Origin of the sequence: Phenylobacterium sp. (assembly GCF_046291545.1) — a bacterium.
In the GTDB taxonomy this organism is placed as follows: domain Bacteria; phylum Pseudomonadota; class Alphaproteobacteria; order Caulobacterales; family Caulobacteraceae; genus Phenylobacterium.
The window spans coordinates 166,832-276,957 of record NZ_JBKBSM010000002.1; the positions used below are offsets into that span (position 1 = coordinate 166,832).

At 71.4% G+C, this 110,126-nt stretch carries 104 protein-coding genes, 1 tRNA gene, 1 other RNA gene and 1 riboswitch (2 of these 107 running past the window's edge); of the genes, 67 read left to right on the plus strand and 39 right to left on the minus strand.

The annotated features are described in order from the left end of the window. From greA to ACK4YQ_RS07330, 9 genes are all read right to left on the minus strand, one after another. A protein-coding gene (gene greA, locus ACK4YQ_RS07290) for a transcription elongation factor GreA (protein ID WP_409609836.1) crosses the window boundary here: on the minus strand, positions 1–133 show its beginning. 341 nt of this gene lie to the left of the window's left edge; the window shows 133 of its 474 coding nt (coding positions 1–133); it begins with the start codon at positions 131–133; its stop codon lies beyond the left edge, outside the window. A gap of 115 nt (positions 134–248) precedes the next feature. Continuing rightward, positions 249–1,598 (minus strand): sensor histidine kinase, encoded by a 1,350-nt coding sequence (locus ACK4YQ_RS07295; protein WP_409609838.1) that lies wholly within the window; start codon positions 1,596–1,598, stop codon positions 249–251. A gap of 13 nt (positions 1,599–1,611) precedes the next feature. Then, positions 1,612–2,295, minus strand: coding sequence for a response regulator transcription factor (locus tag ACK4YQ_RS07300; protein WP_409609840.1), 684 nt, complete (start codon positions 2,293–2,295; stop codon positions 1,612–1,614). A 220-nt stretch (positions 2,296–2,515) separates the two neighbouring features. Then, positions 2,516–2,716: a hypothetical protein gene (locus tag ACK4YQ_RS07305; RefSeq protein ID WP_409609842.1), complete on the minus strand. Its 201-nt coding sequence runs from the start codon at positions 2,714–2,716 to the stop codon at positions 2,516–2,518. A gap of 120 nt (positions 2,717–2,836) precedes the next feature. Beyond that, positions 2,837–3,337: an AAA family ATPase gene (locus ACK4YQ_RS07310; RefSeq protein ID WP_409609844.1), complete on the minus strand. Its 501-nt coding sequence runs from the start codon at positions 3,335–3,337 to the stop codon at positions 2,837–2,839. A 10-nt stretch (positions 3,338–3,347) separates the two neighbouring features. Further along, complete coding sequence (locus tag ACK4YQ_RS07315; protein ID WP_409609846.1) at positions 3,348–4,148, minus strand: SDR family NAD(P)-dependent oxidoreductase; 801 nt, start codon at positions 4,146–4,148, stop codon at positions 3,348–3,350. Positions 4,149–4,306: 158 nt separating this feature from the next. After that, entirely contained in the window at positions 4,307–4,486 is a 180-nt protein-coding gene (locus ACK4YQ_RS07320; protein ID WP_409609848.1) for a hypothetical protein, read from the minus strand. Positions 4,487–4,764: 278 nt separating this feature from the next. Next, the gene (gene carB, locus ACK4YQ_RS07325; protein WP_409609849.1) at positions 4,765–8,055 is read right to left on the minus strand and encodes a carbamoyl-phosphate synthase large subunit; all 3,291 of its coding nucleotides are present in this window, start codon (positions 8,053–8,055) and stop codon (positions 4,765–4,767) included. A gap of 217 nt (positions 8,056–8,272) precedes the next feature. Further along, positions 8,273–8,479, minus strand: a complete 207-nt coding sequence (locus tag ACK4YQ_RS07330; RefSeq protein WP_409609851.1) for a cold-shock protein — start codon at positions 8,477–8,479, stop codon at positions 8,273–8,275. Positions 8,480–8,770: 291 nt separating this feature from the next. Here ACK4YQ_RS07330 and ACK4YQ_RS07335 point away from each other — a divergent pair, with 291 nt between their 5' ends. From ACK4YQ_RS07335 to ACK4YQ_RS07350, 4 genes are all read left to right on the plus strand, one after another. Further along, complete coding sequence (locus ACK4YQ_RS07335) at positions 8,771–8,998, plus strand: hypothetical protein (RefSeq protein ID WP_409609853.1); 228 nt, start codon at positions 8,771–8,773, stop codon at positions 8,996–8,998. Between the two features lie 106 nt (positions 8,999–9,104). Next, positions 9,105–9,515, plus strand: coding sequence for a cupin domain-containing protein (locus ACK4YQ_RS07340; RefSeq protein ID WP_409609855.1), 411 nt, complete (start codon positions 9,105–9,107; stop codon positions 9,513–9,515). 98 nt (positions 9,516–9,613) lie between these two features. After that, positions 9,614–10,165, plus strand: coding sequence for a sigma-70 family RNA polymerase sigma factor (locus ACK4YQ_RS07345; protein WP_409609857.1), 552 nt, complete (start codon positions 9,614–9,616; stop codon positions 10,163–10,165). Further along, positions 10,162–10,890, plus strand: a complete 729-nt coding sequence (locus ACK4YQ_RS07350; protein WP_409609859.1) for an anti-sigma factor domain-containing protein — start codon at positions 10,162–10,164, stop codon at positions 10,888–10,890. Before ACK4YQ_RS07345 ends, ACK4YQ_RS07350 begins: the two co-directional genes overlap by 4 nt. A 42-nt stretch (positions 10,891–10,932) precedes the next feature. On the opposite strand, the gene ACK4YQ_RS07355 is transcribed toward ACK4YQ_RS07350, so the two are convergent. Both ACK4YQ_RS07355 and carA read right to left on the minus strand, forming a co-directional pair. Beyond that, a complete protein-coding gene (locus tag ACK4YQ_RS07355; protein WP_409609861.1) occupies positions 10,933–11,295 on the minus strand; it encodes a hypothetical protein in 363 nt (120 codons plus the stop codon). Positions 11,296–11,391: 96 nt separating this feature from the next. After that, positions 11,392–12,558, minus strand: a complete 1,167-nt coding sequence (gene carA, locus ACK4YQ_RS07360) for a glutamine-hydrolyzing carbamoyl-phosphate synthase small subunit (protein WP_409609863.1) — start codon at positions 12,556–12,558, stop codon at positions 11,392–11,394. A 170-nt stretch (positions 12,559–12,728) separates the two neighbouring features. On the opposite strand from carA, the gene ACK4YQ_RS07365 reads away from it, so the two are divergent. Continuing rightward, entirely contained in the window at positions 12,729–13,169 is a 441-nt protein-coding gene (locus ACK4YQ_RS07365; protein ID WP_409609865.1) for a DUF1330 domain-containing protein, read from the plus strand. 84 nt (positions 13,170–13,253) lie between these two features. Continuing rightward, the gene (locus ACK4YQ_RS07370; RefSeq protein WP_409609867.1) at positions 13,254–13,499 is read left to right on the plus strand and encodes a DUF1272 domain-containing protein; all 246 of its coding nucleotides are present in this window, start codon (positions 13,254–13,256) and stop codon (positions 13,497–13,499) included. A gap of 16 nt (positions 13,500–13,515) precedes the next feature. Here ACK4YQ_RS07370 and ACK4YQ_RS07375 read toward each other — a convergent pair whose 3' ends face one another. Next, positions 13,516–15,132 carry an ATP-binding protein gene (locus ACK4YQ_RS07375; protein WP_409609868.1) on the minus strand — a complete coding sequence of 539 codons (1,617 nt, stop codon included), beginning with the start codon at positions 15,130–15,132 and terminating at the stop codon, positions 13,516–13,518. Between the two features lie 186 nt (positions 15,133–15,318). Between ACK4YQ_RS07375 and ACK4YQ_RS07380 the strand changes: the two genes are divergently transcribed. The 7 genes from ACK4YQ_RS07380 to ACK4YQ_RS07410 all read left to right on the plus strand — a co-directional run bounded on the left by ACK4YQ_RS07380 (position 15,319) and on the right by ACK4YQ_RS07410 (position 22,228). Next, a complete protein-coding gene (locus tag ACK4YQ_RS07380; protein WP_409609870.1) occupies positions 15,319–16,014 on the plus strand; it encodes an HAD family hydrolase in 696 nt (231 codons plus the stop codon). 74 nt (positions 16,015–16,088) lie between these two features. Continuing rightward, on the plus strand, positions 16,089–16,484 hold the full coding sequence (locus ACK4YQ_RS07385; protein WP_409609872.1) for a hypothetical protein: 396 nt from the start codon (positions 16,089–16,091) through the stop codon (positions 16,482–16,484). Continuing rightward, positions 16,477–17,031, plus strand: a complete 555-nt coding sequence (locus tag ACK4YQ_RS07390; protein ID WP_409609874.1) for a hypothetical protein — start codon at positions 16,477–16,479, stop codon at positions 17,029–17,031. The genes ACK4YQ_RS07385 and ACK4YQ_RS07390 overlap by 8 nt, the downstream gene beginning before the upstream one ends. 10 nt (positions 17,032–17,041) lie before the next feature. Then, positions 17,042–17,908 carry an RNA polymerase sigma factor SigJ gene (gene sigJ, locus ACK4YQ_RS07395; RefSeq protein ID WP_409609876.1) on the plus strand — a complete coding sequence of 289 codons (867 nt, stop codon included), beginning with the start codon at positions 17,042–17,044 and terminating at the stop codon, positions 17,906–17,908. 106 nt (positions 17,909–18,014) lie between these two features. Next, positions 18,015–19,916, plus strand: a complete 1,902-nt coding sequence (gene dnaG / locus ACK4YQ_RS07400) for a DNA primase (protein WP_409609878.1) — start codon at positions 18,015–18,017, stop codon at positions 19,914–19,916. 83 nt (positions 19,917–19,999) lie between these two features. Beyond that, the gene (gene rpoD / locus ACK4YQ_RS07405; protein ID WP_409609880.1) at positions 20,000–21,928 is read left to right on the plus strand and encodes an RNA polymerase sigma factor RpoD; all 1,929 of its coding nucleotides are present in this window, start codon (positions 20,000–20,002) and stop codon (positions 21,926–21,928) included. Between the two features lie 93 nt (positions 21,929–22,021). Further along, positions 22,022–22,228, plus strand: a complete 207-nt coding sequence (locus tag ACK4YQ_RS07410) for a DUF2905 family protein (protein ID WP_409609882.1) — start codon at positions 22,022–22,024, stop codon at positions 22,226–22,228. Here ACK4YQ_RS07410 and ACK4YQ_RS07415 read toward each other — a convergent pair. Both ACK4YQ_RS07415 and ACK4YQ_RS07420 read right to left on the minus strand, forming a co-directional pair. Then, the gene (locus ACK4YQ_RS07415; protein WP_409609884.1) at positions 22,225–22,845 is read right to left on the minus strand and encodes a TIGR02466 family protein; all 621 of its coding nucleotides are present in this window, start codon (positions 22,843–22,845) and stop codon (positions 22,225–22,227) included. The genes ACK4YQ_RS07410 and ACK4YQ_RS07415 overlap by 4 nt on opposite strands. 62 nt (positions 22,846–22,907) lie before the next feature. Beyond that, positions 22,908–23,141: a flagellar basal body rod C-terminal domain-containing protein gene (locus tag ACK4YQ_RS07420; protein WP_409609886.1), complete on the minus strand. Its 234-nt coding sequence runs from the start codon at positions 23,139–23,141 to the stop codon at positions 22,908–22,910. Positions 23,142–23,229: 88 nt separating this feature from the next. Between ACK4YQ_RS07420 and ACK4YQ_RS07425 the strand changes: the two genes are divergently transcribed. Further along, positions 23,230–23,601: a hypothetical protein gene (locus ACK4YQ_RS07425; RefSeq protein ID WP_409609888.1), complete on the plus strand. Its 372-nt coding sequence runs from the start codon at positions 23,230–23,232 to the stop codon at positions 23,599–23,601. 1 nt (position 23,602) lies between these two features. On the opposite strand, the gene ACK4YQ_RS07430 is transcribed toward ACK4YQ_RS07425, so the two are convergent. Further along, positions 23,603–24,853 carry a serine hydrolase domain-containing protein gene (locus ACK4YQ_RS07430; protein WP_409609890.1) on the minus strand — a complete coding sequence of 417 codons (1,251 nt, stop codon included), beginning with the start codon at positions 24,851–24,853 and terminating at the stop codon, positions 23,603–23,605. 166 nt (positions 24,854–25,019) lie between these two features. Here ACK4YQ_RS07430 and ACK4YQ_RS07435 point away from each other — a divergent pair, with 166 nt between their 5' ends. After that, positions 25,020–25,511 carry a hypothetical protein gene (locus ACK4YQ_RS07435; RefSeq protein WP_409609892.1) on the plus strand — a complete coding sequence of 164 codons (492 nt, stop codon included), beginning with the start codon at positions 25,020–25,022 and terminating at the stop codon, positions 25,509–25,511. 55 nt (positions 25,512–25,566) lie between these two features. On the opposite strand, the gene ACK4YQ_RS07440 is transcribed toward ACK4YQ_RS07435, so the two are convergent. Continuing rightward, the gene (locus ACK4YQ_RS07440) at positions 25,567–26,301 is read right to left on the minus strand and encodes an SIMPL domain-containing protein (RefSeq protein ID WP_409609894.1); all 735 of its coding nucleotides are present in this window, start codon (positions 26,299–26,301) and stop codon (positions 25,567–25,569) included. Positions 26,302–26,445: 144 nt separating this feature from the next. On the opposite strand from ACK4YQ_RS07440, the gene ACK4YQ_RS07445 reads away from it, so the two are divergent. Together ACK4YQ_RS07445 and ACK4YQ_RS07450 are read left to right on the plus strand one after the other, a co-directional pair. Further along, positions 26,446–26,521: transfer RNA gene (locus ACK4YQ_RS07445), tRNA-Ile, on the plus strand. 103 nt (positions 26,522–26,624) lie between these two features. Continuing rightward, positions 26,625–27,644, plus strand: a complete 1,020-nt coding sequence (locus ACK4YQ_RS07450; RefSeq protein WP_409609896.1) for a DUF2804 domain-containing protein — start codon at positions 26,625–26,627, stop codon at positions 27,642–27,644. A gap of 4 nt (positions 27,645–27,648) precedes the next feature. Here the strand turns inward: ACK4YQ_RS07450 and ACK4YQ_RS07455 are convergent, their stop codons facing one another. The 3 genes from ACK4YQ_RS07455 to ACK4YQ_RS07465 form a co-directional block, all read right to left on the minus strand. Next, positions 27,649–28,806 carry a glutathione S-transferase N-terminal domain-containing protein gene (locus tag ACK4YQ_RS07455; RefSeq protein ID WP_409609898.1) on the minus strand — a complete coding sequence of 386 codons (1,158 nt, stop codon included), beginning with the start codon at positions 28,804–28,806 and terminating at the stop codon, positions 27,649–27,651. A 57-nt stretch (positions 28,807–28,863) separates the two neighbouring features. Next, positions 28,864–29,820 carry a homoserine O-succinyltransferase gene (gene metA, locus ACK4YQ_RS07460; RefSeq protein WP_409609900.1) on the minus strand — a complete coding sequence of 319 codons (957 nt, stop codon included), beginning with the start codon at positions 29,818–29,820 and terminating at the stop codon, positions 28,864–28,866. 41 nt (positions 29,821–29,861) lie between these two features. Further along, positions 29,862–29,966, minus strand: a riboswitch (SAM-I-IV-variant riboswitch). Between the two features lie 109 nt (positions 29,967–30,075). Next, positions 30,076–30,765: a TetR/AcrR family transcriptional regulator gene (locus tag ACK4YQ_RS07465; protein ID WP_409609902.1), complete on the minus strand. Its 690-nt coding sequence runs from the start codon at positions 30,763–30,765 to the stop codon at positions 30,076–30,078. Positions 30,766–31,315: 550 nt separating this feature from the next. Here ACK4YQ_RS07465 and ACK4YQ_RS07470 point away from each other — a divergent pair. Genes ACK4YQ_RS07470 through ACK4YQ_RS07480 form a run of 3 tightly spaced genes read left to right on the plus strand, consistent with a single transcriptional unit; the run spans position 31,316 to position 33,358 of the window. Then, positions 31,316–31,618, plus strand: a complete 303-nt coding sequence (locus tag ACK4YQ_RS07470) for a MoaD/ThiS family protein (RefSeq protein WP_409609904.1) — start codon at positions 31,316–31,318, stop codon at positions 31,616–31,618. A 19-nt stretch (positions 31,619–31,637) separates the two neighbouring features. Beyond that, entirely contained in the window at positions 31,638–32,174 is a 537-nt protein-coding gene (gene moaB, locus ACK4YQ_RS07475; RefSeq protein ID WP_409609906.1) for a molybdenum cofactor biosynthesis protein B, read from the plus strand. Further along, complete coding sequence (locus ACK4YQ_RS07480) at positions 32,171–33,358, plus strand: molybdopterin molybdotransferase MoeA (protein ID WP_409609908.1); 1,188 nt, start codon at positions 32,171–32,173, stop codon at positions 33,356–33,358. Before moaB ends, ACK4YQ_RS07480 begins: the two co-directional genes overlap by 4 nt. Positions 33,359–33,392: 34 nt before the next feature. Here ACK4YQ_RS07480 and ric read toward each other — a convergent pair whose 3' ends face one another. Next, entirely contained in the window at positions 33,393–34,037 is a 645-nt protein-coding gene (gene ric, locus ACK4YQ_RS07485) for an iron-sulfur cluster repair di-iron protein (RefSeq protein ID WP_409609910.1), read from the minus strand. Positions 34,038–34,220: 183 nt separating this feature from the next. Here ric and ACK4YQ_RS07490 point away from each other — a divergent pair, with 183 nt between their 5' ends. The 3 genes from ACK4YQ_RS07490 to moaA all read left to right on the plus strand — a co-directional run bounded on the left by ACK4YQ_RS07490 (position 34,221) and on the right by moaA (position 38,932). After that, positions 34,221–36,455, plus strand: coding sequence for an adenosylcobalamin-dependent ribonucleoside-diphosphate reductase (locus ACK4YQ_RS07490; RefSeq protein WP_409609912.1), 2,235 nt, complete (start codon positions 34,221–34,223; stop codon positions 36,453–36,455). Positions 36,456–36,561: 106 nt separating this feature from the next. Further along, complete coding sequence (locus ACK4YQ_RS07495; RefSeq protein WP_409609914.1) at positions 36,562–37,743, plus strand: NnrS family protein; 1,182 nt, start codon at positions 36,562–36,564, stop codon at positions 37,741–37,743. 211 nt (positions 37,744–37,954) lie between these two features. Further along, the gene (gene moaA, locus ACK4YQ_RS07500; protein WP_409609916.1) at positions 37,955–38,932 is read left to right on the plus strand and encodes a GTP 3',8-cyclase MoaA; all 978 of its coding nucleotides are present in this window, start codon (positions 37,955–37,957) and stop codon (positions 38,930–38,932) included. Here the strand turns inward: moaA and ACK4YQ_RS07505 are convergent, their stop codons facing one another. Then, entirely contained in the window at positions 38,933–39,718 is a 786-nt protein-coding gene (locus ACK4YQ_RS07505; protein ID WP_409609918.1) for a cyclic nucleotide-binding domain-containing protein, read from the minus strand. Positions 39,719–40,085: 367 nt separating this feature from the next. Between ACK4YQ_RS07505 and ACK4YQ_RS07510 the strand changes: the two genes are divergently transcribed. From ACK4YQ_RS07510 to ACK4YQ_RS07560, 11 genes are read left to right on the plus strand one after another with little or no spacing between them, the layout of a single operon-like run. Then, positions 40,086–41,384: an MFS transporter gene (locus ACK4YQ_RS07510; protein WP_409609920.1), complete on the plus strand. Its 1,299-nt coding sequence runs from the start codon at positions 40,086–40,088 to the stop codon at positions 41,382–41,384. Between the two features lie 20 nt (positions 41,385–41,404). Beyond that, positions 41,405–42,829, plus strand: a complete 1,425-nt coding sequence (locus tag ACK4YQ_RS07515; RefSeq protein ID WP_409609922.1) for a NarK family nitrate/nitrite MFS transporter — start codon at positions 41,405–41,407, stop codon at positions 42,827–42,829. Next, positions 42,826–46,557 carry a nitrate reductase subunit alpha gene (locus tag ACK4YQ_RS07520; protein ID WP_409609924.1) on the plus strand — a complete coding sequence of 1,244 codons (3,732 nt, stop codon included), beginning with the start codon at positions 42,826–42,828 and terminating at the stop codon, positions 46,555–46,557. The genes ACK4YQ_RS07515 and ACK4YQ_RS07520 overlap by 4 nt, the downstream gene beginning before the upstream one ends. Beyond that, positions 46,554–48,077, plus strand: a complete 1,524-nt coding sequence (narH, locus tag ACK4YQ_RS07525; protein WP_409609926.1) for a nitrate reductase subunit beta — start codon at positions 46,554–46,556, stop codon at positions 48,075–48,077. The genes ACK4YQ_RS07520 and narH overlap by 4 nt, the downstream gene beginning before the upstream one ends. 2 nt (positions 48,078–48,079) lie before the next feature. Then, entirely contained in the window at positions 48,080–48,778 is a 699-nt protein-coding gene (gene narJ, locus ACK4YQ_RS07530) for a nitrate reductase molybdenum cofactor assembly chaperone (RefSeq protein WP_409609928.1), read from the plus strand. A gap of 9 nt (positions 48,779–48,787) precedes the next feature. Continuing rightward, complete coding sequence (gene narI / locus ACK4YQ_RS07535) at positions 48,788–49,552, plus strand: respiratory nitrate reductase subunit gamma (protein WP_409609930.1); 765 nt, start codon at positions 48,788–48,790, stop codon at positions 49,550–49,552. A 5-nt stretch (positions 49,553–49,557) separates the two neighbouring features. Continuing rightward, positions 49,558–50,667, plus strand: a complete 1,110-nt coding sequence (locus ACK4YQ_RS07540) for a peptidylprolyl isomerase (protein ID WP_409609932.1) — start codon at positions 49,558–49,560, stop codon at positions 50,665–50,667. Further along, positions 50,664–51,854 carry a hypothetical protein gene (locus ACK4YQ_RS07545; protein WP_409609934.1) on the plus strand — a complete coding sequence of 397 codons (1,191 nt, stop codon included), beginning with the start codon at positions 50,664–50,666 and terminating at the stop codon, positions 51,852–51,854. Before ACK4YQ_RS07540 ends, ACK4YQ_RS07545 begins: the two co-directional genes overlap by 4 nt. A gap of 20 nt (positions 51,855–51,874) precedes the next feature. Further along, positions 51,875–52,426, plus strand: a complete 552-nt coding sequence (locus ACK4YQ_RS07550; protein WP_409609936.1) for a hemerythrin domain-containing protein — start codon at positions 51,875–51,877, stop codon at positions 52,424–52,426. Further along, positions 52,423–53,094, plus strand: coding sequence for a carbonic anhydrase (locus ACK4YQ_RS07555; RefSeq protein WP_409609938.1), 672 nt, complete (start codon positions 52,423–52,425; stop codon positions 53,092–53,094). The genes ACK4YQ_RS07550 and ACK4YQ_RS07555 overlap by 4 nt, the downstream gene beginning before the upstream one ends. Beyond that, positions 53,091–53,675 carry a molybdenum cofactor guanylyltransferase gene (locus tag ACK4YQ_RS07560; RefSeq protein WP_409609940.1) on the plus strand — a complete coding sequence of 195 codons (585 nt, stop codon included), beginning with the start codon at positions 53,091–53,093 and terminating at the stop codon, positions 53,673–53,675. Before ACK4YQ_RS07555 ends, ACK4YQ_RS07560 begins: the two co-directional genes overlap by 4 nt. On the opposite strand, the gene ACK4YQ_RS07565 is transcribed toward ACK4YQ_RS07560, so the two are convergent. Genes ACK4YQ_RS07565 through ACK4YQ_RS07575 form a run of 3 tightly spaced genes read right to left on the minus strand, consistent with a single transcriptional unit; the run spans position 53,672 to position 59,402 of the window. Further along, positions 53,672–55,084 (minus strand): efflux transporter outer membrane subunit, encoded by a 1,413-nt coding sequence (locus ACK4YQ_RS07565; RefSeq protein ID WP_409609942.1) that lies wholly within the window; start codon positions 55,082–55,084, stop codon positions 53,672–53,674. The two genes, ACK4YQ_RS07560 and ACK4YQ_RS07565, sit on opposite strands and share 4 nt — an antisense overlap. Before the next feature lies 1 nt (position 55,085). Continuing rightward, on the minus strand, positions 55,086–58,256 hold the full coding sequence (locus ACK4YQ_RS07570) for an efflux RND transporter permease subunit (RefSeq protein WP_409609944.1): 3,171 nt from the start codon (positions 58,254–58,256) through the stop codon (positions 55,086–55,088). Between the two features lie 9 nt (positions 58,257–58,265). Then, complete coding sequence (locus tag ACK4YQ_RS07575) at positions 58,266–59,402, minus strand: efflux RND transporter periplasmic adaptor subunit (RefSeq protein ID WP_409609946.1); 1,137 nt, start codon at positions 59,400–59,402, stop codon at positions 58,266–58,268. 132 nt (positions 59,403–59,534) lie between these two features. Between ACK4YQ_RS07575 and ACK4YQ_RS07580 the strand changes: the two genes are divergently transcribed. After that, complete coding sequence (locus ACK4YQ_RS07580) at positions 59,535–60,164, plus strand: TetR/AcrR family transcriptional regulator (protein ID WP_409609948.1); 630 nt, start codon at positions 59,535–59,537, stop codon at positions 60,162–60,164. Between the two features lie 31 nt (positions 60,165–60,195). Here the strand turns inward: ACK4YQ_RS07580 and ahpF are convergent, their stop codons facing one another. Beyond that, entirely contained in the window at positions 60,196–61,776 is a 1,581-nt protein-coding gene (ahpF, locus tag ACK4YQ_RS07585) for an alkyl hydroperoxide reductase subunit F (RefSeq protein ID WP_409609950.1), read from the minus strand. An 84-nt stretch (positions 61,777–61,860) separates the two neighbouring features. Beyond that, positions 61,861–62,424: an alkyl hydroperoxide reductase subunit C gene (gene ahpC / locus ACK4YQ_RS07590; protein WP_409609952.1), complete on the minus strand. Its 564-nt coding sequence runs from the start codon at positions 62,422–62,424 to the stop codon at positions 61,861–61,863. Positions 62,425–62,861: 437 nt separating this feature from the next. Here ahpC and ACK4YQ_RS07595 point away from each other — a divergent pair, with 437 nt between their 5' ends. From ACK4YQ_RS07595 to ACK4YQ_RS07635, 9 genes are all read left to right on the plus strand, one after another. Next, positions 62,862–64,220: a dicarboxylate/amino acid:cation symporter gene (locus ACK4YQ_RS07595; protein WP_409609954.1), complete on the plus strand. Its 1,359-nt coding sequence runs from the start codon at positions 62,862–62,864 to the stop codon at positions 64,218–64,220. Positions 64,221–64,251: 31 nt separating this feature from the next. Beyond that, complete coding sequence (locus ACK4YQ_RS07600) at positions 64,252–65,361, plus strand: NADH:flavin oxidoreductase (RefSeq protein WP_409609956.1); 1,110 nt, start codon at positions 64,252–64,254, stop codon at positions 65,359–65,361. Between the two features lie 78 nt (positions 65,362–65,439). Next, a complete protein-coding gene (locus ACK4YQ_RS07605; RefSeq protein ID WP_409609958.1) occupies positions 65,440–66,351 on the plus strand; it encodes a response regulator in 912 nt (303 codons plus the stop codon). Positions 66,352–66,390: 39 nt separating this feature from the next. After that, the gene (locus tag ACK4YQ_RS07610) at positions 66,391–66,885 is read left to right on the plus strand and encodes a GAF domain-containing protein (protein WP_409609960.1); all 495 of its coding nucleotides are present in this window, start codon (positions 66,391–66,393) and stop codon (positions 66,883–66,885) included. An 86-nt stretch (positions 66,886–66,971) separates the two neighbouring features. Then, positions 66,972–68,114 carry a GNAT family N-acetyltransferase gene (locus ACK4YQ_RS07615; protein WP_409609962.1) on the plus strand — a complete coding sequence of 381 codons (1,143 nt, stop codon included), beginning with the start codon at positions 66,972–66,974 and terminating at the stop codon, positions 68,112–68,114. Between the two features lies 1 nt (position 68,115). After that, on the plus strand, positions 68,116–69,042 hold the full coding sequence (locus tag ACK4YQ_RS07620; RefSeq protein WP_409609964.1) for a glycosyltransferase family 2 protein: 927 nt from the start codon (positions 68,116–68,118) through the stop codon (positions 69,040–69,042). Between the two features lie 8 nt (positions 69,043–69,050). Then, positions 69,051–69,965 (plus strand): hypothetical protein, encoded by a 915-nt coding sequence (locus tag ACK4YQ_RS07625; protein ID WP_409609966.1) that lies wholly within the window; start codon positions 69,051–69,053, stop codon positions 69,963–69,965. Positions 69,966–70,092: 127 nt separating this feature from the next. After that, positions 70,093–71,265, plus strand: coding sequence for an acetyl-CoA C-acetyltransferase (locus ACK4YQ_RS07630; protein ID WP_409609968.1), 1,173 nt, complete (start codon positions 70,093–70,095; stop codon positions 71,263–71,265). Positions 71,266–71,272: 7 nt separating this feature from the next. Continuing rightward, positions 71,273–71,971, plus strand: coding sequence for an SDR family NAD(P)-dependent oxidoreductase (locus ACK4YQ_RS07635; RefSeq protein ID WP_409609970.1), 699 nt, complete (start codon positions 71,273–71,275; stop codon positions 71,969–71,971). Position 71,972: 1 nt separating this feature from the next. On the opposite strand, the gene ACK4YQ_RS07640 is transcribed toward ACK4YQ_RS07635, so the two are convergent. Continuing rightward, complete coding sequence (locus tag ACK4YQ_RS07640) at positions 71,973–73,538, minus strand: alkaline phosphatase D family protein (protein ID WP_409609972.1); 1,566 nt, start codon at positions 73,536–73,538, stop codon at positions 71,973–71,975. Between the two features lie 164 nt (positions 73,539–73,702). Between ACK4YQ_RS07640 and ACK4YQ_RS07645 the strand changes: the two genes are divergently transcribed. The 3 genes from ACK4YQ_RS07645 (at position 73,703) to ACK4YQ_RS07655 (ending at position 79,016) form a co-directional block, all read left to right on the plus strand. Beyond that, positions 73,703–75,826, plus strand: a complete 2,124-nt coding sequence (locus tag ACK4YQ_RS07645; RefSeq protein ID WP_409609974.1) for a TonB-dependent receptor — start codon at positions 73,703–73,705, stop codon at positions 75,824–75,826. Further along, complete coding sequence (locus tag ACK4YQ_RS07650) at positions 75,826–76,893, plus strand: PepSY-associated TM helix domain-containing protein (protein WP_409609976.1); 1,068 nt, start codon at positions 75,826–75,828, stop codon at positions 76,891–76,893. The genes ACK4YQ_RS07645 and ACK4YQ_RS07650 overlap by 1 nt, the downstream gene beginning before the upstream one ends. An 86-nt stretch (positions 76,894–76,979) precedes the next feature. Continuing rightward, positions 76,980–79,016 carry a TonB-dependent receptor plug domain-containing protein gene (locus ACK4YQ_RS07655; RefSeq protein ID WP_409609978.1) on the plus strand — a complete coding sequence of 679 codons (2,037 nt, stop codon included), beginning with the start codon at positions 76,980–76,982 and terminating at the stop codon, positions 79,014–79,016. A 6-nt stretch (positions 79,017–79,022) separates the two neighbouring features. Here ACK4YQ_RS07655 and ACK4YQ_RS07660 read toward each other — a convergent pair whose 3' ends face one another. After that, positions 79,023–80,330 carry a PQQ-dependent sugar dehydrogenase gene (locus ACK4YQ_RS07660; RefSeq protein ID WP_409609980.1) on the minus strand — a complete coding sequence of 436 codons (1,308 nt, stop codon included), beginning with the start codon at positions 80,328–80,330 and terminating at the stop codon, positions 79,023–79,025. A 149-nt stretch (positions 80,331–80,479) separates the two neighbouring features. On the opposite strand from ACK4YQ_RS07660, the gene ACK4YQ_RS07665 reads away from it, so the two are divergent. Further along, on the plus strand, positions 80,480–81,673 hold the full coding sequence (locus tag ACK4YQ_RS07665; RefSeq protein WP_409609982.1) for an acyl-CoA dehydrogenase family protein: 1,194 nt from the start codon (positions 80,480–80,482) through the stop codon (positions 81,671–81,673). Between the two features lie 10 nt (positions 81,674–81,683). Further along, on the plus strand, positions 81,684–82,769 hold the full coding sequence (locus tag ACK4YQ_RS07670) for an acyl-CoA dehydrogenase family protein (RefSeq protein ID WP_409609984.1): 1,086 nt from the start codon (positions 81,684–81,686) through the stop codon (positions 82,767–82,769). A gap of 58 nt (positions 82,770–82,827) precedes the next feature. On the opposite strand, the gene ACK4YQ_RS07675 is transcribed toward ACK4YQ_RS07670, so the two are convergent. The 5 genes from ACK4YQ_RS07675 to ACK4YQ_RS07695 all read right to left on the minus strand — a co-directional run bounded on the left by ACK4YQ_RS07675 (position 82,828) and on the right by ACK4YQ_RS07695 (position 90,026). Beyond that, on the minus strand, positions 82,828–84,756 hold the full coding sequence (locus tag ACK4YQ_RS07675; RefSeq protein ID WP_409609986.1) for a M61 family metallopeptidase: 1,929 nt from the start codon (positions 84,754–84,756) through the stop codon (positions 82,828–82,830). Positions 84,757–84,847: 91 nt separating this feature from the next. After that, positions 84,848–85,594 carry an SDR family oxidoreductase gene (locus ACK4YQ_RS07680; protein WP_409609988.1) on the minus strand — a complete coding sequence of 249 codons (747 nt, stop codon included), beginning with the start codon at positions 85,592–85,594 and terminating at the stop codon, positions 84,848–84,850. A gap of 6 nt (positions 85,595–85,600) precedes the next feature. Beyond that, entirely contained in the window at positions 85,601–86,092 is a 492-nt protein-coding gene (locus ACK4YQ_RS07685; RefSeq protein WP_409609990.1) for an OsmC family protein, read from the minus strand. An 86-nt stretch (positions 86,093–86,178) separates the two neighbouring features. Continuing rightward, positions 86,179–88,449, minus strand: a complete 2,271-nt coding sequence (locus ACK4YQ_RS07690; RefSeq protein WP_409609992.1) for an NADP-dependent malic enzyme — start codon at positions 88,447–88,449, stop codon at positions 86,179–86,181. Between the two features lie 89 nt (positions 88,450–88,538). Further along, a complete protein-coding gene (locus ACK4YQ_RS07695; protein WP_409609994.1) occupies positions 88,539–90,026 on the minus strand; it encodes an amidohydrolase in 1,488 nt (495 codons plus the stop codon). Positions 90,027–90,328: 302 nt separating this feature from the next. Between ACK4YQ_RS07695 and ACK4YQ_RS07700 the strand changes: the two genes are divergently transcribed. The 3 genes from ACK4YQ_RS07700 (at position 90,329) to ACK4YQ_RS07710 (ending at position 92,313) form a co-directional block, all read left to right on the plus strand. Beyond that, positions 90,329–90,484, plus strand: coding sequence for a hypothetical protein (locus tag ACK4YQ_RS07700; RefSeq protein WP_409609996.1), 156 nt, complete (start codon positions 90,329–90,331; stop codon positions 90,482–90,484). Between the two features lie 240 nt (positions 90,485–90,724). After that, positions 90,725–91,738, plus strand: coding sequence for a tRNA dihydrouridine(20/20a) synthase DusA (gene dusA, locus ACK4YQ_RS07705; protein WP_409609998.1), 1,014 nt, complete (start codon positions 90,725–90,727; stop codon positions 91,736–91,738). 74 nt (positions 91,739–91,812) lie between these two features. Then, positions 91,813–92,313, plus strand: a complete 501-nt coding sequence (locus ACK4YQ_RS07710) for an NUDIX hydrolase (RefSeq protein ID WP_409610000.1) — start codon at positions 91,813–91,815, stop codon at positions 92,311–92,313. Between the two features lie 40 nt (positions 92,314–92,353). Here the strand turns inward: ACK4YQ_RS07710 and ACK4YQ_RS07715 are convergent, their stop codons facing one another. The 3 genes from ACK4YQ_RS07715 to ACK4YQ_RS07725 all read right to left on the minus strand — a co-directional run bounded on the left by ACK4YQ_RS07715 (position 92,354) and on the right by ACK4YQ_RS07725 (position 93,609). Further along, positions 92,354–92,848 (minus strand): TIGR02281 family clan AA aspartic protease, encoded by a 495-nt coding sequence (locus tag ACK4YQ_RS07715; protein WP_409610002.1) that lies wholly within the window; start codon positions 92,846–92,848, stop codon positions 92,354–92,356. A gap of 123 nt (positions 92,849–92,971) precedes the next feature. Further along, entirely contained in the window at positions 92,972–93,181 is a 210-nt protein-coding gene (locus tag ACK4YQ_RS07720) for a DUF1289 domain-containing protein (RefSeq protein ID WP_409610004.1), read from the minus strand. Beyond that, the gene (locus ACK4YQ_RS07725; protein ID WP_409610006.1) at positions 93,178–93,609 is read right to left on the minus strand and encodes a PaaI family thioesterase; all 432 of its coding nucleotides are present in this window, start codon (positions 93,607–93,609) and stop codon (positions 93,178–93,180) included. Before ACK4YQ_RS07725 ends, ACK4YQ_RS07720 begins: the two co-directional genes overlap by 4 nt. 174 nt (positions 93,610–93,783) lie before the next feature. Here ACK4YQ_RS07725 and ACK4YQ_RS07730 point away from each other — a divergent pair, with 174 nt between their 5' ends. Further along, the gene (locus tag ACK4YQ_RS07730) at positions 93,784–94,155 is read left to right on the plus strand and encodes a hypothetical protein (protein WP_409610008.1); all 372 of its coding nucleotides are present in this window, start codon (positions 93,784–93,786) and stop codon (positions 94,153–94,155) included. A gap of 158 nt (positions 94,156–94,313) precedes the next feature. Beyond that, a complete protein-coding gene (locus tag ACK4YQ_RS07735) occupies positions 94,314–95,762 on the plus strand; it encodes a phospholipase D-like domain-containing protein (protein WP_409610010.1) in 1,449 nt (482 codons plus the stop codon). Here the strand turns inward: ACK4YQ_RS07735 and ACK4YQ_RS07740 are convergent. Further along, the gene (locus ACK4YQ_RS07740; protein WP_409610012.1) at positions 95,759–96,499 is read right to left on the minus strand and encodes an endonuclease/exonuclease/phosphatase family protein; all 741 of its coding nucleotides are present in this window, start codon (positions 96,497–96,499) and stop codon (positions 95,759–95,761) included. The two genes, ACK4YQ_RS07735 and ACK4YQ_RS07740, sit on opposite strands and share 4 nt — an antisense overlap. A 174-nt stretch (positions 96,500–96,673) precedes the next feature. On the opposite strand from ACK4YQ_RS07740, the gene ACK4YQ_RS07745 reads away from it, so the two are divergent. Together ACK4YQ_RS07745 and ACK4YQ_RS07750 are read left to right on the plus strand one after the other, a co-directional pair. Next, on the plus strand, positions 96,674–97,876 hold the full coding sequence (locus ACK4YQ_RS07745) for an acyl-CoA dehydrogenase family protein (RefSeq protein WP_409610014.1): 1,203 nt from the start codon (positions 96,674–96,676) through the stop codon (positions 97,874–97,876). Between the two features lie 154 nt (positions 97,877–98,030). After that, positions 98,031–99,176, plus strand: a complete 1,146-nt coding sequence (locus ACK4YQ_RS07750) for an acyl-CoA dehydrogenase family protein (protein ID WP_409610016.1) — start codon at positions 98,031–98,033, stop codon at positions 99,174–99,176. 49 nt (positions 99,177–99,225) lie between these two features. Here the strand turns inward: ACK4YQ_RS07750 and ACK4YQ_RS07755 are convergent, their stop codons facing one another. Both ACK4YQ_RS07755 and ACK4YQ_RS07760 read right to left on the minus strand, forming a co-directional pair. Further along, positions 99,226–100,125 (minus strand): alpha/beta fold hydrolase, encoded by a 900-nt coding sequence (locus ACK4YQ_RS07755; RefSeq protein ID WP_409610018.1) that lies wholly within the window; start codon positions 100,123–100,125, stop codon positions 99,226–99,228. A gap of 85 nt (positions 100,126–100,210) precedes the next feature. Continuing rightward, the gene (locus tag ACK4YQ_RS07760) at positions 100,211–100,807 is read right to left on the minus strand and encodes a gamma carbonic anhydrase family protein (protein WP_409610020.1); all 597 of its coding nucleotides are present in this window, start codon (positions 100,805–100,807) and stop codon (positions 100,211–100,213) included. Between the two features lie 130 nt (positions 100,808–100,937). On the opposite strand from ACK4YQ_RS07760, the gene ACK4YQ_RS07765 reads away from it, so the two are divergent. The 11 genes from ACK4YQ_RS07765 to murF form a co-directional block, all read left to right on the plus strand. Beyond that, a complete protein-coding gene (locus ACK4YQ_RS07765; RefSeq protein ID WP_409610022.1) occupies positions 100,938–101,831 on the plus strand; it encodes a DMT family transporter in 894 nt (297 codons plus the stop codon). 5 nt (positions 101,832–101,836) lie between these two features. Further along, complete coding sequence (locus tag ACK4YQ_RS07770) at positions 101,837–102,556, plus strand: N-acetylmuramoyl-L-alanine amidase (RefSeq protein WP_409610024.1); 720 nt, start codon at positions 101,837–101,839, stop codon at positions 102,554–102,556. Continuing rightward, a complete protein-coding gene (locus ACK4YQ_RS07775) occupies positions 102,556–103,158 on the plus strand; it encodes an FMN-binding negative transcriptional regulator (protein WP_409610026.1) in 603 nt (200 codons plus the stop codon). The genes ACK4YQ_RS07770 and ACK4YQ_RS07775 overlap by 1 nt, the downstream gene beginning before the upstream one ends. Continuing rightward, on the plus strand, positions 103,155–103,736 hold the full coding sequence (locus ACK4YQ_RS07780; RefSeq protein ID WP_409610028.1) for a GNAT family N-acetyltransferase: 582 nt from the start codon (positions 103,155–103,157) through the stop codon (positions 103,734–103,736). Before ACK4YQ_RS07775 ends, ACK4YQ_RS07780 begins: the two co-directional genes overlap by 4 nt. Before the next feature lie 34 nt (positions 103,737–103,770). Then, an RNA gene (gene rnpB, locus ACK4YQ_RS07785) (RNase P RNA component class A) lies at positions 103,771–104,171 on the plus strand. A 275-nt stretch (positions 104,172–104,446) separates the two neighbouring features. Further along, positions 104,447–104,917: a division/cell wall cluster transcriptional repressor MraZ gene (locus ACK4YQ_RS07790; RefSeq protein ID WP_409610676.1), complete on the plus strand. Its 471-nt coding sequence runs from the start codon at positions 104,447–104,449 to the stop codon at positions 104,915–104,917. Further along, a complete protein-coding gene (gene rsmH, locus ACK4YQ_RS07795; RefSeq protein ID WP_409610030.1) occupies positions 104,914–105,846 on the plus strand; it encodes a 16S rRNA (cytosine(1402)-N(4))-methyltransferase RsmH in 933 nt (310 codons plus the stop codon). The genes ACK4YQ_RS07790 and rsmH overlap by 4 nt, the downstream gene beginning before the upstream one ends. Next, the gene (locus ACK4YQ_RS07800; RefSeq protein WP_409610032.1) at positions 105,843–106,166 is read left to right on the plus strand and encodes a cell division protein; all 324 of its coding nucleotides are present in this window, start codon (positions 105,843–105,845) and stop codon (positions 106,164–106,166) included. The genes rsmH and ACK4YQ_RS07800 overlap by 4 nt, the downstream gene beginning before the upstream one ends. Continuing rightward, the gene (locus ACK4YQ_RS07805; protein WP_409610034.1) at positions 106,163–107,914 is read left to right on the plus strand and encodes a peptidoglycan D,D-transpeptidase FtsI family protein; all 1,752 of its coding nucleotides are present in this window, start codon (positions 106,163–106,165) and stop codon (positions 107,912–107,914) included. Before ACK4YQ_RS07800 ends, ACK4YQ_RS07805 begins: the two co-directional genes overlap by 4 nt. After that, positions 107,911–109,368: a UDP-N-acetylmuramoyl-L-alanyl-D-glutamate--2,6-diaminopimelate ligase gene (locus ACK4YQ_RS07810; protein WP_409610035.1), complete on the plus strand. Its 1,458-nt coding sequence runs from the start codon at positions 107,911–107,913 to the stop codon at positions 109,366–109,368. Before ACK4YQ_RS07805 ends, ACK4YQ_RS07810 begins: the two co-directional genes overlap by 4 nt. Then, on the plus strand, positions 109,361–110,126 hold the 5' portion of the coding sequence (gene murF, locus ACK4YQ_RS07815) for a UDP-N-acetylmuramoyl-tripeptide--D-alanyl-D-alanine ligase (RefSeq protein WP_409610036.1). Its footprint extends 632 nt past the window's final position; the window shows 766 of its 1,398 coding nt (coding positions 1–766); its start codon is at positions 109,361–109,363; its stop codon lies beyond the right edge, outside the window. The genes ACK4YQ_RS07810 and murF overlap by 8 nt, the downstream gene beginning before the upstream one ends.

Here is a 110,126-nt window from a genome sequence, read left to right on the forward strand (position 1 = left end):
TTTCGGACAGATCTCCATGCGAGCGCGCTTCGGCGATCGCGGCGATTACCGCCGGTCGCTCCAGAGTCTTCAAACGCTTCAGTTCCTCGTCGAGGGCTTGATAGCCCCCGGCGGTCATCGGCACTTTTTCCATGGCAGGTGATGACTCGGGTATCGCCCTTTGCAGTTCCTTATCCGGCCGCGGGCGCTGGCGTCCGGGGGGTGAAAGGATAGGATTGTGCGCTGCGAAACTCAAGGGGCGCCCCGGTTTATCCCCTGAGCGGCGCCTCCAGCACCGCCCGCAGGCCCGGACTGTTGTCCTCCAGAACCAGCCGTCCGCAGTGCAATTTGGCGCAGGCCGCGACCAGCGCCAGGCCCAGGCCCGAGCCGGGCCGGGTGCGCGCCGCCTCCAGGCGCACGAAGCGTTCCTGGACCCGGCCGAGCTGGTCGGCGGGCACGCCCGGACCGGTGTCGGCGACGACGATGCGCACCTCGCCCGCTTCGGTCTCCTCGACGCTGAGCACGACCCTGGCGCCGGGGCCGGCATGGATGGCGGCGTTGTGCAGGAGGTTGCCCAGGGCCTGGCGCAGCAGGGTCTCGTGCAGGCAGGCGATGACCGGCGTGGCCGGCACGTCGATTCGCAGGCCCTGGCCGGCGTCCTCGAGAACCGGCGCGAAGAGTTCGCCCATCTCCAGGGCCAGGCGCGCCGCATCGACCCGCTGGAGCATGTCGCGCGACAGGCCGCTTTCGGCGCGGGCGATGTCGAGCAGGGCCGAAAGGGTGGCCAGGGCGCCGTCCACCTCGCGGTGCGCCTGGTCGATGGCCGCGGCGCGGTCGTCCGGGGCGGTCTCGTCGGCGGCGGCGCGGGCCAGGGCGCCCTTGAGGCGGGTGAGGGGCGAGCGCAGGTCGTGGGCGAGGCTGTCGGTGACCGTGCGCATCCCGGTCATCAGCTCCTCGATGCGGGTCAGCATGGCGTTCACCGAGCCGGCGAGGTCGTCGAACACGTCGCCGCCCGGGCGTTCCGGCGCGCGCGCGGACAGGTCGCCGCCGGCGATCCGCTCGGCGGTGCGGGCGATGCCGCGGGTTCGCGAGAGCATCAGGGCGTGCAGCCCCGCGCCGGCGATGGCCGCGCCCACGGCCGTGAGGGTGAGGGCGATGGCCGAGCCCTGCAGGATCGCCCCGCGCAGGGCGTCGCGGGCGGACAGGGCCTCGGCGACCACCAGGGTGAGGCCGCCGTCGAGGGGCTGAGCGAGCACGCGCCAGAAGCGGCGGGGGCTGCTGGCCGGCTCGGCGACCGTGCGCCAGCCGGCGTCCGGAGCGTTGAGGGAGCCGACCACGTCGGCCCCGGCGAGGAGCCGGCCGTCGGCGTCCAGCAGGGCGTAGCGGAATCCGTCGGGCGCGCCGACGCGTTCGCGCCGGTCGAGGGTGGCGATCAGGGGGGCCACTCCCTCTTCGCGGGCGAAGGCCACGAAGTAGTCCCGCGCGGCGGCGGCGATGGCGGCCTGCTGGCGGGCGATGGCGGCCTCGCCCCAGCGGTCGATCACCAGGAGGCTGACGGCGAGGGCGGCCAGGGCGACGGCGATGGTGGCGAGCGGCCACATCCAGGCCTTCAGCCGCATGGCGCGATCCTCCCTAGGGACGTTCGGAAAGGCGGTATCCGGAGCCGCGGACCGTGTGCAGCAGGGGCTGGGCGAACCCCTCGTCGATCTTCTTGCGCAGGCGGCTGACGTGGGTGTCGATCAGGCTGGTGTGGGGATCGAAACGGTAGTCCCAGAGCTGTTCGAGCAGCATGGTGCGGGTGACCACCCGGTCGCGGTGTTTCAGCAGGTATTCCAGCAGCTTGAATTCCCGCGGCAGCAGGTCGAGGCGGGTCCCGGCGCGGGTGACGCGCCGCTCCAGAAGGTCCATTTCCAGGTCCGCGCAGCGCAGGACCGCAACCACCTCGCGCCGGCCGGGGCGGCGCAGGAGATTGTCCAACCGGGCGGAGAGCTCGGAGTAGGCGAAGGGCTTGGGAAGGTAGTCGTCCCCGCCGGCGCGCAGGCCCTTGACCCGCTCGTCGAGCTGGCCGAGGGCCGAGAGGATCATCAGGGGCGTATCGACGTCGGCGGCCCGCAGCGCCTTGAGGACCGACAGGCCGTCCAGGCCGGGGATCATGCGGTCCATGATGATGGCGTCGAAGGCGGCGGCGGTGGCGATGTAGAGGGCGTCGCGGCCGTCGGCGACGTGCTCGACGGTGTGGCCGTCCTGGCGAAGGCTGTCGAGCAGGTACTGGGCCGTGTCGGCGTCGTCCTCGACGACCAGGATCTTGGCGCCCACGGCGCGTTCCTTTCGACCGTTGGATGCGCTTCCGTCTGGCGCAGGAAGAGGACGAAAAGGCGGCGGGCGGCCCCTTCGGGCGGGAAGGGGGAGAACTGACCGCCCGCCGCCCCCCGGACCCCGCCGACCGGCGGCTGATCGTGCTGGGGGGCCGATCGGCGAGGAGCGTCTTCAGATCCCGGGACGCGCCGGGAGTGCGCCGGCGCGTCCCGGGCCCCGCTCAGCCCTTCTCGCAGGCGGCCAGGAAGGCCTTACGGGACTCGGTGTGGGTCTTCTGGGCCCGCCACTGCTTCATGCAGTCCGCGGCCTTCGACGAGCTGGTCGCCGCTGGCTTGGCGGGCTTGGCCGGCGGGGTGGCGAACGCCGCCGAGCCGGCGGCGAGGGAAAGCGCCAGGGCGGCGGGAACGAGGAGGTAGCGCATGGGGTCCTTGCGTCCTTGCTTCACCGCCGGCGCGTCCGGCGGCGGGGGCAAGATGCACAAGGCCGCCTTGCGGGGAGCCGGCGCCCGTCTCGCAAATCTGTAAGGTTGCGCGGCCGGGGCTCAGGCGCTTTCGCAGACCACGCAGCGGGCGAGTTCGTCGGCGTCCGGCGCCTCGAAGACGCCCTCGACGAAATCGAACATCTCCGGCGTCACGGCCAGGGCGAAGCCCTCGCCGCGGACGGTGTTGCGCTCGGCGACCCGGGCGCGGCGGACCTCTTCGGGCGCCGTCAGGTAGTGGAACCGCGTGGGCAGGTCGCAGGCCTGGGCGATCTCGGCCACCCGGGCGCGGTCGGCGCGGCGCATCAGCCCCAGGTCCAGCACCACCGAGGTCCCCGCCGCCATGACCGCGGCGGCGGTGGACCAGATCTGCGCCTCGCAGCGGTCGATGCGCTGCATCACCCAGTCGAACTCCAGCGGCTCGGGCATGTCCGGAGCGAACAGCCGGGCCATCCAGTCGTCGATCGCGAAGTGGACCGCCGGCTCGCTGCGGGCCAGCGCCCGGGCGTAGGTGGACTTGCCGGCGCCCGAGGGGCCGAAGACGACATGCAGGACCGCGTTCATGGCCGCCGCCTTAGCGGACGGAGAGGCCGCCGTCGATGACCAGTTCGGCGCCGGTGACGTAGCGGGACTCCGCGCTGGCCAGCCAGAGCACCCCGTCGGCGATGTCGCCCGGCAGGCCCTTGAAGCCCAGCGGCACGGCCATCTCGGCCATGGCGTCCAGGGTCGCCGGACGGGCCGGGCCGGCGTTGGAGCCCGGCTCGACGGTGCCGACGATGGTGTCCCAGATCGGGGTCTCGATAATGCCGGGGTGGACGGAGTTGACCCGCACGCCGTCCTTGGCGTTGGCGCACTCCATGGCCACGGCCTTGGTGAACAGGCGCACCGCGCCCTTGGTGGCGCAGTAGCCGGCCAGGTTCGGCGCGCCCTTGAGGCCGGCGACCGAGGACATGTTGATCACGCTGCCGCCGTCGCCGCTTTTGCGCATCAGCGGAATGGCGTGCTTCACGCCAAGGAACACGCCGTCGACGTTGACGGCGGTCTGGCGCTGGAAGTCGGCGAGGCTCATGTCGAAGACCGAGCCGCCGAGGCCGATGCCGGCGTTGTTGACGAGGATGTCGAGGCGGCCGTGGCGGGCCTCGACCTGGGCGACGACGCCGATCCACGCGTCTTCGGAGGTGACGTCGTGGCGCAGATATTCGGCCTTGCCGCCCGCGGCGGCGATGGCCTCGACGGTCTCGGCGCCCTTGGCGTCCTGGACGTCGGTGACGACCACGACCGCCCCTTCCTGAGCCAGCCGTTCGGCGCAGGCCCGGCCGATGCCGCTCGCCCCGCCCGTGACCAGGGCCACCTTGCCCTCAACCCGTCCCGCCATGTCTCTTCCCCGAGTTTGTGATCGTTGATCAGTTGATCCGCGCAAAGGCCTAGCTCAGGCCGCGGGCGAGGACCAGCCCAAAGCGGGCGTCCCGATCGGAGCGGGCGATCGACGAGACGGGGCAGGCGGCGCCGACGCTCAGTCGGCGCCTCGAAGGCCTACCAGGTGACGTTGCCGCTGGCGGTGATCAGGCCGATCACCATGGCGACGCCGAACAGGATGATCAGTCCCACCACGAGCATGTCGGCGGCGCCTTCGAAGCGCTCGATCCGGTGGCGGTTTTCATGGTGATGCTCACCGTTGGGGTGGTGAACATTCGGCTTAAGATTGAGCCGCATAGCGTCCTCCTCGCTCTCTGCTCTCGAGGGGGTGAGCCCCCTCCGCCAGATTGCGACAGGCGCCGGGTTTAGCGCCGACCGGACGGTCTTTTACTGTACGCGGGGCCGCCGGAAGACGCCCGAGCGCCCATGCAAACACAGGCGATAAGGAAAGCCTGCGCCCAATAGAGGCGCCGGTCAATGCTCAGCGCCGCTTTGGCGGGCAGAAACGGACAATCCGCCCTCGGAGCGTCGGGACCCCTTGACGCGGTCCCGGCGCGGCGACCGGGAGGCGGGCGTCAGGCGTAGCTTTGCAGGGGGCGCACCTCCAGCGGGCCCTCGGCGGTCGCGGCGATCGCCTGGGCGGCGGCCAGGGCGCCGGCGGCGGTGGTGAAGTAGGGCGTCTTCATCATCAGCGCCGTGCGGCGGATCTCGAAGCTGTCGGCCAGGGACTGCTTGCCCTCGGTGGTGTTGAAGACGAGCTGGACCTCGCCGTTCTTCATGGCGTCGACGATGTGGGGGCGGCCCTCCAGCACCTTCTTCACCCGCTCGACCTCCAGGCCCTCGGCGGCCAGGAAGTCGCAGGTGCCGCCGGTGGCCAGGATGCGGAAGCCGTTGGCGATCAGCAGTCGCACGGGCTCGACGATCCAGGGCTTGTCGGAATCCTTGACCGAGACGAACACGCAGCCCGACCTGGGCAGCACGGTGCCGCCGCCGAGCTGGCTCTTGGCGAAGGCGCGGGCGAAGGCCGGCGCCAGGGTCTCGCCCTCGCGCCGCCAGTCCAGGCCCATGACCTCGCCGGTGGAGCGCATTTCCGGCCCGAGGACGGTGTCGACGCCGGCGAAACGGGCGAAGGGGAACACCGCCTCCTTCACCGCGATGTGGTCGCGGGCCGGTTCGGAAACGTCGAAGCTGGCGAGCTTTTCCCCGGCCATCAGCTTGGCGGCGATGGCCGCCAGCGGCCGGCCGATCGCCTTGGCCACGAAGGGCACGGTGCGGCTCGCCCGGGGATTGACCTCGAGCACGTAGATCCGCGGGGCTTCCGACTGCGGCTCCTCGATGGCGAACTGCACATTCATCAGGCCGCGCACCTGCAGGGCCTGGGCCATGGCCTCGGTCTGGCGCTTCAGCTCGGCGATGGTTTCCGGTTTCAGCGAGAAGGGCGGCAGCGAGCAGGCGGAGTCGCCCGAGTGCACCCCGGCCTCCTCGATGTGCTCCATCACCCCGGCGACGAAGACCTGGCCGGCGTCGTCGCACAGGGCGTCCACGTCGACCTCGGTGGCGCGGGAAAGGTACTGGTCGATCAGCACCGGGCTGTCGCCGGAGACCTGGACGGCGGTCTTGATGTAGCGGTCGAGCTGCTCGTCGTCGCGGACGATCTCCATGGCCCGGCCGCCCAGCACGTAGGAGGGGCGGATGACGACGGGATAGCCGACCTTGTGGGCCGCCTCGAACGCCTCTTCGGCCGAGCGGGCGATGGCGTTGACCGGCTGGGCGATCTTCAGGCGCACAAGCAGCTGCTGGAAGCGCTCGCGGTCCTCCGCCAGGTCGATGGCGTCAGGGCTGGTGCCCAGGATCGGGATGCCCGCGTCCTCCAGCGGCTTGGCGAGCTTGAGGGGCGTCTGGCCGCCGAACTGGACGATGACGCCCAGGAGCTCGCCGCGGGCGCGCTCCACGTCGATCAGCTCCAGCACGTCCTCGGCGGTGAGCGGCTCGAAGTAGAGGCGGTCGGAGGTGTCGTAGTCCGTGGAGACCGTCTCGGGGTTGCAGTTGACCATGATCGACTCCACCCCGAGGTCCTCGAGGGCGAAGGCGGCGTGGCAGCAGCAGTAGTCGAACTCGATGCCCTGGCCGATGCGGTTGGGGCCGCCGCCGAGGATCACCGCCTTGCGCCGGTCGGACGGCTCGGACTCGCAGTCCGGGATCTGGCCGAGGGCTCCGGTCTCGTAGGTGGAGTACATGTAGGGCGTCTCGGCGCGGAACTCGCCGGCGCAGGTGTCGATGCGCTTGAACACCGGCCGCACGCCCAGGGCCCGGCGCTGCTCGCGCACCTCGGCCTCGGTGGTGTGGGTGAGCCTGGCCAGGCGCGCGTCGGAGAAGCCCTGGGCCTTGAGGGCGCGGAAGGCGGCGGCCGTGGTCGGCAGGCCCTCGTCGCGGATCCGGGTCTCGACCGCGATCAGGGCCTGGATCTGGCGCAGGAACCAGGGCTCGTAGGCGCAGGCCTCGGCCACGTCCTCGACGGTGAGGCCATGGCGGAAGGCCTGGGCGATCACCCGCAGGCGGTCGGGGGTGGGCACGCCCAGGGCGCGGATCACCGCGGCGCGGCCGGTCTCCGGATCGTCGGCGCCCTCGATCTCGATCTCGTCGAGGCCGGCCAGGCCGGTCTCAAGGCCCCGCAGGGCCTTCTGCAGGCTCTCGGCGAAGGTGCGGCCGATGGCCATGACCTCGCCCACCGACTTCATGGAGGTGGTCAGGTAGGGCTCCGAGCCCGGGTACTTCTCGAAGGCGAAGCGCGGGATCTTGGTGACCACATAGTCGATGGTCGGCTCGAACGAGGCCGGGGTCGCGCCGGTGATGTCGTTCATCAGCTCGTCGAGGGTGTAGCCCACGGCCAGCCGCGCGGCGACCTTGGCGATGGGGAAGCCGGTGGCCTTGGACGCCAGCGCCGAGGAGCGCGACACTCGCGGGTTCATCTCGATGACGACCATGCGGCCGTCCTTGGGGTTGAGGGCGAACTGGACGTTGGAGCCGCCGGTCTCCACGCCGATCTCACGCAGCACGGCGATCGAGGCCGCGCGCATGCGCTGGTATTCCTTGTCGGTGAGGGTGAGGGCGGGGGCCACGGTGATCGAATCGCCGGTGTGCACGCCCATCGGGTCCACGTTCTCGATGGAGCAGACGATGATGCAGTTGTCCGCGCGGTCGCGGACCACCTCCATCTCGTACTCCTTCCAGCCCAGGACGCTCTCCTCGATCAGCACCTCGGTGGTCGGCGACAGGTCCAGGCCGCGCTCGACGATCTCGCGGAACTCCTCGACGTTGTAGGCGATGCCGCCGCCGGTGCCGGCCAGGGTGAAGGACGGGCGGATGATCGCCGGCAGGCCGACGAACTCCAGGCCCTCCATGGCCTCGTCCATGGTGTGGGCGGCCTTGGATCGGGGGCTCTCCAGGCCCAACTTGTCCATGGCGTCGCGGAACTTCTGGCGGTCCTCGGCCTTGTCGATGACCTCGGCCTTGGCGCCGATCATCTCCACCCCGTACTTCGCGAGGACGCCGCGCTCCTCCAGCGCCAGGGCGGTGTTGAGCGCAGTCTGGCCGCCCATGGTGGGCAGGAGGGCGTCGGGGCGCTCCTTCTCGATGATCTTCTCGACCATCTCCGGCGTGATCGGCTCGACATAGGTGGCGTCCGCCACGTCCGGGTCGGTCATGATCGTGGCCGGGTTCGAATTGACCAGCACGATGCGGTAGCCCTCCGCGCGCAGCGCCTTGCAGGCCTGGACGCCGGAATAGTCGAACTCGCACGCCTGGCCGATGACGATGGGGCCGGCGCCGATGATGAGGATCGACTTGATGTCGGTGCGTTTCGGCATGGGATGTCTTTGTTCTCGCGCGCAAAGGGCGGCCTCGCGCGTCGCCGCGCGGCCGTCACCGACCAGATTGCAGGTTAAGGCGCCCGTTTAGAGACGGAGTCGGGCGCGCGCAAGGCCGCCGTGTCGCCAGGCGCCGCGCACACGAAAACGGGCCGGCGCAAGCGCCGGCCCGTCGCGGTTCGGAAGGGGGCGGCGAGGACCGCCCCAACCTACAGGCTCAGACCTGGAGTTGGCCCGCCGAGGTCTTGCCGCTGCGCTTGTCGCGCTCCAGCTCGTAGGACACCTTCTGGCCTTCGTTCAGCGTGGCCAGGCCCGCGCGCTCGACGGCCGAGATGTGCACGAAGACGTCGGCGCCGCCCTCGTCGGGTTGGATGAAGCCATAGCCCTTGGTTCCGTTGAACCACTTTACGGTGCCGGTGGACATTGAGGATCGTTCTTTCTGCAATTGTGTATTCCCGCGCCGACCTGGGGTCGCGCGGCCGATCAAAGTTCGAGATAGAACGGAGGGCAGGCCCGGCGCTCAAGTGATCAAGCGAGGTAGTCAGCCGAACCATAACGAGTTCGATGGGCCTCATGGTCGTTTATTTTCGCCGAGCGCGCAAGCCGCAAAGAAATTTCGCCGGGCCGGTGCAACTATAAGGACGCAGGGGCATCTTATTCAGATGGTGAAGCGGCGCGAAATCTTGCGCCGCCAGCGTAGAGGAGCCCGCGCCCGATGACCCTGATCGAGAAGATCCCCGACATGACCGACGAGGGCGTCGACAACATGCTGGCCAATGCGCGGCGGCTGCAGGAGACCGGCTCGGAGCGCCAGCAGGCGCAGGCCGCCGAGCTGCTTCCGGCGCTGGAGAGCGCGGCGGCCGAACGTCGCGAACGGCGACTGGCCCAGGCCGCCGCCAAGCGCTCGGCCTCGGGCAAGGCGCGGCGGGCCCAGCGCGCCTGACGGCGCCCCCCCGGGCGAGCCGCCCCCGGGATTCTCCCCAAAACACGCAGCGCGGGACGCGACACCTGGCAAGGGTCGTGCTAGGGGCTGGGGAGGGAGGCTCATTATGAGAAAATTAACGATTGTCGTCCTGGCCGCCGCGGCGATTCCGACGATGGCCCTGGCCAGCGCCCAGGCGCCCGCCGTCGCCAGCCTGGCGCAGTCCCGCTCGGGCGAGCCGCTGGCCGGCGTGCTGCCGGTGAGCGGCAAGGTGCGGATGGCGGTGTCGCAGACGACGATCCCGGCGGGCGAAAGCCTGCCCGAACACGTGCAGCCGACCCTTCGCTACATCTATGTGGTTTCCGGCCGCGTGCGCGTCTCCAACCTGGTGACCGGCGTCGATCAGGAGATCAGCCCCGGCGAGATGGCCGTGGAGACCGAAGGCCAGCTTCACATCGCCACGGCCCTGGACGGCCTGCCGGCGGACATCCTGCTGATCGAGGGCGACGCGGCCGAAGGGGCGATCGCGCAACCCTGACGCGCGCGCCGGGCCCGCCGTCGCCTTTCGCCTTGCCGCGGAGGCCCGGTTCAGGGCAGCTTGCTGCAATTGTTCAGCTTTCCTCGCTCCCGAGAGCCGTGACCGCCGCCACCCCCGACGAGCTCGCCCGCCTGATGCCGCAGATCGCCGCCGGCGATCGGGCGGCCCTGCGCCGGCTTTATGAGGCCACCTCCGCGAAGCTATTTGGCGTCTGCCTACGTATCCTGTCCGACAGGGACGAGAGCGAGGACGTCTTGCAGGAGGTCTATCTGACGATCTGGCGCCGCGCCGACCGCTTCGAGGCGGGACGGGCGAGCGTGATGACGTGGATCTCCACCATCGCCCGCAACCGGGCGATCGACCGCCTGCGCGCCCGGGGGCCGATGGCCCGGGCCGAGCCGGTGGACGACCTGGAGATCGCCGACGACAGCGTGCCGGCCGACGCCCTGCTGGAGGCGGCCGACGACGCCGGCGCCCTGGGCCGCTGCATGGACGAGCTGGACGCGCGCACGGCCCAGGTGATCCGCACCGCCTTCTTCGAGGGCGTGACCTACGAGGCCCTGGCCGCGCGGCTGTCGACGCCGCTGGGGACGGTGAAGAGCTGGATCCGCCGCGGGCTGATCAAGCTTCGGGGGTGCCTGGAGCGATGAGCGACACCGGACCCGAAATCCCCGAAGAGGACATGCTGGCCGCCGAGCACGCGCTGGGCGTGCTGAACGCGCGCGAGCGGGGTGAGGCGGAGGCGCGGATGGCCCGCGATCCCGGCTTCGCCGCCGAGGTCGCGGCCTGGCGCGAGCGCCTTTCCGGCCTGTTCGCCGAGATCGCCCCGGTCCCCGCGCCCGACGGGCTCTGGGCGCGGATCGAGCGGCTGCTGGCGGCCAACGACAACTTCGAGGACCTGCGCCGGCGGCTGTCGATGTGGCGCGGGGCGGCGGCGGGCGCCTTCGCCCTGGCCGCGGCGAGCCTGGCCGGGGTGATGGTGATGGCGACGCAGCCGCCGCAGGTGATCGAGGCGCCGGCCTCGGCCCATGGCGCGCTGCTGAACGCCAACCTGGCGACCCAGGGCGGTCAGCCGCTGTTCGTGGCGGCCTACGATCCCGACCGCAAGGCGCTGATCATCACCTCGCTGGTGCCGCCGGGGACCGACCCGCTGCACGTTCACCAGCTCTGGCTGATCCCCGAGGACGGCAAGCCGCGCTCCCTGGGCATGGTGGAGCCGGGGACCTCCAAGGCGCTGCCGATGCCGGGCGACATGGCGACGCTGGTGGACGAGGGGGCGGAACTGGCGGTCTCGGTGGAGGCGCCGGGCGGCTCGCCCGATCCCAACGGGCCCACCGGACCGGTCGCGGCCCAGGGCGAACTGTCGAAGATCTGAGGCGGCGGGCCGGGCCTCGGGCTCCGGACCCACGGGGACGGCCTAGCCGCCGCCGCGCCGGCCGTAGCCCTCGTAGGACAGCCAGAGCCCCGCGGCGAACAGGACGGCGAAGACGAGGTCTGCGAGGAATCCTGCTTCGACCTGGGCGGCCCCCGGCGCGATCATGCGCGCCAGGCCGGCGACCGCGAGGGCCCAGCCGGCGAGGGTCACCAGCAGCGGCCAGCCCCAGGCCCAGCGGTTGTGCGCCTGGACGATGGCGAGGCCGCCGACGAAGAGCAGCGTGCCGTTCAGGTAGACGACCGGCGCGGTCTGGGCCGCGAAGATGTCCATGTTCATCCACTCGGTCGCCGCCACGGCGACGGCGGAGGGGCCGAGAATCCGGGCGATGGTTCTGGACGCGCTCACGCCGGTCTCTCCTGCTGGCGCGACAGGAGGCGGCCGCGCCGCAGGAGCGGCATTGATCTGGGTCATGCGCCGGGCGTGGCCCGGCGGCCCTGGCCCTCAGCCCTTGGCCGCGTCCATCAGGGTGGCGAAGCGCTGGAAGAGGTAGAGCGAATCCGTCGGGCCGGGCGAGGCCTCCGGGTGGTGCTGCACGGAGAAGACGGGCCTTCCCTTGAGCGCCACGCCGGCGTTGGTGCCGTCGAACAGGGAGACGTGGGTCTCCTCCAGCGTCTCGGGCAGGCTGTCGCGGTCCACGGTGAACCCGTGGTTCATCGAGACGATCTCGACCTTGCCGGTGGTCAGGTCCTTGACCGGATGGTTCGCGCCGTGGTGGCCCTGGTCCATCTTCACGGTCCTTGCGCCCAGGGCCAGGGCCATCATCTGGTGGCCCAGGCAGATGCCGAACACCGGCACGCCGCTGTCGACCAGCTTGCGGATCTCGGGCACGGCGTACTCGCCGGTCGCGGCCGGGTCGCCGGGGCCGTTGGACAGCATCACCCCGTCGGGCTTGCGGGCCAGGATCTCCTCGGCGGTGGTGGTGGCGGGCACGACGGTGGCGCGGGCCCCGACCGAGGTGAGGGCGCGCAGGATGTTGCGCTTCACCCCGTAGTCGATGACCACGACGTCGTACTTGGGCTCCTCGGGCTTGGCGTAGCCCTCGGGCCAGGCCCAGAGCCCTTCAGGGTAGACGAAGGGCTGCAGGCAGGAGGCGTCCTTGGCCAGGTCCAGGCCGACGATGCCGGACCACTCGCGCGCCCGGGCCACCAGGGCCTCCAGGTCGAACCGGCCCTGGGGATCATGGGCGATGACGCCGTGCGGCATCCCGTGCTCGCGGATGCGGCGGGTGAGGGCGCGGGTGTCCACCCCGGCCAGGCCGACGACGCCGCGGCGCTTCATCCAGCCGTCGAGGTCGGAATCGGCGCGCCAGTTGGCGGGCGCGGTGGGCACGTCGCGGAAGATGGCGCCGCGGGCGGCGGTCTCGGCCGAGCCGGAGATCTGCTCGATGTCCTCGAGGTTGGTGCCGACGTTGCCCACGTGGGGAAAGGTGAAGGCGACGATCTGGGCCATGTAGGAGGGGTCCGTCAGGATCTCCTGGTAGCCGGTCATGGCGGTGTTGAAGCAGACCTCGCCCACGGCTTCGCCCACGGCGCCGACGCCCACGCCCTGCAGGATCGTTCCGTCGGCGAGGGCCAGCACGCCCGTGACGCCAGGCAACAGTTCGCTCATGTGGGCGTCTCCGTGATCGGTGGATGGTCGCAAAAAGGCGGGCCGAGGTGAACCCCGCCCGCCGGATAAACGGCCGCGTAGGTAATGAGTCGCAACGGCCGGGTCAATGCGGGCTGACCGCGCCGCTCCGAGCCGCTAGCTTTCGCCGCCCAAGAACGAGGAGACGCGCCATGGCCGACGCCGGCTACATCGATCCGGACCGCGAAGCCTGGGAGGTGTTCAAGTCGCTGCCCCGCGACGAGCCGATCCAGATGCTGAACCTGGTGAAGGTGAAGCCGATGGCCGAATACCCGGCCGACCACCCCGACCACGGCAAGGGGCTGAGCGGCCTTGACGCCTATCGCGCCTATGGCCGGACCACGGCGCACATCTTCGCCCGGGTGGGCGGGCGGCAGGTGTGGGCCGGAAAGCCGCAGGTGATGGTGACGGGCCCGGCGGCCGAGGCGTGGGACCTGGCGTTCATCGCCGAATACCCGAACGCGGCGGCCTTCATGGAGATGGTGCGCGACCCGGAGTACCGGGAACTGGTCAAGCACCGCACCGCTGGGGTGGCGGATTCGCGGCTCCTGCGCCTGTCGCCGCTGACCCCGGGGGAGGGGTTCGGCGAATAGGGTGGCGCAAAACGAGGGATGTACGTCATTTCGGCCGCAGCGAAGGTGAGGCATCCTCGGCCCCGGCCAAGACTGGAGATCGCCATGCTGTCCCTGCGCCCCAACTGCGAATGCTGCGACGCGGACCTGCCGCCCGGATCCGACGCGGCGCGGATCTGCAGCTTCGAGTGCACCTTCTGCGCCGACTGCGCCGAGACCCGCTTCGGCGGCGCCTGTCCCAACTGCGGCGGGGAGCTGGTGCGCCGCCCGGTGCGGCCGGCGGCGCTGCTCGGTCGGTTTCCGCCGCAAAGCGACCGGGTGAGCAAGGCGCACGCGGCCTGCGCCGGCTGACCGGCGCGGGCGCTCGCTAGGCTTCCAGCACCTCGGCGATGGCGCCGAACAGCTCTTCCGCGCGGACGGGCTTGGCGATATGGCGGTCGGCGCCGGCCTCGGCGCTGGCGTCGCGGTCCTCCGGACTGGCGTTGGCGCTGATGACGATGATCGGCGTGTGCGCCGTCGCCCGCAGCTCGGTGCGCCGGATTGCGCGGATGGCGGACAGGCCGTCCATCACCGGCATGTGCAGGTCCATCAGCACCACGTCGAAACTGCGCCGCTCGGCGGCCTGAACGGCCTCCAGGCCGTTCTCGACGCTGACCACGTCGGCGGCGGCGGCCGAGAGGAACATCTCGAGCACCCGGCGGTTGGTGGCGTTGTCGTCGGCCAGCAGCACCCGCAGCGCCCGGGTCGCCTCGGCCGCCGGGGCGGTCTGCAGGAGTCGCGCGGCCATGGGGGCGGTGACGGTGAAGGAGGCGCCGGAGCCCGGGCGGCTGCGGGCGGTGATCGCGCCGCCGATCAGGTCGGCCAGGCGCCGGCAGATGGCCAGGCCCAGGCCCGCCCCGCCGTGCTCGCGGGTGGTGGAGGCGTCGGCTCGCTCGAACTGGCCGAACAGGCGCTCCAGGTCCGCGTCGTCGAAGCCCGCACCGGTGTCGCGGACCTCGAATCCGAACAGCAGGGCCTCGCCCGCCGGCTGGGCCATGACCGACAGGGTCACGCGGCCCTCGGCGGTGTACTTGACGGCGTTGCCGAGCAGATGGTCGAGGAGCTGGCGCAGGCGCCGGGCGTCGCCGAAGGCCTCGACCTGGGCCGAGGGGGCGACCTCGACGAGGAGCTCCACGCCCTTGGCCTCGGCGGAGGGCCGGAAGGCCGCGCCCGCCTGGGCCATGAGGTCCGGCACGGAGAACCAGGCCGGCGCCAGGGCGACCTTGCCGGCCTCCAGGCTGTTGTAGTCCAGCACGTCGCGGATCAGGGATTCCAGCGCATGGGCCTGGGCGCAGATGGTGTTCAGCATCTCCCCCTGGGCGTTGCTGAGCGGGGTCTGGCCGAGCACCTGGGCCATTCCGCTGATGCCGTTCAGGGGGGTGAGCAGCTCGTGGCTGATGTTGGCCAGGAACTCGCTGCGGGCGCGGCCGGCGGCTTCGGCCCGGCGCAGGGCGTCCTCCAGGGCCTGGGCCTGGCGCTTCATCTCGGTGATGTCGACGCGCAGGCCGATCACCCCGCCGTCGTCGGTGCGGCGCTCCTCCACCATCAGCCAGCGGCCGTCGGCCAGGCGCTGCTCGTGCCGCTCGCCGGTGGGGTTGCGCAGCTGTTCCAGGCGCTCGGCGAGCCATTCGGCCTCGCGTCCCTGGGCCTCCGGATAGTCGCCGCGGGCGACGCCGATGGTCAGGGTGTCGGCGAGGCGGGCGTCGGTGGAGAACAGGTCGGCCGAGCGGTGGTAGATCTCCGCATAGCGCTTGTTCCACAGGACGTAGCGACCGTCGGCGTCGAGGAAGACGACGCCCTCGGGCAGGGCGTCCAGCGCCGCGCGCAGGCGATCGCGCGCCAGGCGCGCCTCGGCCTCGGCCCGGGCCAGCGCCGGCCCGCCCAGCCATCGACCGAGATTCCGCGCCGCCTTGCCCCCCAAGGCGCGCAGCCACTTGCCGGCCATCAAGCTCTACTCCCCGACTCGCGCCCCAAGATGTTGGCCGATTGGACAAGGAGGCTGGCGTCAGCATGATGAACGTGGGGTTGAATTGTGGCCGCGCCGAAAAAATGTGCGGCGGACGGCGGGACGGCGCCTGTCGCGGCGGCGCCGAATTTGGCGGACTCGCCCGCCAGGGGTAAGAGGCCGCCCATGATCATCACCACGGTCGGCTTGGACGCCGACGACACCCTCTGGCACAACGAAACCCTGTTCCGCCTGACCCACGAGCGGTTCTGCGCGCTGATGGCCGACGTCGCCGACCCGCAGACCCTGGAGGCGCGTCTGGCGGAGGTGGAGAAGCGCAACCTGCGGCTCTACGGCTACGGGGTGAAGGGGTTCACCCTGTCGATGATCGAGACCGCCATGGAGCTGACCGGCGGGGAGGCGCCGCCGCGGGTGGTGCGCGAGATCCTGGCCGCCGGCCGCGAGATGCTGAGCGAGCCGGTGGAGCCGCTGCCGGGGGTGGACGACGCCCTGGCGGCCCTGTCGCAGCGCTACCGGCTGGTGCTGATCACCAAGGGCGACCTGCTGCACCAGGAGCAGAAGCTGGCGGCCTCGGGTCTGGGCGACCTGTTCGCGGCGGTGGAGATCGTCAGCGAGAAGGACGCCTCGACCTATGAGCGGGTGTTCGCCCGCCACGGCACCGGCGCGGCGCAAGCGGCGATGTGCGGCAACTCCCTGCGCTCGGACGTGCTGCCGGCGCTGGAGGCGGGCGCCTGGGCCGCCCACGTGCCCTATCCGCTGACCTGGGCGCACGAGATGGCCGACGCGCCGCAGGGCCACCCCCGCTTCGCCGAGCTGGCGAGCATCCGCGACCTGCCGGCCTGGCTGGAAGAGGTGGGGTAGGGCGCGCCGCGCGCGCCGGATGTCACAGACCGCGTGCCCGGTCCGTCCTTGGGGCGATGGATCGGGAGGCGGACATGCTTCGATGGACGGCCGCGGCGCTGGGCGCGCTGCTCGGGGCCAATGCGCTGGTGCAGATCGCAGCGCCGTTCTGGTGGTACGGGGCCGTGCCCGGCGTGCCGGCGACGGGCGCCTACAACCCCCACTTCGTGCGGGACATCGGCGCAGCCTATCTGGTGGTCGCCGCCGGCCTTCTCTGGTTCGCCTGGCGGCCGGCGCAGGGCTGGGCGGCGCTGGCGGCGGGGGCGGGGTTCCTGACGCTGCACGCCGGCGTGCACCTGTTCGACGCCAGCTGCTCGGCGAGCCCCCTGGCCGACCTGATCCGCGACCTTCCCGGCGTCTTCCTGCCAGCCATGATCGCCTGTGCGATCGCCGTGGCCGCCCGACCCAAGCGGAGCTTGCACCATGCTTAGAACCTTCCTGAGGAACAAAGTTCAAGCCTTTGAAAAGACGTGGAACTACGACGCCAGTTATCAGCGGTTCCTGGTCGAGTCCGCGCCGCTGAGCGCGCTGAAGTTCGGCATCGGCGCGAGCATGGTGGACCGCGGGGCGGCGCCGGCGGAGGCGCTGGCGGCGGCGGGGATCGCCGCGACCCTGGCGGAGGACTGCGGCCCCTGCGTGCAGATCGGCGTGGACATGGCCGCCGCCGCCGGGGTGAGGGCCGAGGTGCTGCGGGCGATCCTGGCGGGAGACGAGGGGGCCATGGGCGCGGACGCCGCGCTCGCCTGGCGCTTCGCCCGGGCGAGCCTGGCCCGGGACCTGGAGGCGGCCGACCCGCTGCGCGAGGCGGTCGCCCGCCGCTGGGGCGAGCGGGGCCTGTGCGCCATCGCGCTTTCGATCACCACCGCGCGGATGTATCCGACGCTGAAGTACGCTCTGGGCTACGGCAAGACCTGCTCGCGGGTGACGGTGGACGGGGCGGCCGCCCCGCTGGCGCCGCGCCCGCGGCAGGCCGCTTGAGGAGGCGAAGGTGGAGGCGAGGCCCGACGTGGAGCCCTTCGAGGCCGCCAGGCCGCGGCTGATGCGGCTGGCCTACCGGATGCTGGGCTCGCTGGCCGAGGCCGAGGATGCGGTGCAGGACGCCTGGCTGCGCTGGAGACGCGGCGGGGCGGACGTGGCCGACCCCACCGCCTGGCTAGTGCGCACCACGAGCCGGCTGTGCCTGGACCGGCTGCGGGCGGCCAAGACCCAGCGCGAGGCCTACCGCGGCCCATGGCTGCCCGAGCCGCTGATCGAGGAGCTCAGCGTCGATCCGGTGGAGCGGGCCGAGGACGTGTCGGTGGCCTTCCTGCTGGCGCTGGAGCGGCTGTCGCCCCTGGAGCGGGCGGTGTTCCTGCTGCACGACGTGTTCGACGAGGACTACGAGGCGGTGGCCGCGACGCTGGGGCGCACCGAGCCGGCCGTGCGCCAGCTCGCGGCCCGGGCCCGGGCGCACGTAGCCGAAGCGCGGCCGCGCTTCGCCGTGAGCCAGGAGGCGGCCGCCAAGCTCGCTGCGGCGTTCATGGACGCGGCCGCCCGGAACGACGTGGAGGCGCTGCGCGGGCTCCTGGCGGAGGACGCGGTGATGGTCACGGACGGCGGCGGCAAGCGGAAGGCCTCGCTGCGTCCGCTGGTCGGCCGCGACGACATCCTGGCCCTGCTGAAGGGCCTGGCCTGGCGCAGCCCCGAGGTCTGGCCGGACACCTACCGCGCGGTGCGGATCAACGGCTATCCGGGCCTGATCGTCGAGGCCCCCGACGGGCCGATGACCATCGCCTTCGAGCCGACCGAGGACGGGCGCCTGGCGGGGATCTACCTGATGCGCAACCCGGACAAGCTGCGCGGCCTCTTGGGCTGAGGCCCCCCGCGTTGCGCCCGGTCGCTGAGCGACAGTCCCTCCCGGCGGGTGCGGACCATCAAGCGCGGCTCGTGAGGCGCGGCTGTGGTGTGATATTGGACCAGCCGTGCGCTTCGACGAACGCTTCCTCGACGAGATCAAGTCTCGCCTTCGCCCCTCCGACGTAATCGGGCGGACGGTGAAGCTGCGCCGGCAGGGGCGCGAGTTCGTGGGGCTGTCGCCCTTCACCAAGGAGAAGACCCCCTCGTTCTACGTGAACGACGACAAGGGCCAGTTCTTCGACTTCTCGTCGGGCAAGACCGGGGACCTGATCACCTTCCTGCAGGAGACCGAGCGGCTGACCTTCGTGGAGGCCGTGGAGCGGCTGGCGGCGGAGGCGGGGGTGCCGCTGCCGGCGGTGGACCCGCGGGCGGCCGAACAGGAGAAGGTGCGCCAGGGCCTGGCCGACTGGCTGGAGACCGCAGCCCAGTGGTTCGAGGCCGAGCTGCGCCGGCCCGTGGGACGCGAGGCGCGGGCCTATCTGGAGCGCCGGGGCTTGCCGGAGGCGGACTGGGGGCGGTTTCGCCTGGGCTTTGCGCCGGCGGGGCGCACGGCGCTGAAGGACTATCTGGTGGCCAAGGGCGCGCGGCCGGGCGAGCTGGTCGAGGCGGGGCTGCTGATCGCGCCGGAGGACGGCGGGGCGCCCTATGACCGCTTTCGCGACCGGATCATCTTTCCGATCACCGACGCTCGGGGACGGGTGGTCTCGTTCGGCGGCCGGGCGATGGACCCGCAGGCGCGGGCCAAGTACCTGAACGGGCCGGAGACCGGTCTCTTCCACAAGGGTCACGTGCTCTACGGCCTGCCCGAGGCGCGCAAGATCCTGGGGGCGGCGCCGGCGGGGGAGACGCCGCCGCTGGTGGTGGTGGAAGGCTACATGGACGCGATCGCCTGCCAGCGGGCGGGGATCGCCGCGGTGGCCCCGCTCGGCACCGCCCTGACCGAAGACCAGATGGAGCTCCTGTGGCGGCTGCACGGGGAGCCGACCCTGTGCTTCGACGGCGACCGCGCCGGACGCCAGGCCGCCAGCCGGGCCATCGACCGGGCGCTGCCGCTCTTGAAGCCGGGCAGGAGCTTCAAGTTCGCCATCGTCGAAGGCGGCAAGGACCCGGACGAGGTGCTGCGCGAGCAGGGGGCCGGCGCGCTGAAGGCCCAGCTCGCCCAGACCACCCCGTTCGTGGAAGCGCTGTTCGTGCGCGAGCGCGACCTGGAGCCGCTGGACACCCCCGAGCGGCGGGCCGGGCTGAAGGGGCGGCTGCGCCACGCGGCAGGGGTGATCGGCGACAAGGACCTGCAGCAGGCCTATCGCGACGACCTGCTGGCCCGCTTCGACGCCCAGTTCGCGCCCGCGCGCGTCGGCGGCGCGGGGGAAGGGGGACGCTACGGCGGCAGCGGCGTTTCGTCGCGGCGCTGGCGCGGCGAGCGGTCCGCCTGGGTGGACCCCTCGCCCACGCCAATGGCCAAGGCGGCCGCGGAGGGACTGGCCCGGGCGCTGGAGCGCCTGCCCGCGGCTCTGGCCTGGCTGGCGGTGCGCGATCCGGCCCTGCTGGACGACCATCTGGAGGACGCCTTGTCCGCCAAGGGTTTCGGCGAGCCGGCGCTGGCGCCCCTGATCCAGGAAATTATCGGACTTCGGCTGGAAACGGAGCATCTTGACAGCGAACGAGTCGCACGCCATCTGGCCTCTTGCGGATTTAGCGCGCTGTTGAAAGACATCGATCGGGCCGCTGCGTCATCGGGCGCGCCCTACCTCAAGGATGATGTCTCCCTCGAAGCGGCGAGATCCCAGTGGTCGCGCGCCTTCGCCGGTCTGTCCAGACTGGCGGCGCTCGATGAGGCTTTGGCCGCCGCGAAGGCAGACCTTCGCGGACGGGAGGATATGGAAGCCTTCGAGCGACTGAAGGGCGAGCGCGACGCACTGAAGCGAGCGATCAGAACGGGAACGATTTGGACGGACGACGAGTCGTAACAGACGGCTCCGACGATTCCGCCACCATCTACTATTCGGGGCGGCGCCTGTGCAGGGGCCGCGCGCCGAGTTCGGAGATTTAGATGAGCACCAATACGGCCGAAGCGGAAACCACCGAGACGACCGGCGGCGATGGTCCGCTGCTCGACCTGACGGACGCCGCGGTCAAGAAGTTCATCAAACAGGCCAAGGCCCGCGGCTACGTCACCATGGACGAGCTGAACAAGGTGCTGCCGAGCGAGGAAGTCACCTCCGAGGCCATCGAGGACACCTTGGCCATGCTGTCCGAGATGGGCGTCAACGTCGTCGAGGCGGAAGAGGACGCCGAGGGCGGCGAGGTGGCGGTCCGCGAGGAGACGGCGGTGGTCGAGACCACCTCGACCCCGGCCTACGACCGCACGGACGACCCGGTGCGAATGTACCTGCGCGAGATGGGCTCGGTGGAGCTGCTGTCGCGCGAGGGCGAAATCGCCATCGCCAAGCGCATCGAGGCCGGCCGCGACACCATGATCCGCGGCCTGTGCGAAAGCGCCCTGACGTTCGAGGCCATCATGGTCTGGCGCGAGGAGCTGGGCAACGGCCGCATCCTGCTGCGCGAGGTGATCGACCTCGAACAGACCTATGGCGGCCAGTCCGCCGCCGCCGAGATGCCGAGCGGCGACGAGGAGGAGGCCGAGGAGCCCGAGGAGGGCGAAGCTTCGGCCAAGGCCGAGGGCGAGGACGACGACGACTTCGACGACGGCGCCGGCCCGACCATCAGCGCCATGGAAGGCGAACTGCGCGAAGGGGTGATGGCCACCCTGGACGCCATCGCCGCCGAGTTCGACGCCTTCCGCCAGCTGCAGGAAAAGCTGGTGGGCCGCCGCCTGAAGGGCGAGGACCTGGGCGAGGAGGACCGCCGCGCCTACGAGACCACCACCAGCGCCATCGTCCAGCACCTGAAGACGCTGAAGCTGAACAACAACCGCATCGAGGCGCTGGTCGAGCAGCTCTATGCGATCAACAAGCGGCTGATGGGGCTGGAAGGCCGCCTGCTGCGCCTGGCCGACAGCTACGGCATCAGCCGCGGCGAGTTCCTGAAGGCCTACTTCGGCTCCGAACTGGACCCGAACTGGCCCGAGACGGTCAAGCAGCTCGGCGTGCGCTGGACCAAGTTCGCCGAGAACGACGCCGGCCAGATCGCCGAGATCCGCAACGAGATCGCCGCCCTGGCCACCGAGACCGGCGTGCCGATCGACGACTACCGCCGCATCGTCCAGACCGTGCAGAAGGGCGAGCGCGAAGCGCGCCAGGCCAAGAAGGAAATGGTCGAGGCCAACCTTCGCCTGGTGATCTCGATCGCCAAGAAGTACACGAACCGCGGCCTGCAATTCCTTGATCTCATTCAGGAAGGCAACATCGGCCTGATGAAGGCGGTGGACAAGTTCGAGTACCGCCGCGGCTACAAGTTCTCGACCTACGCCACCTGGTGGATCCGTCAGGCGATCACCCGCTCGATCGCCGACCAGGCGCGGACCATCCGCATCCCGGTGCACATGATCGAGACGATCAACAAGATCGTGCGCACCAGCCGCCAGATGCTGCACGAGATCGGCCGCGAGCCGACCCCGGAGGAACTGGCCGAGAAGCTGGCCATGCCCCTGGAAAAGGTGCGCAAGGTGCTGAAGATCGCCAAGGAGCCGATCAGCCTGGAGACGCCGATCGGCGACGAGGAAGACAGCCACCTGGGCGACTTCATCGAGGACAAGAACGCGGTCCTGCCGATCGATGCGGCGATCCAGTCGAACCTGCGCGAGACCACGACGCGGGTGCTCGCCTCGCTCACCCCCCGCGAGGAGCGGGTGCTGCGGATGCGCTTCGGCATCGGCATGAACACCGACCACACCCTGGAGGAGGTCGGCCAGCAGTTCAGCGTGACCCGCGAGCGGATCCGCCAGATCGAGGCCAAGGCCCTGCGCAAGCTCAAGCACCCGAGCCGTTCGCGCAAGCTGCGCAGCTTCCTGGACAGCTAAGGCGCCGAGCGTTCCCCGGCAGGGGGGTCCCCTCTCGACATCGCGTTTCAGACCCCGCCGGAACCTTCGGCGGGGTTTTCGCTTTCAAGAAGCATGTCCCGTCTCCTGTTCCTTGCCGCGGCGCTCGTCGCCGCGGGCCTTGTCTGGCCCCGCCTGGTCCAGTTCGAGCTGGCCCGCCAGCCCGCCGAGATGCTGATGCGCCAGCCCGACGCGGCGTTCTACTTCCCCCTCGTCGCCAGCCTGATCGTCAGCGTCGCCCTGAGCCTGGGGCTGTGGCTGCACGGGCGCGGCCAGCGCTAGCGCCAGCCGTAGTTGAAGCTGACGCTGATGCGGTCCGCCTTGGCGCGGTTGACCACCACCTCGTGGCGCAGCCAGCTTTCCCACATCAGGACCGTGCCGGCCTCGGGCTGCACATAGACGAAGCTGCGGGCGTCCTCCGGCGCGTCGGCGCGCCGCGGCGGGGCGGCCATCATCATCGCCAGCCGCGGGTCCTCCAGCTTCAGCGCGCTGGCGCCGGGCGGGGTGCGCACATAGACCGTGCCGGAGATCACGCTGTGCGGGTGGATGTGGCTGGTGTGCGCCGCGCCCGGCTTGAGGACGTTGACCCACAGGCTGTCCAGGCGAAGGCGTGCGCCGCCGAGGTCGAAGGCCAGGGCCTCGGCGAAGCGCGCGGCGTGGCGGTCGAGCTTCGTCTTCAGCCGGCCGAAGACGCTGGCCCGCGTGGGCAGGTCGTCGAGGGAGGCGTAGGAGGTGTAGCCGCCGTAGCCTTCGCGCCGGCACCAGACCTGGCCGGCGCGGTCCTCGGCCGCCAGCATCAGGCAGGCCTCCTCCAGCTCGGCGTTGAAGCCGGAAAAGCCCCGCTCGCCGGCGAGGCTGTCCTCGTAGAGACGGGTGACGAAGAGGGGGCGCAGGCTCATGGCCGCGCGCTAGCGGGCGCCGCGGCGCTTGTCAAAGCCTGACGGCCGGCCAATGCGGTCGGTCAGCGGCGCTGGGTCTGTTCCTGGGCGCTGATGAGGGCGCGCCACATGTCGTCGGCCGCCGAGATCAGCTGGGCCGAAGCGGCGAACTGGTGCTTGGCCTCGACCTGCTGGACCACCTCGTCCGCCAGGTCGACGTCCTTCCCCGCCTCGGGATCGCCCGAGCGGGCCACGCGTTCAGCCGAGGCGTCAAATCGCCGGGCTGCAGTCAACATGCCGTATCTGGCGGCGCTCAACGGGTCCATTTCTTGGCCCTCCCACAAGCGCTATTTGCCGCCGAGGGGTTAATCTATCGCCAGCAAGCGTGGTGAAGGGATATTGACCATGAAAAGACGGCATGACCCGGCGATGTGGGCCGCCCTGGTCCTTCTGGCGGGCGCCGCGGCGGCGCCGGTCCAGGCGCAGGCGCCGCTGACCCAGAACCCCCCGCGGGAGACCATCGTCTGCCTGGACGTGTCCGGCCGCAGCCTGCCGGCGGTGTGCAAAGTGCCCGGCGACCGGCTCGACGTGCGCGAGGACTTCTGCCTGTGCCCGGAGGGGCGGCGGGTGAAGGCCCCGGTCTGCGGTCCGGGCCAGACTCCGCCGGCCGAGAGCCGCGCGTTCGAACGGGCGCGGCGCACGGCGGCCGAGGACGGCACGCTGATCGGCGACCTCTACGAGGGCCGGCCGATGTGCGTGGCGCCTCGCGGGCCCTGACCTACTTGCCCAGGGCCGCGTAGGTCAGCTTCTGGAACACCGGCAGGGCGGCGCGCCCGCCCAGCCGCTGGCCGGTGGCGAGCTGACTGGCCGCCTCCGGGCTGAGGTCCATGGCGTTCTGGATCAGGTAGATCATCACCATGTCCTCGGCGGGGTCGGCCTGCCACCAGGTGCCGAAGGCGCCGGGCCAGCCGAACGCGCCTTGCGAACCTGCGCCCATCCAGGCCTGCTTCTCCGGGTCGGTGATCACCGAGACGCCGAGGCCGAAGCCCTGGCCCATCCAGAAGGGGATGCCCATGAAGGGGATCTGCCGCTGGGCCTCGGTGAGGCGGTTGGCGGTCATCAGGTCGACGGTCTCGGGGCGGACCAGGCGCACGCCGTCGACCTCGCCGCGGCCGAGCATCATGCGGGCGAACTTCAGATAGTCGTCGGCGGTGGAGACGAGGCCGCCGCCGCCGCCCTCGAACGCCGCCGGGGCGTCGGTGAGCGGGAAGGAGACGTCCTGCAGGGCGTCGGTCCTGGGGTCGATCCGGTAGAGGCGGGCCAGGCGCCCGCGCTTCTCCGGCGGGACCCAGAAGAAGGTGTCCTCCATGCCGAGGGGATCGAAGACGCGGGCCTTCAGAACCTCGCCCAGGGTCTTGCCCTCGATGCGCGCGATCAGGAAGCCGAGGACGTCGGTGGCGTGGCTGTAATGGAAGCGCTCGCCGGGGGCGAAGGACAGGGGCAGGGAGGCCAGGCGCTCCAGCCATTCGTCGGGGGCCAGGGCGTTGACCAGCGGCGAGCCCAGGACCTTTTCGTGGGCGTGGGCGATCGGCCCGATGGAGGTGAAGCCGTAGGCCAGGCCCGAGCGGTGGGTCATCAGGTCTTCGACCGTGATGTCGCGCGGGGCCGGCGTGACCTCGGTGATCGGCCCGGTGGGCGAGGCCAGCACCTTCATGCCGGAGAACTCGGGCATCCAGCGGGTGATCGGGTCGTCCAGGCGAAGCTTGCCTTCCTCCATCAGCATCAGGGCCGCGATGGAGGTGACCGGCTTGGTCATGGAGGCGATGCGGAACAGGGTGTCGCGGGTCATCGGGACCTTGGCCCCCACGTCGCGCCAGCCGAGGGTGTTGACCTGGGCGACCTCGCCCTTGCGCCAGATCAGGGTGACAAAGCCGGACAGGTCCCCGGTGTCCACCACCGGCTGCAGCGCCGCCGGAATCTGAGCCAGGGCTTCGCCCGACAGTCCGCCCAAGCCCAAATCGCCGTCCATGCCGTCGCTCCCGCTATGACGCCGCGGCGCTCCCTGGCCGCATTGAGGCCTATTACGGTCGGGCCGAACGGCGCCCGTCAAGGCGCCGGAGCGGTTGGCTGCCGACCGGGCGCGATTGTCGGTTCGCGCGTTCACCCCTATACCCGCCCAAGGAGCCGCCTGGACCATGTGGACGCCCGTCTTTCCCGCCGCCGCCCGCCGTGCGGGCCTCGCCGCCGCCCTCGCCGCGAGCCTTGGCGCCTGTTCGCCCGGCGCGCCGGAGGGGGTGGACAAGCAGGTGCTGGACAATGCGATCTCCCAGCGGATCGGCGACCCCAACACCTGCGTCCTGATCGGCAAGGCCGGGTCCGGAGAGGTGGTCTACCGCTACAACACCCACGTCGCCTGCGGCCGCCAACTGCCCACCTGCGAGGGCGGCTCGGCGGTGAGCGCCGACGACATGCTGGAGGCCGTGGCCAAGGGCGGACCGGAGATCGCGGTGAGCTGCCCCACGGTGGCCGACCGCTCGCGCAGCGTCGGCTGGGCGGCCGGGCGGGTGCCGGGCCGCGACCTCGTCTACGCCGCGGTGATGGAAGGCGACAAGGCGCTCCCCGGCCGGGTGATGGCCGACCGGATCGAGCGCGCCTTCGTCGAGGCCGGCGTGCAGCCGGCGCGCTAGGCGCGCGAAGGCCTCGCCGAATCGGGAGCCCGGCCCGGCGAGGTCCGCGAGGGCGCTATCGCGCCAGTTCGTAGAGGCCGTTCACGTCGACGCGCACGGTCAGCTCGCCGCCGGAAACGGGGGTGGATTCGGCCTTGTCCATCCGCGCCATGGCCATCACCGGCATCGGCGGGGGCGCCGAATAGCCGCCGCCTTCGCTGAGCGAGACCAGCCGCTGGATGCGGTGGCCGGTGGCGCGGGCGTAGAGGTCGGCCTTGGCCGCCAGAGCCTTGACCGCCGCTTCGCGGGCGGCGTTCTCGGCGGCGGTGGGGTCCTTCAGGCCGAAGCTGATCCCATGGATCTGGTTGGCGCCGGCGTTGACCGTGGCGTCCACCGCCTGGCCCAGGCGGGCCAGGTCGGTGACCCGGATCGTCACCTGGTTGGAGGCCTGATAGCCGGACAGGCGCGGCGGCGTGTTCTGCTCGTAGACGTACTGCGGGCTGAGGTTGAGGTTCGAGGTCTGGATGTCGCGCTCGGCGATCCCGGCCTTCTTCAGGGCGGCGATCACCTGGGTCATCCGCCGGGCGTTCTGCTGCATGGCTTCCTGGGCGCTCGGCGCCTCGACCTGCACGCCCAGCGTGATGGTGGCCATGTCCGGGGCGACGCGGGTCTCGCCATAGGCGGCGAGGTTCAAGGTGGTGGCGCGGAACATCGACTCGGCCGCGGGCGCCTCGGTCTGGGCGTAGGCGGCGGGAACGGCGGCCGTGGCCAGCAGCAGGGCGAAGGCGCCGGCTCGGACGAGGCTAGTCATGTCGATCTCCAAAGCTGTGCAGGGAGGTGGTCTTTAGCTGCGCGCCTGCGGCGAAACCGTGACGCCGGTCGACCCTGGCGCGTCCAACCTGAACCTAGCCTTTAAGCGGCGTGCAGCCCATGGTAACGGCGATGGGCGCTGCGGGGGCCTGTAGCTCAATGGTTAGAGCCGACCGCTCATAACGGTCTGGTTGCAGGTTCGAGTCCTGCCGGGCCCACCAGCGCTTTGGCTCGGGGTGTCGGAAGGCCGGGCCGGAGGGCGCGGGCCGATCGGCCGGGCGTCCGGGGGCGACGGGGCGGCGACGCCGGTTCGGGGAGGACGTCATGCAGCACCGGATGAGCGAGGGGCCCTTGCACGATTCGCGGGGGCGGCTGGCCGAGCCCGGGTGGGCGACGGCCGAGGTGAAGCGCTACAGCCGCGCGGCGGTGAAGGCGCCGAAGTGGCGGCTGAAGGAGTGGGATTACTACTGCGTCACCGCCCCGGAGTTCGCCCTGGCCCTGACCGTGGCCGACAACGGCTACATGGGCTTCCTTGGCGTGGCCTGGATGGACTTTGCAGCCCGCACCGCGCGCGACGGCGCGGCGATGAAGCCCTTTCCCATGGGCCGCATGGGACTGCCGGCGAGCGCCGACGCCGGCGACCTCAAGGCCGCCTTCGGCGGGATCTCCATCGAGGTGCGGCATGTGGCCGGAGGGCGGCGCCTGGCCTTCGAGGCTCCCGGGTTCGACGGCGGGCGGGGCCTGAAGGGCGAGATCGCGCTGAGCGACCCGCCGCGGGACCGCATGGTCATCGCCACGCCCTTCGCCGGGGCGCCGCGCGCCTTCTACTACAACCAGAAGATCAACTGCCTGCGGGCCGAGGGCGAGGCGGTGGTGGGCGGCCAGGCGCACCGGTTCTCGCCGGACAGCGCCTTCGCCGTGCTCGACTGGGGCCGCGGGGTCTGGACCTACGACAACACCTGGTACTGGGGCTCGGCCTCGGGCCTGCACGAGGGCCGGCGGTTCGGCTTCAACATCGGCCACGGCTTCGGCGACACCTCGGCGGCCAGCGAGAACATGGTGTTCCTGGATGGGATCGCCCACAAGCTCGGCGAGGTGACCTTCCACCTGCCGCAGGGCGCGCACGACGGCGGCCCCTGGCGATTCACCAGCGGGGACGGGCGCTTCGAGATGACCTTCACGCCGATCGTCGACCGGGCGTCGGCGACCGATCTGGGCGTCATCCGCTCGATCCAGCATCAGGTGTTCGGCCGCTTCAACGGCGAGGTCGTGCTGGACGACGGCCAAAGGCTGGCCGTGCGCGACCTGCTGGGCTTTGCGGAGGAAGTGGAGAACCGCTGGTAGGCCCCTAGCGGCGCCAGGCGCGGTCGGTGGGCCGCGGGCGGCCGGCGGCGGGGATCGCGGCGACCTCGTCCAGGGGCTCGGCCAGCAGGCCGGCGGACGGGCCGATGCGCGCGGCCGCGGCGGCGCGGTCGGCCGCGGCCAGGGCCGCAAAGGCGCGCTTCAGGTCGTCGAGGCACCGGACGTGGTAGGGCGAGGGCCGGGTGATGAAGACGCCGCCCTTCGCCTCGGCCCGCACGCTGGAGGCGCCGGCGCGCCAGGCCGCGGCGTTGGCGGCGAGATACGGCAGATAGCCGTCGTTGGCCTCCGCGAGGAAGGGGTCGAGGTCGGCGGGCGCGCCCGCCAGGGGCGGCGCGGCCTCGATCGCCTGGGGGCTCGCCGCCCACAGCCGCGCCACCCAGGCCAGGGTGTGGGGCGCGCGCCGGCGCATCAGGTCCTGGGGCGTCGGGTCGTGCGAGAAATGGCGGAACATCGAGCCGAACAGGCCGAAGTCGGCTTCGCAGGGACGCTGTCCGAACAGGTAGGGGCGCGCCGCGAAGATCGGCTCGAGCGCATCGAGGGTGGCGTGGAACAGCGCCTCCACGGCCGGCCCGTTGGCGGCGGTCACGCCGTCCTCGTGCAGGAACACGCGCCGCTGCCGCAAGAGGATGGAGAGCCGCTTCATCCAGAAGGGCCCGGGCAGGTCGCGCAGCATGGTGCGGGCGATCTGCGCGCTCATCAGCCGCGCGTCCTCCTCGAAGCGCCAGCGGTAGTAGAGGGCGGGACGCCACAGCCACTCGTCGAAATAGTCCTCCAGGAACTGGCTGAAGAAGGCGTCGAGCGGCGCGGCGGGTTTCAGGGCCGGGCCCGCGCCGCCAGCCTCGAAGCGGGCGATGATGGCGGTGGTGTCGGTGAGCCATTCGCCGGACGGGGCCTGGAGCTGCGGCATCTGGGCGACCCCGGTGGCCCGGGCGCAGGCGCGGAAGTCGGCCATGTCCATCTCGACGAAGTCGTAGGCCAGGCCCTTGGCGCGCATGTAGGCCTCGAGCTTGCCCGTGAAGTACGAGAGCGTCAGGCCGTGCAGGCGATGGCGCGGGCGGTCCTCCGCGACCTGCGGATGCGCCGCGGCGGCGGGCGCAGGTGCGGGCGAGGCGCGTCCGGAGCCGCCGACCGTTCCCTCGTCCATGCGCAAGAGCTCCCCCGCGCCCGCGCCGGGCGCCCGTGGCTGTTTCCTGCGGTGGTGTTAGTCCATGGCGGGCTTCAGCTCCAGCCGGCCCGGCGCTCCGCCATCGCCGATGGCGGCCCGCTCGAACGGGGTGGTCTGGTAGATCTCGTTGATCCAGTTGCCGAAGAACAGGTGGGCATGGCTGCGCCAGCGGTTCTTCGGCGCGAGCTGCGGGTCGCCGCCCGGGAAGTAGTAGGCTGGCGCGGGCGTGGCCGGATCCCTCGCCTGGTCGCGCGCGAACTCCTCGGCGAGGGTGGCGGCGTCGTACTCCAGGTGGTTGAACATGTGCAGCGACCGCCGTGCGGCGTCCTCCACCAGGCAGGGGCCGGCTTCGTCGGAGGCCAGCAGCACCTTGAGTCCGGCCGGAGGCAGGTCCTCGTGGCGCACCTCGGTCCAGCGGGACACCGGGATGTCGACCTCGTCGGAAAACCCGCGAAGGTAGGGGGAGGTCGGCTCCAGCACCTGATGGGCGTAGACGCCCGAGCGCTTGGCCGGCAGCACGTGCTTGTCCACCCCGTGGAAGTGCCAGAGCGCCGCCTGCGCGCCCCAGCAGATCGTCAGGCAACTGTGCACGTGGCGCTGGGTCCAGTCGAAGATGCGCCGCAGCTCGTCCCAGTAGGAGACCTGGTCGAAGGGCAGGGTCTCCACCGGGGCGCCGGTGATGATGAAGCCGTCGAAGCGCTTGTCGGCGACCTCGTCCCAGGAGCGGTAGAAGGCCGACATGTGCTCGGCGGGCGTGTTGCGCGGCGTGTGGCTGGCGAGCTGCACCAGAGAGAGCTCGACCTGCAGGGGCGTGGCGCCCAGCAGCCGGGCGAACTGGGTCTCGGTCTTCGGCTTGTCGGGCATCAGATTGAGCAGGCCGATGTGCAGGGGGCGGATGTCCTGGCGGGCGGCGTCGGTCTCGCGCATGACGACCACGCCCTCGGCCTCCAGGGTGGTCCGTGCGGGCAGGGTGTCCGGAATCTTGATCGGCATGGCTAAACCCCTCGTCTCAAATCGGCGCGGGACGGAGCTCGGATCACCCGTTTCGTTGCCGCCTCGGCCACATCCTCCCAGCGGGAGCGCCACCTTGCTCGGGAAGCAGGTTGGCGTCGGGCAAGGCCCGACTCTGGATGCAGGGCCAGCACTAGAAGATGCGCGTGGCGGCCGCAAGGCCTGGCGCGCCTCGTCGCGGCGCGCGGACGGCGGGGGAGGGGCGGTCCGCGAGGCGGCTGGCGGCGGGCGCTCGCGTCAGTCCATCCAGAGCGGCGCAGGGGGCTGGCCGGCGTCGAGGGCCTTGACCGCCTTCTTCAGGAGGCCGAGCAGGCGCGCCTGTCGGGTCTGCTGATCGTAGGTGAGGGCGCCGCGAGCGAGGCCCTCGAGCAGGAAGCGGACGAGGTCGTAGAGGGCCTGGCGGTCCGGGGCCGCGGCGGGGCCGGCGGGCTCGAGGGCGCCGCTGGCCGACACACCGTGGTCGAAGGCCCGGCGGGGCTCGGCCAGCACCCGGCGCAGGCCGGCGTCGGTGCGTGCGGTGTGCTCGAGCTCGGCGAAGGCGACGAAGGCCGGCTGGTGCAGCAGCTCCCAGTAGCCGTCGATCGCCGCGTCCACGTGGGCCCGGGGCGACTCCCGGGGCGACTGGCGCAGCCGCCCGGCGAGAGCGGCCAGGCTCGCGGCCTTACGCTGCTCGACGAGGGCGACCAGGGCGCGGGTGAAGTCCGCATGATCGCGAAAATGGTAGTTGATGACGCCGCGGGCGACGCCGGCCGCCTCGGCGACGCGGGCGTTGTGGGCGGCGTGGTAGCCCTCCTCGACGACGATCGTGAGGGCCGCCTGCAGGATGCGCTCGCGGGTGGCGCGGGACTTGGGCGTTTCGCAGACGCGCGAGCGCGCCCGGCCGGGGCAGGCGGCGGACCCGCCCTGGGCGGCGGCGGCCGTCGCCATCAGCCGGCCCGCCGCGGCGGCGCCGGGGCCTGTACCGGAGGCGGCCGCAGGCGGGCGAGGAGGCCGGGCCGCTGGGCCGGGGGCCTGGGCAGGCGGAAGATGTCGGCTCCGTCGGGCTGGCGGCGGGCGAATTCGCGGGCCAATAGGCGGGCTTCGGGGTTCATCGCAACTCTCCCTTCTCGCAGAGGCTAGATCGAGACCGGCGGACGCGCCTTGAGGGGCGCCAACGGGCGGCTTGACGCACGGCAAGCCGGGGCGCCGCGCAGGATGGCCGCCGCCGCTTCGGCCGTGGGGCGGGCCGCTCTAAGCCATTACGCCGCATGATCGCTCCTTGCGGCCATTGGTGCGGCGGCGGGTGCGGCGAAGGAAACCGCTCAGGCAGGGCCGCAGGCGGCGAAATGGCTCAAGCGGCGGGACGGCGCACATCAATCGGGCCGGGCGTGCGACCTCGGGTCGCGCGGGCGCGTGATGCGCGCAGGGGCGCCGCTTGACCTTCGGCAATCGTCCCGCGGGAGCGGCGGGTTAGGCACGGGGGAACGCGGAGCGCCCCATGCGAACCTTCGAGCCTTCGACGCCCCTCATGCCCGCAGCCTCGCCGGAGGCGAGCGCCTGCGTGCTGTTCTTCGGGCGGGTGGCCGACGTCCTGGGCCGGCGGGTGGAGATCGCCCTGCCGGCGGCCGGCTGCAGCCTGGCCGAGGTGCGTGCGCGCCTGGGCGCGCTGAGCGAGGACGCCAGGGCGGCCCTTTCGCGGGCGGACGTGCGCGCGGCGGTGGACCAGGCGCTGGCCGGGGACGACACCTGGACGCGGCCCGGCCAGGAGATCGCTTTCTTTTCAATGTTTTCCGGCGGCTGAGCCGGCAGGTGGAGCTTCTATGCCCGGCATCGACGACAAGCGGCCCTTCTATCCGCTGAACATCGCGGTCCTGACGATCTCCGACACCCGCACGGAGGCGACCGACACCTCCGGCGCGCTGCTGGCCGACCGCCTGCGCGACGCCGGCCACGTGCTGGCCGGCCGGGCGATCGTGCCCGACGAGGTCGAGGCGATCCGCGGCCAGGTGCAGGCCTGGGTCGCGGACGAGGGCGTGGACGTGGTGCTGACCACGGGCGGCACCGGCTTCGCCCCCCGCGACGTGACGCCCGAGGCGCTCAAGCCCTTGTTCCGGCGGGAGATGGAAGGCTTTTCGGTGGTCTTCCACCAGGCGAGCTACGGCACGGTGGGGGTCTCGACGCTGCAGTCGCGGGCCTTCGCCGGCCAGGCGGGAGAGACCTTCGTATTTTGCCTGCCGGGTTCCACCGGCGCCTGCAAGGACGCCTGGGACCTGGTGCTGGGGCAGGAACTCGACAGCCGCTTCCGGCCCTGTTCCCTGGCGGGACAGATCCCGCGGCTGCGCGGGGTGTGCCCGTGATCGGTTTCGAGGAGGCCGCCGAGCTGGCGATCGGCCTGGCCGCGCCGCTGGGCGCGGAGCCCGTGCGGCTGGACGAGGCGAGGGGGCGCATCCTGGCCGCGCCGGTGGTCGCGCGCCGCGCGGCGCCGGCGCTCGACGTGGCGGCGATGGACGGCTACGCCGTGCGCGAGGCCGACCTTGGCGTCGCGCCGGTGCGGCTGCCGGTGTGCGGGGAATCCTTCGCCGGATCGGGGCGTCCGGGGGAACTGGCGGCCGGCGCCTGCATGCGGGTGTTCACCGGCGCGCCCGTGCCGCCCGGGGCGGACCGGGTGGTGATGCAGGAGGACGTGGTGCGCGAGGGGGAGGCGGCGCTGTTCGGCGCCGTCGCCTGCGGCCGGCGTCACCTGCGCAGGGCCGGGTCCGACTTCGCCGCCGGCGAGGTCCTGGTCGCCGCCGGCGCGCGGCTGAACGCCCAGCGCCTGGTCGCGGCGGCCGCCGCGGACCTGGCGAGCGTGGAGGTCCACCGCCGGCCGAAGGTGGCGCTGCTCGCCACGGGGGACGAACTGGTGGAGCCGGGAGTCGGCGCGCGGCGGGAGGGGGCGATCCCGGAAAGCGTCTCTTTCGGCGCTGGGGCGATGGCCGAGGCGTTCGGCGGACAGGTGGTCTCGCGCCGCCGCTGTGGAGACGAGCTGGCGGCCCTGGCCCGCGCGGCGGCCCTGGCGGCGGCGGAGGCCGACGTCGTCGTCGTGACCGGCGGCGCCTCGGTGGGCGAGCGGGACTTCGCGCGGGCGATGTTCGCGCCGCTCGGACTGGAGCTGGTGTTCGCCAAGGTGGCGATCAAGCCGGGCAAGCCGGTCTGGATCGGCCGCGCGGGCGGGGCGATCGTGGTGGGGCTGCCGGGCAACCCGACCTCGGCCCTGGTGACGGCGCGGCTGTTCCTGGCCCCGCTGGTCGCGGGCCTTTCGGGAGACGACCCGAGGGCGGCGCTGGCCTGGCGACCGCTGCCGCTGGCGCGGCCGCTGGAGGCGTGCGGCCCGCGGGAGACCTTCTATCGGGCGCGGCTGCAGGGCGGCGCGGCGGAGGTGCTGGGCGACCAGGACTCGGCGGCCCAGGCGGCGCTGGCCGCGGCCGACCTCCTGGTGCGGCGCCGGCCAGGGGCGCAGGCCGCGCAAGCCGCGGAGCCGGTCGACTGCATTCCCCTCTGACGACCGGCCCCGCGCCGAGGCGCTCTCGCCCGCCTCAGAGGAACTGCGGAAACAGGACGTTGTTCTCCAGGTGCATGTGCTCGCGCAGGTCCGCGTCGAGCTTGGCGCAGGCCGCGTAGAGCGCCCGCCAGGTGGTGCAGGCGTCCTGCGGGGGGGTGAAGTCGGTGGTCAGCACCGCCAGGTGCAGGAGCTGGTCGGCGACGTCCGCATGCTCGGCCGTCATGCGCTCGATCGGAAAGCGCATCATCGGCGAGGGCCCGCGCAGCATCATCGGGAAGAGCACGGCCTCCTCCTTGTGCTGGTGCGCCTCCAGGTCGTCGGCCATGAACGCCAGGTGATCGGCCAGGCCCTGAGGCCGCAGGGGATGATCCTGGTGGACGCGCTCGACCCGGCGCGCGAGGCGGATCGCCTCGGGGAACTCCTGCAGGTGGACCTGGTGGTAGCGGGTGACGATGTGGTCGATCAGCTCGGCCGGCGCCGCGCCGGCGGGCGCGGCCGAGGGCTGCAGGCCGTCCAGGGCGCGGCGCAGGTCGGCGAGCGGCACGCCGCGGGCGGCGGCCGCCTCGCTGAGCGATCGCGCGCCGTTGCAGCAGTAGTCGATCTTGTAGCGGCGGAAGACCTGGGTCGCGCCGGGATGCTCGACGGCGATGTCGCGGACGAGCTGGGTGTCGTGGATCATGGGGTGCTCCTTGCGGAGCATCCTGCCGCAAGGCCGCGCGGGGCGCCTTGAAGCCGGCCCCCGGGGGCTTTGACAATCGGCAAGCCCGCGCTTGCCGTCCTTGGCCGCCTGCGACAGCGCCCATGGCCTTCGGGGCGCCGCACCGACTCGCCGAGCCTTTTCGTCCAACGAGGAAGGTGAGCCATGGCGTTCGACAATCCGCTGGCCGGCGAAATCTGGGCCAGCAAGTACCGCTACCGCACGGGCGAGGCCGCGGCTGAGGCCGGCATCGAGGAGACCTGGCGGCGGATCGCCTGGGCCCTGGCCGAGGCCGAGGCGCCGGAGCTGCGCGCGGCGACGGCCGAGCGGTTCTGCGAAGCGCTGCGCGACCACCGCTTCCTGCCGGCCGGGCGGATCATCGCCGGCGCCGGCACGGGCCGGACCGTGACGCTGTTCAACTGCTTCGTCATGGGCGTGATCCCCGACGACCTAGGCGGCATCTTCGCCCATGTGCGCGAGGCGGCCCTGACCATGCAGCAGGGAGGCGGGGTGGGGATGGACTTCTCCTCGATCCGCCCGGCCGGGGCGCCGGTCTCGGGGGTGGCGGCCGACGCCTCCGGGCCGCTGAGCTTCATGGACGTGTGGGATTCCATGTGCCGCACCATCATGTCCGCCGGCCAGCGGCGGGGGGCGATGATGGGCTGCCTGCGCATCGACCACCCGGACATCGAGGCCTTCATCGAAGCCAAGCGCGACCCCGGCGCGCGGCGCAACTTCAACCTGTCGGTGCTGGTGACCGACGCCTTCATGGACGCCCTGGAGGCGGACGGCGACTGGCCGCTGGTGTTCGGCGGGCGCACCCATCGCGTGGTGCGGGCCGCCGAGCTGTGGGCGCGGCTGATGCGCGCCACCTACGACGCGGCCGAGCCGGGGGTGATCTTCATCGACCGGGTGAACGCGGCCAACAACCTCGGCTACTGCGAACAGATCCTGGCCAGCAACCCCTGCGGCGAACAGATGCTGCCGCCGTACGGCGCATGCCTGCTGGGTTCGATCAACCTGGCGCGGCTGGTGGAGCGGCCGTTCGAGGCCGACGCGCGGCTGGACGAGGGGGCGCTGGCGTCGCTGACCCGCACGGCGGTGCGCCTGCTGGACAATGTGATCGACGTCTCGCGCTATCCGCTGGCGGCTCAGGAAGCCGAGGCCAAGGCCAAGCGCCGGATCGGCCTGGGGGTGACGGGGCTCGCCGACGCCCTGGTGTTCTGCGGCGCGGCCTACGGCGGCGAGACGGCGGTGGGGCTGACGCAAAGGTGGCTGGGGCTGATCAAGCGCGAGGCCTATCGCGCCTCGGCTGAGCTGGCGGCGGAGAAGGGCGCCTTCCCGCTGTACGAGGCGCGCATGCTCGAGCGGCCGAACCTGGCGAGCCTGGACGAGGAGACGCGTGCGCTGATCGCCGCCCACGGCCTGCGCAACGGCTGCCTGACCTCGATCGCGCCGACGGGCACCACCTCGCTGCTGGCGGGCAACGTCTCCTCGGGCGTGGAGCCGGTGTTCGCCTACGCCTACACCCGCAAGGTCCGCCAGCCGGACGGTTCGACGGTGGAGGAGGCGGTGGAGGACTACGCCCTGGCGATGTGGAAGCGCCTGAAGGGCGAGGCCCCGCCGCCGGCCGAGGTGTTCGTCAGCGCCCAGACCCTGTCGCCGATGGATCACCTGCGCATGCAGGCCGCGGCCCAGGCCCTGATCGACAGCTCGATCTCCAAGACGGTGAACTGTCCGGCGGACATCGCCTTCGAGGACTTCGCCGACGTCTACCGCGAGGGCTACCGCCTGGGCTGCAAGGGGCTGACGACGTTCCGGCCCAACGCCATCACCGGCTCGGTCCTGAGCGCCGAGCCCGCCGCGCCGGCGCCGGCCGAACCCCCGCCAGAGCCGCGCCTGGCGCCGCGGCCCGACGCCCTGGAAGGAACCACCTACAAGATCAAGTGGCCGGAGAGCCCGCACGCCGTCTACGTGACCCTCAACGACGTGGTCGAGGGCGCGGACCGGCGGCCGTTCGAGATCTTCGTCAATTCCAAGAACATGGAGCACTACGCCTGGACGGTGGGGCTGACCCGCATGATCTCGGCGGTGTTCCGGCGCGGCGGGGACGTGGCCTTCGTCGCCGAGGAGCTGAAGGCGGTGTTCGACCCCAGGGGCGGGGCCTGGGTGGACGGCCGCTACGTGCCCTCGCTGCTGGCGGCGATCGGCGGGGTGATCGACCGCCACCTCAATGCGTCCGGCGCGGCGGAGGCGGCGGGGGCGAGCGCTCCGGCGCAGGCGCCGCTGGGGGCCGGCGCCGGGCCGCGGGCCTGTTGCCCGCGCTGCGGCGGCTTCGGCCTGGTGCGCAAGGAGGGCTGCGACACCTGCTTCGACTGCGGCTACTCGAAGTGCGGGTAAGGGTCGCAGGGGCCGCTTGATCGGCGACAAGCCCCGCGGCGACCTCGCTCAAGGCGGCGGCGGGGGAGCCGCCCTAGGGGTGGGGATCGCCGTCTGCGAGGGTCCCATGCCGTCCGCCGCCGCCCGCCGCGCCTATCAGGGGCCGGCCCTGTTCAGCTTCGGTTTCCGCCCCTTCTTCATGGGGGCGGCGACGTGGGCCGCCGTCGCCGTGCCGGTCTGGATCTGGGCCTATTCGGACGGCGGGGCGATGACCGTCGACCGCGACTGGCACGTCCATGAGATGCTGTTCGGCTACCTGGGCGGGGTGGCGGCGGGATTCCTGCTGACGGCGGTGCCCAACTGGACCGGACGGCTGCCGGTGGCGGGCGCGCCCCTGGCGGGCCTTTATGCGCTGTGGGTGGCGGGGCGCATCGCCATGCTGCTGGCGCCGGGCTTTCCGGTGTCGGCCGCGGTGGTGGACGCGGCGTTCCTGGTGACCTTCGCCGTGGTGGTCTGGCGCGAGGTGCTGGCCGGCCGGAACTGGCGCAACGCGCCGGTGTGCCTGCTCGTCACCCTGTTGGCCGCAGCCAACCTGGCGTTCCATGCACGGCTCGTCTGGCCGGAGGCGGGGCCGCCGGCCGAGCGGGCGGCCCTGGCGGCCATGGCCATGCTGATCGCCCTGATCGGCGGCCGCATCACGCCGAGCTTCACCCGCAACTGGATGGCTCAGAACCACATGACGCCGCTCCCCGCGCCGTTCGGCGCCCTGGACCGGGCGGCCCTGGCCGCCTGCGTGGCGGCGCTGGGCGCCTGGATCGCGGCCCCGCAGCATCCGGCGAGCGGCGCGCTCCTGGTGCTGGCGGGCGCAGGCGTTCTGGCGCGGCTCGCGCGCTGGCGCGGCGCCCTGACCCTGCCCGAGCCGCTGGTCTGGAGCCTGCACGCCGGCTACGCCTGGCTGGGGGCGGCGCTGGTCCTGATCGGCGCCTCGATCCTGGCCCCGGGCGCCGTGCCGCGCACCGCCGGACTGCACGCCCTGACGGCGGGGGCGGCGGGGGTGATGACCCTGGCGGTGATGACCCGCGCGACCCTGGGGCACACGGGCCGGGCGCGTCGTGCCGACGACCTGACCATGGCGGTCTACCTGGCGGTGAATGCGGCGGCGGGGCTGCGGGTGGCCGCGCCCTTCGCCGGACCGGGCCAGACCATGCTGCTGATCGCCGCGGCGGTGATGTGGACCTGCGCCTTCGCCGGCTTCCTGTGGGGCTATGCGCCGATGCTGGTGCGCGGGCGGTTGGCCGCCGGCGGCTGACGCGGCGCAAGGCCGCAGGGCCGCTTGACCAACGTCAACCGCCGTTCGGGCGCGCGTCATACGGACCCCGCGAGGCAGGCCCTAGGCTGACAAGGCTGCGGCGTGGGCGCGTCCTCCCGTCACCCCTCGACCCGCAGCCGTCGATTCTTCGGACGGCGAACTAAGGCGCCGGGCGATCCCGGCGCCTGTTTTCTCCGGAAAGGACCCCTCGATGGACCGTCTGGTCGACGGCTTCGGCCGGCGCTTCCGATACCTCAGGCTCTCGGTCACGGAGGTCTGCAACTTCCGCTGCACCTACTGCCTGCCCGACGGCTACAGGAAGACCGAGCCGCACGCGTTCCTGGACCTGGCCGAGATCGGCCGGCTGGTGGACGCCTTCGGCGCCTCGGGGGTGGGCAAGGTGCGGCTGACCGGCGGGGAGCCGACCGTGCGGCGCGACCTGGGGAAGATCATCCGCCGGGTCGCCGAGGCCCCGGGCGTGTCCAAGGTGGCCCTGACGACCAACGGCTGGAACCTGTCGCGCCACATCGCCGACTGGCGGGCGGGGGGGCTGACCAACCTGAACGTCAGCATCGATTCCCTGGACCCGGACGCCTTCCGCCGCATCACCGGCCACGACCGGCTGGCGGCGATCCTCGACGGCCTGGACGGCGCCCTCGCCCTGGGCGTGCCTTCGGTGAAGGTGAACGCGGTGCTGCTTCGGGACTCGGGGACCGACGCCTTCGAGCGGTTCGCCGATTTCGTGCGCGAGCGGCCGGTGGCGGTGCGGTTCATCGAGCTGATGCGCACCGGCGACAACGCCGAGTTCTTCGCCCGCCAGCACCTGGGCGGCCAGGCGCTGACCGGGTGGCTGGAGGCGCGGGGCTGGACGCCCGTGGCGCGCGGGACCGACGACGGCCCGGCGACCGAGTACGCGCACCCCGACCACGCCGGGCGCCTGGGCCTGATCGCGCCCTATGCGCCCGGCTTCTGCGACGGCTGCAACCGGCTGCGGGTGACGGCCCGGGGCAAGCTGCGGCTGTGCCTGTTCGGAGAGGGGGGCGTGGACCTGCGCGACCTGCTGGGGCGGGACGATCCGCAGGCGCTGGCGTCGCGGATCAGCGGAGCGCTGGTCGGCAAGGCCGCCGGCCACCGCCTGGCCGAGGGCTTCAGCGGCGACACCCGCCAGCTCGCTCAGGTGGGCGGCTGATCAGTTGTAGACGGAGACAAGCTTGCGGTGGGCCTGACTGGCGCGGAACTCGCGCTCGGCCATGCCGACGAGGTGGTCGGGGGGATGCAGGCGGGTGTCGATCAGCGGATCGGGCTTGGCCAGGCGCTCGAGCACCACCGGACGGCCGATCGCGACCTCGGGACCATGCACCGTCACCCCATAGTCGGCGAGGCTGGCGAAGGCCCGCGAGAGGTTTTCCGGCGTCATCCCCAGCAGCGAGGCCAGCACGCGCTTTTCGTGCGGCAGGACCAGGGTTTCGCCGCCGCCCTGGCGGGCCCGTTCGGCCACGAGGTAGTTGGCCAGGCGCTCGACGCCGCCGCGCAGCTTCTGGTTCTTCACGGTCCGCACAAGGCCGCGATAGCAGCCGGCCAGCTCCTGGGAGACCGCGAAGCCGAAGCGCGGGTCCTCCATCATGCCGCGGCGCAGCGCCTCGCCCGAGAGCATCAGGATGTCCGAGCGCTCGATGGTGCGGGCGGTCATCAGGGCGTCGGCGTCCAGCACCACCGCGGCCAGGATGAAGGTGGACACCGGCCGCAGAACCGCCAGCGTCGTCTCCTTGTCGTTCCAGGTGCCCTGCAGTTCGGCCTGGCCCTCGATCAGCACATAGAGGAAGTCGACGGGATCGCCCTCGGTCAGGAGGGTGGTGCCGGCCGGGAACTTCTGGAGGAAGGCGCCCGCGGTGAGCGAGCGGAACGTATCGTCCGAAGCGCTCGCGAACAGGGGCAGGGCCCTAACGCGGTCCAGATCTTCAGTGCGCACAGGCATGGGCGCCCAACCTCCCGATTCATCGCGGTTAGAATCGCGATCGGCGTCGATCCCCGCCTTGATGCAGATCAAGCGGGGGCGCCGCGCGGCCGGGAGCGTAGTTCGGCTTGATGTTCATCAAGCGGCTAGATGAACATTGATAAGTGCTGAATAGTACTACTTCAATCGACAGAAGATATATTGTCGCAGGTGGCGAATATTAGCCGATAAAATTGGTCCACTTGATCGGCGTCAAACAGTATCGCTCTGGCCTGCAGCAAAACGCCCTCGTCAGCGCGGCGCATTCGGCGATCGCGCAGGAGGGCGAGTTTCGGAGATGGGCGCAGCCAAACCCCAAGCCGCACCGGGCGCGGGCCCGGCGCTATGGATGAGCACCCTGGGCTTCACCGCGTGCTTCGCGGTCTGGACGATCTTCTCGATCATCGGCGTGCAGATTAAGCGCGACCTCGGCCTGACCGAGGCGGAGTTCGGCCTGCTGGCCGGGACCCCGATCCTGACCGGCTCGCTGGTGCGCGTCGTCCTGGGGGTGTGGACCGACCAGTTCGGCGGCCGGCTGGTGAACCTGGTGGTGATGCTGTCGGCGGCCGTGGCCACCTTTCTCCTGTCCTATGCGCAGACCTATCCGCAGTTCCTGATCGCGGCCCTGGGCGTGGGCCTGGCCGGCGGCTCCTTCGCCGTCGGGGTGGCCTACGTCTCCAAGTTCTTCCCCAAGGAGCGGCAGGGCACGGCCCTCGGCATCTTCGGAGCGGGCAACGTCGGCGCGGCGGTGACCAAGTTCGCCGCCCCCTTCGTCATGGTGGCGTTCGGCTGGGAGGCGGTGGCCCAGGTCTGGGCCGTGGTCCTGGCGGGCCTGGCGGTGCTGGCCTTCGTGTCGACCCGCGACGATCCCGAGCTGCAGGCGCGCCGGCTGTCCGGGGCCAAGGCCAAGAGCGCGGGCATGCAGTTCGCGCCGCTGATGAAGCTGCAGGTCTGGCGCTTCGCCCTCTACTACTTCTTCGTCTTCGGCGCGTTCGTCGCCCTGGCCCTGTGGCTGCCGCACTACCTGGTCGACGTCTACGGCCTGGACATCAAGACCGCCGGCATGCTGGCCGCGGCCTATTCGATCCCGGGCTCGCTGTTCCGCATCTTCGGCGGCTGGCTGTCGGACCGGATCGGGGCGCGCAAGGTGATGTACATCACCTTCGGGGTCTGCACGCTCTGCACCTTCCTGCTGTCCTATCCGCCCACGAGCTACGTGGTGGACGGGATCAGGGGGCCGATCGCCTTCCGGCTGGAGACCAGCCTGCCGGCGTTCATCGCCATCGTCTTCTGCCTCGGCTTCGCCATGAGCCTCGGCAAGGCGGCGGTCTACAAGCACATCCCCGTCTACTACCCGGACAACATCGGCTCGGTCGGCGGCGTCGTCGGCATGGTCGGCGGCCTGGGCGGCTTCGTCCTGCCGATCGCCTTCGGGGCGCTGAACGACCTGACCGGCGTGGCGACGAGCTGCTTCATGCTGCTCTTCGTGCTGGTCTCCGCGGCCCTGGCCTGGATGCACTTCGCCGTCCGCCGGATGGAGCGGGCGGGCGCGCCGCAACTGGCCGACCTGCCCGAGCTGCCGGAGATGGCCAGCCTTCACCCCCAATCCCCCCTCAGCGCGCCCGCGACCCTGCGGGCGGCGCAGTGAACAAACAAGGAGAGCCCTCAATGGCTTCCGCCAAACCCGGTTCGCGCGTGCTGAGCGACTGGCGGCCCGAGGACCCGGCCTTCTGGGCCGAGACCGGCCGGCCGATCGCGCGCCGCAACCTATGGATCTCGGTGCCCAACTTGCTGCTGGCCTTCGCCGTGTGGATGGTCTGGTCGATGGTCGTGGCCAAGCTGAAGCTGATCGGCTTCCAGTTCACGACCGAGCAGCTCTTCTGGCTGACGGCGCTGCCCGCCCTGTCGGGCGCCACCCTGCGCATCTTCTACAGCTTCATGGTGCCGATCTTCGGCGGGCGGCTGTGGACGACGCTGTCGACCCTGTCGCTGCTGGTCCCGGCGATCGGCATCGGCGTGGTGGTGCAGGACCCCTCGACGCCCTACGCGGTGTTCGTCGGCCTGGCGCTGCTGTGCGGCCTGGGCGGGGGCAACTTCGCCTCGTCGATGTCGAACGTCTCGTTCTTCTTCCCCAAGGCCGAGAAGGGCAACGCCCTGGCGCTCAACGCCGGCTTCGGCAACCTCGGCGTCAGCGTCATGCAGTTCCTGGTGCCGGTGGTGGTGGGGCTGTCGATGTTCGCCCCCCTGGTCGGCGCGCCGCAGACGGCGGTGGAGAACGGCGTGGAGAGCCAGGTCTGGCTGCAGAACGCCGCCTACGTCTGGGTTCCCTTCATTGTCGTTTCCGCGGTCCTGGCCTGGTTCGGCATGAACGACATCGCCTCGGCGCGGGCTTCCTTCGCCGAGCAGGCCGTCGTGTTCCGCCGGCCGCACAACTGGATCATGTGCTGGCTCTATCTCGGCACCTTCGGCTCGTTCCTGGGCTTCTCGGCGGCCTTCCCGCTGCTGACCAAGACCCTGTTCCCCGAGGTGAACGCCCTGCAGTTCGCCTTCCTGGGCCCGCTCGTGGGCGCAGGCTCGCGGGCGCTGACCGGCTGGGTGTCCGACCGCTTCGGCGGCCAGCACGTCACCCACTGGGTGTTCCTGGCCCTGTGCGCCGGCGTGGGCGCGGTGCTCTACAGCATCGGGGCGACGGGCGCGGAGCCGTCCTTCGCCGCCTTCTTCGCCAGCTTCATGTGGCTGTTCTTCTGGACCGGCGTCGGCAACGCATCGACCTTCCAGATGATCCCGGCCATCGTGCGCTCGGACATGCCGCGGCTGATGCCGACGGCGAACCCGGCCGCCCGGCTGAAGGCCGCCGAGATGGAATCGGCCGCCATCGTCGGCTTCACCTCGGCGATCGGCGCCTTCGGCGGCTTCTTCATCCCCAAGGCCTTCGGCGACAGCCTCAAGGCCACCGGCGATCCGCAGATGGCCCTGCTGATCTTCCTCGGCTTCTACGTCAGCTGCGTGGTCGTGAACTGGGCCTTCTACGCCCGGCCGTCCTCGATGCTCGACGCCTCCCGCAACACCATCGCCCCGGAGACCGCGGCATGAGCCATACCCTCGACCGCCTGGCGTTCTTCACCCGCAAGACCGAGCTGTTCTCCGACGGCCACGGGGTGATGAACGATGATGACCGCGCCTGGGAGGAGGCCTACCGCTCCCGCTGGCGCCACGACAAGATCGTGCGCTCCACCCACGGGGTGAACTGCACGGGCTCGTGCTCCTGGAAGATCTACGTCAAGGGCGGGATCGTCACCTGGGAGACCCAGCAGACCGACTATCCGCGCACGCGGCCGGAGCTGCCGAACCACGAGCCCCGCGGCTGCGCCCGCGGCGCCAGCTACAGCTGGTACCTCTACTCGGCCAACCGGGTGAAGTACCCGCTGATCCGCTCGCGGCTGCTGAAGCTGTGGCGCGAGGCGCGGGCGACGCGCACGCCGGTCGCCGCCTGGGCCTCGATCCAGGCCGATGCGGCCAAGCGCAGGAGCTACACCTCGGTGCGCGGCTCCGGCGGCTTCGTGCGCGCCACCTGGGACGAGGTCACCGAGATCGTCGCGGCGGCCAACGCCTACACGGTCAAGGAATGGGGCCCGGACCGGGTGTTCGGCTTCTCGCCGATCCCGGCCATGTCGATGGTCTCCTACGCGGCGGGAGCGCGCTACCTGCAGCTCCTGGGCGGGGTCTGCGGCTCGTTCTACGACTGGTACTGCGACCTGCCGCCGTCCTCGCCGCAGACCTGGGGCGAGCAGACCGACGTGGCCGAGAGCGCCGACTGGTACAACTCCGGCTTCCTGATCCTGTGGGGCTCGAACGTGCCCCAGACCCGCACGCCGGACGCCCACTTCTACACCGAGGCCCGCTACCGCGGCGCCAAGTCGGTGGTGATCTGCCCCGACTATTCGGAAGCCTCGAAGTTCTCGGACCTGTGGCTGCCGGTGAAACAGGGCACGGACGCGGCCCTGGCCATGGCCTTCGGCCACGTGATCCTCAAGGAGTTCCACGTCGACCGGCAGGTTCCCTACTTCCGCGACTACCTGCGCAAGTACTCGGACATGCCGATGCTGGTGCGGCTGGTTCCCCAGGACGGCGGCTGGGCGCCGGAGCGCCTGGTGCGGGCGGCCGACTTCGAGGGCGCCCTCGGCCAGGCCAACAATCCGGAGTGGAAGACCGTGGCCGTCGACGAGGCGAGCGGCGAGATCGTCGCCCCCCTCGGCTCCATCGGCTTCCGCTGGGGCGAGGACGGCAAGTGGAACCTGGAGGAGAAGGACGCCGAGGGCCGCGAGACGACCCTGCGCCTGGGCCTCAAGGGCGTGCACGACGAGGTCGCCGGCGTGCGCTTCCCCTATTTCGGCAACGCCGCCTCCAACGGCTTCGCCTCGACCGACCACCCGGACGTGCTGGTCCGCAACGTGCCGGTCAAGCGCCTGAAGCTGAAGGACGGGGAGGCGCTGGTCGCCAGCGTCTACGACCTGTTCCTGGCCAACTACGGCGTCGACCAGGGCTTCGGCGGCCAGGCCATGCCGGCCTCCTATGACGACGTGGAGCCCTATTCGCCGGCCTGGGCCGAGGCCATCACCTCGGTGCCCAAGGACCAGATCATCGCCGTGGCCCGCGGCTTCGCCACCAACGCGGAGAAAACCGGCGGCCGCTCGATGGTGATCATCGGGGCGGCGATGAACCACTGGTTCCACATGGACATGAACTACCGCGGCGTCATCAACATGCTGGTGATGTGCGGCTGCGTGGGGCAGTCCGGCGGCGGCTGGTCGCACTATGTGGGCCAGGAGAAGCTGCGCCCGCAGACTGGCTGGGCGCCGCTGGCCTTCGCCACCGACTGGGTGCGTCCGCCGCGCCAGCAGAACTCCACGTCGTTCTTCTACGCCCACACCGACCAGTGGCGCCACGAGACCCTGGGGGTGGAGGAGATCCTCTCGCCGACCGCGCCGGACGGCGACTGGGGCGGGGCGCTGATCGACTTCAACGCCAAGGCCGAGCGCCTGGGATGGCTGCCCTCGGCGCCCGCCCTGAAGACCAATCCCCTGGCGGTCGCCCGCGCGGCGGCCAAGGAGGGAGTCGATCCCAAGGTCTACGCGGTGCGCGAGCTCAAGGCCGGGCGGCTGGAGATGTCCTGCATGGACCCGGACGATCCGGCCAACTGGCCGCGCAACATGTTCGTCTGGCGCTCGAACCTGCTCGGCTCCTCCGGCAAGGGCCACGAGTACTTCCTCAAGCACCTCCTGGGCGCGGCGCACGGGGTGCAGGGCAAGGACCTGGGCCAGGACGGCCGGCGCAAGCCCACGGACGTGGCCTGGCATGACGACGCGCCGGAGGGAAAGCTGGACCTCCTGGTCACGCTGGACTTCCGGATGTCGACCACCGCGGTCTATTCGGACATCGTCCTGCCGACGGCCACCTGGTACGAGAAGAACGACCTCAACACCTCCGACATGCACCCGTTCATCCACCCGCTGAGCGCGGCGGTGGACCCGGCCTGGGAGGCCAAGTCGGACTGGGAGATCTTCAAGGCGATCGCCCGCCGGTTTTCGGAGGTCGCGCCCGAGACGCTGGGGGTGGAGCAGGACGTCGTCCTGACCCCGATCCAGCACGACAGCGCCGCCGAGCTGGCCCAGCCGTTCGACGTGGCCGACTGGTCCAAGGGCGAGTGCGAGGCGATCCCCGGCAAGACCATGCCGCAGATCACCGTGGTCGAGCGGGACTACCCCAACCTCTACAAGCAGTTCACCGCCCTCGGCCCGCTGATGGCCAAGGTCGGCAACGGCGGCAAGGGGCTGGCCTGGAAGACCGAACACGAAGTCGACCTCCTGCGCGCCCTGAACGGGGCGGTGTCCGAGCCCGGCCGCACCGAGGGGCTGCCGCGCATCGACAGCGACATCGACGCCTGCGAGACCATCCTGACCCTGGCGCCGGAGACCAACGGCGAGGTGGCGGTCAGGGCCTGGGAGGCGCTGGGCAAGCAGACCGGCCGCGACCACGCCCACCTGGCCCTGCCCAAGGAGGACGAGAAGATCCGCTTCCGCGATCTCCTCGCCCAGCCGCGCAAGATCATCTCCTCGCCGATCTGGTCGGGACTGGAGAGCGAGAAGGTCTGCTACAACGCCGGCTATACCAACGTCCACGAGCTGATCCCCTGGCGCACCCTGACGGGCCGCCAGCAGCTCTACCAGGACCACCTGTGGATGCGGGCGTTCGGAGAGGCGCTGTGCGTCTACCGCCCGCCGGTCGACCTGAAGACCACCTGGGTCAAGGGCCGCAAGCCCAACGGCGAGACCGAGATCGTCCTCAACTTCATCACCCCGCACCAGAAGTGGGGCATCCACTCCACCTATTCGGACAACCTCATGATGCTCACGCTCAACCGCGGCGGGCCGGTGGTCTGGGTGTCGGAGACGGACGCGAAGAAGGCGGGGATCGTCGACAACGACTGGATCGAGGTCTTCAACGCCAACGGGGCGCTCACCGCCCGGGCGGTGGTCTCCCAGCGGATCCGTGAAGGCACGACCTTCATGTACCACGCCCAGGAAAAGATCGTGAACACGCCGGGCTCGGAGCTCACCGGCCAGCGGGGCGGAATCCACAACTCCGTCACCCGCGTGGTGCCCAAGCCGACGCACATGATCGGCGGCTACGCCCAGCTCGCCTACGGCTTCAACTACTACGGCACCGTGGGCTCCAACCGCGACGAGTTCGTCGTCGTCCGCAAGATGAAGAGGGTCGACTGGCTCGATGAGCCTCGGTCCCGTGAGGAGTCCGCCCAATGAAGGTGCGTGCGCAGATCGGCATGGTGCTGAACCTGGACAAGTGTATCGGCTGCCACACCTGTTCGGTCACCTGCAAGAACGTCTGGACCAACCGGCAGGGTGTCGAATACGCCTGGTTCAACAACGTCGAGACCAAGCCCGGCGTCGGCTTTCCCAAGGACTGGGAGAACCAGAAGCGCTGGAACGGCGGCTGGCGGCGCAAGGCCAACGGCAAGATCGAGCCGCGGATGGGCCCCAAGTGGCGCATCCTGGCCAAGATCTTCGCCAATCCGGACCTGCCGGAGATCGACGACTACTACGAGCCCTTCGACTTCGACTACGGCCACCTGCAGACCGCGCCGGAGATGAAGGCGTTCCCCACCGCCCGGCCGCGCTCGAAGATCACCGGCGAGCGCATGGAGAAGATCGAGTGGGGGCCGAACTGGGAGGAGATCCTGGGCGGCGAGTTCGCCAAGCGGAAGGCCGACTACAACTTCGAAGGGGTCGAGACCGAGATCTACGGCCAGTTCGAGAACACCTTCATGATGTACCTGCCGAGGCTGTGCGAGCACTGCCTCAACCCCACCTGCGTGGCGGCGTGCCCCTCGGGCGCGATCTACAAGCGGGAGGAGGACGGCATCGTCCTGATCGATCAGGACAAGTGCCGCGGCTGGCGGATGTGCGTCTCGGCCTGCCCCTACAAGAAGATCTACTACAACTGGGAATCCGGGAAGTCGGAGAAGTGCACCTTCTGCTTCCCGCGGATCGAGGTGGGCCAGCCGACGGTCTGTTCGGAGACCTGCGTTGGACGCATCCGCTACCTGGGCGTCCTGCTCTATGACGCCGACCGGATCGAGGCGGCGGCCTCGACGCCCGACGAGAAGGACCTCTACCAGGCCCAGCTCGACGTCTTCCTGGACCCGCACGACCCCAAGGTGATCGCCCAGGCTCGCGCCGACGGCGTGCCGGAGGCCTGGCTGGAGGCCGCGCGGATGAGCCCGGTCTACAAGATGGCGATCGACTGGAAGGTGGCCTTCCCGCTGCACCCGGAATACCGGACCCTGCCGATGGTCTGGTACGTGCCGCCGCTGTCGCCGATCCAGTCGGCGGCCTCGGCCGGGGCGCTGGAGATGGACGGCGAGATGCCGGACGTGCGCAGCCTGCGCATCCCGGTGAAGTACCTGGCCAACCTGCTCACCGCCGGCGACGAGGCCCCCGTGGTCTCGGCCCTGGAGCGCATGCTCGCCATGCGCGCCTACATGCGGGCCAAGAGCGTGGAAGGCGTGATCGACCACCGGCTGGCCGAGCGGGTCGGGCTCACCGCGGCCCAGGTCGAGGACATGTACCGCTACATGGCCATCGCCAACTACGAAGACCGCTTCGTCATCCCCACCACCCACCGCGAGAACGCCGAGGACGCCTACGACCTGCGCGGCTCGTGCGGCTTCACCTTCGGCAACGGCTGCTCCGGCGGCCGCACCGAGCTCGGCCTGTTCGGTCCGAACAAGCGCTCGCGCGCCAAGACCCCGATGGAGGCCTGACCATGGCCCTGACCTACAGGGCGCTGGCCCTGCTCCTCACCTATCCCACCGCCGAGACAAAGGCGCTGGTTCCCGCCGCCCTCGAGGCGATCGAAGCCGAGGGCCTGATCGCCGAGCCGGTGCGCCGGGCCCTGCGCCGGCTGACCGCCGAACTGGCCGAAAAGGACCTCTACGAGACCCAGGAAGCCTATGTGTGGCTGTTCGACCGCACGCGCTCGCTGTCGCTGAACCTCTACGAGCACGTGCACGGGGAAAGCCGGGACCGCGGCCAGGCCATGGTGGCCCTGCTGGAGCTCTATCGCAGCAAGGGGCTGGAGCTGTCGGCCAACGAGCTGCCGGACCACCTGCCGGTGTTCCTGGAGTTCCTGTCCACCCAGCCCGAAGACGAGGCCGCGTCGCTGCTGGGCGAGGCCGCCCACGTGCTGAGCGCCATGGGCGAGCGGCTGCACAAGCGTCAGAGCCCCTATCGGGCGGTGTTCGGCGCCCTGGCCTGCCTGGCTGGCGCGCCGGCCGACGACGAGGCGCTCGCCGCCCTGATGCAGGAGCCGGACGACGACCCCGCCGACCTGGAAGCCATGGACAAGCTGTGGGCCGAGACGGCCGTGACCTTCGGCCCCGGCGACGCCGGCTGCCCGAAGGCCGAGTCCCTCGTGCGCGCCATGAACTCGTCGCCGGCCCAACGGTCCGGCGCGGCGGCCTAGGAGACGGTCATGGACCTCAATCAGATCCTCTTCGGCTACTACCCCTACATCGCCCTGGCGGTGCTGGTGATCGGCTCGGTGCTTCGCTTCGACCGCGAGCAGTACACCTGGCGCACGGGGTCCTCCCAGCTCCTGCGGCGACGCCAGCTGGTGGCTGGCTCGGTGATGTTCCACGTGGGGGTGCTGGCGATCTTCGCCGGCCACTTCGTGGGCCTCTTGACCCCGATCGCTGTGTTCGACGCCCTGGGCGTGCCGCACGGCGCCAAGCAGATGCTGGCCATCGTCGCCGGCGGCGCGGCGGGGACCCTGTGCCTGGCCGGGGGGCTGCTGCTGCTGCACCGGCGCCTGTTCGATCCGCGGATCCGCAAGACCTCGTCCTTCGGCGACACGGCGATCCTGGTCCTGCTGATGGCGCAGCTCTGCCTGGGGCTGGCGACCATTCCGGTCTCCCTGCAGCACCGGGACGGCCACGAGATGCTGAAGTTCATGACCTGGGCGCAGGGGGTGTTCACGTTCCGGCCCGGAATCGCGGAGCAGATCGCGGACGTCCACTGGATCTTCAAGGCGCACCTGACCCTGGGCCTGACCATCCTGCTGGTGTTCCCGTTCACCCGGCTGGTGCACATGCTCTCGGCGCCAGTCTGGTACCTGAACCGCCGGGGCTGGCAGCTGGTGCGCACCAAGCGCGCCCTGCCGCGCCGGCCCGAGCCGGCGGCGCCGGTCTATCCGCCGATCCAGGCCGCCCGGCCGGACCTGCGCAGCGCCGCGGAGTAGGGGCCATGCGAACCATCGTCGTCGAAGGGGTGCAGATCCCCGAACGCCTGATCGCCCAGGAGGCGCAGAACCATCCCGGCGCCGACGGCGGCCGGGCCTGGGCCGACGCGTCCCACGCCCTGGCCGTCAAGGCCCTGTTGCTCGACCGGGCGCGGGCCCTCGGCCTCACGCCCGAGGCCGAGACCGACGATGCCGGCCGCGAGGAGACGCCGGAGGAGGCCCTGGTCCGCCAGGTGCTGGAGCTGGAGGTCGAGGCGACCGAGCCCTCCGAGGCCGAGTGCCGGCGGGTGTACGAGGCCCATCCGGACCGCTTCTGCGCGCCAATGCTCTACGAGGCCGCCCACATCCTGTTCGAGCCGCTCGGGCCGGACGAGGCGTCCTGGGCGGAGGCCGAGGCCCTGGCCGGCGCGGCGCTTGCGGGCATCCGCGAGCGTCCGGCCCGGTTCGCCGAGATCGCGCGGGCGGCGTCGCACTGTCCTTCGGGACAGGTCGGCGGCTCGCTCGGCCAGCTTCGCGCGGGCGACCTGGTGCCCGAGATCGAAGCGGCGCTGCTCCAACTGCCGGCGGGCGAGGTGGCGGCCCTGCCGGTGCGCTCGCGCTTTGGCTGGCACGTCCTGAAGATGGTCCGCCGCGTCGAGCCGCGGCGCGTGCCGTTCGAGCTGGCGGCCGAACGCATCCGCCTGCACCTGCAGAGCCGGGCCTGGACGGCGGCGGCGACGCGCTATGTGGGCGAGCTGGCCGAGGCCGCCCGCCGCGGCGGGGCGGCCGTGGCCCTGGCGGAGGAAGGCGCCCTGGCCGCGCCTTCGCCGACCCTGGGCGCGCTGTTCGCCAGCGCCGACATGGACCGCCTGGAGCCGTGGCTGGAGGCGGTGGACCCGGCGCTGCTGACCCGCGCCCGCGCCGCGGCCGAGGCCGAGGGGCTGCCCCTGGCCGACTTCGTCCGGACCGAGGCCGCCGCCTTCGTCGACGAGGCCGACGACGAGGCCTGGACCCAACTCATATCCGCCGCCCAGGGCGCGCCGGACCCCGCGCTCGCGGGCCTCGCCGCCCTCCTCAAATCCAAGGTCGCGCCGCCCAAGCGCACCCTCACTCTTGTCCGCAGGGCCGCCCGATGACCGTCGGCTTTCGCCTTCTCACCCTCGCCGCCGCCACCTGCCTTGCGGCGCCCGTCGCCGCCCACGCGCAGTCCGCTGGGGGCCTCATCCTGGAATCGCGCCTGCGCTACGAGAGCGTGGACCAGGACGGCCTGGCCAAAGACGCCGGGGCCCTGACCCTGCGCACGCGCCTGGGCTACCAGACCCCGGCCTGGCGCGGCTTCCGCGCCCTGGTCGAGGGCGAGAACGTCACCGCCCTGGACGACGACTACAACAGCACCACCAACCTCAAGACCGCCTATCCGGTGGTGGCCGACCCGGAGGCCACCGAGCTGAACCGCGCCCAGGTTTCCTGGACCGGCGAGCGGGGCGGGGCGACGCTGGGGCGCCAGCGGATCATCCTCGGCAACGCCCGGTTCGTCGGCAACGTCGGCTTCCGCCAGAACGAGCAGACCTTCGACGCCCTGCGGGTGGATGTGCGCCCGACCAAGGACATCGCCGTCACCTACGCCTATGTGGACAAGGTGCTCAGGGTGTTCGGCCCGGACAGCGCCCAGGGCGAGTGGGACAGCCGCTCGCACCTGATGCAGCTGGAGGCCAAGACGCCGGCCGGCCAGGTCAGCCTCTACGGCCAGCTCCTGGACCTGCCCGACGCACCGGCCCAGTCCAGCGCCACCTTCGGCGTGCGCCTGGCGGGACAGCGGCCGCTGGGGGGCGAGCTTTCCGCCACCTATGAGGCCGAATACGCGCGGCAGAACGACTACGCCGGCAATCCGGCCGAATTCGAGGTCGACTATGTCGCCTTCAGCGCGGGGCTGAAGACGCCGAAGCGCTGGGCGAGCGTGGGCGTCGAGCGGCTGGACGGCGACGGGCGGCGCGGCTTCCAGACCCCGCTGGCCACGCTGCACGCCTTCCAGGGCTGGGCGGACGTCTTCCTGACCACGCCGGCCGACGGGGTGCGCGACATCAACCTGCGCGGCGGCGCGACGGTGACGGTGGCCGGCCGGCCGCTGAAGCTGGCGGCCGCGGTCCATGGGTTCTCGGCGGGCGACGGCGGCCAGGACTACGGCCGCGAGGTCGACGCGGCGCTGTCGACGCCGCTGACCAAGCGCCTGTCGGCCGAACTGAAGGCCGCGCACTTCGACGGCGAGACGCCGGCCTACCCGGACCGCACCAAGGTCTGGGTGAGCCTCGAATTCAAGTTGTGACGGCGCGCGGGGAGCAGGCCATGACGACCCGAAACGGTGCGATCGAGCCGATCCCCCCGGAACTGATCGCCGATCCGCTCAACTTCTTCTTCGCCGAGCACTATCGGCACCGCCAGCTCTGCCGGGCGATTGACGAGCTGGCGGCGGCGACCTTCTTCGACGCCGAACGCATCAGCGAGGTGGTGGACTTCCTGCGCTTCGAGGCGCCGGTGCACATCATCGACGAGGAGGAGGACCTGTTCCCGCTGCTGCGCCGGCGTTGCCTGCCGGAGGACGAGCTGGAGGGAATCCTCGGAGAGCTGTCGGCCGAGCACAAGGCCGACGGCGTGCTCGGCAAGCGGGTGCGCACCTATCTGGAGGCGTGCCTGGAGAAGCGCCTTGCGCCGGGCGCGGACCTGCTCAGGCGGGGGGACCTGACCGCCTTCGCCGCCCAGGAGCGCCGTCACCTGGCGCTGGAGAACGCCATCGTGCTGCCGATCGCGCGCCTGCGCCTGTCTCCGGAGGACCTGTGCGGCCTCAGCCGGCGGCTGGCCGCCCGTCGCGGCCGCGTCCTGACGGAGGCGGGGGCGTGATCGAGGAGCTGTTCACGCGCAACATCCGCTGGGCGGCGGGGCGCACGCGGGCGGACCCGGAGTATTTCCGCCGCCTGGCGGCCCAGCAGAGCCCGGAGTACCTGTGGGTCGGCTGCTCGGACAGCCGCGTGCCGGCGAACGAGATCGTCGGGCTCGATCCGGGCGAGCTGTTCGTGCACCGCAACGTCGCCAACCTGGCCCCGCCGCAGGACGCCAACTTCCTGTCGGTGCTGCAGTTCGCGGTGGAGATCCTGAAGGTGCGGCACGTGATCGTCTGCGGCCACTACGGCTGCGGCGGGGTGCGCGCCGCGCTCAGCGGCCAGCGGCACGGCCTGATCGACCACTGGCTGCAGCCGGTGGCCTGCCTTTGCCGGCGCGACGCCGCCGAGTTGGAGGCGATCACGGACTTCGACGCGCGGGTGAACGAGGTGTGCGAGCGCAACGTCCTGGCCCAGGTGGCGGCGGTGGCGGCCAACCCCTTCGTGCAGGACGCCTGGCGCCGCGGGCAGACCCTGGCCGTGCACGGCTGGATCTATTCGGTGCAGGACGGGTTGCTGCGGGACCTGGAGACCAGCGTGGACGGCGCGGCCGGCGCCCGCAGGCTGGACGGCCGCCGCCGCGCGCCGCCGCCGCCGCGCCGGCGGCCCCGCATCGAGGGGCCGCGATGAGCGCGCCCCTGGCCGTGGTCGTGCTCGCCGGCGGGGAAGGGCGGCGGATGGGCGGGGACAAGCCCCTGCGCCGCCTGGGCGGCGTGCGCCTCATCGACCGGGCCGTGGCGCTGGCCTGCGCCTGGTCGCCGCTGGTGGCGGTGTCGGTCCGCGACCCCGCGCAGGCGGGCGGCGGAGCGGGCGCGCCGCTGATCCTCGACCGGCCGGGACTGGAGGGACCGCTGGCCGGGCTGGCGGCGGGGCTGGCGTTCGCCGCGCGCAGCGGCGCTGGGCGCCTGCTGACCCTGCCCTGCGACATGCCAAGCCTTCCCCTCGACCTCGCCGAGCGGCTGGGCCAGGCGCTGGCGGCGCCGGACCGGGCGGCCCTGCCGGCCTGCGGCGAACGGGTGCATCCGGTCTGCGGCCTCTGGGACTGCGAGGCGGCCGGGGCGCTGGCGGGCTACGCCGAAAGCGGCCGCTCGTCGGTCTACGGCTTCGCCCGGCACGTGGGGGCCAGGATCGTGGACTGGCCGCCGGACTCGGCGGCCGCGTTCGCCAACGTCAACTCGCCGGAAGACCTGGCCGCCCTGGCCGCCGCCTAGTCCGCGGCGGGATCGCCGCCGCCGCCCAGCGCCTTGTAGAGGGTCGCCAGGTTGGAGGCGCGCTCCAGGCGCAGGGCGATCATCGCCTGCTGCGAGGCGTAGAGCGTGCGCTGGGCGTCGAGCAGGCTGAGGTAGTCGTCCACGCCGCGTTCGTAACGCAGGCGGGCGAGGCGCTCGGCGTCCTCGGCGGCGGCCAGTTCGCGAGTGCGCGCCTGAAGCCGCTCGTCGATCGTTTCGCGCACGGCCAGGGCGTCGGACACCTCGCGGAACCCGGACTGGATCGCCTTTTCGTAGGTGGCCAGGGCGATGTCGCGGCCGGCCGTGGCGGCGCGCAGGCCGGCCAGGTTGGCCCCGCCGGCGAAGATCGGCAGGCTGATCCGGGGCGTGAAGCTCCAGGCGCCGGCGCCGGCGTCGAACAGGCTGGAGAGCTCGGGGCTGGAATGGCCGGTGGAGCCGGTCAGGCTGATCTGCGGCAGGAAGGCGGCCCGGGCAGCGCCGATGTCGGCGTTAGCGCCGCGCAGGCGATGCTCGGCGGCCAGCACGTCCGGCCGGGACAGCAGCACCGCAGACGGGGCGCCCGCCGGCAGGTCGGCGAGGATGGCGACCGAGGCGACGTCGGCGGCGGCGAGGTCGGCTGGCAGGTCCGTCCCCAGGAGCAGGCGAAGGGCGTTGCGGTCCTGGGCGACGCGGGCGGCGGCCTGGGCCACGTCGCCGCGGGACTGTTCCACCAGGATCTGCGCCTGGCGCACCTCGACCTGGGACGCGGCGCCGGCCTCGAAGCGCTTGTTCACCACCTCGGCGGTGGCCTGGCGGGTCTCAAGGGTGCTGCGGGCGATCTCCAGGAGGTCCTGGTCGGCGGCCAGGGTCAGCCAGGCGTTGGCGGTCTCGGCGATCAGGCTGATGCGGGCGGCGCGCCAGTCGGCCTCGGTGGCCAGGAAATCCTGCCGCGAAGCCTCGGTCAGGCTGCGCACCCGGCCGAACAGGTCGAGCTCGAAGGCGCTGACGGCGAGGTCGGCGCCGTAGACGTCGGCCTCCACGGGCTGGGCCGTCCCGGCGACGGCGGCGGGCGTGCGCGTGCGGGCCAGGGAGCCGACCGCGGCGACGCCGGGCACGAGGCCGGCGCGCTGGATGCGGTACTGCGCCCGGGCCGCATCGATGTTGAGCACGGCCACGCGCAGGTCGCGGTTGTTGTCCAACGCCAGGGCGATCACCTGCTGCAGGCGCGGGTCGGGGAACACCTCGCGCCAGCCGAGGCCCTCGGCCGAGGTCGCCGTCCCGGCCTGGGGCGTGACCGCCGACCAGACCTGCGGGCTCGGCGGGGAGGGCGCGCGCTCGTAGCGCGGGGCGAGGGTGCATCCCGAGAGCGCGGCGGAAGCGGCCAGGGCCAGGGCGAGGGGGGCGCGGGTCATCTCAATGGGCCTCGGCCGGATCGGCCGCCGCCTGGGGCGGGGACTGAGGTGGCGACTGGGGTGGCGACTGGGGCTTGGGCGCAAACAGGCTGCGGACCAGCACGTAGAACAGCGGCACGAAGAAGATCACCAGGGCGGTGCCGGCCAGGACCCCGCCGATCACCCCGGTGCCGATGGCGTGGTGGCTGCCCGAGCCGGCCCCGTTGGAGATGGCCAGGGGCGTCACCCCGCAGGTGAAGGCCAGCGAGGTCATCAGGATCGGCCGCAGGCGTACGCGCACCGCCTGCAGGGTGGCGTCGACCAGGGCCATGCCCCGAGCCTGGGCGTCCTTGGCGAACTCGATGATCAGGATGGCGTTCTTGGCGGTCAGCCCCATGGTCGTCAGCATGCCGACCTGGAAGTAGATGTCGTTGGACAGGCCGCGCAGGGTGGTGGCGAGCAGGGCGCCGAACACCCCGAGCGGGATCGCCAGGATCACCGCCAGCGGGATCGACCAGCTCTCATAGAGGGCCGCCAGCAACAGGAAGATGACCAGCACCGACAGGGCGTAGAGCGCCGGCGCCTGGCCGCCCGCCTCGCGTTCCTGGCGGGAGAGGCCCGTCCACTCGTAGCCGATCCCGTCGGGCAGCTTGGCGATCAGCTCCTCCATCGCGGCCATGGCCTCGCCGGTGCTGCGGCCGCGGGCGGCCTCGCCCTGGATGTTGACCGAGGGAAAGCCGTTGTAGCGCTCCAGGCGCGGCGAGCCCTGGATCCACACCGCGGTCCCGAAGGCCGAGAAGGGGATCATCTCGCCGCTGGCGTTGCGCACGTACCAGCGCGCCAGGTCCTCGGGCCGCATGCGCGCGCCGGCCTCGGCCTGGAGGTAGACCTTCTTGACCCGGCCCTCGTCGAGGAAGTCGTTCACATAGGCGCCGCCGAAGGCCGCGCTGAGGTTCTCGTTGATGTCGGAGAGGTTGAGACCCATGGCCCCGGCCTTGGCCGTGTCGATCTCGATCTTGAGCTGGGCGGTGTCGTCGAGGCCGTTGGGGCGCACCCCGGTCAGGCGCGGGTCCTGGGCGGCCATGCCGAGCAGCTGATTGCGGGCGGCCATCAGCGCCTCATGGCCGAGGCCCCCCTCGTCCTTGAGCTGAAGGTCGAAGCCGGAGGCCGTGCCGAGCTCGGGGACGGCGGGCGGCACGATGGGGAAGGCCTGGGCGTCGCGATAGCCCATGAAGGCGCCCATGGCGCGGCCGGCGATGGCCGGCGCCTTCATGTCGCCCGCCTTGCGCTCCTCGAAGTCCTTCAGGCGGATGAAGCCCATGCCGGCGTTCTCGCCGGCGCCGGCGAAGCTGAAGCCGGCGACGGTGAAGATCGAACTCACGGCCTTGTCGGACAGGAACTGGCGCTCGACCTTGTCGAGCACGCCCAGCGTCCGTTCCTGGGTCGCGCCGGGGGGCAGCTGCACCAGCACCATCATCGAGCCCTGATCCTCGTCGGGCAGGAAGCTGGAGGGCAGGCGCAGGAAGAGGAAGCCGACGCCGACCAGGATCACCACGAAGGCGACGACGCCGCGCCGGCGGCCGCGGCCGAGAAGCCCGGCGACCCGCGCCTCGTAGCCGCGCGCGGTGCGCTCGAAGTTGCGGTTGAACCAGCCGAAGAAACCGCGGGCGTGGTGGTGCTCGCCCTTGGCCAGAGGCTTCAGGAGGGTGGCGCACAGGGCCGGCGTCAGGATCAGCGCCACCATCACCGACAGCAGCATGGCCGAGACGATGGTCACCGAGAACTGGCGGTAGATGACCCCCTGGGAGCCGCCGAAGAAGGCCATCGGCACGAACACGGCGGACAGCACCAGGGCGATGCCGATCAGGGCGCCGGAAATCTCCCCCATCGACTTGCGGGTGGCCTCGCGGGGACTCAGGCCCTCCTCGCTCATCACCCGCTCGACGTTCTCGACCACGACGATGGCGTCGTCGACCAGGAGGCCGATGGCCAGCACCAGGGCCAGCATGGTCAGCACGTTGATGGAATAGCCGAAGGCGGCGAGCACGCCGAACACCCCCAGCAGCACCACCGGCACGGCGATGGCGGGCACCAGGGTGGCGCGCCAGTTCTGCAGGAACAGGAACATGACCAGGACGACCAGGGCGATGGCCTCGGCCAGGGTCTTGATCACCTCCTTGATCGACTGCTCGACGAAGGGCGCGCTGTCGTAGGGAATGTCGTAGATGACGTCCTCCGGGAAGGTGGAGGACAGGGCGTCGAGCTGGGCCTTCACCGCGCGGCTGGTGTCCAGGGCGTTGGCGCCGGTGGCCAGCTTGATGGCCATGCCGCCCGCGGGCTTGCCGTTGTAGCGGCCGACCGAGGCGTAGCTTTCTTGGCCGAGTTCGACCCGGGCGACGTCGCCCAGGCGCACGTTGGCCCCGCCGGCGTCGGTCTTCAGCACGATGTCGCGGAACTGCTCGACCGTCTGGAGGCGCGACTGGGCGGAGATGGCCGCCGTCACGGTCGTGCCGGCCACGGCCGGGGCCGCGCCGATGGCGCCGCCGGAGACCTGGGCGTTCTGGGCGGTGACGACGGCGGCCACGTCGGCGGGGGTGAGCGACAGCGCCGCCAGCTTCGCCGGGTCGAGCCAGATGCGCATCGCCTCCTGCGAGCTGAACATCTGGACGTCGCCGACGCCTTCGACGCGGCTGATCGGGTCCTGCAGCTTGGAGGCGATGAAGTCGCCGATCTCCAGTTCGGAGACCTTGCCGGTCTTGCTGTAGAGCGCGATCACCATCTGGAAGTTGTCGGCCGCCTTGGTGACGCTGAGGCCCTGCCTCTGGACCTCCTGCGGCAACAGGGCCGTGGCGGTCTGCAGCTTGTTCTGCACCTGCACGGCGGCGATGTCGGGATCGGTCCCGGCCTCGAAGGTCAGGTTGATCATCGCCTGGCCGGCGCCGTCGCTGGACGAGGACAGGTAGAGCAGCCCGTCCAGACCCTTCATCTTCTGCTCGATGACCTGGGTGACGCTGTCCTCGACCGTCTTGGCCGAGGCGCCAGGATACATGGCGGCGATCGTCACCTGCGGCAGGCCGACGTTCGGGTACTGTGCGATGGGCAGGGCGGAGATCGACAGGGCGCCCGCCAGCATCACGACGATGGCGACCACCCAGGCGAAGATCGGGCGGTCGATGAAGAAACGCGAGAGCATGGGAGCGGCCTACTTGCGCGCGGTCTGGGCGAGGGGGACAGGTTTGACCGGCGCGCCGGGCTGGACCTTCTGCAGGCCCTCGACGATCACGCGGTCGCCGGGCTTGAGGCCGGAGGCGACGAGCCAGTCGGTCCCGACGGTCTGGCCGACCTTGATCGGGCGAACCTCTGCCTTGCCGCCGGCGCCGACGACCATGACCTGGGCCGCGCCGGCCGCGTCGCGGGTGACCGCGGCCTGGGGCACGGTGAGCGCATTCTCGAACTGGCCCTGCTCGACGCTGGCGCGCACGTACATGCCGGGCAGCAGGGCGCCCTGGGGATTGGGGAAGACCGCGCGCAGGGCCACCATGCCGGTCCCGACGTCGACGCTGGCGTCGGCGAACTTGAGCTTGCCCTTCAGCGGATAGGCCGTGCCGTCCTCGAGCTTCAGGGCGACCTCGGCCGAACCGTCGCCGGCGGTCTCGGCGGCGCGGCGCAGCTTGAGCATCTCGGCGACCGACTGGTTCAGGTCGACATAAATCGGGTCGAGCTTGCGGATGGTGGTGAGCGGGGTCGCCTGCTGGGCGGTGACCAGGGCCCCGGCGGTGACCGCGGAGCGGCCGATACGTCCGGAGATCGGGGCGTTGACGCGGGTGTAGGCGAGGTTGACCTCGGCCTCGGCCAGGGCGGCGCGCCGCGCGGCGACGTTGGCCTTGGCCTCCTGGAACGCGGCCTGGGCCTCGTCGTTGTCCTGGCGGCTGACGGCGTTCTCCTTGACCAGGTCCGCGTAGCGTTCGGCCTTGGAGCGGGCGGAGGCGAGCAAGGCTTCGGCCTGGGCCAGGGCGGCGCGGGCGCTGTCGGCCTGGGCGCGGTAGATCGCCGGGTCGATCTGATAGAGGGGCTGGCCCGCCTTGACGAAGGCGCCTTCCTCGAAGAGCCGGGCCTTGACGACCCCGTTCACCTGCGGACGCACCTCGGAGACCTCGAAGTCCGTCGTACGGCCGGAGAGCTCGGAGGTCAGCGGCACGGTCCGCGGGGTCATGACCGCAACGCCCACCTCCACTGGGCCGTCGCCGCCCTGCTGCTGAGCCGCGCTGGGCTGGCAGGCGGCAAGGAGTCCGGCGACGCCGATCAAGGCGAAGGGGCGTAGGGTGGCGTACGGACGCATGGGAATCGCTCCGGAAGACGTCGGGGGAGGGCGGCGTCTGGACAGAATGAGAATGAACGTTCATTCTCATCGGGGCTCAGATAGGAACGGGTTGACGCAAAGTCAACCGCCCCAGCGCAGCCGGGAGGCGCAATGAGCGAAGAAGACGTGGAGGAACCGGGCGAGCGACGGCGGATTTCGGCCGAGGCGCGCCGCGACCAGATCCTGGACGCCGCCGAAGCCTGCGTGCGGCGCCACGGCTTTCACGGGGCGAGCATGGCCGAGATCGCCCAGGAGGCCGACCTCAGCGTCGGCCAAATCTACCGCTACTTCGAGAACAAGGCCGCGATCGTGGCCGCGCTGGTGGAGCGCGACCGCGCCGAGCTGGACGAGAAGTTCAAGGCCGTCGAGGCGCTGGACGGCGACGTGCTGAAGGCCTGCATCGCGCTCAGCGGCGATGTGGTGGAGCGGGCCCTGGACGTGCGCAGCGCCGGGCTGATGCTGGAGGTGCTGGCCGAGAGCGCGCGCAACCCGGAAGTCATGGCCATCGTGCGGGCCATGGAGGAGAACGACCGCGAGTCGGCGACCCGCACCTTCTCGCGCCTGGCCAAGCCGGGCTGGACCGAGAAGGGCCTCGCCACGCGGCTGGAGATGCTGTCGGCGCTCATGGAGGGGCTGCGCACGCGGGCGATCTTCCAGCCCGACATCGACCGCAGGTTCCTCGCCTATCTGATGGGCGAGGCGGTGCGCGTCGTCTTGACGGCCGAGGAGCCGCCGGCCTGAGCGCGGAGCCCAGGGCCGGCGGCCCGCCGGATCAGGCGGCGGCGACTTCCTCGACCGGCGCCAGGCGGATCAGGTAGTCGAAGGCCGAGAGCGCGGCCTTCGAGCCTTCGCCCATGGCGATGACGATCTGCTTGTAGGGGACGGTGGTGGCGTCCCCCGCCGCAAAGACGCCGGGGACGGACGTCGCGCCGCGGGCGTCCACCTCGATCTCGCCGCGGGGAGACAGGGCGAGCGATCCTTGCAGCCACTCGGTGTTGGGCACCAGGCCGATCTGGACGAAGACGCCCTCCAGCTCCACGCGATGCAGCTCTTCGGTGCGGCGGTCCTTGTAGGACAGGCCCGTGACCTTCTCCCCGTCGCCATGGACCGCGGTGGTCTGGGCGCTGGTCAGCACCGTCACGTTGGGCAGGCTGAAGAGCTTGCGCTGGAGCACCGCGTCGGCGCGGAGCTGGGCGTCGAACTCGATCAGGGTGACATGGGCGACGATGCCGGCCAGGTCGATGGCCGCCTCCACGCCGCTGTTGCCGCCGCCGATCACCGCCACGCGCTTGCCCTTGAACAGGGGGCCGTCGCAGTGGGGGCAGTAGGCCACCCCCTTGTTGCGGTACTCCTCCTCGCCGGGAACGTTCATCTGCCGCCAGCGGGCGCCGGTGGCCAGGATGACGGTCTTGGCCCGCAGGCTGGCGCCGTGCTCCAGCTCGACCTCGACCAGACCGCCGGGACGCGAGGCCGGGACCAGGCGCACGGCGGTCTGCAGGTTCATGACGTCGACGTCGTAGTCCTTGACGTGCTGCTCGAGGGCGGCGGCCAGCCTTGGCCCCTCGGTGTGGGGCACGGAGATGAAGTTCTCGATCGCCATGGTGTCGAGCACCTGGCCGCCGAACCGCTCGGCGGCGACGCCCGTGCGAATGCCCTTGCGCGCGGCGTAAATGGCCGCGGCCGCGCCGGCCGGGCCCCCGCCGACCACGAGGACGTCGAAGGCGTCCTTGGCCTTGATCTTCTCGACCTCGCGGGCGACCGCGCCGGTGTCGATCTTGGCCAGGATCTGCTCCAGGTTCATGCGGCCCTGGGCGAAGGGCTCGCCGTTGAGAAGCACGGTCGGCACGGCCATGACCTTGCGCTGCTCGACCTCGGCCTGGAACAGGGCGCCGTCGATGGCGACGTGGCGCACCCTGGGGTTCAGGGCGGCCATCATGTTCAAGGCCTGCACCACGTCCGGGCAGTTCTGGCAGGACTGGGAGAAGTAGGTTTCGAAGACGAAGTCGCCGTCCAGCGCCTTCACCTGGTCGATCACCTCGGGCTCGACCCGCGGCGGGTGGCCGCCCACGTGCAGGAGGGCCAGCACCAGGGAGGTGAACTCATGGCCCAGGGGCAGGCCGGCGAAGCGCACGCCGACGTCCTCGCCCGGACGGGTCACGGCGAAGGAGGGAACGCGGGCGTCGGCGCCGTCCAGGCGCACGGAGACCTTGTCCGAGGCCGCGGCGACGTCGGCCAGAAGCGCCTTGAGCTCCTCGGACTTCGGCGAGGCGTCGAGGCTGGCCACGAGCTCGACCGGCTGACGCAGGTTCTGCAGGTAGGTGGCGAGCTGAGTCTTCAGGCCTTGGTCCAACATGGCGGGCTCCAGGTGCGGAATTCGGGGACGGGGATCGCCGCCGCCCGGCGCAGCGGGCGCGGGCGGCGACGACGGAGAGGCGGCTTAGATCTTGCCGACCAGGTCCAGGGACGGGGCGAGGGTCTTTTCGCCTTCTTCCCACTTGGCCGGGCAGACTTCGCCGGGGTGAGCGGCGACGTACTGGGCGGCCTTGACCTTGCGCAGCAGTTCGGAGGCGTTGCGGCCGATGCCTTCGGCGGTCACTTCCATGAACTGGATGACGCCTTGCGGGTCGACCAGGAAGGTGCCGCGGTCGGCCAGGCCCTGGCCCTCACGCATCACGCCGAAGTTGTTGGTGATCTGGCCGGAGGCGTCGCCAAGCATGAAGTACTTGATCTTGCCGATGGCCGGCGAGGTGTCGTGCCAGGCCTTGTGCGAGAAATGGGTGTCGGTGGAGACCGAGTAGATCTCGACGCCCAGCTTCTGGAATTCGCCGTAGAGGTCGGCCATGTCCTCCAGTTCCGTCGGGCAGACGAAGGTGAAGTCGGCCGGATAGAAGAAGAAGACCGCCCACTTGCCCTTCACGTCGGCGTCGGTGACGGTGACGAACTTGCCTTCCTTGAAGGCCTGGGTGGCAAACGGCTTGATCTCGGTGTTGATCAGGGACATCGCTCTCTCCTGGTAGGGTGTCGATAGGCGCTGTCTATATCGCGCCGCACCATCAAGAAAATTGATTTTACCTGGACTTATCATCGAAAATTTCGATGAAACCTCCGAGCGTCCACCTGCGGGCGGAACGCACGAACGCCCAAGCTACAACGGACCGAGCGGCGAGCCGGCGCACTGATCCAGATCAATGACGAACGCCGACGCCCGTCGCGGCAATAGGTTCGCCCTATGATCAAGCTGGGCGCCGACGGCCATCGAGCGAACTTTTCTCGCGTCTGCACAAAAAATTTTGTCTATGGCTGTCAAAACGCGGCCCGGAGGCGTCGCGGGGGCGGCGCTTCGCCGCCGGCTGGGGGCGCGATCAGAAAAACTTCCGTGTGAAGCCTGAGCGGCGGGTCCATTGTGCCGCGCCCGCCTTCCGGAGTCCGCAAGCCGTCATGACCGCATCCACAGCTTCCCGCCCTGCCCGCCGCTTCATCGGCGGATTCGGGCTGCAGGTGCTGCTGGGCATGATCGCGGGACTGGGCCTGGGCCTGGCGGCGCGGAGCCTCGGGCCGGAGCCGGGGCAGGCAGGCTACGCCCTGGCCGAGGCGCTGCGCCTGACCGGCTCCATCTTCGTCCAGCTCCTGAAGGCGCTGGTGCCGCCGCTGGTGTTCACCGCGATCGTCGCCTCCATCGCCAACCTGCGCGAACTGCAGAACGCCGCCGGACTGGTGTGGCGCACGCTGATGTGGTTCGCGGCCACCGCCCTGATCGCGGTGTCGATCGGCATCGCCCTGGGGCTGATCCTGCAGCCGGGGGTGAACGCGGGGGTCGCGGCCGCCGCGGCCGAGGTCCCGCACGCCCGCGGCTCCTGGCTGGACTTCCTGTCGAGCCTCGTGCCCTCCAACATGCTCGGCCTGACCGCCACGACCACCGTCGCCGACGACGGGACCGCGGTCACGGGCCTGTCGTTCAACGTGCTGCAGATCGTGGTGATCTCGCTGGTGATCGGCGCGGCGGCCCTGAGGTCGGGCGAAGCGGGGCGCACGTTCCTGACCTTCAACGCCTCGGCCCTGAGCGTGGTGCGCAAGGTGCTGTGGTGGGTGATCCGGCTGACGCCGATCGGCACCGTGGGCCTGTTCGGCACAGCGGTGGCCAAGTACGGCTGGACCGCCCTGGGCCAGCTCGGCGCCTTCGTCGCGGCGGTCTACATCGGCCTCTTCATCGTCGGCCTGGTGGTCTATCCGGCGCTGCTGGCGGCGAACGGCCTGAACCCCTTGCGCTTCTTCGCCGCCGTGTGGCCGGCGACGCAGCTCGGCTTCGTCTCGCGCTCCTCGATCGGCACCCTGCCGGTGACCGAGGCGGTGACGGAGGCGCGGCTGGGCGTGCCGCGGGCCTACGCCGCCTTCGCCGTGCCGCTCGGCGCCACGACCAAGATGGACGGCTGCGCGGCCATCTATCCGGCGGTGGCGGCGATCTTCGTGGCCCAGTTCTACCATGTGCCGCTGCAGGTCTCGGACTATCTGCTGATCGTGTTCGTCTCGGTGATCGGCTCGGCGGCGACCGCGGGCCTGACCGGGGCGGTGGTGATGCTGACCCTGACCCTGTCGACGCTGGGCCTGCCGCTGGAAGGCGTGGGGCTGCTGCTGGCGGTGGACCCGATCCTGGACATGGGCCGCACCGCGCTGAACGTCACCGGCCAGGCGCTGGTCCCGACCCTGGTCGCCAAGCGCCAGGGCCTCCTGGACCTGGAGACCTACAACGCCGCGACGGCGCGCCCCCTCGACCTGGGCGGCGAGACCGCCGAAACTTGAGTATCGAAAACCTGCAGCCCAGGAGCTTCGCTTGAGCGCGCCCAGCCTGTTCGACCCGCTGTCCTTCGCCCACGGCCCGGCCATGAAGAACCGGATGATGCTGGCCCCGCTGACCAACCTGCAGAGCCATCCCGACGGGCGGCTTTCGGACGACGAGTTCAACTGGCTGACCCTGCGGGCCAAGGGCGGGTTCGGCCTGACCATGACCTGCGCCGCCCACGTCCAGCGCCTCGGCCAGGGCTTCCCCGGCCAGCTCGGGATCTGGTCGGACGACCACATCGAGGGCCTGACCCGCCTGGCGTCCGCCATCAAGGCCGCCGGCAGCATCGCCGCCGTCCAGCTCCACCACGCCGGCATGCGTTCGCCCAAGGACCTGATCGGCGAGGCGCCGGTCTGCCCCTCCGACGACGAGGAGACCGGGGCGCGGGCCCTGACCGAAGCCGAGGTCGAGGCCCTGATCGAGGATTTCGTTGCGGCCGCCCTGCGCGCGGAGGCGGCGGGCTTCGACGGGGTGGAGGTGCACGGCGCCCACGGCTATGTGCTGTGCCAGTTCCTGAGCCCGACCATCAACCGGCGCACGGATCGCTGGGGCGGATCGCTGGAGAACCGCGCGCGCATCGTCCGCGAGATCCTGTCGAAGATTCGCGAGCGCTGCCGGCCGGACTTCCAGGTGGGGCTGCGCGTGTCGCCGGAGCGCTTCGGCCTGGAGCTCGGCGAGGTCCGCCAGCTCGCCGGGGAGCTGATGGCCGAAGGGCGGATCGACTACCTCGACATGTCGCTGTGGAACGTCGCCAAGGAGCCGGAGGAGGAGGCCTTCAAGGGCCGCAGCCTGATGTCCTGGTTCACCGACCTGCCGCGCGGGCGGGTCCGGCTGGGGGTGGCCGGCAAGATCATGACCGGCGCGACGGCCGCCCAGTGCCTGAAGGACGGCGCCGACTATGTGCTGATCGGCCGGGCCGCGATCCTTCACCATGACTTCCCCGCCCGGGTGCAGGCCGATCCGGCGTTCGAGGCGGTGAGCACCCCGGTCAGCCGCGCCTATCTGGCCAAGGAGGGACTGGGGCCGGCGTTCATCGGCTACATGTCCACCTGGCCGGGTTTCGTGGCGGCCGAGGAGCCGGCGGTTCCGCAGCCCTCATAAACCGCTTTTCAACCGGGTCCGGGGAAGCTGAGCCGCAACTCCTCCAGCAAGCGGGCACGGGTGATGGGCGTTCGGCGGATGCTTCCCAGCGCGAACATGGCGTCGGAGGATCTTTCGCGCCTGAAGGTGCTGGTCGTCGACGACCATTCCAACACCGTGCGCCTGATCAGCGACGTGCTGCGGGCGGGGGGCGTGGGCCACGTGGTCACCGCCCAGGACGGCCAGCGCGCCCGCGAGGTCATGCGCCTGACCTATCCCGACATCATCTTCACCGACTCCAAGATGCCGGTGATGGACGGGCTGGAGCTGACGCGGTCGATCCGGCGGGCGGCGGTGACGCCCGACCCGAAGGTGCCCAATCCCGAAATCCCGATCATCATGGTCACCGGCGACCGCAGCGAGCGCGACGTGGAGATCGCGCGCCTGGCCGGGGTCAACGAGTTTGTCATCAAGCCGTTCACGCCGGCCGGACTCCTCAGCCGCATCCAGCTCGTGGTGAAGAAGCCGCGCCCGTTCATCATCAGCGAGACCTATGTCGGCCCGGACCGCCGCCGCCGCGCCGAGCTGACATACTCGGGGCCGATGCGGCGCATGAGCGATCCCGAGGAAGTGGCCGACATGGTCGAGCGGCGGGCCACCCGCGAGACCATCAGCGTCGAACTGGAGGCCATGCGCCGGCTGATCCAGGCGCGCGGCGGGGCCGATCGCGCCACCCTGCAGATGACCTATCGGGTGATGCAGCACACCCGCTTCCGCGCCAAGCAGGTGCGCGACGAGATGATCGCGCGGGCCTCGGAGTCGCTGCTGAGCTACGTGGACCTGATGGGCGGGCCGGAGCGGTGCGAGGTCTCGGTGGTGGAGGTGCACTTCGACGCCATCGCCCAGATCCTGGGGGCCAGCGAGTCCGACGCGGCGGCGTCCCAGGCGGTGATCGCCCAACTGGAGAGCGTGGTGCGCCTGAAGACCGCCGGGCGCAGGCGCGCGGCCTGAGTCTCGCCTCCCGCGCCGGAAGGCGATAAGAGCGCGCCCATGGCCGAAGCCTTCAACGACCTCGCCCTGCCGGCCGCCCGGGCCGAGCGCTACGCCGCCGTGGCCGAGGAGATCGCCGCGGTGCTCGACGGCGAGCCCAACGTGACCGCGCGCATGGCGACGGTGGCCTCGATGCTGGCCAACAGCTTCGACCACTATTTCTGGACCGGCTTCTACGTGGTCGATCCGGAACGGCCGAACGAGCTGGTGGTCGGCCCCTACCAGGGCACGCTGGGGTGCCAGCGCATCGCCTTCGGCCGTGGGGTCTGCGGGACCGCCGCGCAGACCGGCCGGACCCAGCTTGTGGCGGACGTGCACGCCTTTCCCGGACACATCGCCTGCGACAGCCGTTCGCAAAGCGAGATCGTCGTGCCCGTCCACGGGCCGGACGGGCGGCTGATCGCGGTCTTCGACGTGGATTCCGCCGAGCCGGCGGCCTTCGACGCCGTGGACCAGGCCTGGCTGGAGCGCATCCTGGCCACGACGTTCGGCTGAACCCCCAGGGCTAAGCCCCCGAAAACGCCGGAAAAACGCCGGTCCATCCACGTTTCCCTAACCGGCAGGCGCTAAGCATCCGCGTGATGCTGACCGCCGAGAGCCACCGCCCGCAGGACCTGGCCGAAGGGGACGTCGCCGCCTGGCGCGCCCTGTGCGCGGCGCATCCGGCGTTCGCTTCACCGCTTCTGAGCCCCGAGTTCGCCATGGCGGTGGGCGAGGTGCGCCCCGACGCGCGGGTGGCGGTATGGCGGCGCGAAGGCCGCCCGGTGGGCTTCCTGGCGCACCATCGACGTCCCGGCGGCATGGCGCGGCCGATCGGCGCGCCGCTGTCGGACTATCACGCCCTGGTCGGCGAAGGCCCGATGGATGGCGGAGAGGCCCTGGCGGCGGCGGGGGTGTCGGCCTACCGCTTCACCGGCCTGATCGACCCGTTCGGGGTGTTCGCGCCGCACGCCGCCGGCCGCGCCGAGGGCTTCGTGATTGCGCTGGAAGGCTCGGCGGCGGACTATCTGGAAGCCCTGCGGGCGCAGAGCGCCAAGCGATTCAAGAACTACCGCCGCCTGACGAGCAAGCTGGAGCGCGAGGTCGGCGAGATCGTGCTGGCGGCGCCCGACGTCTCCCGCGGGACCTTCGAGACGCTGATCGCCTGGAAGCGGGCGCAGCTTCGCCGCACCGGCCTGCACGATTTCCTCGCCCCCGACTGGACGCGGGCGCTGCTGGCGAACCTGTTCGAGCGCCGGCAGGGCGAACTGCAGGGTCTGATGATCGGCTTCTACGCCGGAGGGCGGCTGCTGGCGGGGCAGTTCGGGGTGCGGCAGGGGGGCGTCTTCCACCCGTGGATCGCCTCCACCGACCCGCAGATGGGCGCCTGGTCGCCGGGCCAGCTCTTCTTCCTGCAGGCCATCGCGGCCATGCCGTCGGCGGGGCTGGCGGTCTATGACTTGGCCTCGGGACACGAGCATTACAAGCGGCCCTTCGCCCTGGCCACGCGGACGATCGCCGAAGGCCTGGCGACGGCCTCGAGCTCGGCCGGCCGAGCCGCGCGCGTCTCCGAAGCGGCCTGGGCGATGGCCGGGGCGAACCGCGAGGGGGCGACGGCGAGCCTTCGCCGGCGGCTGGACGTGATCGCCACGACGGAGCTGTCGCTGATCGGCCGGGCCCGCGGCCTGGCGACGGCGATCGCGACCAGAACCCTGCGCGGGTCCTCGGACAGCGAGGCGGCCTAGGATGGACGGGCGCATCAGCATCATCATCCCCACCCAGCGCCGCCCGCAGAGCCTGCGCACGGCCGCCGGCTCGGCGCTGCGCCAGGCGGGGATCGACCCCGCGCGGCTCGAGCTGGTGGTGGTGGACAACGACGCGGTCCCCTCGGCCCGGCCGGTCGTCGAGGAGATCGCAGGCGCCGCGCCGTTCCCGGTGGTCTATGTGCACGAGCCGCAGGCGGGCGTGGCCAACGCCCGCAACGCAGCCATGGCCCGCGCCGGCGGCGACTTCATCGCCTTCCTGGACGACGACGAGGAGGCGCCGGAGGGCTGGCTCGCCGCCCTGGCCGACGTCCAGGCGCGGTTCGACGCGGACGTGGTGTTCGGCCCGGTGCGCGGCCGCGCGCCCCCGGGGACCGTGCGCCACCGCGCCTATCTGGAGCGCTTTTTCTCCCGCGAGGGGCCCGACGCGGCCGGGGTGATCGACCACTACTACGGCTGCGGCGACAGCTTCATCCGCCGGGCCGCCCTGCCGGACCCGCGCAGGCCGTTCTCGCCGGTGCGCAACCACATCGGCGGGGAGGACGACCTGCTGTTCGGCCAGATGCAAGCGGCGGGCCGCCGCTTCGCCTGGGCGCCCGACGCCTGGGTCTGGGAGGACCCTGCGCCGTCGCGGCTGACGCTGAGGTACGCCATCGCCCGGGCTTTCGCCTACGGCCAGGGGCCCTCGGCCCATTGCGCGGCGGCCGATCCGCCGGACCGGCTGGGGCTGGCGCGGTGGATGGCCCAGGGCCTGGTGCAGGCCGGGGTGTTCGGCCTGGTGGCGGCGGTGAAGTGGGCGCTGCGCGCGCCGGACTACGCCTTCGCCCTGGACCGCGCCGCCCGCGGGCTGGGCAAGACCCTGTGGTGGGGGCCCTTCAAGATCGAGTTCTACGGGCGCAGCGCCGCCTAGGAGCAGCCATGAGCGTGATCACCGACTGGACGCCGCAGAAGGCGCAGGGCTTCACCCGCGAGAACCTGACCTTCACCCACGCCCTGCACGAGCGGCCGATGTTCTCGGACGAGGGGCTGATCGAGGCCCTTGACCGCTATCCGCGCGACAAGCTGGGCGTCTTCACCATGGGCCAGGACCCGGTCGCCTGGGAGACCTGGCGAAAGGGGACGGCGGGCGACCTGAGCGGGGCGCAGCTGTTCGAGGCGGCGATGGCCGGCCGCATCTGGCTGAACCTGCGCGAGACCAACGCGCATCTGCCGGCCTATGCGGCCCTGTGCGACGAGATCTTCGCCGACAAGGCCGCGCATGCGCCGGGGGTGAAGACCTTCAAGCGGGACGTGGGCCTGCTGATCTCCTCGGCCGACGCCCAGGTGTTCTACCATCTGGACGTGGCGCTGGTGTCCCTGTGGCAGATCCGCGGCATGAAGCGGGTGTGGGTCTATCCGGTGTCCGAGCCGTTCGTCGGCGACGAGGCGCTGGAGAAGATCGTGCTGCGCGAGACCGCCGAGCAGTTCGCTTTCGACCCGGCCTGGGACGCCGCGGCCGAGGTCCACGACCTGACGCCCGGGCGGATGGTCACCTGGCGCCAGAACGCGCCCCACCGGATCGAGAACGGGCCGATGCTGAACGTCTCGCTGTCGGTGGAGTTCATGACCCCCGAGGCGCTGATGCGGGCCAACGTCATCTACGCCAACGGGGTGATGCGCCGCCGGCTGGGCGCCAGGCCGCGCATCCAGGCGGGGATCACCCCGGTCACCGTGGGCAAGTTCGCCCTGGCCCGCGGCGCCAAGGCGCTGAACCTGCACAAGCCGGACCCGCGGGTGCTGCCCACCAGCTTCCGCCTGGACGCCAGCCGGCCCGGGGTCCTGCTGCCGGCCTGACCGGGGCGATCGGACCCGCTCGCGGGCGGCGCCATCACGATTTGTCATCGCCATTGGCTTCCGTGGCGGCGCCTGCCTAAATCGGCTTCGACGCGCGTGAGGCGCAATTTCGCAAGGGAGCGGAACAATGGGCGAAGCCTATATCGTCGCGGCCACGCGTACGGCCGGGGGCCGCAAGGGCGGCAAGCTGAAGGACTGGCATCCGGTCGATCTGGCCGCGCAGGTCCTGAACAACCTGATGGACCGGACCAACGCCGATCCGGCGCTGATCGAGGACGTGGTGATGGGCTGCGTCGGCCAGGCCGGCGAGCAAGCCGTCAACGTCGCGCGCAACGCGGTGCTGGCTTCGCGCCTGCCGGAGAGCGTGCCGGGCACCAGCGTCGACCGCCAGTGCGGCTCCTCGCAGCAGGCGATGCACTTCGCCGCCCAGGCGGTGATGAGCGGCACCCAGGACGTGGTGATCGCCGCCGGCGTCGAAAGCATGACCCGCGTGCCGATGGGCACGCCCTCGATCCTGGCGGCCAAGGCGGGCCTGGGCAACTACATGTCGCCGAACATGCAGGAGCGCTACCCGAACATCCAGTTCAGCCAGTTCATGGGCGCCGAAATGGTGGCCGAGAAGTACGGCCTGACCAAGGACGAGATCGACCAGTACAGCTACGAGAGCCACCAGCGGGCGATCGCGGCGACCCAGGCCGGCGCCTTCAAGAAAGAGATCGTCGAGGTGGAGATCACCGACGCGGACGGCAACAAGTCGACCCACACCGTCGACGAGGGCATCCGCTTCGACGCCAGCCTGGACGCGATCAAGGGCGTGAAGCTGCTGCGTGAAGGCGGCCGGCTGACGGCGGCCTCCTCCAGCCAGATCTGCGACGGCGCCTCGGGCGTGATGATCTGCAACGAGAAGGGCCTGAAGGCGCTGGGCGTGGAGCCGATCGCGCGCATCCACCACCTGACCCTGATCGGCCACGATCCGGTGATCATGTTGGAAGCCCCGATCCCGGCCTCGCAACTGGCCCTGAAGCGCGCGGGGATGAGCGTCGACGACATCGACGCCTTCGAGGTCAACGAGGCGTTCGGCTCGGTGCCGGTGGCGTTCATGAAGACGCTGGGCGTGGACCGCGACAAGATCAACGTCCACGGCGGCGCCATCGCGCTCGGCCACCCGCTCGGCGCCTCGGGCACCAAGCTGATGTCCACCCTGCTCGGCGTGCTCGAAGCGCGCGGCGGCAAGTGGGGCCTGCAGACCATGTGCGAAGGCGGCGGTCTGGCCAACGTGACCATCGTCGAGCGCCTCTAAGGCGGTCATGAGCGGGCGCGTCGTCGTCGTCACCGGCGCCTACGGCGCGCTCGGCTCCGCGGTCGCACGGGCGGCGGCGGAGCAGGGGGCCCGCGTGGCCCTCATCGACTACGGACCCCAGGCCCCGGCGGGTTTGCTGGACGCCTGCGGTCCCGAGGCCTTCGCCCAGGGCGGCGTGGACCTGACCGACGCGGTGGCGGCCTCGGCCGCCATCGACGCCGTGGCCGAGCGTTTCGGCGGGATCGACGCCCTTCTGAACGTGGCGGGCGGCTTCCGCTGGGAGACGCTGGAAGCCGGCTCCTGGGAGAGCTGGAACCTGCTCTTCCGCATGAACGTGCTGACCGCCTCCAACGCCTGCCGCGCGGCGGTTCCGCACCTGCGCCGCAGCGGCGCGGGGCGGATCGTCAACGTCGGCGCCAACGGGGCGCTGAAAGCCTCCATGGGCATGGGCGCCTACGCCGCCTCCAAGGCCGGGGTGCACAAGCTGACCGAGGCGCTGGCCGAGGAGCTGAAGGCGGACGGCGTGACCGTGAACGCGGTGCTGCCCTCGATCATCGACACCCCGGCCAACCGCGCCGACATGCCCAAGGCCGATCCCTCGAGCTGGGTGAGCCCGGCGGAGCTGGCGGCGGTGATGCTGTTCCTGGCCTCCGACGCGGCGAGCGCGGTGACCGGCGCCCTCCTGCCCGTGACCGGCCGGGTCTAGCTCAAGCCCGCTGCAGCCCGGCGCGGCCGGACTCGATCACGAACCTGGCGAGGTCGCCGACGCCGGTCTTCGGATCGGTCGCATCCTCGACCGCGCGGAACGCCACCTGGGCATGGCCCGGCGTCAGGTCGACGAGGCCGTAGCCGCGCACCACGCTGTTGAAGAGGCCAAGGTCGGGGTTCTGCTCGGCGGTCCTGCGGTCGGATTCCGCCGTGCCGCCGAGGGAGGTCACCGATCCGCCGACGTATTCGGTTGCCACCACCGGCTCGCCGGGGGCGGCGCGCACGTCGCCGGCGGCGAAGGTGTGGATGTCGCCGCCGATGACGAACGGGTTGGAGACCTTGGCTTCGGCCCAGCGGCGCACGATCCGCTCGCGATTGGCGGGGGCGTTCTCCCAGCCGTCGGCGGAGTAGAAGGGCCGGCCCTGGCTGTCGATGCGGCGGGCGGATTCGAACAAGGTCTGCTGGGCGAGGACGTTCCAGCGGGCCCTGGAGGCCGAGAGCTCGTCCAGCAGCCAGGCTTCCTGCACCCGGCCAAGGTGGCTGCGCGTGGCGGCCCGGCGCTCGTCGCAGTCGGGAATCGCCTTGCCGCGGCCGGCCTCGGGGCCCAGGCAGGGGCGCGCGTCGCGGTACTGCCGGTCGTCGACGATCTGGAACTGAGCCAGGTTCCCCCAGTCGAGGGTGCGGTGCAGCAGCATGGCCGGCCCGACCGGCATCTGCGCGGCGCGCAGGGGCATGTGCTCGTAGTAGGCCTGGTAGGCGGCGGCGCGCCGCTGCAAGAAGGCCCAGGGATCGCCGAAGTCCTGATCGCGGTCGGCGCCGTAGTCGTTGGCCACCTCGTGGTCGTCCCAGGTGACCAGCCAGGGGGCGCAGGCGTGGGCGGCCTGCAGCAGGGGGTCGGACTTGTAGGTGGCGTAGCGCACGCGGTAGCCGGCCAGGTCCTTGGGCTCGGGGTTCTTGTGGCTGCGGACCACGCCGCTGGTCTTGGGATCGCCCTCGTAGATGTAGTCGCCCAGGAAGAACACCAGGTCCGGGGCGTCGGCGACAAGGTGCGCATAGGCGCCGTAATGGCCGCTCTCGTACTTCTGGCAGGAGCCGAAGGCGTAGCGCAGGCGATCGACCGGGGCGCCGGGGGCGGGGGCGGTGCGAGTGCGGCCGACCGGGCTGAGCGCCCCCGAAAAGCTGAAGCGATAGAAGTACTCGCGGGCCGGCTCCAGGCCGGCGGGCTCCACATGCACCGAATGGCCGAGCTCCGGGCGGGCCAGGGCGCGCCCCTTGGCGACGATGCGCTTGAAGCCCTCGTCTTCGGCCAGTTCCCAGCCGACGGGCAGGGCTTCGGGCGGCAGGCCGCCGTCGGGGTCCAGGGGGCGGGGCGCCAGGCGGGTCCAAAGCACCATCCCGTCCGGGGTCGGCTCGCCGGAGGCGACCCCCAGGCTGAACGGATCGTCGGTCAGCCTGGGTTGGGCCAGGGCCGCCGAGACCAGGGCCGGCGGGGCGATGCTGGCGGCGGCGAGGCCTGCGGCGGCGCGGATCAGGCGGCGGCGCGAGGGGATGATCAGGTCTGACATCTGGGGTGGTTCCGCTGGAGGCGCGCCCTCCATGCCGTGGTTCCGTGACAGTTCGGCCACAGCGCGGCGCGGATCGCCAGGACAAGACGCGGACGAAGAAGTCGCGATTGACTTGCAACATCAATCGCGCTCTCAAGCCGGCGATTTGACACGGGGGTCACCCAATGAAGTTTCGCCGAAAGCTGGCGGCCGGCGCCGCCCTGATCGCCCTCTGCGCAGCGTCCGGGGGCGCGGCGGCGCAGGAAGCGCCGGCGGACCTGTCCGAGGTGGTCATCACCGCCACGCGAAGCGAGGTTCCGCGCTCGGCCGTGCCCGCATCCGTCGAGGTGATCGGGCCGCAGGACCTGCAGGTGCAGTCGGCCCTGGGGTTCAGCGCCATCGAGACTGTGTCGGCCCTGGCGCCGTCGTTCTCGCCCACGCGCCAGAAGCTCTCCGGCTTCGGCGAGACCCTGCGCGGCCGCTCGGCGCTGTTTCTGGTGGACGGCGTGCCGCAGTCGACGCCGCTGCGGGACGACAGCCGCGACGGCTTCACGATCGACCCGTTCTTCATCGACCGCGTGGAGATCGTGTTCGGCTCCAGTGCGATCCAGGGCCTGGGGGCGACGGGCGGGGTGGTCAACTACGTCACCGCGCCGACCCCGAAGACCGAGGAGGGCTGGGCCGGGCGGGTGCTGGGCCAATACTCGTTCGACGAAGGTGTGACCGGCGACAGCGTCGGCTGGAAGACCGCCGCCATGGCCGGCCGCGACTTCGGCCAGATCGACCTGCTGGTGGGCGCGGCCTATGAGGCGCGCGGCGCCTACTACGACGCCGAAGGCCGGCGGATCGGCTTCGACGGGGCGCAGGGCGAACTGCAGGACAGCCGCAGCTGGTCGCTGTTCGCCAAGGCCGGCGTCGACCTCACCGACGAGCGGCGCATCGAGGTGATGGCCAACCACTTCGAGCTGGACGGCGACAACGATTACGTCACGGTCAACGGTTCCCGCGCCCTGGGCCTGCCGACCACCGCCGTGCGGGGCCGCGCGCCGGGGGAGGCGACCTCCAACGAGATCACCTCGGCGGCGGTGACCTATCGCGACGGGGCGTTCCTGGGCGGGGTGCTGACGGCCCAGGCCTTCGCCCACGACTACGCCGGGGTGTTCGGCGGCGGCAGCTTCGCCACCTTCCAGGATCCCGCCATCGCGCCGATCGGCACGCTGTTCGACCAGTCGGCCAACAACTCCGAGAAGCTTGGGTTCAAGGTCGACTACCAGCGCGGCTTTGCGGCGCTCCCCGGCTTCCGCGCCCAGGTCGGGCTCGACGGCCTGCGGGACAAGACCTACCAGGAGCTGATCCTGACCGGCCGCAACTGGGTGCCGGAGACCAGGTACGAGAGCCTCTCGCCGTTCCTGCAACTGCGCCAGTCCATGGCCGAGGGGCGCGTGCACCTGAGCGCCGGCGTGCGCCAGGAGAACGCCAAGCTGAAGGTCGACGACTTCACGACCCTCTGGTTCTACGGGCCGCAGACGGTGGCCGGGGGCGCGCCCGACTTCAGCGAGACCCTGACCAACGTCGGCGCGACCTTCGAGGTGGTGGACGGGGTCACGGCCTATGCCTCCTACGCCCAGGGCTTCACCATGGCGGACGTGGGCCGGGTGCTGCGGGCGGTGTCCACGGCGGGCGCCGACGTCGACAGCTATCTCGACATCTCGCCGGTGGTCTCGGACAACGTCGAGGTCGGCGTGGAGCTCTCGCGCGGGCCGGTGCAGGCCTCGGCGGCCTGGTACCGCTCGACCTCGGACCAGGGCTCGCTGCTGACCCTCGTCGGCGGGGTCTTCGAAGTGCAGCGCCAGCGCACCGAGATCGAGGGCGTCGAACTGACGGCCCGCTGGGACGTGAACGAGGCGGTGGCGGTGGGCGGCGCCTATGCGCACCTGGACGGCCGGGCGGACAGCGACGGCGACGGGTCGGTGGACGTGGACCTGGACGGCGCCAACATCGGCCCCGACCGGCTGATGCTCTACCTTGAGGCCCGCCGCGGCCCCGTGAGCGGGCGGCTGCAGACCCAGACCTACTTCGACCGCAGTTTCGACGGCCAGCCGGCCGCCAACAGCTTCGAGGGCTATTCGGTGGCCGATCTCGTGGTGAACTGGAACGCGCCGATGGCGGTGTTCTCGCTCGGCGTGCAGAACCTGACCGACGAGCAGTACATCACCTACTTCAGCGACACCCAGGCCCCGACCGACAACGCCCGCTTCTTCGCCGGCCGCGGGCGGACCCTGACCTTCAGCGTCTCCAAGACCTTCTGATGGGGCTTGTCCGCACGCTCCATGCCTGGGCGGGGGCGACGGTGTCGCTGCTGCTCATGCTCATGGGGCTGAGCGGGGCCTTCCTCGTCTTCGAGGACGACTGGGTGCGCCTGTCCGTGCCGGGAGCCGACCAGCCGGCCCAGACGCAGCCGGCGGCCCTGGGCGCGGCGGCCGAGGCGGTGGAGGCCCGCCACCCAGGCGCGGTGCGCAGCCTCGCCTTCGGCGGGCCGCACCTGGGGGTGCACCGCGTGCGCTTCGCCGGTCCCAAGGGCGAGTACGTGCGGCCGGACGGCGGCGTGGCGGCGGCCTGGACCGGCCTCGGCCGGCCCGAAGTGGCGGTGTTCGAGCTGCACCACCGGCTGCTGTCCGGCAAGACCGGGGAGACCGTGGTCGGGGTCGGGGGTCTGTGCCTCGTGCTGTTGGCGATCACCGGGTTCATCGCCTGGGTCCCGGCGCGGCGCAGCTTCGCCTGGCGGCTGTGGCCGGGGGGAACTGGCCGCCGCGACCTGTTGGCGGCGCACCGCGACGTGGGGCTGATGTTCTGCGCGCCCCTGCTGGTGATGGGCGCGACGGGCGCAGCGATGATCTTCGACCAGGCCGCCCGCGGCGTTCTGACGGGACTCGCCCCCGGTCCCGCCCCAGCCAGCGCCAAGGTCGAGGCGCGGGCGGGGGACGTCGACTGGCCCCGGGCGCTGGCCGCAGCCCAGGCGCGATTCCCCGACGCGCAGATCCGCATCATCGCCTGGCCGGCCAAGCCCGGCGCGCCGGCCAGCGTGCGCCTGAAGCGGCCCGGCGAATGGCACCCGAACGGGCGCACCCTCGTGCTCGTCGACCCGGCGACCAGCGCGGTGCTGCGCGCCGAGGACGCCCAGGCCTGGGGGCTTGGGCTTCGCATCTACAACGGCCTCTATCCGGTCCATTCGGCGGCGGTGGGCGGGCGGGCCTACGACGCCGTGATCGCGGCCACGGGCCTGGCGCTGGCCAGCCTCGGCGGCTTCGGCCTGTGGTCATTCCTGATCAAGCCCCGCCGGCGGCGCCGGAGGGCGAAGGGCGCGGCGGCGACCTGAGGCCGCGGCCTCCCGGCCAAGCTTGATCTGGCGTCCGCCTTCAAAGCGCGGCAAAACCAACGAAAAGGGGAGGGGAGGCCCCAACCATGAGCGCGATCGCCGCCATCGCCGCGGCCGCCCTGGCGGCTGCCCAGGCCCCGGAGGGCGCCCCGGACGAGGCGTCGCCGCCGCCCGCCGAAACCGGCGTCATCACCTATCCGCCGTCGTTCTTCGCCAGCTCCGGCGCCGCCACGGCCCTGGACATGGTCGAGCGCATTCCCGGCTTCAGCTTCGACAAGGGCAGCGTCGTGCGCGGCCTGGCCGGCTCCGGCGGCAACGTGCTGATCGACGGCGAATGGCCGGTCTCCAAGAACGACACCATCGACGAGATCCTCAAGCGGATCCCCGCCCGCGGGGTGGCCCGCATCGAGGTGATCCGCGGCGGCGCGCCGGGGATCGACATGCAGGGCCGCTCGGTGCTGGCCAATGTGGTGCGAAGCTCGGCGGCGGGCGCCCGCGGCTCGGTGCTGCTGTCGAGCCGGCCGACGACGGAGGGGCGGGTGTTCAACTCGCTGCGCGCCGAGGGCCAGTGGCGCTGGGGCGCGCGGGCGGCCGAGCTGTCCATGGTCTACGGCAAGGGGCCGGACGACGTCCTGGGGGACGGGCCGCGGGTGCGCTACGGGCCCGACGGCGCTCAGATCCTGGCCTCCGACGTCGATGCGGACGGCAGCGGATTCCGCCAATGGCTGCTCGGCGCGTTCGAAACGCCGCTGGCCGCGGGCAAGCTGCGCGTCAACAGCGCCTACATGCTCACCCCCTACAGCGCCGAGACCTACGACCGCTTCACCAGCCAGCCCGGCCGCGAATACCAGTACACGACCATCGACCGCCTGCAGGCCGAACTGGGCGCGCGCTACAGCCGCGACTTCGGCGCGACCTCGCTGGAGGCCCTGCTGTTCCAGCAGTGGAACAACGCCGACACCAAGGACCGCTTCGAGGGGCTGACGGTCCGCCGCGACTTCCGACTGGACAAGCAGGTCGCCGAGACGGTGGGCCGTATCCACCTGCGCCGGGCGCTGTCGCCGAAGCTCACCGTCGAGGGCGGGGTCGAGGGCGCCTTCAACACCTTGGACAGCGCCACGAGCTTCCTGCAGAACGGCGCGCCCGTGCGCCTGCCGGCGGCCAATGTCACGGTGGAGGAAAAGCGCGCCGAGCCGTTCGTCGCCGCCATCTGGCGACCCTCGGCGACCTTGTCGCTGGAGGGCGGGCTGAAGCGGGAGAGCTCCACCGTCTCGTCCGAGGGGGACGTGACCCTGGAGAAGTCGCTCGCCTTCACCAAGCCGAGGGCGGCCCTGACCTGGGCGCCGGACGCGCGGCGCCAGGTGCGGCTGCGGGTGGAGCGGGAGGTCAGCCAGCTCAATTTCGACGACTTCGTCGCCTCCACCAACCTCGTCAACACAGGCTCGGTGCAGGTGGGCAACCCGGACCTGTCGCCGCAGCAGGCCTGGGTGGTCGAGGCCGCCTACGAGCACCGCTTCTGGACGAGCGGGGCTGCGATCCTGACCCTTCGCCACTACGAGCTCACCGACGTGATCGACCGCGTGCCGGTGGTGGGGGCGAGCGGAGCGGTGGCCGACGCGCCGGGCAACATCGGCGAGGGGACCAAGGACGAGGCGGTCGCGAGCCTGACCGTGCCGCTCGACCGGTTCGGCGTGAAGGCCGCCCAGATCAAGGCCCAGGGGACGTGGCGCTGGTCGGAGGTGATCGACCCGACGACCCTGCGCACGCGGGAGATCTCGGCGCTGCGGCCGGTGGAGTGGGAGGCCCACTTCACCCAGAACGTGCCGCGCTGGCGGGCGACCTGGGGCGTGGACCTGAGCCTCGGCTGGCGCGAGAGCTACTACCGGCTGAGCGAGGTGGAGACCAAGAAGCAGGACGTCTGGGCGGTCGCCTTCGTGGAATCCAAGCCGCGGCCCGATCTGCTGCTGCGGATCGAGCTGCAGAACTTCACCTCCCGCGGGGTGGCGCGCATCCGCGAGGTCTATGCCGGCCCGCGCGGCGCCGCGCCCCTCAGCTACATCGACGTGCGCGACCTCGACTTCAGCCCCATGCTCTACGTGCAGATTCGCAAGTCGATCGGCTGAGCCGCGTCACGGCGCGGGGGCGACGCGCCAGACCATCTTGCCGGCGTCGTCAGCGACCAGCAGGGCGCCGCGGCGGTCCACCGCCACGCCCACGGGGCGGCCCTGGGCCTCGCCCTCGGCGTTGAGGAAGCCCGTCAGGAACACCTCCGCCTCGCCGGCGGGGCGGCCGCCGGAGAACGGCACGAACACCACGCGGTAGCCGTTGCGGGGCCGGCGGTTCCAGGAGCCGTGCTGGCCGACGAACGCCCCGCCCCGATAGCGGGCGGGGAAGGCCTCGGCGGTGTAGAAGGCCAGGCCCAGGGAGGCGGTGTGCGGGCCGAGGGCGTAGTCCGGCTCGATCGCCTTGGCCACCAGGTCCGGCCGCTGCGGCTGCACCCGCTCGTCGACGTGCTGGCCGAAGTAGCTGTAGGGCCAGCCGTAGAAGGCGCCCTCCTTCAGGCCGGTCATGTAGTCGGGCACGAGGTCGTCGCCGAGCATGTCGCGCTCGTTGACCGCGGTCCACAGCACGCCGGTGGCCGGCTCCCAGGCCAGGCCGTTGGGATTGCGCAGGCCCGAGGCGAAGACGCGCTTGCCCGAGCCGTCGAGATTCATGACCAGCACCGCGGCGCGGTCCACCTCGTTCTGCATGCCGTTCTCGCCAATGTTCGAGTTCGAGCCCACCGTGACGTAGAGCTGGGTCCCGTCGGGCGAGGCGATGATGTTCTTGACCCAGTGGTGGTTGATCGGCCCGCCGGGCAGGTCGGCCACCTTGACCGGCGGGCCCGCCGCGGTGGTGCGCCCCTCGACGTAGGGCAGGCGCACGATGGCGTTGTCGAGGGCGACATAGAGCTGGTCGCCGACGAGGGCCATGCCGGTCGGGCGCTGGAGGTCCTCGGCGAAGACCGCCTGGGTCTCGGCCACGCCGTCGCCGTCGGCGTCGCGCAGCAGCATGATGCGGTCGGGGCTGGGCATCAGCGAGCCGCCCCGCCGCTGCAGCCAGTTGGCGACCCGGTCGGTGAAGGACTTGGGCGGCTTGGGCTCGGAACTGGACTCGGCCAGGAGCACGTCGCCGTTGGGCAGCACGTAGAGCCAGCGCGGATGGGCCAGGGGGCCGGCGAAGCGGGTGACGACGAAGCCGGCCGGCGCCGTCGGGGCCGCGTCCTGCGGCCAGCCCACGGCGTCGGCGACGTTGAGCGTGGGGATCAGGCTGTTCTGCGGCGGCGGCAGCTTGGGATCCGCGCCGAACCCGACCAGCGGGTCGGACGAGCCGCTGCTGCAGGCGCCGAGCACGAGGGCTGCGAACGCCGCGGCGAGGGCGGGGCGGGCGAACGGCATGGCGGCTTCCTCCGGTCTGTCGGCCGCGACCCTAGACCGGCCGCGGCGGAATCGAAAACGCACGAAGCTGACGTGACGGCGCCGTTGCACGCGCGGGGGCTTTGGGATTGGTTGCGCGGGCCGGCCCCAACACCCGGCGGGAGGAGCCCATGGACCTGAAGCTGACGCCGCAGATGGAGGCGTTCCGCGCCGAAGTGCGCGACTTCCTCGAGAGCCATCGCGACGCCTGGCAGGCGGTGACGGCGGCCGAGCGCCCGCGCGAGGCCGCCAAGGCCTGGCAGAAGCTGCTGATCGAGCACGGCTACGCCGCCCGCACGATCCCGAAGGAATACGGCGGCTACGGCGCCGAGCCGGACATCCTGAAGTCACGCATCATCGCCGAGACCTTCATCGAGATGGGCGCGCCGCGGGGCCTGTCTGGCCAGGGCATCTCCATGCTGGTTCCGACCCTGCTGGAGGTGGGCAGCGAGGAGCAGAAGACCCGCTGGATCCCGCCGACCCTGCGCGGGGACATCGTCTGGTGCCAGGGCTATTCGGAGCCGGGGGCGGGCTCGGACCTGGCCAGCCTGCAGACCAAGGCCGTGGAGGACGGCGAGGACTTCCTGATCTCCGGGCAGAAGATCTGGACCTCCACCGCCCACGCCGCGGACATGATCTTCTGCCTGGTGCGCACCGAGCCGGACGCACCCAAGCACGAGGGCATCAGCTACATCCTGTTTCCGATGACGACGCCGGGAATCGAGGTGCGCCCCCTGACGACGATGACCGGCGGGGCGGAGTTCAACGAGGTGTTCTTCACCGACGTGCGCGTGCCCAAGAGCGCGGTGGTCGGCGGGCGCGGGCGCGGCTGGTTCGTCGCCAACGCCACGCTCAAGCACGAGCGCGGGATGCTGGGCGATCCCAACGCCGCGGAGAGCCGGCTGAAGGCGATCCTGGAGCTGATGCGGACCGAGACGGTCGACGGCGAGCGGCTGATCGACAATCCAGTGCTGCGCGACCGGGCCATGCAGCTTCAGGCCAGGGTGCTGGCCATGAAGTTCAACGGTCTGCGGGTGCTGACCTCGCAGGTGACCGGCGAGCCGGCGGGTCTGGCGGCGATGATCGTCAAGCTGCAGGGCTGCGAGCTGAACCACCAGCTGGCCGCCCTGGCGATCGACGCCCTGGGCGAGCTGGGGATCCTCTACGGCGACGGCCCGCACCTGCGCGCCAAGGGGACGTGGCAGTGGAACTACATGTTCGACCTGGGCCTGATCATCGGCGGCGGCACGGCCCAGATCCAGAAGAACATCATCTCGGAGCGCGGGCTGGGCATGCCCCGCGAGCCGAGCGCCAAGACCAAGTAGGAGACGGGCGATGCGGTTCGGATTGAGCGAAGACCAGCGCCTGTTGCAGGACAGCGTCACCCGCGCCCTGGAGGCCCTGGCGCCCCTGGAGCGCGCCCGCCGCTTCGCGGCCGAGGGCGAGGCGGTGGCCGCGGACGTCTGGGCGGGGCTGACCGAGATGGGCCTGCCCGGCGTGCTGATCCCAGAGGAGCACGGGGGCCTGGGGCTCGGCCTGCTGGAGGCCGCCCTGGCCGCCGAGGCGCTCGGCCGCGCCGTGGCGCCCGCGCCCTTCCTGGGCAGCGCCGTGCTGGCGCCGCTGGCCCTGATGCGCGGCGGCGACGCCGAGCAGCAGGCGCGCTGGCTGCCGAAGCTGGCGGCCGGCGAGGTCGTGGCGGGGGCGGCGATCAGCGAGCCGATCGCGGGCGCGCGCGACGGGGCCGGCGTCGAGGCCCGGGGCGGGCGGCTCAGCGGCCTTTCCATGTTCGTGATCGACGGGCCGGGGGCGGACCTCTACGTCGTGGCCGACAAGGCCGGCGGCCTGCACCTGGTCGAAGCTTCCGCGCCCGGCGTGACCTGCGAGACGCTGGAGACCATCGACCTGACGCGGCGGGTCGGCAAGCTGACGCTGACGGACGCGCCGGCCGAGCCGCTGGCGGCGGGAACCGGGGCGCTGGACGCCCTGCGCGACGCCGGCTGGGTGATGCTGGCGGCCGACGCCCTCGGCGCGGCCGACGCCATGCTGGCCAAGGCCGTGGACTACGCCAAGGAGCGCAAGCAGTTCGGCCGGGTGATCGGCTCGTTCCAGGCGGTCAAGCACCTGTGCGCCGAGATGGCGGCCGAGATCGAGCCGTCGCGGGCGCTGGTCTGGTACGCGGCCTACGCCTTCGACGCGGCCCCGCAGGAGGCCGGCCTGACCGCAGCCCACGCCAAGGCGCACCTGTCGGAGATCGGACGCTTCGTGGCGCGCACGGCCACCGAGGTGCACGGCGGCATCGGCATCACCGACCTTCTGGGCCTGCACTACTGGTTCAAGCGCCTGGGGCTGGACCGCCAGCTTCTCGGCGGTCCGGAAAAGGTCCGCGACTGGGCCGCGCGCCTGCAGGGCCTAGCGGCGTAGTCCCCGCTCAGTCGCCCGGCGCCGGCTCTCCCAAAGCGGGGGAGCGTCCGGGGCCGCGTCACTTGCGGGGGGCGAGGATGTCGGCGAGGCGGTCGGGGGTTCCGGGGACGCGTTCCAGGCGCGGGTAGCGCAGGCCATCGTGGTAAGGAATCTGGACCGTGCGGAAGTGGTCGCCCGACTTGACGATCAGGCTGATCGGCTCGGCCCTGCCCTTGGCTGCGGTGATGGCCCCCTTCAGGCGCTCGGTCTCGAAGGCCACGCCGTCGACGGCGATGAGCTTGGCGCCGACGGCGAGCCCGGCCTTGAAGGCGGGGCCATCCCACTGCACGGCGCGGATCTCGCCCTCGCGATTGAGCACGAGGCCGATCGAGTAGGTGAGGTCGGTCTGCTTGCGCAGGGCCTCGTTGTCACGGAAGTAGCTCGTCGGCTCCTCGGCGTAGACGAGGCGGTAGCCGCCGCGGGACACGCCGTCGAGGGGCGCGCCGGGCCCGTGTCCCTCCAGGCGGGCCTTGAGGAAGCCGGCCCAGTCGTGGGGAACGACGGCGTTCAGGGTGGCGACCACCTCGTCGAAGTCATAGGGCAGCACGCCCCAGTCGCCGTCGGCCTTGCCGAAGAAGGCGCGGGCGAAATCGTCGAGCGAGCGGCGTCCGCCGGTCTTCTCCCGGATGAGGGTGTCGACGTCGAGCCAGACCAACTCGCCCTCGGAATAGTAGTCCTCGCTGCGCTGCCAGCTCGTCCAGGGGATCGGCCGGCGAGCGGCGATGATCGGATCGTTGACGGTGTCGCCCATCGCCCGCCAGGCGCGGCCCACGCGCACGTCGTAGGCCGCCGCGGTCAGGGCGATTGCGTCCAGGGCGTCCTGGCGGCTGAGCAGGCCCGACCGGGCGCCCAGCACGTAGCCCCAGTACTGGGTCTGGCCCTCGTAGACCCAAAGCAGCGAGGTGCGCATCGGGACCGAGTAGGTCGGCGTCCACAGGTCGGCGGGGCGGCGGAACTTGCCGTTCCAGGAGTGGGTGTATTCGTGGGGCAGCAGGTCGCGGCGCGGGGCCAGCTTGTCCCATCCGGTGAAGTATTCCGGCGGCACCCCGTTCTCGCTGGAGCGATGGTGCTCCAGGCCGATGCCGCCCATGCGGTCGGTCAGGGCCAGCAGGAAGTCGTAGTGGTCGTAATGGCGGGCGCCGAACAGCCTGTCGGCCTGGACCACCAGGGCCCGGTGGGCGGCGATCTGTTCGGGCTTGGCCTCCAGGTTCTCCGGCACGTCGGCGACGATGTTGAGGCTGACCCGCGAGCGCCCGCCCGGATCGAGCTCGACGCGCTTGTAGTAGCGGCCGGCGAACATGGGCGAATCCACCAGGCTCTCGAAGGACACCGGCTTGAAGGTGGTGACGCCGTCGGCGCTGGAGGCCGTCTCCAGAGCTGCGCCGAAGGACCAGCCGGCGGGCAGGCGGACGCTGGGCTCCACCTGGATCTGGCGGGTGAACCAGCCGGCCGGATAGAGGGCCACCTGGTTCCACTGCAGGTTCAGCATCTCGGGGGTGACGACCACGCGGCCCTGGTCGCCGGCGGTGGGCGACAGGAACTGGAACTCGAGCTGGACCTCGGCGGCGCCCTCGGGAACCTCGATATGGAAGGCGTACACGTCGACCGGATCGCGCCGCCATTCCAGGCGCTGGCCCCCGGCGAAGACGGTCAGCCCCGCCAGGTCCTTGATCGGGCCGCGGGGCGCGTGGTTCCCGGGCAGCCACTCCGGGTAGAGCAGGGTCATGGGTCCCGGCCCGGCCACCGGAATCGTCTCACGCACCCGGAAGATGCGGCGCTCCAGGTCGGTGGCGTCGACCGACAGGCGGATCACGCCCGGATAGGGCTGGTCCTTCGGCGCCGGGATCGGGGCCGGGAAGGGCAGGGGCTGGGGGGCGGACGGGGCGACCTGCGCCAGCGCCGGGGACGACAACAGGAGCGCACCCAGCGCGACGACGACCGATCTCAACTCCACCTCCCCGGGAACCTGTGCGGACGCGCGCGCCCGCTTGAGCCCTAGGGGTAGCGTGACCGATATGTGACTGTCGACCCGCGCCGGTTCATCCCCGGCCGATGAACGGCATCTTGGTGGCCATCACGGTCATGAACTGGACGTTGGCCTCCAGCGGCAGGCCGGCCATGAACACCACCGCCTCGGCCACGGCGGAAACGTCCATCACCGGTTCGGGCGCGAGGCGCCCGTCGGCCTGGGGCACCCCCTGGCTCATGGCGCGGGTCATCGGCGTAGCGGCGTTTCCGATGTCGATCTGGCCGCAGGCGATGTCGTAGGCGCGCCCGTCCAGGGAGGTGGACTTGGTGAGGCCGGTGATCGCGTGCTTGGTGGCGGTGTAGGCGGCCGACCGGGGCCGCGGGCTATGGGCCGAGATCGAGCCGTTGTTGATAATGCGCCCGCCGCGGGGGTCCTGGTCCTTCATCAGGCGGAAGGCCGCCTGGGTGCACAGGAAGGCGCCGGTGAGGTTGACGTCCACCACCCGCCGCCAGGCCTCGAGCGAAAGATCCTCGAGCGGCACGGGCGGCGCGCCGGAGCCGGCGTTGTTGAAGAGAACGTCAAGGCGCCCGAACCGCGCGTCCACCGCCGCGAACAGGGCCTCGACCGAGGCGGGGTCGCTGACGTCCGCAGGCGCGCAGAGCAGGCGCTCGGCCCCGTCGGCGGCCAGGGCGGCGGTTTCCTCCAGGGCTTCGGCGCGGCGGCCGGCCAGGGCCACGGCGTAGCCGGCGGCGTGCAGGGCGAGGGCGGCGGCGCGGCCGATGCCGCTGCCAGCGCCGGTGACCAGGGCGACCTTCACCGGACCTCAGCCTTCGTCCAGGTCGTGCGGCCGGGTGATGCTGGGCGGGTCGCTGGCCGGAAAGGTCTCGTCCAGCGCCTCGTCGAGCGCCTCGTCCAGGTGGGCCTTGCCGGGCGCCAGGCGGGTGGCGATGTCGACCCCGGCCTTGAGGGTCAGGGTGACCGGCGTGCGCTCGGCGATGTCGGCCAGGCGGGCGAGCTGGTCCTCGTCCAGGTCGCCGTCGATGTCCAGGGTGCGCTGGACGCGGCCGCGCTCCTCGCCGCGCTCGAACTGCAGCTCCACGCGCAGGCCGCGCAGCGGCCAGTTCTTGCGTTCGGCGTACATCTTCAGGGTGATGGCGGTGCAGGCGCCGAGGCTGGAGAGCAGGAGGTCGTAGGGCGCCGGGCCGGCGTCCTGGCCGCCCAGCTTCGGCGGCTCGTCGGCGGTCAGGGCATGACGTCCGGTGACGATGGACGTCGCATAGCGCGTCTCTCCGATCACGACTGTGGCGTGGGCCATGGCGGGTCTCCCTCAGTTCGACCGGCTCGCGGTCAGTGGACGAGAATGCAGCGTCGCGGCCGTGGCCGCGTCGTGATCCATCCGCCTCAGCCTGTCCAGGCCCGCTCCGTGGCCGCCAGGGCGGTCATGTTGACGATGCCCCGGGCGGTGATCGTCGGCGGCATGACGTGCAGCGGCTTGGACAGGCCCAGAAGGATCGGTCCCACCTGCAGGGCGTCGGTCGCCCCGTTCAGCAGGGTCAGGGCGATGTTGGCCGCGTCCAGGCTCGGCATGATCAGCAGGTTGGCCGTCCCGGTCAGCGGACTGTCGCCCACGTAGCGGGCCCGCACCGTGCGGCTGAGGGCCGCGTCGGCGTGCATCTCCCCATCGACCACCAGGCCCGGTTCGCGGGCGCGGATCAGCGCCAGGGCCTGGCGCATCTTGCGGGCCGAAGGCGAGTTGGAGGAGCCGAAGCTGGAGTGCGAGAGCAGCGCGGCCTGCGGGACCATGCCGAAGTTGCGCACGGTCTCGGCGGCCAGGATCGTCGCCTCGGTGATCTGTTCCGGCGTCGGGTCGACGTTGACGTGCGTGTCGCAGATGAACACCGTCCCGCGCGGCAGGATCAGCACCGACAGGCCGTAGACGCGGTCGGCGTCCGGACGGCGGGGAATGATCGGCAGGGCGTAGGTGAAGTGCTTCCACCAGTCGCCGCCGCCGCCCACCAGGGCGCCGTCCACCTGGCCCTCGGCCAGCAGCATGGCGGCGGCCACCGTCGGCCGGTTCGAGACGCGGCGCACGGCGGCCGCGTGCGGCACCCCGCGTCGCTCGACCAGGCGGGCGTAGGCCTGGGCCAGGGGCTCGGCCAGCTCATGGTCGGTCTCCGCGTCGAACACCTCCACGTCGCGGCCGACGGCCAGGCGCAGGCCAAGGGCGGCGATCGCCTCCTCGATCCGGCCGCGCCGGCCCACCAGCACCGGCCGGGCGAGCCGCTCGTCCACCACGGTCTGGACCGCGCGCAGCACCCGCGGGTCCTCGCCCTCGGCGTAGGCGATCCGCCGGGTCTGGCGGCGGGCCTGGTTGAAGAGCGGCCGCATGAGCTGGCCGGAGCGGTAGACGTAGCGCTCCAGCTCTCGGCGGTAGGCCTCGAAGTCCTCGATCGGCTTGGTGGCGACGCCGGAATCCATGGCCGCCTTGGCCACGGCCGGGGCGATCTCCAGGATCAGGCGCGGGTCGAACGGCTTGGGGATGATGTAGGTGCGCCCGAAGCTGGCGGCGGCGTCGGAATAGGCCGCGGCGACCTCCTCGCTCACCTCGACCCGGGCGAGGTCGGCGATGGCCTCTGCGGCGGCGATCTTCATCGCCTCGTTGATCTCCCGGGCGCCGACGTCCAGGGCGCCGCGGAACACGAAGGGGAAGCACAGGACGTTGTTGACCTGGTTCGGATAGTCCGAGCGGCCGGTGGCGACGATGGCGTCCGGGCGCACGGCCGCCACCTGCTCGGGCATGATCTCCGGCTCGGGGTTGGCCAGGGCCAGGATCAGGGGGCGCTCAGCCATCGACGGCAGCCATTCGGCCTTGAGCACCCGCGGCCCGGACAGGCCCAGGAACACGTCGGCCCCCGGCAGCACGTCGGCCAGGGTGCGGGCGTTGGTCTCGCGGGCGTAGGGGCGCATGTGTTCGGGCAGGTTCGGCCGCCCGGCGTGGACCACGCCCTCGATGTCGGTGAGGGTGACGTTCTCGGCCTTGACCCCCATGCGCACCAGAAGGTCGACGCAGGCCATGGCCGCCGCCCCCGCCCCGGAGGTGACGAGCTTGACGCTCTCCAGGCTCTTGCCCTGCAGCACCAGCCCGTTGCGCACCGCCGCGGCGCAGACGATGGCGGTGCCGTGCTGGTCGTCGTGGAACACCGGCACGTTCATCCGCGCGCGCAGGCGACGCTCGATCTCGAAGCACTCCGGCGCCTTGATGTCTTCCAGGTTGATGCCGCCGAAGGTGGGCTCGAGCGCGGCGACGATCTCGACGAACCTGTCGGGGTCGCGCTCGTCGATCTCCAGGTCGAAGACGTCGATGCCGGCGAACTTCTTGAAGAGCACCGCCTTGCCCTCCATCACCGGTTTGGCGGCGAGCGGGCCGATGGCGCCCAGGCCCAGGACGGCCGTGCCGTTGGTGATGACGGCCACCAGATTGCCGCGGGCGGTATAGTCGCGGGCGCTCGCCGGGTCCTCGACGATCGCCTCGCAGGCGGCGGCGACGCCGGGGGAATAGGCCAGCGCCAGGTCGCGCTGGGTGGCCATGGCCTTGGTGGGTTCGACCGACAGTTTGCCCGGCTGGGGAAGCTGGTGATAGGCCAGCGCGGCGCGGCGGAAGTCGTCGTCCAAGGTGGGGTCTCCATGCGAGGCGGTCGTTCAGTCCCCCCTCATAGGCCCTGGACGGCGGATGCGCCCAGGGCCTTTCTCGAGAAGGCGCCTCAGTCGCTCGCCCCCGTGGTCGGCTTGCGGTAGTCGAGGGCCGGCGGGCGGTCGCCGAGCATGGCCTTGTAGGCGAAGTCCGGTCCGCGGCGCTGGACGAGCTCGGCCTTGGCCTTGGCGATCACCTCGGGGGCGACGAACAGATCCGCGCCGGTCAGGGCCAGGGTCTTGGCCGCGTTGACCGCGCCCTTGACGCCGATGGTCGTGCCCGCGGCGGCCACGTTCTGCCAGCTATGGCCGGCCGAGCCGGGCACGAAGGTGGCGGTGGACAGGCCCACGGTGGGCGTCACCCAGCTGATGTCGGACACGTCGGTGGAGCCGCCGCCGCCTTCCAGCTCGAGCTTGTAGGGCTGGACCTCGCCCGCGCTCTTCAGGGCCGGCGGCTTGCCGGGGAAGGACTCCTGAATCTTGGCGGCGAAGGCGGTCTCCTCCGGCGTCCAGGACACCCCGCCGACCCGGCGCAGGTTGGCGTCCATCACCCGCCCGAGGGTGTCGTTGGGCAGCATGGCGTAGACGCCGCCGGTGATCTCCTTGTCCACCTTGGTCTCGGTGGCGATCGCCGCGCCCTCGGCGGCCTTCTCGACCCGGGCCCAGACGGCGCGCACCACCTCCGGATCGGGATGTCGCACATAGTAGTAGACCTCGGCGTAGTCGGGCACGACGTTGGGGGCCGCCCCGCCGTTGGTGATGACGTAGTGGATGCGGGTCTTGTCCGGGGTGTGCTCGCGCAGATAGTTCACCGCGGTGTCCATCACCTCGACCCCGTCCAGGGCCGAGCGGCCGCGCTCGGGGGCGCCGGCGGCGTGGGCCGAGACGCCGCGGAAGCGGAACTTGCCGGAGATGTTGGCCAGGGACACGCCCTGCACGGCGCTGTTCTCGTCCCCCGGGTGCCAATGGATGGTGGCGTCCACGTCGTCGAAGAAGCCGTCGCGCACGAAGTAGACCTTGCCCGAACCGCCTTCCTCGGCCGGGGTGCCGTAGACCCGGAGCTCGCCCTTGATGTTGTTGGCGGTCATCCACTGCTTCAGGGCCACGGCCGCGCCGACCGAGGCCGCGCCGAACAGGTTGTGGCCGCAGCCGTGGCCGGCGGCCTGGCCGGCGATGGGGGTCTTGGTCGGGGCGGCGGCCTGGGCCAGGCCCGGCAGGGCGTCGAACTCGGCCAGGATGGCGATCACCGGGCCTTCGCCGTTGCGGTAGCTGGCGATGAAGCCGGTGGGCATGCCGGCCACGCCCGCTTTCACCTCGAAGCCGGCGGCCTTGAGCTGGTCCTGCAGGAGGGCCGAGCTGCGCGTCTCCTGATAGCCCACCTCGGCGTAGCTCCAGATCTTCATGGCCGCGTCGGCGATCTGGTCGGCGTCGGCGTCGACCGCCTTGAGGATCTGGCCCCGCTCGGCGCCGCTGAGCGGCCGGGCGTCGGCCTGGACGGCGAAGGCGAGCACGGCCGCCGAGGCGGCGCAGGCGAAGGCGTTGAGGACGGAGCGCTTCATGGTCGGATAGGTCCCCCCAGGAAAGGATCACAGGCGCCGCAAACGGCGGCCCACCTTCCTGGCCCAAGGCGCCGCCAAACGCCAGCGCCGACGGCTACGCTTGGCCGAACGGCGCGCCATGTGCGCTGACGGCGTCGGTAGGATCTGCGGAGGAGAGAAGAATTTTTCTTGCATAAGCAGTTAGTTGAACTTGGAACCTCGCGTCCGGTGGCAGGCCAGGGGGCGCGGGGTTCGGCGAACGCAAGTCTGCGGCGGAGCGCGTCCATCCGGCGGCGCGGGTCACGGATAGCGGCGCGGTCGCCATGCGCGAGGCCCCGGCTCCAGGCGCTTCTCCACCGAAGGACCTGAACGACGAGCGGGAGGAGGTTCTCGTGCCGCTGCTGGCCGAAGTGCGGGCCGCCGACAGCGTCGAGCGCATCCACGAACTGCTCGGTCTGGACAGCTTCATGGCCTGCTGAAGCGCACCGGCGGGGCGCCCGCTCGCGCCGCATTCAGGTCGTCAGCGCGCAGCCAGGCTCTGTAGGGCGGCCCAGCGAAGGACGCGGGTGTTCCGGTCGTGGACGCTTGGCCGGCAATGGGGCGGCTTCGCGTGCGCCCACGGTGTAGTGAGACACCGAAGCGCGGCGTAAAGGAGCGTGCGATAGACTAGAGACGCTCGGACGAGACGCTGCGTGCGAGCGGTTTTTCAAGGACGATGCGTGAGCCTGCAACCACATAGACTGTCCGTGGCCCCGATGATGGACTGGACGGACCGGCATTGCCGGAGCCTGCATCGGGCGCTGTCGCGGCGGGCGCTGCTCTATACGGAGATGGTGACGACGGGGGCGGTGCTGCACGGCGACCGTGAGCGCCTGCTGGGCTACGATCCCGGCGAGCATCCGGTGGCGCTGCAGCTGGGCGGGTCGGAGCCGGTCGAGCTCGCCGCCGCCGCGCGGATCGGCGAGGACCTGGGCTACGACGAGATCAACCTGAACGTCGGCTGTCCGTCCGATCGGGTGCAGAGTGGCCGGTTCGGCGCCTGTCTGATGCGCGAGCCCGAGCTCGTGGCCGAGTGCATGGCCGCGATAAGCGCCGCCGTGCGCGTTCCGGCGACGGTGAAGTGCCGGATCGGCGTGGACGACCAGGACCCGGAGGAGAGCCTCTTCCGCCTCGTGGACCTCTGCGCCCAGGCGGGCGTGGAGACCTTCATCGTCCATGCGCGCAAGGCCTGGCTCAAGGGCCTGTCGCCGAAGGAGAACCGCGACGTGCCGCCGCTGGACTACCCGCTGGTCTGGCGGCTCAAGCGCGAGCGGCCGCGGCTGAGCATCTCGATCAACGGCGGAATCGGCTCGCTGGACGAGGCGCTGGAGCACCTGCAGCACGTGGACGGGGTGATGCTGGGCCGCGCCGCCTACCACACGCCTGCAATTCTGGGGGAGGCCGACCGGCGCATCTTCGGGGCGGCCGGGCCCGACGTCGGCCCGTTCGAGGCGGTGGAGCGCTATCGCCCCTACATGGCCGACCAGCTTGGACGGGGCGTCCACCTGGCCGCCATGACCCGGCACATGCTGGGCCTGTTCCACGGCCGGCCCGGCGCGCGGGCCTGGCGGCGCATCCTGACCGTGGAGGGCGTCAAGCCGGGAGCGGGGCTCGAGGTCCTGGACCGTGCGCTGGAGGCGGTGCGCCCGGTCGCGGCGCCGGAACTGGAGCAGATGGCGGACGCCGGCGCCTGAGGTCCGGCCTCGGAGCGGTCGACGCAGCCTGACTGTCATGGTTCTCCGCTAGAGGCCGCGGCGGAGGCGGGCGCATGTCTGAGCACATCGTGGAGTTCGGCGAGACCTTCGAGGTCATCTCGCACGGCCAGAGGTGGAGCGTGTCGTGGCATGGGCCGGACAAGGCGCCTGACGGCAGGCCCCACGGCTCGGAGGGCCTTTGCCTGGCGCCCTGCGGTCGGCTGGTCATCGTCAGCCACAACGGCGAGGACTGGGGCTTTCCCGGCGGCCGGCCGGAAGGCGAGGAGACCTGGCGCGAGACCCTCGACCGGGAAGTGATGGAGGAGGCCTGCGCTGTCGTGGCCGACGCGCGCCTGCTGGGCTTCGCCAGGAGCGCCTGCGTCAGCGGCGAGGAAGCCGGACTGGTCCTGGTCAGATCCCTCTGGCGCGCGGAGGTCTCGCTGCAGGCGTGGGCGCCGCGGTTCGAAATGCGGTTCCGACGCCTCGCCGAGCCGGAGGAGGCGGCGCGCCAGACCTACGTCGCCGAGCGCCTGCCGCTCTACAGACGGGTGTTCCGCGACGGCCTGGGCGGATGACGGCGCCGGCGGAGCGGCCCCCGCCGGGGCGGCGAGGCGCTCAGGGCCGCAGGATCAGGGTGGTGGGCGTGGCCTCGAAGCGCGAGAGGCGGCCGAGGTAGGTCATGCCCAGCAGGGAGGTTTGCAGGCCGTCCTCGATGACCAGGGCGTCGACGTTGGTGACCCGCGCCCCGGCGATGGAGATGGAGGCCAGGCGCACGGCCGCGGCGCGGGTCTGGCCGCTGGCGGTGGTGACGCGATAGGCGTAGTCGAGGGCCTGGGTGTCGATCCCCAGCCGTTCGGCGTCGTGCGGCGTCAGGGCGACGGCGCTGGCGCCGGTGTCCACGAGAAAGCGCACGGCCTTGCCGTCGACGTCGGCCTCAGCCCAATAGTGGCCGTCGCCGGCCTTGGCCACCGAGGCGGCCGTCGGTTCGATCTGGGCCACCGCCGCGCGCATCTGCGGCTGCGAAGCCTTGTCGTCCAGCGTGACCACCGCCTTGGCGGCGGCGTACGCCGACACGGCGGCCGTGACCGCCAGCGCCGTAAACCTGAGCATGTTCGACACCCCGCCCCACCTGAGGCTCGGACCCTGTTCCGGTCCGTTTGCGCGAGCTTAGGCGGCTTGGGTTTGCAAGCCGTGAATCGGCCCGAAAAAAGCCGTCCGCCCACCCGCGCGGCGTCAGAACATGGCCAGCTTCTCGGGACGGATCCGGCTGCGGCGGGAGGGCAGTTCGGCGAGGATCGCCTCGCGCTCGGCGTCGGTCAGGCGGCTCCAGCCGGCGACCTCGGGCAGGGCGCGGTAGCAGCCCATGCAAAGGCCGCTCTCGCCGTCGACCACGCAGACCTTGATGCAGGGCGTCTTGATGGGAGCGGGCGGGCGATCGGTCATGACGAGGGCAGAGCGTAGGTGACGGTGGCCTGCGCCGCCAGCCTTTCGACGCTCTCGGTCCAGAGCCGCACGTCGCACACGGCCATGCGCCGGCCCAGGCGCAGCATCACCGCCTCGGCGTGGATGTCGCCCGGCGCGGCGCCGCGCAGGAAGTTCATCAGCAGCGAACTGGTCACGGCCATCAGCTCCTCGCCGCGGTGCGCCAGCACCAGGGCGTAGGCGGCGGTGTCGGCCAGCGACATCAAGGTGGGGCCGGAGACGACGCCGCCGGGGCGCAGCAGCCCAGGACCGTAGGGGCGCACCAGCCGCGCCCGCCCGGGCGCCACCTCCAGCACGCGGGGAAAGGCCTGCGCCGAGGCGTCGGGGAAGGCGCGGCGGAGGAGCTGGTCGACTGCAGGGGCGTCGAGCTTGAGCGTGAGTTCGGCCATGCCCCCTCATGACGCGGGCCGCGTCACATTACAAGATGGTCATGTTACTTAAAGTACACTTCGGGGACATGGATGAATATTAATCCGCCAAGCCTTTTATTGCTGGGATTTCATTTGAACAACTGGCGGCCGGCGCGCAACTTGAGGTCATCGAACTTCGAGGGAGCAACGCCAATGCGCACCGCCGTCATCGCTTTCGCCGCCGCCGGCCTTTTCGCCTCCGGCTCGGCCATGGCCGCCGACACCGGCACGGACATGGATTTCCTGAAGGCCAGCCGCTGCCGGGGCCTGGCGCAGGCCGGCACCCTGACGCCGGTGGACGCCAAGGCCCTCGACTCCTACGTCAAGGCCGCCGAGCGCGTGCGCGCCGGCTACATCCTGGAGCGCGCCCGCAACGAGGAAGCCCGCGCCAAGCGCGAGGCCCGCGACAAGAACCACAGCGCCCGCCTTAGCGCCGAGCTGAACGGCGCCTGCATGGCCTACATGGGCGGCGCCGCGCCCACGGCCACCGCCAGCGCCCAGAGCGGCGCTCCGGTCCAGAACTAGGCCTCCCAACGCCTGAATTGGCCGGTGGTCAGGCCGGCCGATGCCCCGTCCGGCGCCTTCCCCCCTTTGGCGCCGGACCTCTGTCGCTAAAACTTCACGGCGCGGCCGTTCAACGGCCGCGCCCTTTTTTTGGCCGGCTCGACCTATAGTCGCAGGCCATGAGCATCCTGATTCCGGGACAGACCTGCTGGCGCACGGCCCAGGCCCCGCGCGCGGCTTTCCTGGTGGACGCCGAGGCCTATTTCACCGCGGTGTACGAGGCCCTGCGCGCGGCGCGCCGCTCGGTGATCCTGCTCGGCTGGGGGTTTGACCCGCGCACGCGGCTGTTCCCGGACGGCCAGGACGGGCTGCGCGACCCCGACGAGATCGGCCGCATCCTGCTGGAGCTGGCCGAGGCGCGGCCGGAACTCGACATCCGCGTGCTGATCTGGCGCTCGGCCCTGCCGATCAGCGCCTCGCAGGACTTCTTTCCCCACCGCGCCCACAGCTGGTTCCGCGGCACGGGGGTGCGGTTTCTGCTGGACGCGTCGGTGCCGTTCGGCGCCTGCCATCACCAGAAGGTGCTGGTGGTCGACGACGCGCTGGCCTTCTGCGGCGGCGCGGACCTCGGCGTCGACCGCTGGGATTCCCCGGCCCACCTGGAGGACGACCCGCGCCGGATCATGCCGGCCCAGGTCCAGCATCCGCCGCGTCACGACGTGATGATGATGGTGGACGGCGAGGCCGCCCGCGCCTTCGGCGACCTGGCGCGGGCCCGCTGGCGGCGGGCCACCGGCGAGACGGTGCCAAGGCCCGACGAGGGCGGCGATCCCTGGCCCGCCCAGATTCCGGCGCAGCTCCATGACGCGGAGGTGGCGATCTCGCGCACCATGCCCGCCTGGCGCGACGAGGCGGGCCTGGAGGAGATCAAGCGCCTGAACCTGGCGGCGATCGCGACGGCGCGCTGGCTGATCTATCTGGAGAACCAGTACTTCACCTCGCCGCTGGTGACGCAGGCCCTGGCGGCGCGGCTGTCGGAAGCCGATGGCCCCGAGGTGGTGCTGGTCTCGACCGGCCAGAGCCCGAGCTGGTTCGACCGGGCGACCATGGACCGGGCGCGGTCCATGCAGATCGACCACCTGCGCCGGGCCGACCGGTTCGGCCGCTTCCGGGCCTATTTCCCCTCGACAACCGGGGGCTCCAAGATCGTGGTGCACTCCAAGCTCGCGGTGGTGGACGACCGGATCGCCTGGATCGGCTCGGCCAACCTCAACAACCGCTCCGCCGGCTTCGACACCGAATGCCAGGCGACCGTGGAGGCGGGGAGCGAGGACCAGCGGCTGGCGCTGTCGGCGCTGCGCGACCGGCTGGTCGGCCACTTCCTGGGCTGCACGGGCGACGCGGTGGCCAAGGCGCGGCTGGAGGGCGGTGGATTGATCGCGGCCATCGAGACGCTGAACCAGGACGGCCGGCTCGCTACGCTGGAGCCGTGGCCGCTGACGGCCCTCGGCGCCTTCGTCGCCACGTCCCACCTGGGCGATCCCCTCGGGGTGGAGGACAGCTGGCGGCTCGGCCGGCGCCGCCGACGCCTTCACGCGGAACTGCGGGCCCTGACGACGGCGCGCTAGGCCTCGCCGCCGAGGCTGAAGTCCATCACCAGGGGCAGGTGGTCGGAGGCCACCCGCGTCAGCGGGTCGAACGGGGCGAACACCTCGTGCACGACGATGTCCTCGCTGACGAACAGGTGGTCGATCCGCAGCACCGGGAACGGCGAGGGAAAGGTGGCGCTGGGCGTCGGCCGCTCGGCCAGGGCGCGGGACTGGCGCAGCCGGGCGGTGAGGGCGCGGTGCACCACCGAGGAGGTGGTGGCGTTGAAGTCGCCCAGCAGAATGGTGGGGCCGGCGCAGTCGGGATCGCCGAGCCATTGCGGGCCGGCGAGGTGGGCCGCCTGCAGGTGCTGTTCGCGCGGCACCAGGCCCAGGTGGGTGTTGATCACCTGCAGCCGCCGGCCCTCGATCTCCACTTCGATCCAAAGGGCGCCGCGGGGCTCCAGGCCGGGCATGCGCGGATGGCCGGGAAGGGGGCCGGCCTTGATCTTGCGCTCGGGCAGGGAGGTCAGGATGGCGTCGCCATAGAGCTCCTCCTCCACCCGCAGGGCCGGGTGGAAGTGGAAAGCCATGTCCAGCCGCTGGGCGATCTCGTGGGCCTGGTCCACCCCGTTGGTGCGCAGCCGGCCGACGTCGAGCTCCTGCAGGGCGACGATGTCCGGCTCCAGTCGAGCGATGACCGCGGCGACGCGGCCCACGTCCAGTCGCCGGTCGACGCCGACGCAGCGGTGGACGTTGTAGGTCAGAATCCGCGGCATGGGGGGCCAGTGGTGCGCGCGGGCGGCCGCGGATGCAAGTCGCCCCTGCATCACCAAGGGTTCAATGGCCAAAGGCAGGAAAAGCTTGACGTTGACGTTAGCGTCATCTTCCCAAGCGGGCGCCTTGCGCCTATGGTCCGCGCCGCCGACAGAAGCGCTTCTTGGGAGCCCTACATGAACCTCGACTTTTCCCCCGAAGACATGGCCTTCCGCGAGGAAGCCCGCCAATTCATCGCGGAGAACTATCCCAAGGCCCTGCGCGAAAAGCAGGATCGCGGCGAGACGCTGGGCAAGGAGGACTACCTGTCCTGGCACCGCATCCTGGCAAAGAAGGGCTGGTCGACGCCGTCCTGGCCGAAGGAGTGGGGCGGCCTGGATTGGACGCCCACCCAGAAGTACATCTGGTCCGAGGAACAGGCCCGCGCCGACACCATCGGCATCCTGCCGTTCGGCGTCGCCATGCTGGCGCCCGTGATCTACACGTTCGGCACCCAGGAGCAGAAAGAGAAGTACCTGCCGGGCATCCGCGACGGCCAGGTGTGGTGGTGCCAGGGCTATTCCGAGCCGGGCGCCGGCTCCGACCTCGCCTCGCTGAAAACCAAGGCCGAACGCGTCACCGGCGACGACGGCAAGGAATACTACATCGTCAACGGCCAGAAGACCTGGACGACCCTGGGCCAGCACGCCGACTGGGGCTTCTTCCTGGTCCGCACCGACCCGAACGCCAAGCCGCAGGCCGGCATCAGCTTCCTGCTGATCGACATGAAGAGCCCGGGCATCGAGGTGCGCCGCATCACGACGCTCGAGGGCGGGCATGAGGTCAACGACGTCTTCCTCGACAATGTGAAGGTGCCGGTCGAGAACCGCATCTTCCACGAGAACCAGGGCTGGACCTGCGCCAAGGCGCTGCTGGCGCACGAGCGCTCGGGCATCGCCGGCGTCGCCCGCTCCAAGCGCGGCCTGGAACGCCTGCGCCAGATGGCCTCGACCGAACGCTCGGACGCCGGCGCCTCGCTGCTGTCGGACGCCTTCTTCAAGCGCAAGGTCGCCGAACTCGAGATCGACCTGACCGCCCTGGAGTTCACCGAACTGCGCACCCTGGCCGGGGAATCCAGCGGCAAGGGCCCGGGCACCGAAAGCTCGATCCTGAAGATCAAGGGCACCGAGATCCAGCAGCGGCTGCAGGAACTGGCCCTTGAGGCCGCCGGCCACTACGGCGCCCCCTTCGGCCACGGCGTCGGCCACAACGAAGGGATCGGCCCCGACTACGCCGTCGACGCCGCCGGCGCCTACTTCAACGGGCGCAAGACCTCGATCTACGGCGGCTCCAACGAGATCCAGCGCAACATCATCGCCAAGATGGTGCTGGGGCTCTGAGCCCGACGGGGAGGGCCGCGGCTCTCCCCGCGATTTTCCGCCCCATTGGGCTTGACCGACGCCGGGTCGGCGCTGTCGAGCTAGGCTCGCGGCGCCCGCCGAAGACGACGCCCCAGCCCGCCGCCAGGCCGGGCTCCAGGAGGAGACGAAGAACGTGGATTTCAGCTTCACCGAAGAACAGTCGATGCTGCGCGACACCGTCGCGAGCTATCTGGCCGACAACTACAGCTTCGACACCCGTCGCGCCGCGGTGGCCTCCGAGGCCGGCTGGCGTCCGGCCGTGTGGAAGGCCTTCGCCGACGAGCTCGGCATCCTGGGCGCGGCCTTCTCCGAGGAGCTGGGCGGCCTGGGCGGCGGCGCGACCGAGAACATGGTGGTGATGGAAGAGTTCGGCAAAGCCCTAGTGGTCGAGCCGTACCTTGGCACCGTGGTGATCGGCGGCGGCTTCATGAAGCACTCCGGCTACGCCGGCGCGGCGGACGTGATCGGCAAGATCATCGCCGGCGAGACCATCATCGCCTTCGCCTACGCCGAACCGCAGGCCCGCTACACCTGGCAGGACCTGAAGACCACCGCCAAGAAGGACGGCGCGGGCTACGTGCTGAATGGCCACAAGGCGGTCGTGATCGGCGCGCCCTGGGCCACCCACCTGGTGGTGACCGCCCGCACCGGCGGCGGCCAGCGCGACGCGCAGGGGGTGTCGGTCTTCCTGGTGGACAAGAACGCCAAGGGCGTCACCACCCGCGACTATCCGACCGTCGACGGCTTCCGCGCCTCGGAAGTGACCTTCGAGAACGTCGCCCTGGGCGCCGACGCCCTGATCGGCGCAGAAGGCCAGGCCCTGCCGCTGGTGGAGAAGGTGATCGACGAGGCCCTGGCGGCGACCTGCGCCGAAGCCTGCGGGGTGCTGCGCAAGCTGCATGAAGGCACGCTCGAGTACACCAAGCAGCGCAAGCAGTTTGGCGTTCCGATCTCGTCCTTCCAGGTGCTGCAGCACCGGATGGTCGACATGTTCATCCAGCTCGAGCAGTCGATCTCCATGACCTACATGGCGACCATCAAGCTGGCCGACAGCGACGAGGAGCGCGCCAAGGCCGCCGCCGCCGCCAAGGTGCAGATCGGCAAGGCCTGCAAATTCGTCGGCCAGAACGCCATCCAGCTCCACGGCGGCATGGGCATGACCGACGAAATGGCCATCGGCCACTACTTCAAGCGCGCCACCATGATCGAGAGCGCCTTCGGCTCCACCGATCACTACCTGGCCCGCTACGAAGGCCTGTCGCTGGGCAAGGCCGCCTAAGTCCCGCGAGCGGCCGGAGCCCAGGTTCCGGCCGCCGCATCCCCGCCGCCTAGGCTTCCGGAACCGGGCGGCCGGTGAGCCACGCCTCGAGCATGGCGTTCACGGTCTCCGGCGCCTCCTGCTGGACCCAGTGCGAGACCCCCGGCAGATAGCGGACCGTCAGGTCCGGCACGAACCGCTCGGTGCCTGGCACCAGCGAGGCCTCCAGCGCCGAATCCTCCTTGCCCCAGATGATCAGGGTCGGAACCTCCACCGTGTTCTGCGCCGGCGTCATGCGATCGCGGCCGCGCCAGGCCGCCCGGTAGTAGTTGATCATCGCGGTCAGGGCGCCGGGCTGGCGCGCATTGGCGCGGTAGTGCTCCAGCACCTCCTCGGGAAAGCGGCTCTTGTCCACGGCCATGCCGACGAAGGCCTGGCCGACGGGCCTTGCGCCGTTCCGCGACAGGGCGAATTCGGGCAGCCACGGAAGCTGGAAGAAAGCCACGTACCAGCTCTTGCGCCGCTGCTTGGGGTTGACGGCGATGTCCTCGGCGAAGCGGGCGGGGTGCGGCACGTTCATGATCACCAGTCGGGTCAGGGTGCGGATCCGCCGCATCGCACAGTACCAGGCGATGATCGCGCCCCAATCGTGGGCGACCAGCAGGGTCTCGCGGGCGCCGGAGGCGGCGATCAGCCCCTCGACGTCGGCCACGAGCCGGTCGATGTCGTAGGCCGCGACGCCTTTCGGCCGCGATGAGCCGCCATAGCCGCGCAGGTTCGGCGCCCAGGCCAGGTAGCCCAGCTTCGCCAGCAGCGGGAGCTGGAAGCGCCAGGAGAACTTCGATTCCGGAAAGCCGTGCAGGCACAGGGCCAGGCGCCCGTCCGAGCCGCCTGGGGGCGCCGCTTCGTCGACCTCGAAGGTCAGTCCGTTGGCCGCGATGCGGCGCGTTACGACGCCTTGGCTGTCCATGCTTTCCCCCGCCAGCTCCCGGTCAGGCCCGCATCCTAGGCGCGGCGGCGGCGGACGGAAGCGTGACGCAAGGGAAGCGCCCTGGTCAGGCCTGGGCGTCCTCTCCGAGGAGCTCGATGAGCCGCGCCCGCTCTGCCGCCATCTCGCCGATGAACTGGGGCGTCGACCACAGGCGGTATTCGCCCATGGCGTAGGCCTGGGCGTTGCGCAGGTAGAGAAAGGCGTTCAGGCGGTTGGCCAGGGTGTTGTCGCGGTAGCGCGTAACCTGGCCGGGCGTTCCCATGACCACCGAGCGGGGCGGAATGACCGTGCCTTCCTTGAGCATGGTGTGGGGGGCGATGATCGACCCCGCGCCGACCACGCAGCCGTCCATCACCGTGGATCCGATCCCGACCAGCACGTCGTCGCCGATGGTGCAGCCGTGCAGGGTGCAGTGGTGGGTGATCGAACAGTCCGCGCCGACGAACGTGCCGGTGCGCGCGCCGACGTGGATCATGACGAAGTCCTGCACGTTCGAGCGCTCGCCGATGATCACCGACTGGCTTTCGGCGCGGATGACGACATTGGGCCAGAGGCTCGCGCCCCGGCCGATCTCCACCGCGCCGAACGCCCGCACTGTCGGGTCGATCCACGCCGCGCCGCGGTCGATCACATCCGGTCCCAGGAACGGGCTCTGCGTCATGCCATGAGGCTCCCTGCGCTCGACTTGCGCATGTTCACGGAAGAATCGGCGGCCCGCCAGCCCGGCGGGCGCGCCAAGAAACCCCGCGCCCCGTCTTGCGAAGCCGCGCCGAAGCGGGCTTAAGGCCGGCATGGCCCTGCGCGACTTCGCCCTGCTCATGCTCGTGTGCCTCGTCTGGGCCTCGAACAACATCGTCAGCAAGTTCGTGGTCAGCCAGATGGAGGTGCCGCCGCTGTTCTATGCGGCCGTGCGCTTCGTCGTCGTGGCGGCGGTGGTCTTTCCCTGGCTTCGCCCGATGCCGCGGCCGCGCTGGCGGCTGGTGATCGTCTCGCTGCTGATGGGCGGGGGCAGCTTCGCGTTCACCTTCATGGGCCTGAAGCTCTCCACCCCCTCGGCCGCTGCGGTGGTGATGCAGCTTGGCGTGCCGATGACCACGGTGCTCTCGGTGCTGATGCTGGGCGAGCGCATCCGCTGGCGCCGGGGCCTGGGCATCGTGCTGACCCTGGCCGGCGCCCTGGCGGTGATGTGGGACCCGCACGGGTTCCGCCTGTCGCCGGGGCTCCTGTTCATCGTGCTCTCCAGCTTCCTGGGGTCCCTGGGGGCGGTGATGATGAAGCAGATGGAGGGGGTGAAGCCCCTGCAGTTCCAGGCCTGGGTCGGATTCACCTCCTTCGCCCCGCTGCTGGCGGCCAGCGCCCTGTTCGAGAGCGGCCAGGTGGCGGCGGCCCTCAGCGCCGGCTGGGCCTTCGCCGCGGCGGTGCTGTTCTCGGCGCTGGTGGTCTCGGTGCTGGCGCACACGGCCTACTACGCCCTCATCCAGCGCTACGAGGCCAACCTGATCTCGCCGCTGACCCTGATGACCCCGCTGGCCACCATCGGCCTTGGAGTGGCGATCACCCACGACCCCTTCGGCTGGCGAATGGCGATCGGCTCGGCGGTGGCGCTTCTTGGCGTGCTGATCATCGCGCTTCGGCCCAACCAGGTGATGCCGCTGTTGCTCGCGGTGCGGAACCGCGTGCAATAACGGCCATGGACTTCATCGACGCGCCGTCGCCCAATTTCGAGCCCCGCAAGGGCCCGCCGGACATGATCGTGCTGCACTACACCGGGATGCGCACCGGCGAGGAGGCGCTGGCGCGCCTGCGCGATCCCGAGGCCAAGGTCTCCAGCCACTACATGGTCGAGGAGGACGGCCGCATCTTCCGCCTGGTGCCGGAAGAGCGTCGGGCCTGGCACGCCGGCCGCTCGTCCTGGAAGGGCGAGACCGACATCAACGGCCTGTCCATCGGGGTGGAGATCGTCAATCCCGGGCACGAGTTCGGCTACCGCCCCTTTCCCGAGGCGCAGATCGCCGCGGTGATCGCCCTGGTGGGCGACATCCGCAGCCGCTGGACGGTCGACGACGGCCGGATCGTCGGCCACGCCGACGTCGCCCCCGACCGCAAGGAGGACCCGGGCGAGCTCTTCCCTTGGAAGCGGCTGGCCGAGGCCGGACATGGGCTGTGGGCCGAGCCGCCGCCCGCGCCCGGCGCGCCCCTGGGCGAAGGGGAGGAGGGCGCCGGCGTGTTCGCCCTGCAGGCCGGCTTCACGCGGCTGGGCTACGACTGCGCCCCGTCCGGGACGTATGACCCCCACACCGCCGCCGTGGTTCGCGCCTTCCAGCGCCACTGGCGCCCGGAGCGGGTGGACGGGATCGCCGACGGGGAGACCCGCGCCCGGCTGATCGCCCTCCTGCGGGCGGGCGGCTGATGCATCCGGCGCCGGCTTTCCGGGTGGAGGACGCCGAGATCCTCCTGGACTGGCTGGCGGACCATCCGTTCGTCACCATCGCCGCCGCGCCCGAGGGACGGCCGCTGGTGGCGCATGCGCCGGTGGTGATCCGCCGCCTGGAGGCGGGCCTGGTCCTGGATTTCCACCTGTCCCGCGGCAACGCCCTGGCCGGGCATGTCGCGCGGGGCTTCGCCGCCGTGGCCTGCAGCCTGGGTCCGGACGCCTATGTCAGCCCCGACTGGTACGCCGCCGCCGACCAGGTCCCGACCTGGAACTATGTGGCCGTGGAGGCCGAGGGCGCGGTGCGCGCCCTGGACGAGGCCGAGACCGCGGGGCTGCTGGACGACCTGTCCGCCCAGGAGGAGGCGCGCCTTTCGCCAAAGCCGCCCTGGACCCGCGGCAAGATGAGCCCTGGCCGCTTCGAGACGATGCTCCGCGGGATCGTTGGCGCGCGCCTGGCCGTGTCGCGGCTGGAGGGAACCTGGAAGCTCTCGCAGAACAAGCCTCCGGAGGACCGGGTGGGGGTGGAGCGGGCGCTCGGCGGGCATCCCCTCGCAGGGCTGATGGGCAAGGCGCCGTGAGCCTCGACCTGGCGGCCGAGCCCCTGGTCTGGCGCACGGACCGCTTCGTCCTGCGCCCTCTGGAGGCGGGGGACGCGCCGGAACTCCTGGAGCTGTTCGGCGACCCGGCCGTCGTCGAGTTCATGGACATCGAGCCGCTGGAGGACCTGGAGGAGGCGAAGGGAGTCATCGACTGGGCCTGCGAGCGCCGCGCCGCCGGGCAGGGCGTGCGCTGGACGATCCGTCCGCTGGAGGGCGGGCGCCTGGTCGGCACCTGCGGCTTCAACACCCTTGAGCTGGATCGTGGGCGCCGCGGGGAGGTGGCCTACGACCTCGCCCGCGACCAATGGGGCAAGGGCGTGATGAACGAGATCCTGCCGCGGCTGATCGCCTTCGGCTTCGAAGGGCTGGCGCTGCGCCGGCTGGAGGCCTTCGTCACCCCGGGCAACGTGGCTTCCTGCAGGCTCCTGGAGCGGCATGGCTTTGCGCTCGAGGGGACGCTGCGCGACTACGGGTTCTGGAAGGGGCGCTTCTGGGACCAGCTGGTCTTCGCCCGGGCCGATGGGCCCGTCCCGCGGCTGGCGCGTCTGGCCGATTGACCTTCCGGCGCGCAGCCCCCACTTTGCCGGCGGATCAGACGGCCGGGCGGTCGCTCCCGCCTAACGGCGGGGGAGGAAAGTCCGGGCTCCACCACGACATGGCGGCGGGTAACGCCCGCCGGGGGCGACCCCAGGGATAGCGCCACAGAGAGCAAACCGCCCGCGCCACGTGCGCGGGCAAGGGTGAAAGGGTGCGGTAAGAGCGCACCGCGGCTCCAGCAATGGAGACGGCACGGCAAGCCCCGCCAGGAGCAAGACCGAATAGGGGCGTCGCGCCGGCTTCGGCCGGCAGGGCTGTCGTAGGCCCGAGGCGCCCGGGTAGGTCGCGAGAACCGTCCAGCGATGGGCGGTCCAGAGGAATGATCGCCGCGCCGGCGGGAGGGTTCGCCCTTCTGGCCGGCGGCACAGAACCCGGCTTACAGGCCGTCTGATCCCTTCCACATCCCTCCGCTGACGGATCGTTTGGCTATACTTAACGTGTTCTGTGTATGTTCTGTGAGTTGTTTACGGCTGTTAACCATAACTCTCTGCGACATATGAGTATTGGTCCCAAAAGGGCATCAAGAGTCATTGTCTCCCAATTCGTCCCATGTTAACCCAATCATCATTCGCTAACCAAACCGACCCGTCGCCCGTGGGGGCGTCAGCGACGGGGGCGGAGCGAGGGGACAGGCGGCCGTTCCGGGGTCGCGAACTGGGGCATGGGCGGGATGTTTCTCTCGACCTTCGAGAAGCAGCTGGACGCCAAGCGACGCCTTGTGGTGCCGCAGGACTTCCGCGCCGCCGTGTCCGGACCGTTCGACGGCGTGTTCTGCTTCCCCTCCATCGAAGCCGACTGCATCGAGGGCGGCGGCAAGGCCCTGTTCGACCGCTACTGCGGCGTCATCGAGGAGCTCGATTTCGGCGATCCCCTGCGCACGGCGCTGGAGACCTCGGCCCTGGGCGGCATGGCGCGGCTGTCGTTCGACACTGCCGGCCGGATCACCCTGCCCGAGAACCTCTGTGAGATGTTCGGCCTGAGCGACTGGGTGGTGATCGTCGGGCTTGGCGAGCGGTTCCAGATCTGGGAGCGCGAAGCCTTCCAGGCCCACCGCGCGGCCCAGCGCGAACTGGCCCGCGAGGGGCTGGCCCAACTGCGCGCCCAACAGCGCGCCGCCCGCGCGGCGGGAGGGGCGGCATGAGCGCGCCGCACGTCTCGGTGCTTCTGAACGAGGTGGTCGAGGCCCTGGAGCCTGCGCCCGGCAAGCTGATCGTCGACGGCACCTTCGGCGCGGGCGGCTACAGCCGCGCCTTCCTGGCGGCCGGCGCGGACGTCGCCGCCTTCGACCGCGACCCGAGCGCGCGCCGCTTCGCCGCGGACCTGGACGCCGCCCGTTTCCGCCTGATCGAGGCCCGCTTCTCGCAGATGGACGAGGTTCTGGGGGAGGGCGTGGCCGACGGTGTCGCGCTGGACCTCGGCGTGTCCTCCATGCAGCTCGACGAGGCGGAGCGGGGGTTCTCGTTTCTGCGCGACGGGCCCCTGGACATGCGGATGGGCAAGGACGGTCCGACCGCCGCCGACATCGTCAACACCGCCGAGCCGGCCGAGCTGGCGCGGATCTTCTTCGTCTACGGCGAGGAGCGGCAGTCGCGCCGGGTCGCCGCCGCCATCGCCCGCCGGCGCGCCGAGTCTCCCTTCGAGCGCACCGTGGACCTGGCCGAGGTGATCGAGCGCGCCCTGGGCGGGCGGCGCGGCGCCAAGGTGCATCCGGCCACGCGCTGCTTCCAGGGCCTGCGGATCGCGGTCAACGAAGAGCTTTCGGAGCTGGAGGCCGGACTGGCCGCCGCCGAGCGCGTGCTCAAGGCGGACGGCCGGCTGGCGGTGGTGACGTTCCACTCGCTGGAAGACCGGATCGTGAAGGGCTTCCTGGCCGAGCGGGCCGGGCGCACGCCGGCCGGATCGCGCCACGCGCCGCCGGTCGAGGCGGGCGCTGCGCCCAGTTTCCGGCTTCTGTTCAACGGCGCGCGCGCCCCCGACGAGGTGGAAGTGGCGGCCAATCCGCGCGCGCGTTCGGCCAAGCTTCGCGCCGCCGTGCGCACGGCGGCGCCGGTCTGGAGGGCGGCGGCATGAGCGTCTTGAATGCGAAGGTGCGGGGCTTCCGCCTGATCGACGTGATCGCCTCGGGGCTCCTGATCGCCCTGGTGCTGGGCGTCTACCTGGCCAAGACGATCGCCGGCAAGGAGCGGGCCGAGATCGCCCAGGTCGAACGCCAGATCGAGATCGAGAAGACGCGCATCCGCCTGCTGCAGGCTGAGGTCGCCCACCTGGAGCAGCCCTCGCGCATCGAGGCCCTGGCCTCGACCTATCTCGGCATGACGCCGATCGACGCCAAGCGCGAGGTCACGCCGGAGACCCTCGACAAGACCGTTCAGCCGGGGGTCGCGCCATGAGCCTGGACCATGCGGGCCTGGGACGCATCTCGCCGCCCGGCTGGCGCTGGGTGTCCTCGCACCTGTGGCGCATCGAGCACGCCTTCGAGCGCGCCAAGGCCGCCGGCAAGGCCGAGGACGACACCCGCATCCGCATCTTCTTCGTGCTGGCCCTGTTCGCGGCCAGTTTCCTGACCCTGGCGATCGGCGCGACCAATGCGGCGTTGTTCTCCGGCGCTGGCCGCAGCGGCGGCGCCTGGGCCGGCGGCGGAACCGCGCGGGCCGACATCGTCGACCGAAACGGCATGCTGCTGGCCGCCGATCTGCCGCACTACGGGCTCTACATCGACTCCACCGAGGTCTGGGAAGTCGACGAGACCCGCCGCGCCATCCGCCTGACGCTGCCCGAGGTCTCCACCGAGCGGCTGGAGAAGGCCCTGCACGCGGGCCGCCGCATATTCGTGGCCGGCGGCCTGACCCCTGCCCAGAAAGCCAAGGTGCACGAGCTCGGCCTGCCGGGCGTGATCTTCGAGCCCGAGCAGCGGCGGGTCTATCCGCTGGGGCGCACCGCCTCGCACCTGATCGGCTTCGCCGACACCGGCGGCCAGGGCCTGGCCGGCGCCGAACTGGCGCTGAACGAGGCCATCCGCGGCGGCGCGGCGGGCCACAAGTCCGTCCCCCTTTCGATCGACCTGCGGGTCCAGGCGGCGCTCGAGGACGAGCTGCGCAAGGCGGCCCAGCAGTTCGGCCCCAAGGGCGCCGTAGGCATCGTCACCAACGTGCGCACCGGCGAGATCCTGGGCATGGCGAGCTGGCCCGACTTCGACCCGAACAATCCCGGCGGGGCCAGCGACGCCGAGCGCCTGAACCGGGCCGCCGCCTCGGTGTTCGAAATGGGCTCGACCTTCAAGGCCTTCACGGTCGCCATCGGTCTGGACGCGGGGGTGGCGACGCCCGACTCCACCTTCGACGCCCGCGAGCCCTACAAGCTGGGCTACCGCACGATCCACGACTACCACGCCTCGCGGAAGATCCTGACGCTGGTCGAGGTGTTCCAGCATTCCTCCAACATCGGCACGGCCAAGCTCGCCGAGTCCATCGGGGCCCAGCGGCTGAGCGCCTATTTCGACGCTCTGGGGCTGACCAAGCCGGCCAAGGTGGAGCTGGAGGAGTCGGCCTATCCCCTGACGCCGAAGAAGTGGGACGAGGACGCGGTGGCCTCCACCTCGTTCGGCCACGGCATGAACGTCAGTCCGCTCGCGCTCACCCGGGCCATGGGCGCCCTGCTGAACGGCGGCACCTTGCAGCCCCTGACGATCCGCAAGATGGCCCCCGGCGACCGGGTGGAAGGCCCCCGGGTTATGTCCGAGGAGACCTCGGCCCAGATGCTGCAGATCATGCGCGCCAACGTCACCGGCGGCAGCGGCGGCAAGGCCGACGCGCCGGGGCTGCGGGTCGGCGGCAAGACCGGCACCGGCGAGAAGTTCGATCCAGCCATCCGCGGCTACAACCACCAGCGCCAGGTGTCGTCCTTCGCCGCGGTGTTCCCCACCGACGGGCCTGTGACCGCCGACCGCTATTTCGTGCTGATCCTGCTGGACGAGCCGCACGGCGATTCCACGACCTACGGTTTCTCCACCGGCGGCTGGGTGGCCGCGCCTGCGGCCGGCCGCGTGATCGACCGCATCGCCCCGTTCCTGGGCGTGGAGCGCAAGTTCGAGCCCAAGCTCACGCCCGTGGCCGCCGCCGATCCGGGGGAAGGGCTGTGAGCGCGCCGCTCTCCCAGCTCGTCCGGCGCGAACTCGCCGTTGATCCGGTGATCTCGATGGTCACCGCCGACAGCCGCAAGGCCGGGCCGGGCGTGCTGTTCGCCGCCCTGCCGGGGACCAAGGCGGACGGCCGCGACTTCATCCCCGCGGCCCTGGCCGCCGGGGCGGCGGCGGTGCTCGCCGCCGAGGACACGCCGGACATTGCCGCGCCGCTGGTGCGCGTGCACGACCCGCGGCGAGCCTACGCCCTGGCCGCCGCCGCCCTGCACGGGCGCCAGCCGCAGACCTGCGTCGCCGTCACCGGCACGAACGGCAAGACCTCGGTGGCCGCCTTCTGCCGGCAGATCTTCAACCGCGCCGGCCGCCGCGCCGCCAGCATGGGCACCCTGGGCGTGCGCGCCACCGGGCCCGACGGCTTCGACGAGCAGCTCACCCCGCCGGGCCTGACCACGCCCGACGCCGGCGACGTCGCCGCCCTGCTGGCCGCCCTGGTCGACCGGGACGTTGACTGTCTGGCGCTGGAAGCCTCCTCCCACGGGATCGACCAGCGCCGGCTGGACGGGGTGCGGCTCGCCGCGGCCGGGTTCCTGAACCTGACGCAGGACCACCTGGACTATCATGGCGACATGGACAGCTATCGAGCGGCCAAGCTGCGGCTGTTCGAGACCCTGCTGCCGCGGGGCGGGGCGGCGGTGCTGAACGCCGATTCCGACGCCTATCCGGCCTTCGCCGCCGCCGCCGTCCAGGCGGGGCACACGGTCTTCTCCGTGGGCGAGGCGGGGCAGGGCCTCAGGCTGGCCAGCCGCGCCCTCGCGCCCGACGGTCAGCGCCTGACGATCGTCCACGAGGGCCGCAGCTACGACCTGCGCCTGCCGCTGGCGGGCGCCTTCCAGGCGGGCAACGCCCTGGTCGCCGCGGGGCTGTGCCTGGCCGGCGGGGTCGAGGCGGAAGCGGTGATGGCGGCGCTGGAGACGCTGGAGGGCGCGCCGGGACGCCTGCAGCGGGTGGGCAAGGCGCCCCGCGGCGGCGAAGCCTATGTCGATTACGCCCACACGCCCGACGGGCTAGAGACCGTGCTGAAGGCCCTGCGCCCCCACGTGGCGGGCAAGCTGATCGTGGTGTTCGGCGCCGGCGGCGACCGCGACCGGGCCAAGCGCCCGCTGATGGGCCGCGCCGCCGCGACCCTGGCCGACATCGCCATCGTGACCGACGACAACCCGCGCAGCGAGGACCCGGCGGCGATCCGCGCCGACGTGCTGGCCGGCGCCCCCGGCGCGCGGGAGGTCGGCGACCGCCGCCAGGCGATCCGGGCCGGCGCGGCGGAGCTGGCGGAGGGCGACGTGCTGGTCGTGGCCGGCAAGGGTCACGAACAGGGCATGACCATCGCCGGCGTGACGCATCCGTTCGACGACGTCGCCGAGACGCTGGCGGCGCTGGAGGCGCTCCATGGCTGAGCCGCTCTGGACCGCCGAGGAGATCCTCGCCGCCACGGGCGGGCGGCTGGATCGCGGCCCGTTCGCCGTGACCGGCGTGTCGATCGACACCCGCACGCTGGAGCCCGGGGACCTGTTCGTCGCCCTGGCCGGGGCGCGCGATGGTCACGAGTTCGCGCCGCAGGCCCTGGCCAAGGGTGCGGCGGGCGTGCTCGCCGCGCGGCCGGTGGATGGGCCGGCCGTCATCGTCGAGGACACGCTGAAGGCCCTGGAGGCGCTGGGGATCGCCGCCCGCCAGCGGGCGCCGGGCGCCCGGCGGGGGGCGGTCACCGGTTCGGTCGGCAAGACCAGCGTCACCCAGGCGGTGCGGGCGGGCCTGATGCTGGCCGGCCGGGCGCACAGCTCGGTGAAGTCCTACAACAACCACATCGGGGTGCCGCTCACCCTGGCGCGTATGCCGCGGGACACCGAGCGCGCGGTCTTCGAGATCGGCATGAACCACGCCGACGAGATCACGCCGCTGTCGAAGATGGTCGCCCCGCATGCGGCGCTCGTCACCACGGTGGGACCGGTCCACGTGGAGAACTTTCCCGACGGGGAGCGCGGCGTGGCGATGGCCAAGGCCGAGGTTTTCGCCGGTCTGGAGCCCGGCGGCCTGGCGATCCTGAACGCCGACAACGCCTGGTTCGACCTGCTCAGGGCCGAGGCCGTCAAGGCCGGCGCAACGGTGGCCAGCTTCGGCTCGGGCGAGGCGTGCGACGCCCGACTGACCGACTTCC

Bases quoted from the DNA above. Each gene is read 5' to 3' on its own strand.
- ACK4YQ_RS07295 (WP_409609838.1), bottom strand. From the start codon at position 1,598: ATGCGGCTGAAGGCCTGGATGTGGCCGCTCGCCACCATCGCCGTCGCC.
- ACK4YQ_RS07305 (WP_409609842.1), bottom strand. From the start codon at position 2,716: ATGCGCTACCTCCTCGTTCCCGCCGCCCTGGCGCTTTCCCTCGCCGCC.
- ACK4YQ_RS07310 (WP_409609844.1), bottom strand. From the start codon at position 3,337: ATGAACGCGGTCCTGCATGTCGTCTTCGGCCCCTCGGGCGCCGGCAAG.
- ACK4YQ_RS07315 (WP_409609846.1), bottom strand. From the start codon at position 4,148: ATGGCGGGACGGGTTGAGGGCAAGGTGGCCCTGGTCACGGGCGGGGCG.
- ACK4YQ_RS07320 (WP_409609848.1), bottom strand. From the start codon at position 4,486: ATGCGGCTCAATCTTAAGCCGAATGTTCACCACCCCAACGGTGAGCAT.
- carB (WP_409609849.1), bottom strand. From the start codon at position 8,055: ATGCCGAAACGCACCGACATCAAGTCGATCCTCATCATCGGCGCCGGC.
- ACK4YQ_RS07330 (WP_409609851.1), bottom strand. From the start codon at position 8,479: ATGTCCACCGGCACCGTAAAGTGGTTCAACGGAACCAAGGGCTATGGC.
- ACK4YQ_RS07335 (WP_409609853.1), top strand. From the start codon at position 8,771: ATGACCCTGATCGAGAAGATCCCCGACATGACCGACGAGGGCGTCGAC.
- ACK4YQ_RS07340 (WP_409609855.1), top strand. From the start codon at position 9,105: ATGAGAAAATTAACGATTGTCGTCCTGGCCGCCGCGGCGATTCCGACG.
- ACK4YQ_RS07350 (WP_409609859.1), top strand. From the start codon at position 10,162: ATGAGCGACACCGGACCCGAAATCCCCGAAGAGGACATGCTGGCCGCC.
- carA (WP_409609863.1), bottom strand. From the start codon at position 12,558: ATGAGCGAACTGTTGCCTGGCGTCACGGGCGTGCTGGCCCTCGCCGAC.
- ACK4YQ_RS07365 (WP_409609865.1), top strand. From the start codon at position 12,729: ATGGCCGACGCCGGCTACATCGATCCGGACCGCGAAGCCTGGGAGGTG.
- ACK4YQ_RS07370 (WP_409609867.1), top strand. From the start codon at position 13,254: ATGCTGTCCCTGCGCCCCAACTGCGAATGCTGCGACGCGGACCTGCCG.
- ACK4YQ_RS07375 (WP_409609868.1), bottom strand. From the start codon at position 15,132: ATGGCCGGCAAGTGGCTGCGCGCCTTGGGGGGCAAGGCGGCGCGGAAT.
- ACK4YQ_RS07380 (WP_409609870.1), top strand. From the start codon at position 15,319: ATGATCATCACCACGGTCGGCTTGGACGCCGACGACACCCTCTGGCAC.
- ACK4YQ_RS07385 (WP_409609872.1), top strand. From the start codon at position 16,089: ATGCTTCGATGGACGGCCGCGGCGCTGGGCGCGCTGCTCGGGGCCAAT.
- ACK4YQ_RS07390 (WP_409609874.1), top strand. From the start codon at position 16,477: ATGCTTAGAACCTTCCTGAGGAACAAAGTTCAAGCCTTTGAAAAGACG.
- rpoD (WP_409609880.1), top strand. From the start codon at position 20,000: ATGAGCACCAATACGGCCGAAGCGGAAACCACCGAGACGACCGGCGGC.
- ACK4YQ_RS07410 (WP_409609882.1), top strand. From the start codon at position 22,022: ATGTCCCGTCTCCTGTTCCTTGCCGCGGCGCTCGTCGCCGCGGGCCTT.
- ACK4YQ_RS07415 (WP_409609884.1), bottom strand. From the start codon at position 22,845: ATGAGCCTGCGCCCCCTCTTCGTCACCCGTCTCTACGAGGACAGCCTC.
- ACK4YQ_RS07425 (WP_409609888.1), top strand. From the start codon at position 23,230: ATGAAAAGACGGCATGACCCGGCGATGTGGGCCGCCCTGGTCCTTCTG.
- ACK4YQ_RS07430 (WP_409609890.1), bottom strand. From the start codon at position 24,853: ATGGACGGCGATTTGGGCTTGGGCGGACTGTCGGGCGAAGCCCTGGCT.
- ACK4YQ_RS07435 (WP_409609892.1), top strand. From the start codon at position 25,020: ATGTGGACGCCCGTCTTTCCCGCCGCCGCCCGCCGTGCGGGCCTCGCC.
- ACK4YQ_RS07440 (WP_409609894.1), bottom strand. From the start codon at position 26,301: ATGACTAGCCTCGTCCGAGCCGGCGCCTTCGCCCTGCTGCTGGCCACG.
- ACK4YQ_RS07450 (WP_409609896.1), top strand. From the start codon at position 26,625: ATGCAGCACCGGATGAGCGAGGGGCCCTTGCACGATTCGCGGGGGCGG.
- ACK4YQ_RS07455 (WP_409609898.1), bottom strand. From the start codon at position 28,806: ATGGACGAGGGAACGGTCGGCGGCTCCGGACGCGCCTCGCCCGCACCT.
- metA (WP_409609900.1), bottom strand. From the start codon at position 29,820: ATGCCGATCAAGATTCCGGACACCCTGCCCGCACGGACCACCCTGGAG.
- ACK4YQ_RS07465 (WP_409609902.1), bottom strand. From the start codon at position 30,765: ATGGCGACGGCCGCCGCCGCCCAGGGCGGGTCCGCCGCCTGCCCCGGC.
- ACK4YQ_RS07470 (WP_409609904.1), top strand. From the start codon at position 31,316: ATGCGAACCTTCGAGCCTTCGACGCCCCTCATGCCCGCAGCCTCGCCG.
- moaB (WP_409609906.1), top strand. From the start codon at position 31,638: ATGCCCGGCATCGACGACAAGCGGCCCTTCTATCCGCTGAACATCGCG.
- ric (WP_409609910.1), bottom strand. From the start codon at position 34,037: ATGATCCACGACACCCAGCTCGTCCGCGACATCGCCGTCGAGCATCCC.
- ACK4YQ_RS07490 (WP_409609912.1), top strand. From the start codon at position 34,221: ATGGCGTTCGACAATCCGCTGGCCGGCGAAATCTGGGCCAGCAAGTAC.
- ACK4YQ_RS07495 (WP_409609914.1), top strand. From the start codon at position 36,562: ATGCCGTCCGCCGCCGCCCGCCGCGCCTATCAGGGGCCGGCCCTGTTC.
- moaA (WP_409609916.1), top strand. From the start codon at position 37,955: ATGGACCGTCTGGTCGACGGCTTCGGCCGGCGCTTCCGATACCTCAGG.
- ACK4YQ_RS07505 (WP_409609918.1), bottom strand. From the start codon at position 39,718: ATGCCTGTGCGCACTGAAGATCTGGACCGCGTTAGGGCCCTGCCCCTG.
- ACK4YQ_RS07510 (WP_409609920.1), top strand. From the start codon at position 40,086: ATGAGCACCCTGGGCTTCACCGCGTGCTTCGCGGTCTGGACGATCTTC.
- ACK4YQ_RS07515 (WP_409609922.1), top strand. From the start codon at position 41,405: ATGGCTTCCGCCAAACCCGGTTCGCGCGTGCTGAGCGACTGGCGGCCC.
- ACK4YQ_RS07520 (WP_409609924.1), top strand. From the start codon at position 42,826: ATGAGCCATACCCTCGACCGCCTGGCGTTCTTCACCCGCAAGACCGAG.
- narH (WP_409609926.1), top strand. From the start codon at position 46,554: ATGAAGGTGCGTGCGCAGATCGGCATGGTGCTGAACCTGGACAAGTGT.
- narJ (WP_409609928.1), top strand. From the start codon at position 48,080: ATGGCCCTGACCTACAGGGCGCTGGCCCTGCTCCTCACCTATCCCACC.
- narI (WP_409609930.1), top strand. From the start codon at position 48,788: ATGGACCTCAATCAGATCCTCTTCGGCTACTACCCCTACATCGCCCTG.
- ACK4YQ_RS07540 (WP_409609932.1), top strand. From the start codon at position 49,558: ATGCGAACCATCGTCGTCGAAGGGGTGCAGATCCCCGAACGCCTGATC.
- ACK4YQ_RS07545 (WP_409609934.1), top strand. From the start codon at position 50,664: ATGACCGTCGGCTTTCGCCTTCTCACCCTCGCCGCCGCCACCTGCCTT.
- ACK4YQ_RS07550 (WP_409609936.1), top strand. From the start codon at position 51,875: ATGACGACCCGAAACGGTGCGATCGAGCCGATCCCCCCGGAACTGATC.
- ACK4YQ_RS07560 (WP_409609940.1), top strand. From the start codon at position 53,091: ATGAGCGCGCCCCTGGCCGTGGTCGTGCTCGCCGGCGGGGAAGGGCGG.
- ACK4YQ_RS07565 (WP_409609942.1), bottom strand. From the start codon at position 55,084: ATGACCCGCGCCCCCCTCGCCCTGGCCCTGGCCGCTTCCGCCGCGCTC.
- ACK4YQ_RS07570 (WP_409609944.1), bottom strand. From the start codon at position 58,256: ATGCTCTCGCGTTTCTTCATCGACCGCCCGATCTTCGCCTGGGTGGTC.
- ACK4YQ_RS07575 (WP_409609946.1), bottom strand. From the start codon at position 59,402: ATGCGTCCGTACGCCACCCTACGCCCCTTCGCCTTGATCGGCGTCGCC.
- ACK4YQ_RS07580 (WP_409609948.1), top strand. From the start codon at position 59,535: ATGAGCGAAGAAGACGTGGAGGAACCGGGCGAGCGACGGCGGATTTCG.
- ahpF (WP_409609950.1), bottom strand. From the start codon at position 61,776: ATGTTGGACCAAGGCCTGAAGACTCAGCTCGCCACCTACCTGCAGAAC.
- ahpC (WP_409609952.1), bottom strand. From the start codon at position 62,424: ATGTCCCTGATCAACACCGAGATCAAGCCGTTTGCCACCCAGGCCTTC.
- ACK4YQ_RS07595 (WP_409609954.1), top strand. From the start codon at position 62,862: ATGACCGCATCCACAGCTTCCCGCCCTGCCCGCCGCTTCATCGGCGGA.
- ACK4YQ_RS07605 (WP_409609958.1), top strand. From the start codon at position 65,440: ATGCTTCCCAGCGCGAACATGGCGTCGGAGGATCTTTCGCGCCTGAAG.
- ACK4YQ_RS07610 (WP_409609960.1), top strand. From the start codon at position 66,391: ATGGCCGAAGCCTTCAACGACCTCGCCCTGCCGGCCGCCCGGGCCGAG.
- ACK4YQ_RS07615 (WP_409609962.1), top strand. From the start codon at position 66,972: ATGCTGACCGCCGAGAGCCACCGCCCGCAGGACCTGGCCGAAGGGGAC.
- ACK4YQ_RS07620 (WP_409609964.1), top strand. From the start codon at position 68,116: ATGGACGGGCGCATCAGCATCATCATCCCCACCCAGCGCCGCCCGCAG.
- ACK4YQ_RS07625 (WP_409609966.1), top strand. From the start codon at position 69,051: ATGAGCGTGATCACCGACTGGACGCCGCAGAAGGCGCAGGGCTTCACC.
- ACK4YQ_RS07630 (WP_409609968.1), top strand. From the start codon at position 70,093: ATGGGCGAAGCCTATATCGTCGCGGCCACGCGTACGGCCGGGGGCCGC.
- ACK4YQ_RS07635 (WP_409609970.1), top strand. From the start codon at position 71,273: ATGAGCGGGCGCGTCGTCGTCGTCACCGGCGCCTACGGCGCGCTCGGC.
- ACK4YQ_RS07640 (WP_409609972.1), bottom strand. From the start codon at position 73,538: ATGTCAGACCTGATCATCCCCTCGCGCCGCCGCCTGATCCGCGCCGCC.
- ACK4YQ_RS07645 (WP_409609974.1), top strand. From the start codon at position 73,703: ATGAAGTTTCGCCGAAAGCTGGCGGCCGGCGCCGCCCTGATCGCCCTC.
- ACK4YQ_RS07650 (WP_409609976.1), top strand. From the start codon at position 75,826: ATGGGGCTTGTCCGCACGCTCCATGCCTGGGCGGGGGCGACGGTGTCG.
- ACK4YQ_RS07655 (WP_409609978.1), top strand. From the start codon at position 76,980: ATGAGCGCGATCGCCGCCATCGCCGCGGCCGCCCTGGCGGCTGCCCAG.
- ACK4YQ_RS07660 (WP_409609980.1), bottom strand. From the start codon at position 80,330: ATGCCGTTCGCCCGCCCCGCCCTCGCCGCGGCGTTCGCAGCCCTCGTG.
- ACK4YQ_RS07665 (WP_409609982.1), top strand. From the start codon at position 80,480: ATGGACCTGAAGCTGACGCCGCAGATGGAGGCGTTCCGCGCCGAAGTG.
- ACK4YQ_RS07670 (WP_409609984.1), top strand. From the start codon at position 81,684: ATGCGGTTCGGATTGAGCGAAGACCAGCGCCTGTTGCAGGACAGCGTC.
- ACK4YQ_RS07685 (WP_409609990.1), bottom strand. From the start codon at position 86,092: ATGGCCCACGCCACAGTCGTGATCGGAGAGACGCGCTATGCGACGTCC.
- ACK4YQ_RS07695 (WP_409609994.1), bottom strand. From the start codon at position 90,026: ATGAAGCGCTCCGTCCTCAACGCCTTCGCCTGCGCCGCCTCGGCGGCC.
- ACK4YQ_RS07700 (WP_409609996.1), top strand. From the start codon at position 90,329: ATGCGCGAGGCCCCGGCTCCAGGCGCTTCTCCACCGAAGGACCTGAAC.
- ACK4YQ_RS07710 (WP_409610000.1), top strand. From the start codon at position 91,813: ATGTCTGAGCACATCGTGGAGTTCGGCGAGACCTTCGAGGTCATCTCG.
- ACK4YQ_RS07715 (WP_409610002.1), bottom strand. From the start codon at position 92,848: ATGCTCAGGTTTACGGCGCTGGCGGTCACGGCCGCCGTGTCGGCGTAC.
- ACK4YQ_RS07720 (WP_409610004.1), bottom strand. From the start codon at position 93,181: ATGACCGATCGCCCGCCCGCTCCCATCAAGACGCCCTGCATCAAGGTC.
- ACK4YQ_RS07725 (WP_409610006.1), bottom strand. From the start codon at position 93,609: ATGGCCGAACTCACGCTCAAGCTCGACGCCCCTGCAGTCGACCAGCTC.
- ACK4YQ_RS07730 (WP_409610008.1), top strand. From the start codon at position 93,784: ATGCGCACCGCCGTCATCGCTTTCGCCGCCGCCGGCCTTTTCGCCTCC.
- ACK4YQ_RS07735 (WP_409610010.1), top strand. From the start codon at position 94,314: ATGAGCATCCTGATTCCGGGACAGACCTGCTGGCGCACGGCCCAGGCC.
- ACK4YQ_RS07740 (WP_409610012.1), bottom strand. From the start codon at position 96,499: ATGCCGCGGATTCTGACCTACAACGTCCACCGCTGCGTCGGCGTCGAC.
- ACK4YQ_RS07745 (WP_409610014.1), top strand. From the start codon at position 96,674: ATGAACCTCGACTTTTCCCCCGAAGACATGGCCTTCCGCGAGGAAGCC.
- ACK4YQ_RS07755 (WP_409610018.1), bottom strand. From the start codon at position 100,125: ATGGACAGCCAAGGCGTCGTAACGCGCCGCATCGCGGCCAACGGACTG.
- ACK4YQ_RS07760 (WP_409610020.1), bottom strand. From the start codon at position 100,807: ATGACGCAGAGCCCGTTCCTGGGACCGGATGTGATCGACCGCGGCGCG.
- ACK4YQ_RS07765 (WP_409610022.1), top strand. From the start codon at position 100,938: ATGGCCCTGCGCGACTTCGCCCTGCTCATGCTCGTGTGCCTCGTCTGG.
- ACK4YQ_RS07770 (WP_409610024.1), top strand. From the start codon at position 101,837: ATGGACTTCATCGACGCGCCGTCGCCCAATTTCGAGCCCCGCAAGGGC.
- ACK4YQ_RS07775 (WP_409610026.1), top strand. From the start codon at position 102,556: ATGCATCCGGCGCCGGCTTTCCGGGTGGAGGACGCCGAGATCCTCCTG.
- ACK4YQ_RS07790 (WP_409610676.1), top strand. From the start codon at position 104,447: ATGTTTCTCTCGACCTTCGAGAAGCAGCTGGACGCCAAGCGACGCCTT.
- rsmH (WP_409610030.1), top strand. From the start codon at position 104,914: ATGAGCGCGCCGCACGTCTCGGTGCTTCTGAACGAGGTGGTCGAGGCC.
- ACK4YQ_RS07800 (WP_409610032.1), top strand. From the start codon at position 105,843: ATGAGCGTCTTGAATGCGAAGGTGCGGGGCTTCCGCCTGATCGACGTG.
- ACK4YQ_RS07805 (WP_409610034.1), top strand. From the start codon at position 106,163: ATGAGCCTGGACCATGCGGGCCTGGGACGCATCTCGCCGCCCGGCTGG.